We start from the raw sequence: 115,343 nt of genomic DNA, 5'->3' as shown, positions 1-115,343 counted from the left end.
AGCAAAAGCTAAAAAGAAGAAAGAGAAGGAAAAAAAGAAAAAAGCCAGAAAAAAAGCTAAGGCAAAAAAAGCTGCTAAAGCAAAAGCAAAAGCCAAAAAGAAAAAGAAATCAAAAAAATAAGAGAGTAAAAAATAAGAAGGAAGGAAAAACGACGATAATTTATCGTCGTTTTTATTTTGTGTTAGTTTTTAAATGCTTCACCAGTCAGTTCATTATTCGCAAAAACTCCTGCTATTGAACCCGTAGAAACGGATACGGCAACAGATCTTCCGCTTATACTGTCACCGCAGGCAAATATGCCATCAACTGTTGTTTTCTGAAAAGCATCGGTTTTTATAAGCCCCTGTTCGGTCATTTCACAACCCAATTCTTCAGGAATAGGGCAGTGTTGCGTAAAATTAGGTCTGCAATAAATGGTTTCTACAGGAAATTTAGAGCCATCTTTGAATACGATATGCTGTACTTTGCCATTGTCATGTTCGATATGGCTGACAGGCTCTTCAATGATTTTGATACCGTTTTTTTTGACTATATCGGTCTGTTCTGCTGTTAGAATAGAAATTCCATCGGTAAAAAGAGTAAGGTCTTTAGTCCAGTTGGATAACAGTTGGGCATAATGAAATCCGCTGTCCTGATTGGCAAAAATGGCTGTTTTGGTACTTCGTGCTTCATAACCATGGCAATAAGGGCAATGTAGGATAGAAATGCCCCAACATTCTGCAAAACCTTTTATTTCAGGCATGATATCTTTTAATCCGGCAGCAAAAATCAATTTTTTTGCAGTAAATTTTTCTCCGACTTCTGTCAGGATCTCAAATCCGGTTTCTGTTTTTTGAGCTTCTGTAACCAATCCTTCATGGAAACTCACTGTTGGATAATCCAATACTTGTTTTTTTGCTTTGAGAGCAATCATTCCTGGTGTTTCACCATCTTGTGTCAGAAAATTATGGGAATGTGGCGTTTGTCTGTTACAAGGTTTTCCGCTGTCAATAATCAAGACTTTTCGTAATGAACGTCCAAGGCTCATAGCTGCTGAAAGGCCTGAATAACTACCGCCTATAATGATAACTTCAAAAGTGCTGTTGTCTGCCATTATGTTTTATTTTTGATTTGATGAAAAAATGAGTAAAAAGGCTAGAGATCAGAAAAAGATTTCTCCTGAAAATTTCATCAAAGATAAATATTTTTCGTATTATTGCAACTAAGTCGCATTAAAAAAATTACGTCATGAATACCAGAAACACAAAAACAAAAGGAATAATCCTTGATTCGCTAAAGGAATCCAAACAGGCATTAAGCCATGAAAACCTGTTGGCTTCATTGGAGGGTCAGGTGGATAGGGCTACTATTTACAGGGTGTTGAATCGTTTTTGTGACGATGGTATCGCGCATAGAATTGTAGGCGATGATGGGAAGCAGTATTTTGCAATCTGTATTAATTGCGAGAAAAAGAAGCACCACCACAACCATTTCCATTTTCGTTGTTTATCGTGTGGCAAAGTTGAATGCCTGGCTAATGAAGCAGATCTTAATCTGCCTTCGGGTTATCGTGTGGCTAATTTTAACGGCTTTATCTCAGGGTATTGTCCTTCTTGCAGTCAGTAATTATCGAATTGTAATCCAATCGATTTTGGCATTGTAATCTGCTACTTTACCGGGAGAATTCATGTTTTCATAAGTACCAACCTGATGTTCAGCGTCTTTCATGAATATAAATTCCCAATTCATTTTTTCGTTGAACATAGATTCCCAGCTCATCATATGGTTTTGATATAGGGGAAGATTGTCGTCGAGTTCCAGTATGTCTTTTATGGTGGCTTCGGGATGCAATCCTTTGTTTGTTTTTAGTTTTTTGTGGATAGCAGCTATGGCAAGGAGCGTATTGCTGTCTCTTTCCGGAATAAGTGCCAAAATTGGCTGGTCTTTCCAATAATAGATAAAGGCATCGCCACCTCCGTCATATCCAAAATCGAACGGGTCGCATCTTTTTCGGGTCAGTTCTGTCAATTGTTCTTCTGCCTCTTCCAAAGATGAGCCTACTTTTATCGGGCCGAGTTGACCTTTTTCGATTGGGAAGTTTTCAAAACGAAAGATTTTTTCTGGTCGGACTATAGAGGTTTCGATAGTTTCAATCGACTGGTTTTGTTCCGAATTATTTTGGATTTCGACTTCTTTTTTGCAAGAATAGAGTAAGAATAAAGAAAAAAACAGGATTATTTTAGGACTCATGAAAGATGCTTTATTGCAAATATAAGAGATTAGGTTCACTACAAAGAATTGATTTTTTGAAAGATAAATTTTGGAGTAAAACGCGACAGATAATACGTCCTTTGGATTATTCACAGCACAAAAGATTTTGCTTTCCAAATTATTACTTTTGTATCAATATAATTATCGTTTCCATGATAAATGAAACAAATTTGGCTCAACGGTTGGGATTAAGTACTGATCGGCTACAAGAATTCCTGACAGTTTCAGAATACAGGAAGTTTAAAAAGAACAGTGTTCTATTTGGAGGCAATGCTGTCTATGATTGGCTGGGTTATATTGTCAGTGGAGCAGTAAGAACCTACTGTGTGAATGATTTGGGAGAAGAAATAAGCTTCCTGCTACAAGTAAATGGCGACTTTTTTGGAGATTACGAAAGTTATATAACCAATCAAAGATCCAATTTTATTATCAAGACTACTTTAGACACAGAAATTTTGGTTTTTGATAAAGAAAAGCTGGATAAGCTAATCAACAGTGATATTTTTTGGATTAAATTTAGCCGTACGATGTCGGATATCTGTTTTTTGGAAGCCAAACGCAGAATAGAAGACTTGCTTTTTTATAGTCCGGAAGAACGTTATCTGAACCTTTTACAAAAATCACCTGAAATTATTCGAAAGATTCCCCAGAAATACATTTCCAGCTATCTCGGCATCACGGCCCAATCGTTGAGCCGTATCCGAAAACGAAGCAATTAATTAACTTTAGTGAACGTTTTTTTATTTCCGGTAGTGCAATTTTGTCCTATCAAAAACATCAGCAAATGGAAATAGCCATCATCGGAGCGGGAATAGGAGGATTGACAACTGCCTTAGCTCTAAAAAAAGCAGGAATATCTTTTAAAATTTATGAAAGCGCAGACGAATTAAAGCCTGTGGGAGCAGGGATCATATTGGCAATGAATGCTATGCGGGTTTATTCCCATCTGGGCATGGCAGATAAAATAGCCAGAAATGGGAATCGGATTTCCGTAATAAATCTTACCAAACCTAACTTTGACAAGATTTCTTCAAACGACCTTGTTTTTTTTGAAAAACAATTCAATGTCAGCACTACTGCCATCCATAGGGCGGATCTTCATAGGGTGTTAGCAGAAGAAGTAGGAATGGAACATATTATTTTAGGTAAAAGGTTACAGCGTATTATTCCGATTGAAAATAATCATCGTCTTGAATTTGAAGATGGAACTTCTGCAGAAGCCCAATATCTTATTGGTGCCGATGGCATACGGTCGGTTGTAAGGACACTGTTATTTCCAGAAAGTGAATATCGGGATGCCGGGCAATGGTGTTGGCGTGGTGTGGTTGACAATATAAAAATGTTGGAAACTTACCGTCATGGAGCAAATGAAGCTTGGGGAAAAGGCACCAGATTTGGCTTTGTCCGGCTTAATGACCGCCAATTATATTGGTATTTTTTAGCTGATAAGGATATGGCAGAAGCTGATTCTGACATCATGCCTTTTTTAAAAGAGTATCATCCATCGGTATTACAAATAATAAAATCCACTCCTAAAGAAAATTGGTTTGTTTCGCCAATTATGGATTTAAAACCCATACAGCAATGGAGTTTGGATAAAGTTTGCCTTATTGGCGACGCAGCTCATGCTACGACGCCTAATTTGGGACAGGGCGCCTGTCAGGCTATAGAAGACGCTTATGTTTTGGGAAAACTGCTCCAAAAACATTCCATAAATGAAGCATTTCGTCTGTATCCGCTATTACGAAAGAAAAAAGCGCATGCTGTTGTCAATATGAGCTGGAAAATAGGAAAACTGTCACATCTCAGGAATCCGTTGATGATTGCTTTTAGGAATTTTGTTATGAGAACAACGCCGGATTATCTTAACCGGAAACAATTAGAGAAATTATTTGCTTTAGAAAAGAAAAGCTGATTCTACTGAATCAGCTTTTTAGTTTTTTAATAGCATTTTCGACTGAATCGTCCGAAGCGAAATATTTTGAGATGATATTTTCCAACTTTGTTTTGTCTTTTAATACGCTATTGAGTGTCTTAACCATAAAATCATAATTAGTCATTTCCGTTTTAGATTCTAATAGGGTGCGTATCCATTGCCACATCTGTTTTTCACCAATTTCTTTTTCAATTGCAAGGAATACTACAGGGGCATAATCGTATACATAAGTCTGTCGGTCTGTATAATCTGCTGTAGTTTTTACTTTTTGGAATGGAATCGCTTTAAAATCGCTTAGAAATTCGAATTTTTCATTGATTTCTTTCTGGTAGACATCTTTACCTAATATGTCTAAGGAAAGTTTTAATGACAAATATTCTGCAAAACCTTCGCTTAGCATATCACCCAGTTCAGAATTAAATACTTTATAAGTGCCAAAATAATAATGCCCCAATTCATGAGCGATAAAAGGTTTGAACCATTTATCGAGAAGACCGCTTAGGCTGTTATTTCCGTATCCAACGTTAACGATAGTCGGATAGGCAACAAAAAGCCAGCCGTCTTTTTTAGAAGTTGGTGTCGTCTGTATAAAAGTAATTGGTTGTCCAAAAGGAATCGACAGTTTTTTTTCGTAGTATTTTTTAAAAGTACCTGTAAAAGCTTCTAGCTCTTTTAGTTTGTCAATACCAATATCGGGATTTAGGATATAGGTTGAATTGATTTGTTTGTAATCGTAATTTCCGCAAAATAACATCAATTCTTTTGGAGTATCGCTTACAAATCGATTTTTAGATGTTTTTACCGGAATATTTCCATTGACATATAAAGTATTGCAATCTACACATTCAATAGTCACATCATAGGTCATCTGGTCGTATATCTTGTCGTTTGTAACGTCGTATAAGATTGGATACCATGCACTCTGTGTTCCATCGGCACGTACCGAAAATGAATTAAATGCAATATTGCCTTTCCAGTCTTTACGGCTATAATCACTTATCGTGTCTTTTATGACAGGAAATTTCCCTACATATTTTACCTGTACTGCCTTAGGTAAAAACTTATCGTTTGTGTTGTTAGCCGGAAAATAATAACCTCTTGATTCATAAGCTTTGTCATTAGGAGAAAAGCTATAGCCGATTAAAAATTCATTTGGTTTCAGGCTTTTAAAATTGAGGATATTCATTCCGGCATTAATACGGATATAATAATCTTTGATGTTGGGAATGTCATTGAGTGTAAAATCGCATTCAAATGTACCTTCAGCAATTGAAATTTTCACATTACCATTTAAATGAGGTGTTTTTTCTTGAGCATAAATAGTCTGAAATCCGAAAAATAGAAAAAGGAGCTTTTTGAACATGGCTTGTCTTATACTGTTAATCATGCAATATAAGAATTCAGCGGAAACTGTAAAATAAGTGACTATTAGAAAATATTCTCCTTTTTGTTTTAGAAAAATCAATAGGACAGGCTTTTGTTTTTAATACAACTTAATTATTATAAGTATTTTATTATTAAGTACTTATGTTGCAGTTTGATGATTGCTAAATAAGTAATATAAGCAAATAAGGTAGTATTCAGTAAGTTAAAAAATAATTGAAAATAATCTTATTTTTATTTGATATTAAGATTTATTTCTTCTATATTTGCACTGTAATCATTCGATAATAGCCATTCAAAAACCTTGTTGTCCGGAAAACAATACAAAGAATTCTATTCGCCACGAATATTACAAGAAATTAATCTTATAATTTAAACACGAAAAAAATGAGTACAGAAATTAAAAACACGCTTTTCCGATTTGTGACAATGAGATCACCGGAATTGTCGGAAGAGACTAACAAGGATAAACGTTTTGTGTATCGCGCTCCAGGCCCTGATGGAGTTTTTGATACGGCAGTGAAGAATAGGGCTGGTGGACAAACCAAATGGCAGGCTTTAAGATGGGCATCAGATAATTTTGTCCCAACTAATGAATCTGGATTCAACACATTTGTAGTTGGAATGAAAGAATTGGGAGTTTGGATAGCAAAAAATAAACATTCTTACACTATTGCAGATCTGACAGAAAAAGTTACAGCAATTCAACAAGCATTGAGCTTAAGTGATGTTTTCCTTTTATGGGAAAACCTTTTTTATCAGGTAGTGACTCAGAAAGATTTTTATTTAAAGGAATCAATCATGCAGCTTTTGAAAGCGAATCATGTGTTTAAAAATTTTGATGCCAATAACGGCAAATTAATCAAACAACTCATGAATGCTAAAATAGTATTGCCGAAAGAACTTTTTGTAGAAGATGTTCCAGCATTGCCAAATACTCCATTAGCAGCCAAAAGTGGTGAAGAAGAAGAGGAGGAGCAGACAATTACATTACCAGGCGAGGAGATGAAAAGGATGCAGGCCATTTCTCAATCAAATGCAAATATTGAAAGACACAGAAAACTTAAAAAAGAGCTGCAAAAAGTTGAAAAAATTTATAATAGAGATTATAAGATTGCATATGATCTTGCTTTAGAGCAATATGAAGAGGATATAAAACCCATTTTGGCTACTTATGAAGCTGCTCTAGAGGCGGAAAGGCAAAATTGGTGCTCTATAAGGAATCCTCAGGTACCATATAATCCTAATGATCCGTGTGACAAGCCGGTTAGTGTTCCAAAGCCAGAGTTGCCAAAACTTGAATTTAGATTCAAAGATCAGCTAGATTTGGCCTATTTTCAGAGAGAATTATCTGCTCCTTCTTATGAAACACTTTTGGAGTTATTGGAAATTGAAACAGAAATTGCATCAAGATCGGGTATAATTGAAAACTTTTCTCTTAATCCTGTTATGCCTTCTTTCGAAGGACTTAATCTTTTGATTGATGATGGAATTAATCATAATACAGGCGTTATTATTGGTAACACACCGGGACAGGGCAATACTTCTATTAGTATAGGTGGCGTATTGATTCCAGCTACAGGAACGTTAGATATCTTAGCAGCACCGTTTGCCTACCAGATTTGTCCAAAAAGCTATAAGAGTCCTACTCTTGCAGGAACGTATGTGAATTTTGATCTTTCTTTTTCTACACCGGATTTGTCTTGGCAAATAATTGGAGTTACCACTATAACCGAGAGCCTATCTGGAACAAAAACATATGGAACTGACTTTACACAAAGTTGGACAGGAAATAAAGTGACGTTACCGAATCTTCATACTAATGGTTTGACAGAAGATGAGTTTTATTCGGCTCTGAAAACATTGACTGTGGAAATTGCTTTTTCAAATGGTGCTAAAAAATCACTAACAGTTGACTTTTTCCAATCGCTCAATTGTGTATCTAGGAGAAGAATGGTAACTATTGCTGATCCAAAACAAGAAGTACCTGAAATACCAACAATACCATCTGTACCTCAAACGGGTTCTGAAGGAACGTTTATTCCTTCCGGATTTGGTGTAAGACAGTTAGGAATTGCCGATTATAAAAAAGTAGAGCAAAGTATTCAAGGTTATGTTGAAGGTGAAGTAGCGGCGATAGAAAACGTCATGGCTCGCGAATATAAAGAAAAAGCAACCCGCAGGTTGCGTAGAAGTGAAAACACAACTACAACTTCGTCTGAAAGCGAAAGAGAGCAGTTGTCGGATACTACGAGTACTACGCGTCATGAAATGCAGAATGAAGTTGCTAAAATTATCCAAGATGATAAGGATTTTACTGCTGGAACTTTTTTTAATGCTGATTTAGGTAAGTATAATATTGGTGGTAATGTCAATATGGCGACACATTCGTCGAAAGAAGAAAGTACGCGTCAAGCTGTCACTCAAGCTAAAGAAATTACTGAGCGCGCGATGGAGCGAATTGTCACAAAAGTCAAGGAAGAACGTATTGAGAAAATTATCGATGAGTTTGAGGAAAATAACAAGCATGGATTTGATAATACAAAAGGAGATAAGCATGTTGTTGGTGTTTATCGCTGGGTAGACAAAGTATTCAAGAACCAGATTCTCAACTATGGAAAGCGTCTTATGTTTGAATTTATGATTCCTGAACCGGCAAAACTGCATTTTTTGGGTATGGCAGAAAATCAAGCAATAACAAAATTGGTAGAGCCTGTAGATCCAAGAACCTATAAAGATCCAACAAACGCAGCCATTAAATTCAATTTAGAGAACTATGCTTTGGTGAATGAGAATACGGTAAGATATTGGGCAGGAAAATACAATGTTGAAATACCTAATAAACCGGAAGAGATAATCCATTGCGGTGCTTCATTTGGAGTTACTTTTGATGGAGTTACATCATCTCGACATGAAGGAGCTGCAGGATCTGGAAAGATTGAGATTCCTGAAGGATATATCACGACTCGCGGAACTTTAAATTTTACTGCGACAAAAGATAATGACAGACAGGTATATTCCGGGATGCATGCTTCACTAGGAAGGGTAAATAAACTCTTGGCAAGTCAGGATGGTGCAATTAAGCTTGATGAAACATTTGATTTGGTAGGTTATGTGCAAAATGTGCCCGTTTCTTATACTATGTCCAACTTCTTACATGGAAATGTGAATGCTTCGGTTGAATGTAAACTTACTAACGAAGTAAAAGATAGATGGCAAAAGGAAACTTTTAAAGCAATTATAGATGCTTATGAAGATGCCGTTGCAGAATATAAGCAAAAACTAGATGAAGAAAAGGCTAAAGAAGTAACAATCAAAGAAGCGAATAGCGGTTTCTATCGCCAGATTGAGAACCTCATACTGCGTAAAAATTGTATCTCTTATATAATCGACCAGAATGCTACTGCAAAAAGAACCTATGGTAAAGATATGAGCAAACCTCTTGGAGCAGGAGTAGCAAAAAACTTTGGCAATCATGAGATTCAGGTAGATGCTAACCTTGATGACTATGCAGCTTTTGTGAAATTCATTGAACAGGCATTTGAATGGGATATCATGTCATATAATTTCTATCCATATTACTGGGGAGCAAGACAAAACTGGGATAAACTCTACCAACATGAAAACAACGACCCATTGTTCCGAAGTTTTATACAGGCGGGTATGGCAAGAGTGATTGTTACTGTTAAGCCAGGATTTGAAGAAGCCGTAAGCTATTATATGCAGACAGGCCAAATCTGGAATGGTGGTGAAGTACCGGTAATTGAAGATAAATTATTCCTTTCTATTGTAGATGAATTACGCCAACCGGAAGGGCAGAAAGAAGGAAAAGCATGGGCAACAAGAATCCCAACTTCTTTGACTATCCTTCAGGCAGACAGCATCGGATTAAAAGTCGACAAAGCATTGCCATTTGATGAAGACTTGTCTGATTTTGAAGATCCGGCATCAGTACCACAATCTGAAAATTTCCAAATTACTAATGTTCAGATGAACGGAGGTGCAAAAGAAGTAGAGTTTACCTACCATAGTATGCATCAAGAAGAATATGTTACAGTGGAGCAATTTGATACGGAAGGTCTTTTCCCGTTAAAATTTAAGTGTATGGGTGAGGATATTGAAATCCATAGAGAGGCAACCTGGGATGTTAGCGATTCATCTTCCGTTATTTTCAAAAAACTGGCAGAACAACTATCTCTAATTCCTGGAATTGAAGCGAAACAATTTACATCGGCAAGTTTAAATCCTACAGGGATTAAGTTCAATGTTGACACGAAAGTTATAGGAACATTTAATTTTCAGAAAATAGGTCCATTTTTTAATATTAGCTATGATGTTATTGAAATTCGTTTTAATGATGAATCAGTGAGGGTACTTTCTCCAACTTCTTATTTTGAAAGAATATTAGATGCTAAAGGAACTCGATTAACTTCTGTCGAAATAAATACTTTATTGCCAATTTCTAAATTTTCTTTATGAGCCAAATAAAGGCAGAAGCCATATGGCAGCACGAACTCGTGCTGCCATATATTTTAAAGGATCTAAAAGCTAAAGTAGATGTAATTACTCCTGTAAGGGCCATCTATTTATATGGCAGTAGAAGCAGAATAATGCCAAAAGACTGGCATTTATTGGAAGGCAAAGATTGGGATATTATGATGATATGTGATTTTCCTATAGTAAATACACATGTCTGGACAACAAATCTCAATTATCACATTGACCTGACTATAACAACAGCAGGTAAAATCAAAGATTTATTGGAAAGAAACAACTCAATCATTGAGTTATATCCAAACTATAAATTGATGATTTGATAGTGATTAATTATATAAAATAATAAAAAATATGGCAACAAATATATTTGAAGATTTTGATGAACAAAGTCAAAATCAGTTAGCTGGGTTGAAGATGTTGGATTTTGAGCAAGTTATGGGAAATAGGCAAAGTAGCAGTTTTCAATCCATATTGAAGAATAATAGTTTTGAAGAACATTCAAATGGGTATTCTGAGAGAAGTCCTTTTGGGAAAAATAGTGTTTTTTATAAGCAAAAAGGTATAAAAGCATCAATTGGAGAGATAGAAAATATTGGAAAATGGGTGTATGTTATCAAAACATCTTCAGAGGGAACTGAACTTATTGAGGAATATAAAAAACATGATTCTGTCTTGGCTGAATCAGAAGGGAAATTTGATAAAAACGTAGATTTTATAATTTATCTCGAAACGGATTATAATGTAAGTTTTGGAGATATATTACTGATTAAAATGAGTAATGCTATGTTAAAGACCCATTTTGATTCATTGAAAGAAATACCTGATCCAAAATTATTGATGACATGGAGTAAACTAATTTATGAACAAAATAGAAATACTCCAGGTTTTAAAGCTTCTATTGAAGATTTGATGTATGCTTTCAGAATTGAGGTTGAATATAGACTAATTAAAAATTTTGGCGAAATGAAATACACTCCGTCAGAATTTTGGTCAGCAACTACAAATAAAATATCTGAAAAAATACGCGAACTAAAAATTGAGAGAGAAAGTTGGGATCCTACCTTGAAATCAGAAAAATATAAAGCAGCAATTTTTGAAAAGGCAATCAATTCTATAGTTCTTCGTACGGAGGATATAAGAAATGAAATTTCAGACTTCAGAAAGAAACTGGAAATAATGAACAGGATTGCAGGTTTTTTTTCTGACCGACCAGGTTTTATTGATAAAACTATTCAATTTTTACAGTTCATTGAAAACACAATTACAAAGATTATAGTATTTCTCAAAGGACTTAAAAATGTGGGAAAATATTACTTTGCATTTATTTGTGGCATTGTTAACGGAGTGATAGAGTTTATTTGCGGTTTGATTGATGTCGTTCTTTTAATAATCACAATATTTGTTTATGATAGTCTTAGTCAGGGTGCAGAAGTAGAACTTGATATTTTGAAGATTAGGGAAGGTCTCGAAGAATTTATAGAAGCTTATATTAACAACCCTAATCTTATTGATAAGGAAATAGGCGAAATGGCTGCTGTCTATTCTTATGCCAGATATGAAGACAAAAATCTAACCGGATATCAAGTAGCCCATAATAGAGGGGAAGATTTGATAATAACAATTGATATTATACTTAGCTTTATAGCTATAATTAAAGGTATTACAAAATCATCTGAATATTTGCCTAAATTTGCTAGATGGATTGATGATGTGGTAGAGCGTGGTGGACCTGGAGCTAGGCAGTTAGAAAATATTTTGACAATAAAATATGCCGAATTAAGTGATGATATTTCAAGGATAGCAAAAGCAAAAAAAGCTATTCAGAATTCTAAAGATTTAGATGAATTATACAAAGCTGCTAAAATAGCTGATAAAGAGTTGAGGGAAGTTACAAAGATTTTTGCTCAAGAAACAAAAGGAATCCCAGGATTTAGGAATGAATTAAAAGGAAGAGAAAGAGCACTAGAGAAAATTAATAGTGATTATTCAGGAGATGCTTCAAAACTATTAGATATAGCGGGTAGTAAAGTAGTATATAAAAGGCTTGATGAGCTATATGATGCTTTAAAAAGATTTAATCAAGATTTTGAAATTATTAAATTTAAAGACAGGATACAAAAACCTTTAGCAAGTGGCTATAGGGATGTCTTAATGAATATTAGAATGAAAAATGGGCATATTGTTGAGTTTAGGCTACATTTGGAAGAAATGGATAAAGTTGCAAATGGAGTAGGACACAAGCTTTATGAAAAACAAAGAAGTTTAGAAGCTTTATCCATAACTAGGCCTTTAACAAAAGCTGAAAAGTACAAACTCTTTATGTTTAAAAATCAACAGTATAGAGTGTATAATGAAGCTTGGGAAATAATAATTAATAAAAAATAAAAAATGGAAAAAAAGTTTTATAAATATGGTGTAAGGCCAATATTTGAAGAAGTTGAAGATAACTATTCTACATTTTATGCTTTTCAATATGATACAGGCGAATTTAAAGAAGATATGACATATGCTTCAAAAATATGGTCAGATTTTTCAGGTGATGGCGAAGAACTTACAGAAGAAGAATTCAATGCTTATGTAAAAGAATTGAAAGACGAAAAAGGGTTATATTAAATAAATTTTATAATTTTCGATTTTTTCTAGCAATCGATTGGAGAGAAGAGTATTTGAAGAATTTAGCTCTTTATAAATTAACTTAGATTCTTCATAATACTTTTCTTTTTTTTCTAATGACCAATGTTTAGGCGGTGGTTGTAAGTTTACAATTCTATCTGCTATTTTTACTAGAGAAATTTCTTTTGGTTGTTGATTAATCCTTCTCAGGCTATCTGCCATTCTTTCCTTTTTATTTTCGATGGTTTCATTTTTTGTTAAAGCCAAAACACCATCAGCTATTTTTTTTCCAAATTGATTTTCAATATCATCATGCGTAAATGGAGTGTCTTCAATTGTATCATGAAGAATGGCACAACCAATTGCTAGTTCTATATCATATATATTTTCTCTCTGTAATAAAAAGATATATAATTCTTGAACGACACTTCCTATGTGGTTAATATAGGGAAGTTTTTCCCCTTTGTAATTTGTGTAAAACTGATTCAAATGGGCTATTGAAGCAAAATTCCAATATTTTTGTACAACATCTGATAACGACATTTCTATATATTTTATATTTCAAATATAAAGTAAAGCAAATAATATTAAACCCACTATCAGAAGATAAAATTTACTGATTATGATGTAGAACTTTTAAAGATTGGATACATTTTGGAAGAATGTGAACAGATATATGAAGCTTTGTTTTGAGCTAAAAAGGTTTACAAATCATGAGACTATCTGAATCAAGAATATTGAAGAGAAACAAAATATAATTTAAAAGGTCAATATATTTATGATAACACTAGAGAAAATTAAAGAATATTTTGGAGAAGCATGTAAGATATTTCCAGAAGCAACAGAAGTAAATAGCAGGTTGTCTGAAGAAACTAAACAGATTTTATATAAAATAGGTATTCCAAATTATTCAGGATATGGTGGTGACTATATTACGTTGGATAAATTACAAACTATCAATGGCAGGTATTTAAAATATGCAACACGAAAAGGGGATGAGGAATATTATAGCGAATGCATTGACTTGGTTACAGGAAAAATTGTGTTTAACCTAAACTATGAAGGTGATGATAATAAATTTCATATTTTAAATTCAAATTTGGAATTTTTCTTGAAATATACATATACATATGTCAAATTTAGAGATGAAATTAAAATACCTCAGAAACTAGGAGACTATTCTAAAAATCATTCTAAATATGCAGAAGAATTGAAAAAACAGTTATTACAGATAAACAATGATATAGAGCAGGGTTCTTGGGCGGATTTGATAGAAGAAATGGATTTGGGAGTAATATGATTTGATAATAGAAAAAAATATAAACAAAAAATCCAGCTTAAAGCTGGATTTTTTTAATATCGAAATACTATTAATACAAATTCGGGAATTTTTCAGGATTCACCTCGTTCATAATAGCGTATACCTTTTCATAAATATCTTCAACAGATGGCTTAGAAAAATAATCTCCATCAGTTCCATAAGCCGGACGGTGTGCTTTCGCAGCCAGTGTTTCCGGTTTGCTGTCCAGATGTTTATATCCGTTTTGTTCGTCAAGAATCTGTTGCAAGATATAAGCCGAAGCTCCGCCTGGAACATCTTCATCAATAACCAATAAACGATTTGTTTTTGCTAACGATTTTACAATATCGTGGTTGATGTCAAATGGCAATAACGACTGTACGTCAATGATTTCAGCATCAATGCCTATTTCCAAAAGTTCTTTGGCTGCCTGTTCTACCAAACGCAATGTTGAACCGTAAGAAACCAAAGTAATATCTTTTCCTTCTTTAAGCGTTTCTACAACACCAATCGGAGTTTTGAATTCACCCATATTGACTGGTATTGCTTCTTTTAGTCGGTAACCGTTTAAGCATTCCACAACTAAAGCCGGCTCGTCAGTTTCTAATAAGGTATTATAGAATCCGGCAGCTTTGGTCATGTTTCTAGGAACCAAAACGTGTATTCCTCGAATAGCATTAATAATCATTCCCATTGGAGATCCTGAGTGCCATATACCTTCCAAACGGTGTCCTCTGGTTCTGATGATTAACGGTGCTTTTTGCTTTCCTCTGGTTCTGTATTGTAATGTAGCCAAATCGTCGCTCATGATCTGGATAGCATACAGCAGGTAATCCAGGTATTGGATTTCGGCAATAGGACGCAATCCTCTCATCGCCATTCCAATTCCCTGTCCTAAAATTGTAGCTTCACGAATACCGGCATCGGCGATACGCAGTTCGCCATATTTTTCCTGCATTCCTTCCAGACCTTGGTTTACGTCACCAATATTACCCGCATCTTCACCAAAAACAAGAGTTTCAGGATATTTGCTGAAAATGGCATCAAAATTATCACGGATGATAATTCTTCCGTCAACTTCTTCCGCATTTTCTGCGTATTCAGGTCGTACTTCCTCTACAGAAAGAACATTTTGGGTAGATTCTGAGAACAGGTTAGAACTGAATTTCGGTTGTATTTTTTCAATATAGGCCGTAATCCATTGTGCTAACTGGTTTCTGCCATTTTCTTTAGCAATAAGGCGTAACACTTTTCGTGCCGTTACGATAATATCTTTACGGATTGGTTCTTTGATGCCAGCTAAGTCAGATGTCAGTTTTTGGATAAAAACTTTATTTTCGCTTGATGCCGCAATGTCTCCTAGCAAGGCAACCAATTCTTTTTGTTCTTTTTTGATAGGATCTACAAAAGCGCTCCATGCTGCTTTTTTACCTTCAAGAACATCTTTTTTAACCGCATTATCAATCTCATCTAATTCTTCCTGAGTAGCAATATTGATAGCAATCATCCATAATTTCATCTGGCGGATGCAATCGTAATCAGCTTCCCAGGCTAAGCGGTCTGCATTTTTGTAGCGTTCATGCGAACCTGACGTTGAGTGACCTTGCGGTTGAGTCAATTCCTGAACGTGTATTAGTACCGGAACGTGCTCTTCTCTTGCAATATGGGCTGCTTGTTCGTAAGCAGTTACCAAAGCCGGATAATCCCATCCTTTTACACGGATGATTTCATAACCTTTATTTTCATTATCTCTTTGGAAACCTTTCAGAATTTCAGAAATATTTTCTTTTGTAGTCTGGTATTTTGCATGTACAGAAATTCCGTATTCGTCATCCCAAACACTCATAACCATCGGAACCTGTAAAACTCCGGCAGCGTTGATTGTTTCAAAAAATAAACCTTCAGATGTACTCGCATTTCCAATCGTTCCCCAGGCAATTTCATTACCGTTGATAGAGAAATTGGTCTTGTTGTTGATTCCGGAAACGTTTCTGTATATTTTAGATGCCTGTGCCAATCCTAACAATCGAGGCATTTGGCCCGCGGTAGGAGAGATGTCGGCACTAGAGTTTTTCTGTAAAGTAAGGTTTTTCCATGAACCGTCTTCATTTAAGCTGTGCGTAGCAAAATGTCCGCCCATTTGACGTCCGGCCGACATCGGATCATGGTCAATATCAGCATGGCCGTATAGTCCTGCAAAAAACTGCTGGATTGTCATTTGGCCAATTGCCATCATAAAAGTCTGGTCGCGGTAGTAGCCGGAACGGAAATCTCCATTCTTGAAAGCTTTAGCCATGGCCAGTTGAGGTACTTCTTTTCCGTCACCGAAAATCCCGAATTTGGCTTTTCCGGTCAAAACTTCACGGCGTCCTAATAGGCTGCATTCTCTGCTGATAATGGCTATCTTATAGTCATTCAATACTTCGGTTTTGAAATCTTCAAACGAAAGTTCTTTTTTGGAAGCTATCTGTGTCATAAAATGGAATTTCTTGAATAGAAAACAAATTTAATCATTTCTACTTATAAAACAAGCAGGATTTAATTTTGATATTTTCATCCAAACAGCTAAGAATGATGTTTTGAATAGAGAATAATCAGCAAAACCTCTTTAAAATTATTTTATGTGTAATTTTAAGACGAAATAATTGATTCTCAATATTCTTATGCTGAAATTGGATTTTAAAACCATTTTCTGGTGAAGAGATTAATCAAGGTTTTTGGACTGAAAGTAATGATAAAGCGCACTTTTTCATTGTAATGAGGTTGTCCTACTTCCCATCCGTTACTGGAATAGACAGGGAAATAAAGTTCAAAATAATCGGTTACAAGGTTTAGACGGATGCCGCTATCATACACAAAATTAGGGTCAGTATGTCTGTTTTTAACAAATCCGGCATCTCCATAAATTTCAATCCATTGCCAGATATTAAAACTACCATTTAAGGTTGTCATCCATTGATTGGCAAAAGGAGTGTCGAGCTTGGATTTGAAACCACCTTCGGCAAGAATCAATTGCTGGCTAAAAAATCCGGTGCTTTCTGAGCGTCCATAATAGTTATAATCAAATAAGTAATCGGTTGGACGGTCGAGTGCAAAACTAAAATAATCGGTATTGGTTCTATTGTAAAAGAACGATCCGGCATACAATCTAAGATTCAACTGTCTATTATCCTCAAATAACTTACGGTATTCGATTTCGGTTGAAATTTTACCAAATTTTCCCGAAAGCTGTAGGTCGGTTAAAAAATTAAAATGGTTCGTTACTTCTGTTTTTACGTTATAATATTTGGCATTAAAGACAGAATAATTCTCGGTTTTTTCAACACTATAAGCCGATTTGTCACGGTTTACCAGTACTTCACGAAATTGGATTCCTTGTTTCCTGTTGTCCCTGAAATTGCTTTCACGAAAAGCCATGGTTACGGTTGGCGTTAACTTTGTATAGGCAGCATCGGGCGCATAATGGAAATAAGAACCGCTTAATTGATATCGGATATTAAAAGGATTTCTATCACGGTTCTGCTGATTTACCAGAAATGAAAAAGAACCTGTTAACGTTTGCGTATTGGGTGAATAAATAGGGTTTATTTCATAAATAAAAGGCTTGTCGAGTATGGTCTTATTGTTGAAACGAATACCCGGAGAAACTCCGTCATAGAGGTTGTAACTTATAGTAGGTATATAAAGTATCTGGTTGTAATACGGATCTTCAAGATCTTTCATGAAATTGAACTTAATTGGCCGGTTTTGTGAAAAGAATCCTTTTAAAGATTTCCAGTTGTTGCGGAGGTTGTATTCCGGAACTTCATTTTTATAATTCAGCACAATTTTGTCTGCATCGTTACGAGGAACGGTAAAAGTGCTATCGGTTTTGATATTGTTGAGCCATTTTTTAAAAACAACCTCATTCTTTTTAATTCCATAAACAGGAATTGGAACAACCGTTTTTGCCTTGTTTCGTACCGTAAATGTTACGCTGTCTTTTGTTTTTGAAACATCAGTAAACCTATAATCTACAATAGCTCTGGAGTCAATTATAGTTTTAAAAAACCAATTGATGTCTTGTTTGGCGTTGGATTTGAGGATATTTTCAAAATCTGTTCTTGAAACAATATGCTGTTTGTTGAGATTGTAAAACTCTCTTATACTGTTTTCGACGATATTGTTTCCAAGATAATTGTCTAAATATTTAAGACTGAGTCCGGCTCTGTATTTGCTTGCAATTTGTTCGTTGAATTTAATAAAAGTGTTTTTTGGATCTCCTATAGGCTGATCCAGATTTTTTCGGGCCATCAGCATATAAAAATAACTGTACTGCTCATTAAAGTCAATAGTAGTAAGGTTGTAGCCGCGCAAAAGCCACCACTGCGACAGGTTGCCCATCATCTTGCTATTGGGATGGTTTTCGTCTATGTACTTCATCATGGTATAAATCTGGATACCATCGTAAATCCAGTTGTCATCCCTGGCATTCAGGTGCAGGCTGGTTTTTAGGAAGTTGTTCAGATAGGTTTTCAGGAATTTTATCTCAAACATAAACTCATCAGGAAACGGACTTATAAAAGAAGGAAGTTGGTTGAGCCCATAAAAAGGATTCCTTTCATAATCGGTTTGGGAAACGGTGATCTTTTCAAAAGGATAGTTTCCAATATTTTCGTGAACAAAATTTACAATTCTATCAATCACAATAGCCTTTTGTATATCGTTTAGCCTGTTTTCCTTTAGATTGGTTTCTACAGTAATATTGTTGTTTTTGTAACTGTAGAATGTCATTTTTGGTTCAATAAACAAGTTAAAGTCCAGCCGGTTTTTTCCTGTCAGCTCATAAGTTGAAAAAGCAGTGCCTTTTACCAGATTTAATTGATCCAGGTCAGAAGTTGCTAAAAGTCCGGGTGGCAATTTTAAAGTGATGTCAAAATCTGTAGCGGCATTGGCAATATCATCGAGATTGTTATTGCTGTATTTTATAAACTGATGGTTTTCATAACGGGCAGGAGTGAGGCACCAATTTTTAAGATTGAATTCGCCTTTGTCATTCCATCCGTATTTGGTAAAACGGTCATTGGGAAATTTGACGCGATAGGTCAGTTTTAGCGTTATTTTTTCGTTTGGAGCCAATCTTTCGCGAAGATTGATTTCAATAACGTCAAGATGTTTTTCAAAACGATGCCATTTCAAAAACAGGTCGTCCTGATCGATAATGGTTATGTTTTCTGTTTTTCCTCTATCTTCATCATGGGCAAGATGAAAGCTTCGCACAAATTCATCAGAAAAGCGCCTTGCCAAAGGCGTGTTTTTGTCAGAATACGCCTGATTCCAATCGTTTACTATTATGGAAGTTAGCGTATCGCCGGTCTGGTTGTTAAAAGTAATTTCTTGCTGAACGTAGGCAGACTTTTCTTCGCTGTTGATTTCAACATTCATTTTTGAATGATGCTGAGCATTTCCTGTAAGGGAAAAAAATAAAGACAGGCAAGCAATAGCAATTTTGGCGAAAGTCTTCAAATGGTAATTTTATGTTATAGCAAGTTTAATTATTATTAGATACAATTCCTAATAAAGGTTGCTTAAGATTGACTTAAAGATGAAAAAACAAAAAAGCATCCTGTTTAAGGATGCTTTTATTATATGACGATTAATTCTTGGATTAAAAGTTTGGACTCAAATTGTATTTTTTATAGAAGTTATCCAGTACGTCCAATACTTCATCTTCGTTATCTACAATTTTGATAAGATCCATATCGCCAGGACTTACGTTGCTGTATTTTTCAATCAGAACGGTTTTAACCCAGTCAATAAGTCCTGCCCAGAAATCTCTTCCTACCAGAATAATAGGGAATTTCCCTATTTTTTTGGTCTGAATCAATGTAATCGCTTCAAAAAGCTCATCTAAAGTTCCAAAACCTCCCGGCATAACCACGAAACCTTGTGAGTATTTTACAAACATTACTTTACGAACAAAGAAATAGTCAAAGTTCAGGTTTTTGTCTTTATCGATATAAGGATTGAAATGCTGTTCAAATGGCAGCTCAATATTTAAGCCTACAGATGTTCCGCCGCCTAAATGGGCACCTTTATTTCCGGCTTCCATGATTCCAGGACCACCACCAGTAATTACGCCATAGCCGGCTTTACTTATTTTATAGGCAATTTTTTCAGCAAGCAGGTAATATTTATCGTCGGGTTTGGTTCTTGCCGATCCAAAAATGGATACACAAGGACCTATTCTTCCCATATTTTCGTAGCCGTTAACAAACTCGGACATAATTTTGAAAATTGCCCAAGAGTCATTGCTTCGTATTTCGTTCCAGGTTTTTTGTTTAAATACTTCTTGTATTTTGTCGTCTTCGTTTTCGAATGTCTCTTTTTTCATCTTTCTTAAAAAATTAATCAGCCTGCTAAGATAGCTCTTTTTTCAGGAATTGTGCGGTGTAGCTGTTTTTATTTTTAGCTACTTCTTCCGGCGTTCCTTTGGCAATCAGCTGTCCGCCGCCTTTTCCTCCTTCTGGTCCGATATCAATAATATAGTCGGCTAATTTGATTACGTCCATGTTATGTTCAATAATCAGGACGGTATTTCCTTTGTCGACCAACTTGTCAATTACTTCCATTAAAACGCGAATATCTTCAAAATGCAATCCTGTTGTTGGCTCATCGAGAATATAAAATGTATTTCCGGTATCTTTTTTAGACAATTCGCCTGCCAACTTGATTCGCTGGGCTTCGCCACCGGAAAGTGTTGTGCTTTGCTGTCCAAGAGTAATATAACCTAATCCAACATCTTGCAAGGCTTTGACTTTTCGGTAGATTTTTGGAATATTTTCGAAAAATTCCACGCCTTCATCAACAGTCATGTTCAATACGTCAGAAATGGATTTTCCTTTGTATCGTATTTCTAAAGTTTCACGGTTAAAACGTTTTCCCTGGCAGGTTTCGCATTCTACATAAACATCCGGCAGGAAGCTCATTTCAATGGTACGTACACCAGAACCTTCGCAGGTTTCACATCTTCCACCCGAAACATTAAAGCTGAAACGCCCTGGTTTGTAACCGCGTATCATGGCTTCTGGCGTTTGTGTAAACAGGCTTCTGATTTCAGAAAAAACTTCGGTATAGGTCGCAGGATTGGAACGTGGTGTTCTTCCAATTGGCGATTGGTCAATATCGATAATCTTGTCAATATTTTCCAATCCTTCAATCTTTTTATAAGGTTGAGGTTTCTTAACGCCATTAAAGAAATGCGCGTTCAGGATAGGATAGAGCGTTTCATTGATTAGCGTCGATTTTCCACTTCCGGAAACTCCCGTCACACATATCATTTTGCCCAAAGGCAGTTCAATAGAAACATTTTTTAGGTTATTCCCGGTTGCTCCTGTCAGTTTAAGAAGTTTTCCGTTGCCTTCACGACGTTTTTTCGGAACGGCAATCTCCATTTCTCCATTGATATAAGAAGCCGTAAGGGTATGCTCTTTCAAAAGTTCCTTAGGTGTTCCTTTACTGATAATCTGTCCGCCAAATCGTCCTGCTTTAGGACCTATGTCGATAACATAATCAGCCCTTTCAATCATGTCTTTATCATGCTCAACAACAATAACTGAATTTCCAATGTCTCGCAGTTGCTCTAACGAGTGGATTAGTTTTTCGTTGTCTCTTTGATGTAATCCAATACTTGGCTCATCCAGGATATAAAGCACTCCAACCAATTGCGAACCAATCTGAGTAGCCAGACGAATTCGCTGAGCTTCTCCACCGGAAAGTGATTTTGAGCTTCGGCTTAAGGCCAGATAATTCAATCCGACATTCACTAAAAAGCTCAATCTGGATTTGATTTCTTTGACAACTTCAGAAGCAATTTTCCTTTGTTTTTCGGTTAAGTCTTTATCCAGCTGGTCAAACCAAACGGCCAAATCGGAAATATCCATATCGGTCAGTTCCGCAATATTTTTTCCGTTTACCTTGAAGTATAGGGATTCTTTTTTCAGACGGGAACCTTCGCAAACAGGACATTTTACTTCGTCCATGAATTCTTTTGCCCAACGTCTGATAGTCGTAGAACCGCTTTCGTCAAATTGGTTCTTTATAAAGTTTGAAATTCCTTCGAAGTCAATCTTATAGTCTTTTGTAACGCCTAGTGTTTTTGAAGAAACCTCAAATTTCTCTTTACCACCATGCATGATAACCTCCATAGCTTCATCAGAGATTTTTTCAATAGGATCAGTCAGTTTAAAACCGAATTTTTCTCCAATGATTTCCAGCTGCTTAAAAATCCAGGAGCTTTTATATTCTCCTAAAGGAGCAAAACCGCCTTGTTTGATAGAAAGTTTTGGATTTGGAACAATCTTTTTCATGTTGATTTCGTTCACGGTTCCCAAACCGTTGCAATGATCGCAAGCGCCTTTAGGTGAGTTGAACGAAAAATTATTCGGTTCCGGATTTGGATAAGAGATACCCGAAGTAGGACACATCAGATTTCGGCTAAAATAGCGTATTTCCTGGCTGTCCTGATCGATAATCATCAAGATGTCATCGCCATGATACATGGCTGTCTTGATGCTTTCCGTCAAACGTTTGTCGTTTTCCGGCGTATTTTCAATCTGCATTCTGTCAATAACCGTTTCAATATCATGCGTTTTGTAACGGTCTAGCTTCATTCCGGCAGTAATATCTTTGATTTCGCCATTGATACGGACTTTCAGGAATCCCTGTTTGGTAATCTGATCAAATAGTTCACGGTAGTGACCTTTTCTGGAACGGATTATTGGTGCCAGGATATTGATTCTTCGTCCTTTAAACTGTTCGAAGATAAGCTCCTTGATTTGCTCGTCGTTATAGCTTACCATTTTTTCTCCGGTCACATAACTATAGGCGTCTCCGGCTCTGGCGTATAACAAACGCAGAAAATCGTAAATCTCTGTAATAGTTCCTACAGTAGAACGCGGGCTTTTGCTTGTGGTTTTTTGTTCGATTGCGATAACCGGCGAAAGTCCGTCGATTTTATCTACATCCGGGCGTTCCAAACCGCCAAGAAACTGCCTCGCATAAGCAGAAAAAGTCTCAATATAACGGCGTTGCCCTTCGGCATAAATCGTATCGAAGGCTAAAGATGATTTTCCCGAACCTGAAAGCCCGGTAATTACTACCAGTTTTTCACGCGGAATTGTAACGTCAATATTTTTCAGATTGTGGACGCGGGCGCCCAAAACTTCAATCGTATTTTCAGTGTCTAGCATAGCTTTTTTTGCAAAACGCAAAGGTACGTTTTTGTAATTTATTTTTAGTTAAAGACTGATGTCCAAAACTTAAAATTTATTAAAAACAAAATGGCTCCGGAAAATAGCGTAATGCTTTTAGTTTAAAGTTTTTAGATTATTGAAGACTGTAGCTTTGCGACCTTGCGCCTTTGCGTGAAAATAATTGCCCGCAAAGGCGCAGAGCCGCAAAGTTTAACGATTAAACGTTTCTCTGCGTTTTATTCGATAACCATTTCTTTTAATTTCTTTCTATACGTTTCAAGTACATGAACCTTAGAGATAAACCCAAAATACTTGCCGTTTTTGGTAACGGGAAGTTGTTCCAGATGGGCATTTTCAAATTTTTCCATTACGACTTCCATCCCGTCTTCATAAGAAATCACATCCAGAGGCGGTTTCATGACTTCAGGTATGGTTGTATATTTTAATCTGAAAGAGTTAAATACAATAGGTTTAAGGTCTTCAAAGTCAATGATTCCAATCAATTCGTTTTTGGCATTAACGACCGGAAAAACTTCCTGCCTTGAATTGGTAAGGTATTCGACCAGACTTTCGAGCTTGTCGTCCGGACTAACGGTTTTGTATTCTGAATTGATATGGCTTAAAATGTCAATATTGGAAAGAATGTTTTTGTCTTTGTCGCTGGTAAATACATCGCCTTTATCCGCCAAATGCTTGACATCCATAGAATGTGTTTCAAATCGTTTGGAAACGGCAAAACTTATAGACGATACAATCATTAGGGGAACCATCAAATTATAACCTCCTGTGATTTCACCAATCAGGAAGATAGCTGTCAAAGGTGCATGGAACAAGCCGCTTAATATTCCTGCCATTCCTACGATTGTGAAGTTTCCAACCGGAAGTTCTTTCCCGATGCCTAGAATGTTGAAAAACTTGGCAACAAAAAATCCTAAATAAGAACCCACAAAAAGGGAAGGAGCAAAGTTACCTCCATTACCGCCACTGCCTAGCGTGAGTCCTGTGGCATAAACTTTCAATAACATTGTGAGACCTACAAACAGCAGTAAAATCCATTCGTTACTCTTGTATTCGTCAAGTAAGGTGTTTTCTAAAAGCATCTGTGGATTTGCATTGGATAACGTTTTGATGCTTTCGTAACCTTCTCCGAAAAGTGTTGGGAAGAAGAAAATAAGTACTGCTAGTATAGAAGCCCCAAATAATGCCTTTTTATAAGTACCATTTTTAAATTTTTTAAAAAAGCCTTCTATTTTTTGAAACTTTCTGGCATGGTAAACGGAAACCAATCCGGCCAGAATTCCCAGAAGGACATAAAAAGGGATATTGTGATAATCAAACGATTGTTGCTGCTTAAAGGACAAAAGCACGTCTTCGTTTAAAACGATTGTTGAAATTAAAGCTCCTGTCGCAGCAGAAATCATAATTGGAATAAAAGCGGTAATAGCAACATCAGTCAATACGACTTCAATAGCAAATAATACTCCCGCAATAGGAGCGTTAAAAGCAGCTGCAATACCTGAGGCTACACCACAGGCAAGCAATAGAATCCTATCTTTTTGCGATAGCCGGTATTTTTGGGCAAAGTTAGAACCAAAAGCGGCTCCGGTAATTGTAATAGGTGACTCTAATCCCGCTGATCCTCCCAAACCTACGGTTAAGGAACTGGTGATAATCTGGGCATACATCTGCTTTTTGGGCAATATGCCGCCTTTTTTTGCAACAGCATACAATATTCTGGAACTTCCTTTTTCTAAATTCCCATCCAGTACATTTTTGATAACAAAAACCGTCAGCAGGATTCCGATAATGGGAAGTATACTGTTGATGTAAGGCAATTTTAAATAACCATTGACATAGGTAGCAAACACAAAAACAGAGTGCGCAAAACCTTTCAGCACAATTACGGCAAAAGCACAGGAAATCCCTACGACAACGCAGGATAAATAAATAAAATGTCTTTCAGAAAGAAAATTCTTGAACAAAAAAAACAAGGTTTCAATTTGTCGGAAGATGTTTCTGAAAAATACTTTTATTTTAGGTGCTTTTTTGGCTGACATTTTTTCTTTTGGAAAAATTACGATTAAGAATCGCTAAAATAAGCCTTTTGTTAAAAATTTACTGATAAAAGTACTATAAAGTTTTAATTTTTTCAACCACAAACTCCCGGAGCTCTTTAAAAAACAAGGTAAATTCCTGCTCAAATTGCGTATAGAATTCTTCTAATTCTTGTACAGATTCGCCCATTTTTGAAGTGCCTTTTGTGCGGCGATCCATTTGTGATAAGATTGTTCCTATGCCATCAACAAACTGGTAATTCCAAAGCCAGTTGCCGCGCTCCATGTGTGGCAGCATATTTTGGACTTTAGGAGTGAGGATATCAAAGTTATCTTCGAGTGACTGGTAAAAATTTTGCACAAAAACATCCAGTTTTTCATCGGAATAAGCCTGCCAGTTTTTGGCTAAAAAGTGGTCGTAAAAAACATCAATAATTACTCCGGAATAATGACCATATCGCTCATGAAGCCTGTGTTTACTGATTCTAAAAACTGCATGGGCATCTGTAAACGTATCAATGGCACGATGAAGGATAATTCCTTTTCGGATATCATCCGGGAAATGTTCGTAATCTTTCCCACGCACACCATCAGCCATGAAACCGCCTATTTTCATGAAGTCATTATTGCCTGAGAGATAAATATGGGCTAGAAAATTCATTCGCCTAATTTATGAATTTTATATTACTTAAAGGGCAATTCATATATTTGCTAACAATTTAAATTTTAAACAAAATATCAAACCTAAAATATGACATTAATCAAATCAATATCAGGAATCCGAGGTACTATCGGAGGTAAAGTGGGAGATAACCTGACTCCGGTTGACGCTGTAAAATTTGCATCGGCTTATGGAACCTGGTTAAAAAACTACTCAAAGAAAGAAAAACTGACCGTAGTAATTGGCCGTGATGCCAGAATTTCAGGGCCTATGATACACAATTTGGTGGTAAATACGCTTATCGGATTGGGAATTGATGTTATTGATTTGGGATTATCAACAACGCCAACGGTTGAAGTTGCCGTTCCGTTGGAAAAAGCAGATGGTGGAATTATCCTGACTGCCAGCCATAATCCGAAGCAATGGAATGCATTGAAATTACTAAACGAAAAAGGAGAATTCCTTAGCGGTGCCGAAGGGGCTAAAATTTTAGATATTGCCGAAAGAGAGGCATTTGATTTCTCTGATGTAGACAGTTTAGGAGAAATCACTCCTAATGATGCTTATATGGATATTCATATCGATGAAGTGTTGGAACTTCCTTTGGTAGATGTTGAAGCTGTAAAACAGGCAAAATTCAAAGTAGTAGTGGATGGCGTGAATTCTTCAGGAGGGATAATTGTTCCTAAATTGTTGGAATTGATGGGCGTTGAGGTCGTAAAATTGTATTGTGAGCCAAACGGACATTTTCCGCACAATCCGGAGCCTTTAAAAGAGCATTTGACCGATATTTCCCAACTAGTCCTAAGCGAAAAAGCAGATTTTGGAATTGTAGTTGATCCGGATGTAGATCGTTTAGCTTTTATTTCTGAAGATGGAGAAATGTTTGGAGAAGAGTATACTTTGGTTGCTGTAGCAGATTATGTGCTTAGCAAAACGCAAGGAAATACTGTTTCCAATATGTCATCTTCCCGTGCTTTGAGTGATGTAACCAACAATCATGGCGGAACTTATGAAGCAAGTGCTGTTGGCGAAGTCAACGTAGTTGAACTGATGAAGAAAAATAATGCAGTGATTGGAGGAGAAGGAAATGGAGGTATTATCTACCCTGAGTTGCATTATGGACGTGATTCTATCGTAGGAATTGCTTTGTTTCTGACGCATCTGGCAAATAAAAAGATGAAAGTTTCTGAATTGAGAGCTTCTTATCCGGAATATTTCATGAGCAAAAACAAAATCGAATTGACACCGCAGATTGACGTTGATGCTATTTTAACCGCTATGACCGATAAGTACAAATCGGAGAATATTTCAACAGTTGATGGAGTAAAAATCGATTTTCCTCAAAACTGGGTGCATTTAAGAAAATCAAACACAGAACCGATTATCAGGATTTATACCGAAGCAAAAAGTCAGGCAGAAGCCGATGCTTTAGCTTTAAGAATTATAGACGAAATCAAAGTAATAGCAGGAATATAAGCAATGGAAAACCAATCTCAGGAAAATTACGGACAAGAACCGCACAGGCCGGAATCCAATAGACCAGAATCGTACAGGCCTGTACCACCACCCAGGCCAGAGCCGCTTAGGCCGGAGCCATACAGGCAACTTTATTATAGAAAACAACTTCCTAATGCAGTAACCGTACTCATTTTAGGAATCATGTCAATAGTAGCAGCTTTTTGTTACGGGATTTTTGGAGTTGTGTTAGGAATAGTTGCGCTGGCAATTTCTAAAAATGATATGCGGTTGCATCGAGAAAATCCAGGCGAGTATGACGGTTATGCGAATTTAAATGCAGGAAGGACCTGTGCTATTATTGGGCTATCATTAGGTTCGTTGTTCCTTCTGTTTTTATTTTTTATATTCTTTCTGGCAGCTATTACATAATTTAAGAAGTTGGCTAAACTATCACCTTTTATGATGAAAAAGAGAATCTTGTTATTTGCGTTTATGTTTCTGGCGATTGGTGTTTCAGCTCAGAACTTTACAAAGTCGGAAAAAGACCTGATCCAGTCTGGAAATATAAAAACAATGCTCAAGGTAATCCAGATTACAGATGAGAAAGAATTAAAAATACTTAAGTCGGTTTCTGCCGATGTTGATCCTAAGGAAAAACTACTTCCGTTATTGGCAGAAAGAATGTACCTGGCAATGCGTGATCCTGCGAATCCGGGAATAGGAATTGCCGCACCACAGGTTGGAATCAACAGAAATGTAATTTGGGTACAGCGATTTGACAAGGAAGGCGAGCCTTTTGAACTGTATCTGAATCCAAAAATCGTATGGAGTTCAGCCTTGCTTCGTAAAGGAATGGAAGGTTGTCTTTCCATTCCCGATATTAGCGGTAATGTCTTAAGAAATTATACGATAAAACTAGCCTACCAGGACAAAAACGGAAAGCAGCACGAAGAAATTATTGAAGGTTTTACGGCGGTAATCTTCCAGCACGAAACCGACCATCTTAAGGGTATACTTTTTACCGACAGAATGAAAGAACAGGAAAAACTTGAAGTTTCTCCTGTTAGCAATGAAATCAACCTGTTTATAGAAAAACGCCTTAAGAGGCAGTAGTTCCGTCCGTATATTTTTTGAAAACGGTACTGGCTGTATGGCCTCCAAAACCGAACGTATTGTTTAGGGCGTAATTCACTTTTTTGCGTACAGAATTACCCAAAACAATATTCAGTCCTGCAATGGCTTCATCAATATTTGTCGTATTAATAGTAGGAGGGATGATGTCATTTTTTAAAGCTAAAATTGTAATGATACTTTCAACCGCTCCGGCTGCTCCTAACAAATGCCCGGTCATTGATTTGGTTGCGCTGATAGCTACTGCATGATTTCCGAAAACTTCCCGAATTGCATTCAACTCACTACTATCGCCTTGAGGCGTTGAGGTAGCGTGTGCATTGACATAATCTACTTCTTTTGCGGTTATACCGGCTTCATTTAAGGCTTTTTGCATACCTAAAGCAGCTCCAAAACCATTTTCAGGAGTTCCTGTCAAATGGTAGGCATCAGCTGCCATACCGCCACCCACCATTTCGGCATAAATTGTAGCGCCTCTCGCTATAGCATGATCCCAATCTTCAAGAATAAGAGCTCCTGCTCCTTCACCAATAACAAACCCGTCCCGATTCTGATCGAAAGGGCGTGATGCTTTTTGAGGTTCGTCATTTCTTTTTGATAATGCCTGCGATGCATTAAAACCACCAACAGAAGCTGCTGTGATTGCCGCTTCAGAACCACCGGCAATCATGATTTTGGCTTTGCCTAATCGGATTGTGTCAAAAGCATTGATGATTGCCGTATTGCTGGACGCGCAAGCCGAAACAGTTGCATAATTAGGGCCATGCAGCATGTTTCGGATAGAAATCACACCGGCAGCAATGTCTACAATCATTTTTGGGATAAAGAACGGATTAAAATGAGGCGTGCCATCGCCTGTGAAGAATTCTTTTAACTGTTCTTCAAAAGTCGAAATGCCTCCGTTTCCGGATGCCCAGATAACACCAATATCAGAGCGCTCTTTTTGAGACATGGAACCGAAGTCCAATCCTGAATCTTTAATCGCCTGATCAGAAGCTGCTACAGCATATTGTGTAAATAGGTCATATTTTCTACTTTCTTTACGATCCATATACTCTTCTGGATTGAAGTTTTTTACTTCACACCCAAATTGAGTTTTGAACTTTGAAGTATCAAATTTGGTTAACATTCCCGCACCGCTTTTTCCGGCAACGATATTATTCCAAAATTCATCGACAGAATTTCCTAATGGTGTGATGGCTCCTAGGCCTGTTATTGCTACTCGTTTCATTTTATTTCTGTTTTTAGCAGGTTGGTATAGCCTTTTGCGAGCAACCTTGTGTTATCGTTATTCCAGATTTCACATTGGGCATTGACGATGGTTTTTCCTTTTTTGTTGATGGCTGTTTTGGCAATAATGATATCGTTTTCTTTGGCCGAAGCAAAATAATCGATCACATTGTTGATTGTGACATAAAAATGAGGTTCGCCATACGAAATTAGCGTAGCACCTATGGCATCATCAATAATAGCACTTATGACGCCGCCATGCATCGTTCCGAAAGGATTAGTCATTTCTTTTCTGACTGTATATTCAAAAGAAAGGCTGCCTTCAGTAACGGCAAGCATTTTTGGCTTTAGCCAATTCATAAACGGAGAAGGCGATTGTGTCACTTCCTTGCCGATATGTTGTTTTAAAAAATTAAAAGCATCGTTATTCATCGTGTTTTGTTTAAGATTGGGAATTCATTGTCAGTAAGGCATCCTTAGGTGAGGAGAGCGACAATTCATAAATATAAGATGTCTGTCCAACATGGATTTCATATTGGTTTTCCTCAAAAGCATGCAATAAATCCTGTGCTACTATTTCCGGACTAATTCCGTTTTCACCTCCTATTTCTTTTGAAAATTTAGTATTTACCAATGGTGGCATTATTTCATAAACCTGGGTTGCATAAGGACTTCTATCCAAAGCAATTCGTAAAGATTGGGTATAGGAATGCAAAGCGGCTTTGCTGGCAGAATAGGTAATCAGGCTTTTGCTTGGAACCAGAGCTACAATTGAGGATACGTTTACGATAGCGGCTTCTGTTTGAGAGTTCAGTATAGGCAGTAGTTTTTCCGTAAGTCGTACGATTGAAAGATAATTGGTATTGATTTCATCTGAGGCTTTGGTAAATGCATCGGTATTCAATGCCAAAACATCGTAATATGAAGCATTACCGGCATTGTTTATTAGCACATTTAGGTTTGGATATTCCTTTGTAATTATTTGTGTGAGCCTGTCAATATCTTCTTCTTTAGTAATATCGGCTGCTATAGCTGTTGTATTTTTGAGTAAAGCCGCAGCCTTGCTGAGCTTTTCCTCATTTCTTCCGGTAATAATGACCTGATTGTCATTTTCAGAGAATATTTTAGCGAATTCGAATCCTATTCCGGAACCGCCGCCTGTGATTAAGATTGTGTTTTTGCTCGTTTTCATATTGTAAATTATTTATACCAATCGGTATATTTTTGATTAAAAAAAAAATTAGAATTCGTTTATGATCTTCCTCAAAGAAAGCATCAGTGTATTCAGGTAGTTTATTTTTCCAGTAAGTTTTGCAATCATTACGGTACCTTCTATGATAGATAGCATCAATAAGGCTGATTCTTCGGGATTGGTTTCAGGTTTGAATTCTTTGTTGTCAATTCCACTTTGGATAATATGAGCCAGGCTGTCTTTCCATGTCAAAAAACCTTTTTTGGCAGCTTCTTTTAGTTGCGGGTGGGTATCGTCTGCTTCAATTGCCGTATTCATAATCGGACAGCCACCAAGAATAAAATGTCGGGTAAAAAACTGCTCGTATAATTCAGGAAAAGTAAGGAGTTTGTCTTTATAGGTTTTCTTTTTGTTGATTTCCAAAGTAAACAAGTCCTGCATTTTCTTTTTGTTGTGTTCAAAAACTTCCAACGCAACTTCATCCTTATTCTTGAAATTTCCATAGATGCTACCTTTGGTAAGTCCGGTAGCTTCTGTAATATCATTCATAGACGTACCCGCATAACCTTTGACGTTAAAGATGGGTGCTGTTTTTTCTATGATGTAGGATCTGGTTTTTTCTGCCTTGCCCATGATAGGATAAAATTTCAAGACAAATGTAAATATACCGATTGGTATTATTTGTTAATTTTTGATTAAAATTTTATCGTTCTCGAAAAGTGTCCAATAATCTAGCTTTTGCGTCTTTGCGCCTTTGCGAGCAACTATTTCACGCAAAGTCGCAGAGACGCAAAGAATGAAACGCATTCCTTATCTTAATTCAAACAACAATAATCCACCTGAAATTAAGAATTGTTTGAATTTTGCAATTTTTGCTTTGCTCAGCGCAATAACCGCTTTCCACTTTGACAATAATTTTGCCTTATCAAATTCAAACAGAATCATTAATCTTTTAAAAAACTAAATCATGGAAAATTCAAATCAGAAAGTTTGGTATATCACAGGAGCGTCAAAAGGCCTGGGTCTTGCTCTAGTGAAACAGTTACTAAGTGAAGGTAAAAAAGTGGCGGCCACATCAAGAAGTATAGAAGATCTTAAAAAAGCTATAGGAGATGCGGATAACTTTTTGCCTTTGCAGGTAAATCTTCTTAGTGAAGAAAGTATAGAAAAAAGCATACAGGCAACAGTAGGTCAATTTGGAAAGATTGACGTAGTTGTAAACAACGCGGGTTATGGTCTTGCAGGAGCTTTGGAAGAGCTTAGCGATGCGGAAGCAAGACAAAATTTTGATGTCAATGTTTTCGGGTCTTTAAATGTCATTCGAAAAGTATTGCCTTATTTGAGACAGCAGCAATCAGGACATATCTTTAATGTTTCTTCTATTGGAGGATTTACAGGAGCTTTTCCTGGGTTTGGAATCTATTGTGCGACCAAATTTGCTGTACAAGGATTTACAGAGTCTTTGGCAGAAGAAGCAAAACCTTTTGGTATAAAAGCAACTATCGTATCTCCGGGATATTTTAGAACGGATTTCTTAAAAGATAGTTCGTTGAGCGTCCCTAAAAACCAACTTCAGGAATACAAAACTGTTAGAGAAGTCCAATCAGCACATGAAAACGAAATCAATGGCAACCAGCAAGGCGACCCGAATAAAGCAGCATTAGCTTTTATCAGAACAGCCGAAATGCAAAACCCTCCGGTTCATTTGTTTTTAGGACAGGATGCTTATGCAATGGCCGAAGTAAAAATACAATCAGTAAAAGAAAATATGGAAGCGGTTCGGGAGTATGCCGCAGCTACCGGATTCGACAACTAAATATTCTTTTACGACGCAAGCCTTATTTATTAATACAGACGAAAAACAAAAAAAAATGAAAACAGATAAAATTTGGTATGTAACAGGAGCCTCAAAAGGACTGGGACTAACATTAGTTAAAAAATTATTGGCAACAGGTTATAAAGTTGCCGCAACATCAAGAAACGCAGCAGCTTTGAGTAAGGCAGTTGGTGTAACATCTTCGGAAAATTTCTTACCTTTGGAGGTAGATCTTGTAGATGAACAATCTGTGGCTGAATCCATTAGGAAAACACAAGAAGTTTATGGAAAGATTGATGTTATTGTGAACAATGCCGGTTATGGAATAGGAGGTACTATTGAAGAATTGTCGCAAGAAGAAATTTCTGAAGCCTTTAATATCAACGTTTTCGGGACTATCAATGTCATCAAATTCGCCATGCCTTATCTAAGAGCGCAACGTTCAGGCTATATTATTAATATTTCGTCTATAGCCGGTTTTGCACCTGCAACGGGATGGTCTATTTATGCGGCTGCAAAACACGCTATCATAGGTTTGTCAGAATCATTAGCAGATGATGTAAGACAGCTTGGAACCAAAGTCACAGCTATTGCTCCGGGAGCATTTAGAACGCAGTTTTTGACAAAAGAATCATTGGTGTTTGCTGAAAACTCAATTGATGACTACGAAGATGTTCATGCATCACATGAAAAATTCCATAAGATGAATGGTAATCAGTTGGGCGATCCAGAAAAAGCAGCAGAGGTAATGATTAGACTGGCTGAAAGTGATAATCCTCCTGTAAGATTATACCTTGGAAGCGATGCTTATAGAAGAGCGTCGGCAAAATTAGGAACACTTACGCAGATGTTAGAAGATTGGAAAGATACCAGCCTTTCAACCGATTTTATGGAATAATAGCCATATTTGAATTTTACAATCATATAACCAGCCTGTAAAAGGCTGGTTCTTAAAAAATAGAAATTATGCCGAAGACCGAAACGATAGAGGATTTTTATAAACAAAAGCTTAATTACTTACCCGAGGATTTACAGCAAGGGTTGGGCTATTTCAATGTTATCAGAGCTGAAGACTGCTATAAAAACGATGTATTTGTCCCGATAAGTTATACAAGAAGAGATTTTTATAAAATAAGCCTGACAAGAGGGAAAAATGTTTTCCATTATGCAGACAAAAGTCTTGAAGTTAACGGATCGACACTTATTTTTTTCAATCCACAGGTGCCTTATACCGTTGAATCGTTGTCTAACGACCGATCAGGCTATTTCTGTATTTTCAAAGAAGCATTTTTTACGGAGTCATTACGAAACAGCATTTCCAGCCTGCCAATGTTTAAAATAGGAGGCAAGCCTGCTTATATTCTTAATGAGGAACAGGACAAGCAGATTAGTGATATTTTTATGAGGATGATTAATGAGATCAATTCGGATTATGTTTACAAATACGACCTGATCCGGAATTATGTTACAGAAATGATCCATAGTGCGATGAAAATTGAGCCTTCTGAAAAACTGTTTCAGCATCCGGACGCGAATTCGAGGATTACTTCTGTTTTTACCGAATTGCTGGAAAGACAGTTTCCTATCGAATCGCCATCACAGCGTTTCACGCTCCGTTCCGCAAAGGATTTTGCCGAAAAATTGTATGTACATGTCAATCACCTGAACCGTGCCATAAAAACGACTACGGGAAAGACAACAACCGACTTGATTTCGCAGCGATTGGTGAATGAAGCACAGGCATTGTTAAAGCATACAGATTGGAACATTTCGGAAATCAGCTATTGTCTGGGTTTTGAAGAACCGGCCCATTTTAATAACTTTTTCAAGAAACAGATGCAGATAGCGCCTTCGGCATATCGTTCCGCATAAAACAAACAATTTTTCCCTATCATAAGAAAAGCCGACTTTTTTTTAAGCCGGCTTTTTCAATATTTTAAAATGTTTGAATTGTATAGCTAGACAGAAATCAAAAAAGTATCCCTGTTCATGTCAGATGTGTGGTATTGCCAATAGGTTTTAAAGATATGCTGTAGTACTTTTTTCATTGCCGCATAATCGTTAGGCTTTTTGATATACACGTTTGCGCCTAGTGTAAAGGTATCTTCCTGATCCTTCTCTGAAGATGAGGTAGAACATATGGCAATTGCGGTATCTGAATATTTTTCGTTGGCGCGTATCAATCTTAAGCAGTCTATTCCAGACATAAAAGGCATATTGAGATCCAGAAAAATGATGTCGGGATTTGTAATTTCTTTGCTGTTTAGGTACTCGATGAGTTCTTTTCCGTTTGGGAAAAAAGCAAGATTGTAGTTCTCATTAATTTCGCTTACAGCTTCTTTAAATAAGTTGTATTCATCCCGGTCATCATCGGCCAATACAATATTAATTTTTTCTTCGAATAGTCTCATATTTAATACTAAATTTTTGATTTAAAATTAATTACAAGCAGAATTCAAATTAGTTTGTATTTCAAAGATAGAAAATGTAATTTCTAAATAAACGGGTTTAGCTTTACTTTAACGTAATGAAATATATAAATCATAAAAGCAATTATATAATGGTTTTTTAACCGAAATAGCTTAAATTTATGAAAATCTGAAAAAATAATTTTAAATAAGATCGTGATGGTTGCAATGTGCCAGTTTAAGATGCCGGAAAAATTAAAAATCGGAGGCAAAAACCTTGATGATGAGACAATAAGAGGCATTATTGAAAAAATAGTAGACAGCCTTAAATCCGGCAAAGCCGAGTTGTATAAGGTAGAATCGTTTTGTGATATAGAAAGCCAGTCAGAAGTCGAGAACGAAGCAAAAAAAGAACCGGCTACTTTTGTTGAGATTATCCTTATCCTTGATGAAAAGCAGATACAGGATTATAAAATTTATGATGCATTGATAACCGATAAGGCGTTACAATGTTTTCGGGATGATGAGAATTATATTTCACGATATTGGATTAACGGAAACCAGGAACATATAGGTTTTGAAACCGAATTTTAAAAAAAATCCCGGACTCAATGCCGGGCTTTTTTTATTCAAGATATCCAAAACGACCAATATTAAAATCATTAAATGCCTGGATTATTTCTTGTTGCGTATTCATTACAAACGGACCATGTGCCGCTATAGGCTCATTAATAGGTTCTCCGCCCAAAACTAATACTACTGCATCTTCTGATGCCTCAACAATGAATTCTTCGCCTTCATTGGCAAATAACACAAAATTGTCTGTTGGAATTTTCTCGCTGCCATTGACTTTGATACTTCCTTCTACGACTAAAAGTGCCGTATTATATGAAGCAGGAAAATTGAATGTGGCAGTAGCGCCTTTATTTAATTTTGCATTCAACAGATTAACAGGCGTAAATGTAGAGGCTGTTCCGGAAACTCCATTGTAGGTTCCTGCAATTACTTCTACAAAACCTTCGTCATTAGGTAATTGGAATTTGTTGATTGCGTCATTTGTGATTCCTTGGTATTTAGGAGCCGACATCTTGTCTTTTGCCGGTAAATTTACCCACAGTTGTACCATCTGGAAATCACCGCCATTTTTGCTGAATTGTTCTTCATGATATTCTTTGTGAAGAATACCTGATGCTGCCGTCATCCATTGCACATCACCTTCACCAATAACACCGCTGTTGCCAGCGCTGTCATGGTGTGCTACTTTTCCTTTGTAGGCAATGGTTACCGTTTCAAATCCTCTGTGTGGATGGACGCCAACGCCTCTTAATTCCTGTGTAGGAGGAAAGTAAAACTTAGAATTATAGTCCATCATAATAAAAGGACTCATGCGCTGCATGCTCAAACCATGTGCAGATGGTATAAAGTTATGTACTCTGAAGCCGTCTCCAACCATATGTGGAGCTGGTGGTGTAATTATGCGTTCTATTTTTTTTGTTGTCATGATACTCAGTTTTTAGTGTGAAAAAGTGAATTTTCCTGATATTCAGGATGCCTGTCGATATAAGCATTGATGAACGGACAATAAGGTTTTACTTTTAAACCGTTATTCTTAGCATAATCCAGGACATATTTTGCCAAAGAAGAAGCTATACCTTTGCCTTCCAGTTCAGCAGGAACGATAGTATGCATATAAGCAATGCCTCCGTCAAAAAGTTCGTATTTTACATAGGCTGTTTTTTCGTCTAAACTGATTTCGAATCGTTTACGGCTTTCATTATGTGTGATTGTATAGTCCATGATTGAAATGTTTTTTAATACTGTAAAGGTAAGCAGTATCAAAATCATGGCTCTTGACCTAGGTTAAGAAATGTATGGTCGTTAATCCCTGTTGAAGTTTTTGTTTGCCAGTTCTTTTCGAACCCTGCTTAAGCCTTCCGGAGTAATGCCTAAGTAGGAAGCAATGAGCATTTGAGGAACCCTGAGTGATAAATCACGGTAGGTTTCAATGAATTTCAAATATCTTTTTTCTGCCGATGCGCTTAAGAGATAATTGATTCTTTTTTCCATATGCCTGATGTTATTATGGAGTGCAAGCGTATTGACTTTAGTGAAATTGTCAAATTTTTTGGCAGCAATATCGAAAAATTCTTTTTGTACATAAACGGCTTCGGTGTTTTCTAAAGCATCGATATACATTTCTGAAGGTTCGTGAAAATAAAAACTACTTCGGTCGGCAATAATCCAGTTTTCCGGAGCAAATTGAATCGTATGTTCTTTGCCGGATTCATCCATCGTATAGGAACGAAGGATTCCTTTACATACAAAATAGGCTTTATCGCAAATTTCGCCTTCCTTTAATAGCAATTGGCCTTTAGCAATATTGACAGCATGCACAAGATGCTCAACTTCTTCGTATTGGCTTTCGGTAGCACATTGAGTATCAATAATGTATTTTTTAAAGAGATTGGTCATGGGCTTTGGGATAGAGCAGTTACGAATTTAAGAAATAAAAGCGATTTTTAGGACGGACTTTTGTAATATGTCTCGATAAGTTTATCTGTTTTTATGCTTTGCGACTCTGCGTCTTTGCAAGCAATTATTTCACGCAAAGGCGCTAAGACGCTAAGTTCAAATACACTGAAGAATAAAAAAAGCCCCCGGAAAAGATTCCGAGAGCCAAGGGTTATTTAGAAGGGGAGGAAATTTTATTTTACAAGAGTTCCGTCTTTAATTTCTTCGGAAGCTATTTTAACCAGTTGTGCATTTTCAGGAATATCACCAAAAATTTCTACACGGTCTTCTACTTCGCGGCCTTTTTGGACTTGCTTGCGAACAGTTTTGTTATTCTCAACCTGTAGTACAAAAGTTCCTTCGCTTGAAGTGACCAATGCCGTTTTAGGGATAACATAGTTACTGTCTTGTGCTTTAAGCGGTAGCAAGACTTCAGCCACCATTCCCGGTAATAATTTTTTAGTCGTGTTGATAACGTCCATTTCAACACGTTCAGACCGCAGTCGGCTGTCTAAAGCTCCCGACATACGAGACACTTTTGCCTTAAAAATCTGTCCAGGCATCGATTTGACACTAAAACTGATTTCATCTCCGTTTTTCAGGTAACCGGTATACATTTCAGGAACATATACAGAAAGGCGGAGTTTGCTTTGTTCCTGTAATGTGAACAAAGGCAGTTCTGATCCTTTTCCTGCCGGCCCTACATAAGCGCCAAGGTTGACGTTACGGGCAGCAACGACACCATCAAAAGGAGCACGGATTTGCAGGTAACCCTGAATATTCTGAATTTCCTTATAAGAAGCTTTGGCAGCTTGCAATTGGGCATAATCAGAATTTTTTCTGCCTTCAGATTGTTCCAGGTCGTTTTTAGAAATTGTTCCTTCAACCTTACTGGTTTCCAGTATTCTTTTGTAAGTACTGTTGCTCGTCATATAGACTGCTTCCTGGGAACGTAGTCTTGATTCAGAAGCAGCAAGTTGAGAGCTGATTTCCGGTGCTTCCAAAACCATCAAAAGTTGTCCTTTTTTTACCTGACTTCCAATATCCACTTTCAGCTCTTTTACAAAGCTGCTTACTTTGGCATAAATATCCACCTGTTGGAAACCTGTAAGTTCGGCAGGAATTCGAAGTTCAGTAGATAATTGCTCTTTGCTAATTTGAAAAGTTTCAATAGCAGCAGGCGCAGTTTCTTCCATTGGAGCTGCTTCGGCTTTTTCTGATGGGCCACAGCTATTTAAAACAGCCAGAAGCAATAATAAGGCCGATGTTCTGTATAAATTATTTTTCATTGTGAGGGTGTAATGATGATATATAATGTTTGCTTTCTTTGTCTTCAGGATCAAGAGATACTGATTGTGTTGAGGTCTTACCTTGTACCCATGCAAAAATCAGGGGCAAGATAATCAGCACCGTAAAAGTAGAAAATAATAAGCCTCCGATAACGGCTCTTCCTAAAGGCGAAACCTGGTCGCCGCCTTCACCATGACCTATAGCCATTGGTAGCATACCCGCAATCATGGCAACGCTCGTCATCAGGATAGGGCGGAGCCTTAATGAAGCCGCTTCTCTGGCTGATAGGAGCGCATCGCCATTGTGCTTTCTTAGCTGTTCTGCATTCGTGACCAAAAGTACGGCATTGGCAATTGAAACTCCTACAGACATGATGATTCCCATATACGATTGCAGGTTTAATGTCGAACCGGTAATGAGCAGAAGTAGTAAAGAACCTAAAACTACAGCAGGAACGGTTGTCAGGATAACCAATGAAATACGGAACGATTGGAAATTAGCAGAAAGCATCAGGAAGATGACAACAATGGCAACTAATAATCCAGCTTGCAGGCTGCTCATCGTTTCTCCCAACACTTTGCTTAATCCGATTGGCTCAATAAACAGACCTCTTGGTAATTCTCCTAAAGAGGCGATCGTTTTCTGTACGTCTTTTGAAGCCGTTCCTAAATCAGTCTGGTGAATATTGCCGGTTACAGAAATATAAGGCATAGCTCCTAAGTTATCATTTTCGCCATAGGTCATAGATGGTGTGATAGTAGCCACATCACTTAATACGGGTCTTGTCGAATTTTTAAGCAATGGAATTTCACCCATATCATGAACGCTTTTCATTTTGTTTAAAGGAACCTGTACCTGTACGCTATAAGACAACCCTGCCTTTTCATCAATCCAGGTATTCTTTTCAGTGTATCGGGATGATGAGGTCGATGCGATCAGGGAACGCGATATTTCGTTCATGTCAACACCAACCTGAGCTGCGCGGGTTCTGTCAATATTAATATCTAACGACGGATATTTGATAGGTTGGGCAATCTGGACATCCCTGAAATAGCTGATTTTGTTCAGCTTGGCAATTATCTTATTGGCATATTCTTCATTCAGCTTTTTATTCTTTCCGGCAATTCGGACTTCAATTGGAGTAGGGGAACCCTGGCTCAATACTTTATCCGTTAGTTCGATAGGTTCAAAAGAAATTTTCACATCAGGTAGGATTTTTTTAATCCTTTCACGGAAGCGATCTTTAAAATCATCCATATCTGCATGATAATCTTTCAGTCCGATTTGGAAAACTGCTTCATGTGGGCCAGCCGTAAACATATAAATTGGCGATACGGAAAATAGGGAAGGATGTTGCCCAACATAAACCGAAGAAATGGCAACGTGTTCTTTGCCTACCATATTTTCAAGTTCTTTCAAGGTTTTTAGGGCTTTTTCTTCTGTGCGTTCCAAACGGGTTCCATCAGCAGCGCGAAGTCGCATCTGGAATTGGCTCGAATTGACTTTTGGAAATACATCTTGTCCAATTACGTTAATCAGAAGTATAGCTAATCCGGTAATACCAAACAGATAGAAAAGCGTAACTGGTTTTCGAAGCGGAAAAAGACGTTCCAGCATTCGCATGAATCGGTTCCTGAATCGTTCAAAACGGCTGATTTTACCGTCATTGTTAAAATCATTTCTTTCAACTAATATTTTCTTTTGGTTGAATGTATCTTCTTCTGATTCCGGTGTAAGTCCAGAAGCGATAAATTCAGCTTCATCGTCTGTTATTTCAGGGCCATGTTTTTGCTTAGGATGGCTTTTCATCAGCCAGTTCGCCATAACTGGAACAAACGTCTGTGACAGCAGGAAGGAAATAATCATTGAGAAACCAATAGCCAGAGCCAATGGCAAGAACAAAGCTCCCGGTATTCCTTTCATTGTAAATGCAGGCGCAAAAACGGCAAGGATACAAAGCAGGATCAATAATTTTGGTAAGGCGATTTCTTTACAGGCATCCCATATAGCAAGAGCTTTGGGTTTCCCCATATCGAGATGCTGGTGTATGTTTTCAATAGTCACCGTACTTTCGTCTACCAGGATACCTATTGCCAATGCCAATCCGCTGAGTGACATCAGGTTGATGGTTTGTCCGAATAATTTTAAGAACAATACACCCGAAATAATAGAAATCGGGATAGTAAGGATTACGATAATGGCCGCCCTACGGTCGCCCAAGAACAAGAGTACCATCAATCCTGTCAGAACTGCACCAATAATACCTTCTGTAATCAAACTTTTTACAGAATTGATTACATACACTGACTGGTCAAATTCATAGGATAGTTTTACGTCTTCAGGAAGCGTGCTTTGTATTTTTGGCAGATCGGCTTTTAGTTTTTGTACTACATCCCAAGTAGAAGCGTCCCCCGCTTTTGCAATACTCACATAAACAGAGCGTTTTCCGTTAACCAAAGCATATCCGGCAGTAATATCGGCGCCGTCTTTTACAGTAGCAACATCGCCAAGATATAAGTTTTGAATACCGCCTTTGAATAATGGAATCTTTTCAAAATCCTTAATCTCTTTAATAGTATTGTTGGTAGGCGTGATATAATTCTGGTCTCCAATCCTTACATTTCCGGAAGGAGCTGTTTGGTTGTTGATACGGATAGCATCTACAATCTGATCTGGTGTAAGGTTGTGCGAACGCAATAAATCCGGATCGACATTTATTTCGATAGTTCTTGGACTTCCTCCAAAAGGCGGAGGTGATAGTAATCCGGGAATTGAAGTAAAGGAAGCACGCACATATACGTTGGCCAAATCTTGCAATTCGTTGTTGGAACGTGTTTTACTGCTTAATACCAATTGTCCGACAGGAAGGGAGGAAGCATCAAAACGGATAATAAACGGTGGCTGAGATCCGGGAGGGAAAGCAGCTTGAATCCTATTGGAGAGCGCACTTAATTCAGCAGCAGCCTGTGCCATATTGGTGTCCTCATAGTAGGTCACCTTCATTAATGTCAATCCTTGTATGTTTTTGGTTTCAATCGACTTGACACCGTTGGCAAAAAGCATGACGTTGACATAGTTTTTTGCAAAATAAGATTCCATCTGGTTTGGAGTATATCCTCCAAAAGGGTGCGCCAGATAAATTACCGGTAGGTTCATCTTTGGCAGGATGTCTACTTTTACATCACGGACAGCACCAATTCCGAAAAAGAACAGTCCGGCTACGAGTACCAATATGGAGATAGGTTTGCGAAGTGCAAAACGTATTAAATTCATCAGTTGTAAAAATTAAAATTCATTAATAAATAATTCAAAATCTCCTGTAGCAGCGGCTTTCATCAAAAGTGATTGCCATACGTTGGTATAAATAATATCCCGGTCAATTTCGGCACGGTTTAGCGTATAAAGCGTCTGCGTCACGTCAACAAGATTGGTTAGCCCGTTTTTATAGAGCGTTGTTTTTTGAAGATAAGCCTGTTCGGCAGCCTGTACTTGTTTTGGAGCTTCGACATAATTATCCATTGCATATTTGATTTTGGCATCGGCAGCATCAGATTGTGTCTTGAGCTGTTGGTCAATTACATTGTATTCTTCCTGTAAGCCTTCAGATATCAACTTTTGAGCACTTACTTTTTTGCTCGATCTCGCTATAGAGGTAAGGTTCCAGGTTACGCCCACGCCAAGAAGGTAATTCTGGCGGTCAGGACTAATACCATCAAAGTAATTGCGGGTGTATGAATTCTGGTCGACTGCATAATTTGAATTGAATCCGGAAGCGCGTGTCTGGTACACTCCAAAAAGGCTGAAAGTTGGGTAATATTCTCTTTTGAAAAGCCTAACCTGCTGCTTGCTGAAATCGATTCTGCTTTTGTAGTATTGCAAGATAGGATTTAGCGTATCGTTTGCCGTTTCAAGGCCTAATATGGATTTTGGAATCTGTTTTACGAATGTGCTGTCAAGAACAAAGTCTTTGATGTCTGTTCCCATTAGCGCAACCAGCTTATTATTCAAATCTTTGACCTGATCTTTCCCCTGGTTTAGCATAATCTTTGCCCGTGATACTTCAGCAGAAGCCAAAGTTGAATCTACACCCGGAAGCAATCCGTTTTTTACTCGTGCAGCCGCTATTTTTTGGAAAACGATGGCACGGTCAAGATTTTTTTCCTGAGAGATCAGCAGTCTTTGGCTTGCCAATAGGTTGAGGTAGGCAGCAGAAATTTTTATTTTATGCTGGAATTGTTCCTGCTCTAAATCTTTTTCAGAACGTTCAGCATCTGCTTTTGCCAGATTAATACGCTGTTTTGCTCTTCCAAAAGTGAAAAAATCCCAGTTCATATTTACCAGATACAAAGCTCCAAAAGCTGCATTCCAGTTTTGTTCCGGAAGTGGCAGTCCGGAAGAAGCTACACCAAGTCCACCAAAACCGTATAAAGGTCCGTTTTGGCCATTTACAGTTCCATAATCCTGCTGGGCGGCCAGGTTTAAGTTGGGTAGATAGTCTCTGCGTGCTTGTTTTACGCTTTCTTTGGAAGCCTCTGCATATTTGCTTTTTGCTTTTAAAGTTCCATAATTAGCCATTCCCGTTTCTACAGCTTCTTTCAGGCTAAGGGTTTGGGAAAATCCTTGAAAGAAAAAGAGGGATAGAAGGAAAAGACTTATTTTTTTTGTAGTCATTTTTTAAGCCTGATATAAGTTTGAAAGCGCAAATTTACAGCAGACATAGTTCAGCAAGATGTTTTAAATGATAAATCGTTCATAAAAAATGACGAATTCAATTGGTCATTAAATCCAATAAAAATTTAATAATAAATCGTTAATTTGTAGCCTCAATTGCAAAAAATGAAATGGAAAGTTGATAATGTGTTGGACAATAAATGGTGGCAGGAAGTTGCAATATTACTGTTTTCATTCTCTATTTTTTCTCTAAAGAACGATTGGATCTTATTTAATTCTCCAATTGCTGTGTTGACAGGTGTGGGCTATTACCTGATGCTGTATCTGCACGCACAGGCCAACCGTTTTTTTTTACTGCCTATATTGGTAAAAAAACACAAAGGACTTTTATATCTGGGATTGACCATACTTTTGGCGCTTCTTTTTTCGGTTATTGTGTACCGGATTTCATCGGTTTGGATAACCAAGGCCTCGTCCTTATATGAATTCTCACACCAAAAAAGTTACCAATATCAGCTGGCAACCGTTGTAGGTACGCTGATCTGTATTTTGGGACCGGTCATGTTTCTTAAATTTTACAGAGAAGAAAAAAGAAAAAGGGAAGAAGCCTTGCTGTTTAACCAAATGCAGCTCAACTCACTAAAGAGTCAATTGAATCCACATTTTCTTTTTAATACTTTTAATACGCTTTACGGAATCAGTCTTGAATTCCCGGAAAGAACGCCGGATCTTATCATGAAAGTATCACAGCTGATGCGCTATCAATTAGAAAGCAATGCAAAACAATGCGTATCATTAGATGAAGAATTGTCGTTTATCAACAGTTATATACAGCTGGAGAAAGAACGGGTTGGCTATCGTTGCGAGATTACTTATGAAAGCAGAATCGATAATGAAAATGCCTATAAGATTTCGCCAATGCTGCTAATTGCTTTTGTCGAAAATGCATTTAAACATGGAACCTGCGCTATCGAAAATTGCTATGTGCATATTAGCATAGTTGTAGAAAAAGGAAAGTTGTGTCTGAAAATCCAAAATTCTATACCTGAAAAGAAAGTAAATGTTGTTTCCACGGGAATAGGAATCAAAAATACTACGGAACGTCTAAAGATTATTTATGGCAATGATTATAAACTGGATATTAACAATTCAGGCAAGGAATATGCGGTCGATTTAGAACTTCCCTTGAAAAAGATAGCCGAATGATAAAGGATCCTAAAAAATGCATTATTGTTGATGATGAACCGGCGGCCCACTATGTGCTGACGAATTATATCCGTCAGAATCCGGAACTGGAACTCGTACATCAATGTTATAACGGTATAGAAGCGATGAATTATATTCGCGAGAATCCGGTTGACCTGATGTTTCTCGATATTGATATGCCTGAAATAACCGGATTGGAACTGCTAAAGATTCTTCCGTCACAACCTAAGACCATACTGACTACGGCGTATTCAGAATTTGCTTTGGAAAGCTATGATTATGGCGTAATTGATTATTTGCTCAAACCTATTTATTTCCCGCGTTTTCTGAAATCTATTGAACGTTTTTTTTCCTTTTATGCCGAAAAAAAGACGATGGTTTCCAATCTGTTTATCAGCATAAAGGCAGATGGTGGCCTAATAGATCTTGATGTCAGGAAAATACTTTTTGCACAGAGTTATGGCAACTATGTCAAAATTTTTACATCGGGAAAAACATACCTGGCTTCTATGACTACTAACGAATTGGAAGCAAACCTACCGGAAGGACAATTTTTACGTGTTCATAAATCCTATATAGTGGCTGTAGACAAGATTGAAGAAAATGAAAGAGATGTACTAGTCGTAAGCAATCAAAAAATTCCGGTGGGCATTACTTACAGAAGAGAACTGGAGCGGGTGCTTGCCCGATAAGTTTTACTTGATTTCTGCTTCTATATTATAGATTCTTTTAATTTCCTGCATGGCGCGGTTGCTCAGGAAATATTTTGTTATCATTGAGTCGTTATATTCCCTTTTGTATTCCCTTAGCTGTTCAGCTGTCAATATGCTTCTGAATTCATTTTCAGATTGAAAGATCACAGGTGCAATCTCAGAATTTTTCAGTTTGATTTTTCCAAGATTTTCCTTTTCCTTTTTCCAGATAGCGATGGCTAATTCTTCCTGCTCTTCACTTAACGGAAGAAATGAAATAGAATTGATTTTATGTTTTATGAATTCAACTTCGGTTTCGGCTGCATTGGATTTGGCATTAACCATAGTTATTGTTTTGGTTACCCTGCAGCTGGTTAGTGTCATGAAGCCGATTAAAAAAATAAGGAGAAATGATTTTTTCATTGATGATTTGGTATTTTGCGGTTACAGTTTTTTGGCTGGATACGTATTAAGGGCTAAAAGTACAGTAAATTTCACCTATTTTTAGCCCTGACAATCAAATGTAATATTAGAAGCTATATCCGATTCTTAATCCTGCTCTGAATACAAAGTTATCGATGTTTTTATTGTCTACATCACCTTTACCTTTTACTTCCCATTTCCAGTTAGCCCCGATATAAGGGTCGATGCTTACACTTTTTCCAATCATGAATTTGTAACCTACGTTTGGATTGATAATACTCCAGTAAGAATAAGTTCCATCAAACTTTCCTAAACCGGCAATATTTTCGTCAAATTTTATATTTCCATAAGAAATAAAATTTTCAGCATAAAAACCGTCCCATTTTCCTTTTTCAATGTAGGTTCTGCTTCCCAATTCAATTACGAAACCGGTTCCGTCTATGTCTACAATATTGTTATCATAATTCATCATTCCATAGGAAAGGTTCAATATGTTGGAAGAGTTTCTTCCACTGTCTAAATTCTTGCTTTTATATTCAATACTCAATCCGGCTTGTGAAGGATCTGAAAAGGTGAAATTTCCAGAAATCGTGAATCTTGGTTTTAGCCCAGATGTTTCTGTGTTGTCATTTTGTTTTTCTTGCGCAAAACTGAATGTTGGCAATAAGATAGCTAGAAGTAAAATACGTTTCATTTTTATATGTTTTAAAGTTTGTGTTTTGGCAGTCGATTAGAAACCGACTTCTATTAGCATAGACGCTGCTCGTTTGAAAATGGTTGCATAGGGCGTGAAAAAAAATAATAATCTTACCCAAATGACCCTCGATATTGTCGCATTTTGCCCCTTTAAACTAATCAAAAAGGACGGATATTTGTAATGTATGGTCTGATAATCAGTCTACAATAACTAAAAAACAATACAACTATGAAAAGGCAAGAATATTCGATAGAATTAGATGCACCACGCGAAAAAGTATGGGACATTTTATGGGGAAAAGAAACATATCCGCAATGGACAGCTCCATTTAGCGAAGGATCAAGAGCAGAAACGGATTGGAAAGAAGGCAGTAAGGTGCTTTTCCTGAATGCAGATAATGAAGGTATGGTAGCCAGAATTGCCAAAAACATTCCTAATGAATATATGTCTATTGAGCATATGGGCGTAATCATGGATGGAATCGAACATACAGAAAATGAAAAGAGCAGCGAATGGGCCGGATCACTTGAAAACTACACTCTAAAAACAGTAAATGGTAAAACGTTGCTTATAGTTGATATGGGTGTGACCGAAGAATACGAAGATTTTTTTAATAAAACCTGGCCGGTAGCACTAAGCAAAATCAAGGAATTGTCTGAAAAGAAATAAGAGTAAGTTTCAGAAATGCCTGCTATTTTAATTCGGAATAATAAGTTCTAATTTCTATATTTGTAAACAGTTAAGTTTAAATAGTTCGATATCAGTATATTGCTTGAACTTATAATTGTTTTCAATTATATAGGATTTGAATTAGTTACTTAAATTATGCAAGCAATGAGCCCCATGAAAATGGGGCTTTTGTTTTTATGTGTTTTAAAATAAAGAATAACAATTTCATTTTTGTTAAAATATATTTTCTTGATTAATTATCGTAAAACGATAATTAATTATATATTTGCAGAAAATAATTTAATAAAATGAAAAAAGTTCGTCTTGTTGCTTCTTGTTTATTTTATCTGTCAAGAGTAATAGCCATACCTTATTTGGCGACATCAGCGTATTGTATTATCAGCTTTTTATTTCCAATCGGGTCGTTGCAGCTGGTTGATGAAGGAAAGAAGTTTGTAATCCTATATCCTTTTACCAATAGACGTTTTTTGCTAGGAGATGATTATGCCTTTTATTACATTTTTGAGATGATTGCCTTTATAGGATTGTATGGACTGTTTTTTTGGCTGCTGGGTAATATATTCACCACTTTTAGAGAGAAAAAATTGTTTACCCATAAAGGAGTAAAAAGACTGCGTATTTTTTACCTGCTCAATTTTATTATTCCGTTGCCATTTTTAATCGGGCATATTATTTTTTCTTATGAAGTTGAAATACTTGTCACGTTAGCGGCATTGCATTTTGTTGTAGGTATATTTGCCTATTTTATGGCCGTAATATTTAAGCAGGGTCTCAATCTGCAAACCGAACAAGACTTATATATATAAACCATGCCTATTATTGTAAATATTGATGTAATGCTCGCAAAGCGTAAAATGCAGAGCAAAGAATTGGCTGAGATATTGGATATCACTCCGGCCAATTTGTCTATTCTAAAAACAGGAAAGGCTAAAGGTATACGTTTTGAATCTTTAGAGGCAATTTGCAAGGCTTTGGATTGCCAGCCCGGAGATATTTTAGAGTACAGGGAGGAATAACTTTCAATCATGATTAGCGCTTTAAAAAAATACGCCCATAACGGGTGCAGGAAATCTATTGTCTAATAAAATCATCAAAAAAATCAAAAAATGAACAGTTTACAAATTAAAAACTTAAGCAAGACGTATGGCAATGGTGTACAGGCCATGCAGGATATTTCTTTGGGAATAGGCAACGGTATTTTTGGATTGCTGGGACCAAATGGCGCAGGAAAATCGACCCTGATGAAAACAATTGCGGGATTGCAGGCTCCTGATAATGGAGTGATATTCTTTAATGATGTCGATATTGTAGCAGATCCGGAGTTTGTCAAAAAACAATTGGGATACCTGCCGCAGGATTTTGGTGTCTATCCTAAAATCAGCGCTTACGATTTATTAGAACATCTTGCTGTATTAAAAGGCGTAGGAGATAAAAAAGCAAGAAAAGAGCAGATTTATGCGCTTCTTGAAAAAACCAATCTATATAATGACCGAAATAAGGCGGTAAGTTCTTTTTCAGGTGGAATGCGCCAACGTTTTGGCGTAGCACAATCATTACTTGGAAATCCTCAGATTATTATAGTAGATGAACCTACGGCAGGTCTTGATCCCGAAGAACGCAATAGGTTCAATAATTTGCTAAGCGAAATAGGAGAGCAGATAATCGTAATTCTTTCAACCCATTTGGTCGAAGATGTCAGGAATTTGTGTACGAAAATGGCAATTATCAATAAAGGAAAAGTTTTGGCCTACGGAAATCCAAAAGTCTTTATTAAAGAGCTGGAAGGATGTATCTGGACTAAAAGTGTTGCTAAAAGCGAATTGCCTACTTATAAGGAAAAATTTGAAGTAATAGCCACGCAATTGAATGCCGGAAAACTATATCTGCAAATTTATTCTAAAGAGAATCCCAATAACGGTTTTGTAACGAAGCAGGCCGATCTTGAAGCTGTTTATTTTGCCCAACTCAATAACGCCAAGTGATATGTTTACAGGTATTTTACATTTTGACTGGATCTTTTTTGCAAGGAAAAAATCCTTTTTGTTGCTGCTTCTTTTCTTTTTAGCGTTTGGGATATTTACTGCTGTTAGTGCTAATTTTCCTTTTCCCGACACCTTTAAGAACTCGCCTTATATAATAACCTATATTACCGGTATCATGTCGCTGATGTGTCTTTTTACAGTTTCCCTGCTTACGGCACAAAGCCTTATGCGGGAAAAAGAAGCCCATTTTGATTTAATTCTTTATGCCACGCCTCTACAGAAAAGGTATTATTTAGGCAGTCGGTTCCTGGTAATTTGCGGTATTGCTATTATTTCATTTGCATTGTATAGTATTGGCCTGCTTCTGGGCCACCAGTTATTTCGTACGCATAGAGATGACTATATGGAACTGCATTTATGGCATTATATTCAGCCATTTTTACTATTGGCTGTGCCTAATATTTTGTTTTGTACCGGCATTATTTGCAGTATTGGCGTTTTGGCAAAAAATAGGATAGCCATTTATATTTCCGGTCTTTTTATTTATTTCTTTTATTGGGGCATAGCCCTATTTTCTAATTCTCCACTCATAGCTAATTCGTCACCAATTTCAGCAGAAGGCATGCAGCTTATGGCAAAATTAGATCCTTTCGGACTGTCGGCATTTTTTGAACAGACGCAGCATTGGACAGCTCAGCAACGCAATACCCAATTGCTGGAATTAAAAGGATCTTTTTTAGTGAATCGTATTGTCTGTCTTGTGATTTCTTTCTTACTGATGTTATATGCCTATCGGAAATTGAGTTTTGTAGTAGGAAATGAGAAAAAAATACATAAAAAAATTCAGGAAAAGAAATCAGTTTTCCAAGGTGATTATCATCCGATGCCTACAAAAAGTAGAGGCTGTGCCTATTTTTTTACAGCTTTTTTTAGCTTTGTGAAAATCGACATACGTTCTATTGTCAAAAGTGCCCCGATATGGATCATAATCCTGGGCTGGTGCTCTTTTGCAAGTATAGAAATGGTAAGCATGATTAATGCCGGAAGGCGATTGCCGGAGCGTCTTGCCACGACAGCTTTGATGGTGAACGAAATACTAAAACTTTTCCCGATTGTAGGTATTTTAGTCTTGATTTTTTATGGCAGTGAAGTTTTTTGGAGAAGCCATAGTGCCCGTTTTGAATCTTTGGAAAGCAGCAGTCCGGTATCCTTAGCTATAGTTGTATTATCAAAGTGGTTTTCGTTGGCAATTATAACAGCTTTGTTAGTATTGTGCAATTGTATGATAGGCGTGATACTTCAGCTGTCATTTGGTTCAGCCAGTATTGACTTCGGACTTTATGTGTCGCTTTTTTATCTTATAGGCTTGCCATTATTGCTTTGCTCTGCTTTAATCATCAGCATACAGGCAATTTGCCGTAATAGATATGTTGGTTTGACTGTTACAGCAATTCTATTGCTTTTTACGAATACTTCTTTAGGAGGAATGGTCGGAATTAAACATCCGGTAGTGCAATATGCCAATGTTTTTCAGGGTACTTACAGCGAAATGAATGGTTTTGATTTTTTCCTGGATGCTTTTCATATCAAAATGATCTACTGGACTTGTATTACCGCAATAATCCTATGGGTAGTTATCTGGTATACCAACAGGAGAATCGCTATCGGGAAATTAAAAATACTGCCTGCTATCATGCTGTTCGTTTTTCTGACCGGAGCCGCATTTTCCGGAACAATACTGCTAAAGGAAATAGAACAGTCTAAAAAGGGCGAGCGTAATGATTGGAAACAAGCGTATGAGGAACGCTATAAAAAATTCAGCCGACTGTTGCAGCCATCAATAACTGATGTTAAGACCAACATTGATTTGTTTCCGGAAAAAAACAGCTATGCGGTGGAAGGCAGTTATATTTTAGAAAACAAAGGAGATAAAGCGATTGATTCTATCTTGATTTATGCGGATAAAGGACTGCAATGGAAAGGATTTGCGATAGATGGAGCCAAATTAGTATCGGAAGATAAACAATACGGACATTATTGGTATAAGTTATCCCGATCACTGCAGCCAGGCGAATTAAGTACTATGAAGTTTAGTTTTGCCTATGAAGCCTCACCTTTTAACGGATTCGAACAATTTAATATGATCCTAAAAAATGGTAGTTTTATCCGTATCAGTAACTTTTTCCCAAGACTAGGCTATATAGGAGACAACGAGATAGATGATCCTAAAGAACGTACAAGACGAAACATGCCGGCTTCGTCTATAGTAGTTCCTCTGGAAGAAAAAATACAAATGCCTTATTATTATGACCATGTTACTCTTGATGCGGTAATTTCTACTTCAGGCAATCAGACAGCTATCGGAATTGGTGAACTGAAAGATCAATGGCAAAAAGACGACCGTAATTATTTCCGATATAAAACGCCATCGCCTATACCGTTTCGCTTTGCTGTTTCTTCAGCCCGTTATGAAGTTCAAAAAGTGATGTATGACGGAATTGCCATTGAAGTTTATTATCATCCCGAGCATCAACAAAATGTAAATCATATTGTTCGGAATGTAAAAGAGACATTGCATTACTGCGAGCAAAATTTTAGCGATTATCCCTATGATGTGATTCGGTTTGCGGAAATATCATCTTATGTGAAAGGGTTTGCGGCTACGGCTTATCCCATGTCTTATTTTATGAATGAATCTTTCGGTTTCCAGAATAAAATAAAACAAGACTCGGAGAAAGACATATTGAACGAATTGATTAGCCATGAATTGTCGCATACCTGGTGGGGCAATGCCACAATCGACACCGATTATCGCGAAGGTTGCAAGTTGCTGACAGAAACTTTGGCAATGTATACCGAACAGATGTTGTATAGAACCGTATATGGCGGTGAAAATATTTTGCCACGCGTTCAGGTACACAAGGACATTTATCTTGGAGAACGCGCTTTTTGGGGAGAAGAACCCTTATATAAATCCAATCCGAACAAAGCGTTCCTTTGTTATGATAAGGGAGCCGTTGTCATGTATCAGTTGGAAATGCTTTTGGGAGAGGAAAAAATAAACAAAGCGCTCCGAAGCATATTACAAAAGCATGCCTATCCGTTACAACCGCCTACTTCTTTAGATCTTATCAATGAATTTTATGCGGTTAGTGATATTGCACTACATCCTAAAATTGATGAACTGTTTAAACAGATTATTATTCATGATCTGCAATTGGATAAAGCTGTTGTTACAAAGACAAATGACGGGAAATACGAATTGAATGTTGCTGTTATCGCTAAAAAATATAGCGAAGATGGCCAAGGTAAAGCAACAGAAATTCCTTTTGATGATTCGATAGAAGTAGAAGTCTATTTTGAAAATGGGAAAAGACAAACTATTACAATGGAGAAAAATCAACTACAGTTGAAAGCACTCCTTTTACAAAAACCAGCAAAGATTATATTGGACCCACGGATGCGATTTATGGAAATCAGTCTTGAGGATAATGGGGAAAATTTCTAATGAAAAAGAAAAATAAAATGCTGGTAGAAAAAGCGGAGAACTATTCTCCGCTTTTTTGTTTTATGAAAATCAGGATTCTAAGTCATTGCAATATCATGGATAAGCCTTATCTTTATAGTACTTTCAATTAACTAATACGTGCAGCTTATGACAAACGACATTTATCAGATTAAGAAATTGCTGAATACTAAAAATGGCACATTTACTTATTATAGCCTGCCTGAAATGGAAAAGCATGGATTCAATATCAAAAAGATGCCATTTTCTATCAGGATACTGTTGGAAAATACATTGCGTAATTTTGATGATTTTGCCATCACTAAGGAGAATATTGAAACCTTGCTGAATTGGAAACCGGAAGCTTCAGATAAAGATATTCCGTTCAAGCCTGCCAGAGTGCTAATGCAGGATTTTACAGGAGTTCCCGCTGTTGTTGATATTGCTTCGCTTCGGGCAGAAATCGCCAGGAAAGGCAAAAATCCGGATGAGATCAATCCGCTGATTCCTGTGGATCTGGTTATTGACCATTCTGTACAGGTTGATTATTTTGGAACAGAGTATTCTTATGCCCGTAATATGGATGAAGAATACAAGCGTAACAAAGAACGTTACCAGTTTTTGAAATGGGCACAGCAATCGTTTAGCAATTTTAGTGTTGTACCTCCAGGTATGGGTATCTGTCATCAGGTTAATCTGGAATATTTGTCAAAAGGAGTTATTGAGCGCAATGGGGAAGTTTTCCCGGATACATTGGTAGGAACAGACAGCCACACGCCAATGGTAAACGGAATAGGAGTTATTGCATGGGGCGTAGGTGGAATTGAAGCAGAAGCTGCGATTTTGGGGCAGCCTATCTATTTCATCATGCCGGAAGTCATAGGATTACGCCTGACAGGAAAAATTCCGTTAGGTTCAACTGCAACCGATATGGTTTTGACCATTGCCGAACTGCTTCGAAAATATGGAGTAGTTGGAAAGTTTGTTGAGGTTTTTGGTTCCGGATTAGATAACCTTACCGTTCCCGATAGGGCTACGATTGGCAATATGTCGCCTGAGTTTGGCTGCACCGTTACCTATTTTCCTATTGATGAGAAAACGTTAGAATATATGCGGATGACCAACCGTTCGGAGAATGAGGTTCAGCTCGTAGAAGATTATTGTAAGGCCAATTTATTGTGGCGTACCGGAAATGAAGAAATTACATATACTCATGTATTGGAATTGGATCTTTCTACGATAGAACCTACGGTAGCCGGTCCAAAAAGGCCGCAGGATAAGATATTGCTTAAAAATTTCCCTACCACTTTTATAGATGTATTGAATCAGTCGTTTGGACGCAAATACATCAAGCCGCAAGAACAGCTGACGCGATGGTTTGCAGAAGGAGGAAGCAGCCTGCCAATGCATAAGGAAACTGCTATGGTGCCGGATACGAAGATTGAACAAAAAATGGAAGACGGGATGAAAATTGTTACCGTAACCGTTGGGCAGGAACAGTTTATGCTGTCAGATGGTGCTGTTGTCATTGCTGCCATAACTTCGTGTACCAATACTTCCAATCCGTATGTGATGATTGGAGCCGGACTGGTGGCCAGAAAAGCAAGAGAACGCGGACTCAATGTAAAGCCATGGGTAAAAACCTCACTGGCTCCGGGCTCTAAAGTAGTTACAGATTATCTTGTCAAAGCCGATTTGCTAGACGATCTGCAATCGATGAAATTTCATATCGTGGGTTATGGCTGTACTTCCTGTATTGGAAATTCAGGCCCACTTCCTGCGCATATTGCCAAAGCTATTGATGACCATGATTTGGTAATGGCTTCTGTGCTTTCGGGCAACAGGAATTTTGAAGCGAGAATACATCCACAGATAAAAATGAACTTCCTGATGTCGCCAATGCTGGTCGTGGCTTATGCCATTGCCGGACGTGTTGATATTGACCTGTTGAATGAACCGATTAGTTATGATCCAAACCAACAACCGGTTTATTTGAAAGATATTTGGCCTTCAAATGATGAAATTAATGGCATCATGAATTCAGTACTTTCACCTAAGCAGTTTGCCAACAGCTATGGGACTATTTTTGATGGTAATGAGATATGGCAGAATCTTGAGGTACCTAACGAAAAAATATATGTTTGGGACAATGAATCTACTTACATAAAAGAAGCGCCTTTCTTTAAAGATCTTCCGGACCATCCAAAACCTTTGAAAGATATTGAAAATGCAAGTGCTTTGCTGGTTCTGGGAGACAGTATCACAACCGACCATATTTCGCCGGCAGGTTCTTATAATGAATCATCGGCAGCCGGGAAGTACCTGCTAAGTCGCGGAGTACCTAAAGAAGAATTTAATTCTTATGGTTCGCGCCGTGGGCATGATGAGGTTATGATTCGTGGAACTTTTGCCAATGTTCGTATCAAAAACAAACTGGCTGATAGGGAAGGTGGTTATACCAAATATTTGCCAACAGGCGAGGAAATGACTGTTTATGATGCTTCAGTGAAATACAAAGAAGCACAAACTCCATTGGTAATTTTGGCTGGAAAAGAATACGGAAGCGGATCTTCGAGAGACTGGGCAGCAAAAGGAACTTTTTTATTGGGCGTAAAAGCAGTATTGGCAGAAAGCTATGAAAGAATCCACAGAAGTAATCTGGTTGGAATGGGCGTGTTGCCTTTGCAATATTTGCCTGGCCAGAATGCAGAAAGCTTAGGACTAACCGGAACTGAACAATTCAGCATATCCGGAATTGCCAATGACATTAAGCCTTTAAAAGAAGTTGAAGTCACAGCCCAGAAAAAAAGTGGAGAAAAAATCCAATTTAAGGCTATTGCCAGACTGGATTCCAAGATTGAAATCGAATACTATAGAAATGAAGGTATATTGCAATATGTATTAAGGCAGTTCCTTCATAAGTCATAAAGCTGATTTAGACAATAAAAAAAGCGGAAAGAAAACCTTTCCGCTTTTTATTTTAAAGTGCCTCGTTTATGCCTTGTGGAGCTTCCTCTTGCAATGGTGTGACCTGAGTGTCCTTCTGTTTATTGAGTATTAACTTATTGACACGCCACATCAGGATAATACTGATAATGGAAATAACTACAATTACATAACCTACGGTATTATAGTGCTGTAAAGGACTGCCTTTGCTTTCCTGCGTAACAATCATTCCGGCAACTGCGGCAGCAATTCCTCCCGCTATTTGTTGCAATGAGGAGTTGATACTCATAAAAGCACCACGATCTGCCATATCAGGAACGGCGCTGGTCAATGCTGAAGATGGAATCATACGGCTCATGATACCCATCATCATCAGGATGTTGAAAACCATAACAAGCGGTAGCGGTGTAACACCAAGATTAGTATAGACCACGCACATTACCATCATCCAGACAGATGCTCCTGCAAATAAGGTGTATTTGTTTATCCTGTCGCTTAGTTTTCCTATGACCGGCATAATAAGAAGTGAGCTGACACCCGAAACCATTAGCAACATCGTAAGCTGGTTGTAATTGACACCCAGGTTGTTGACAGCAAAGGCACTTCCGAAAGGCATCATCATAAATCCGCCTATTGATAGCAATGCCGTTGCCGTAAAAGCAATACGGTAATCACGTTTTGATACGGTATGCCATAAGTGGGCAAATGCCGACTTATCACGCTGTAAAGAAAGGTGTGCTGTCAATGGTTTTAAATAGATGGCAATAGCAATGGCAATGAAGATGCTCAGAATGGCAACCATCCAGAATGGTGCTTCCCATTTCCATAACGTCGCAATATAAATGCCTATTGGCACTCCTAAAACCTGACTGGCTCCAAAACCCATCTGGATAAATCCCATAACGCGGCCACGTTGTTGTAGTGCAAATATATCCGTAATAATAGCCATAGATATCGAACCGATAACACCTCCAAAAAGTCCGGTAAAAATACGAGCGGCGACCAGCGTTGCATAACTTTCTGCCAGACCACAAAAAATTGTCCCGATAATAAAACCAACATAAAAGAACAGTAATAGCTTTTTTCTATCGAATTTATCGGCAAAACCGGCTGTTAATAGTCCTGATATTCCGGCACTAAACGCATAGGCCGATACGGCTATTCCAAATGCTGAAGGTTTTAAATCAAGTGATTTCATAAGCATATCTCCTAAAGGCGACATGACCATAAAATCCAATATGACCGTAAACTGTGTTATGGCCAATATAAAGATTACGAATTTTTGATAACCCGTAAATGACATGGATTGTTGTTTGTCCATATTTTTGATGAATTGATGATTTGTTAATTAATTAGCGTATAGATTATTTTTTCAACGCTTTTATTACAAAGTCGAAGGTTAGCCATAATACTTCGTCTGTCAGCTTAAAAGGTTTTCCACCTTTGCCTTTTCCTTCGTTATGAAAGCGGATGAGATTGTAGAGCGGGGCAAAAGCTACTGACCAATATACTTCAAAGGGCATCCTTTCAATTTCCCCTCTTTCAATGATATTTTGCATAAACTTGCCAACCACAGACTTGAATTCTTTTAGAAATGAAGCAAGAAATTCTTGCTGATAAGACGAGCTACGAAGCTGTTCAAAAAAAAGCGACGTCTTAGGATTTTTCATAGAATAGTTGCAACGGTTTTCCCATTGCTTACGCAAGCCTTCTTCGAGCGACATTTCAGGGTCAAATCCAACAATCATGGCAGCCCCCATTATGTTTCCTTCTTCTACTGCAATTTTCAGGATAAGGTCGTCCCGATCTTTATAGTAGATATAAAGAGTAGCTACTGAAATACCGCAGGCTTTGGCGAGCTTATTCATACTAAAGCCTTCCAGGCCATGTGTAGCAATTAACTCAATTGCTTTTTGCCTGACAAGACTAATCTTGTCTGCATCTCTCATTCTCATGGCGCAAATATATAAATGAATATTCATTCATTTAAAAAATAGAATAGATTTTTTTAAAAAAATATTGGGAGCGCTGTTTTTACAATGTAATTCTATATTGATTATCTTTATGTTACAATTAAATTATAGGCAATAATGCAATGATTTTTTTACTACACTAACATGAGTATTCTTGAAACTAAAAAATTGTCTCGTTCTTATGGTGATTTTAAAGCCGTCGACGGTCTTGATTTGACAATAACAGAAGGCGAAATATTTGCGCTTCTGGGCCCAAACGGATCGGGAAAAAGTACTACAATAAAAATTCTGACTACATTATTGGCTCCCACCACTGGCGATGCCTGGATTAACGGTTATAATATAAAGACGCAGAAAAATGATATCCGGAGAATCATAGGCTATGTGCCGCAGATGATTTCTGCCGACGGATCGCTAACGGGTTATGAAAACCTGATGCTTTTTGCCAAGCTGTATGATATTCCTAGAAACGGGCGTAAGCAAAGAGTAGAAGAGGCTTTAAAATTTATGGGACTGGAAGAGGTAATGCACAAATTGGCAAAAGAATATTCCGGAGGAATGATACGCAGATTGGAAATTGCCCAATCTACCTTGCACCGTCCTTTGGTCTTGTTTTTGGATGAACCTACTACCGGACTTGACCCTATAGGAAGAAATGTGGTGTGGGAACATATCACCGCACTCCGAAAGCAATTTGGAACTACTATAATCATGACGACGCACCTGATGGAAGAAGCGGACAGTATTTGCGATAGGATTGCCTTAATGACACGCGGAAAGTTGGCTATTATTGGTTCGCCATCAGACTTAAAAGCTTCTATAGAAAAAGAAGGAGCTACTCTGGAAGACGTATTTATTCACTACACGGCAGATAATCTTAAGGAATCCGGAAGCAGTTTCCGTGATGTTGCTATAGGACGTAAAACTTCCAGTCGCCTGGGTTAAAATAAGAAGATATGGAGATAACTAATTTTATACGAAAAGCCTTCGTAATAGCAGAACTGGAAATTCGAAAAATATTTCACGACCCGACGGAAATCATAATGCGTTCTGTACAGCCGGCCTTGTGGCTTCTCATTTTTGGACAGGTATTTGCCAGAATGCACGCCATACCGGGAAAAACAGATTATATTGATTTTATGACTCCGGGCATTCTAGCCCAAAGCGTTTTGTTTGTATCTATTTTTTCGGGCATTGCTGTTATCTGGGAACGTGATTTGGGACTTGTCCATAAGTTGCTGGCAACACCTACACCTCATGCCGCAATTGTTTTAGGAAAAGCTATTTCTGCAGGATTGCGAACGCTTCCTATTGCTGTTATTATCTATATACTGGCACTTTTACTAAATGTCAAGATTTTATGGAACCCACTGAATTTGCTGAGTGTTTTTATTGTCGTCATGTTAGGAGCTATATTCTTTTCTACTTTTTCGTTGATTATTGCCTGTCTGGTAAAAACAAGGGAACGGTTCATGGGAATAGGACAATTGATGACGATGCCTTTGTTTTTTGCGAGCAATGCCATCTATCCTATTGAAATTATGCCGGGTTGGTTAAAGATGATTGCGCAGGTAAATCCGCTGACGTATATGGTTGATGCATTGCGTACGCTGATGATTGGCAATATTTCGGGTTTCAGTCTTACTATCGACATTGTAATTTTGCTTCTGATTTCTACACTTTTTGTAGCTATAGGCGGCTCTCTTTACAGCAAAGTAATCACGTAAACTAGCGAAATGTTTCCACCCGATCAATAGAAGGTTCAGCCATTATCGTATTGCTGAACAACATGAGATTGGATTGGCGGGCATGAATTTCCCAAACTGTAGTCATGTTTTCTTTTTCCCGGATTTGCTTCATCATTTGATGGCGTATATTGTGCTTTTTCATCAAATTCAGGCATATTTCAAGGGCATTGGAATTTTGAGCATATTCAATAGTAAGCACCCTGAACTGATTCCTTTTATCTATGATTTTCTGAAAATAGGGAAGTATCAATAAAATAAACAGGATGAGTAGACTTCCACTTGCAGAAGCAATATAGTAACCGCCGCCAATTCCCATTCCTACTGCGGCAACAGCCCAAACAGTAGCTGCTGTGGTTATTCCATTGATATGGTTATCAGATTTGAATATGACGCCGGCACATAAGAAACCGAGTCCGGTTACAATATTAGAAGCGATCCGGTCTGGGTTAGCGTCGCCTCCAATGGCAATTGACATTATGGTAAAGAAACAGGCTCCGAAAGAGATCATTATAGTGGTTCGGAATCCGGCCGCTTTTCCTTTGTATTCTCTTTCTGCACCAACAATACCGCCCCATAAGATGGCAAGCAGGAATCGTATGATTATTTCTATATCAACTGACATTGTTTCTACTGTTAAAAGTTATTGTTTAAATTCCTCGCTTACGCTTTCTTTCAGATCGTATAGCAGCCACTGTTTATTAAATACTTCTTGTTTTTCTGACTGAAGCAGCTTGATAAAATCGGCTACTCCTACAGGTTCGTTACCATTTCCGTGAATCAGGACGATGCTTCCTGTATTTGCTTTTTGTCCTTTTGCCAGCCAGGCATCGCTGCCTATTGGAATAAGTCCGTAATTGATAATACTGTTGGTGACACTATTATCTGAAACAAGTCCCGGAAACCTAAAAAAGACCGATGGCAATAGTTGACGTTCAATCAGGGCAATTTCTAGCTGTAAAACTTCAAAGTCGATATTGGTGCCTGGTTCCAAAAGGAAATTTTCTGCCAAAGGTATTTTTGGGTTATAATGGTGATTAAAGGTATGGTTTACCCAGGTAATGTCGATATCACCTTTTGTTTGCAAACTTTTGAGCCATTCAATATCATCGGAATGATCGAGCATAAATCGGCCTGTAATAGAAAGTGCTATGGGTACCGGCTTTTCAATTTTTCCAAATTCAGAGAGTAACGATGTAAAGATAACCTTGTCAAGAGGCTTGTGAGACGGACATAAATCGATGGTTAATGTTATTCCTTTTTCTGCTGGCCAACCGTGTATTATTCCGGCATCCTGTAATGCAAAAGACTGATTCTTAGCATAGGCTAATGCTTTTATGTAAGAAGTAGAGGCATAGTCGGAATATAATTTTTGCCAGTTTGTCTGACTGGTTTTTAGCTTGTCGCCTCTAAGGATTTGTGTGTTCATAGTGTTGAGGTCTACGGCAAGATAATTGGTATTCCCGTATTGCTCGAATTTCCGGATGATAAGCAGGTTTTTTGGCCCGGAGCTGACAGTTGCCAAAAAGACTTTATAATTGCTTACTGAGGCTTGTGACCATGCAGAGGTATAAAAGAAAAAAAGCAGGCAGATCAGTAAGGTCTTATTTCTCATTATCATAGCATTTTTGGAATTGCCAAATTATACTGCTAAAATAAAGATTTTTAAAAAAATAAGCTATATTAATCTTACAAGAATGTTAAGAAAATTAAATTCCGGCTGTTGATTTCTTAACATAAAACCAACAGCCAAAATTCAAACAATGTGCTGTTAAAGTGAATAGTTCAGGTTGACTGACCAACGATAGTTGGCTTCGACCCTGCCACCTGTCAGATTTTGGTTGATAGGAAGCATGGTGTTTAGTCCTAAGGATAATTTTTTAAATCCAACTTCTACACCCATTTTTCCAAACAAAATGTCACCAGCCGTAAGCGGAACATTTTCGCCATGGTCTTTGTTATCTTCATATTTTTCACCGGCAAGTCCCAATTGTGGTACTACGTTGAGGTTGTCAATCTTCGCACTGTAAAATAGGGTAGCTGCATAATTAAACTGATTGCCAAACTGATACTTTTTCTCGTTTTCGGTTTTAAAAATATAGTTGAGTATGGCATTGAGTCCCAAATTGTTCTTTTTTACGGTATATTCAGAAGCCAGCATATAGTCCCAACTCCCGGTTCCTAGCTGAAAACTCGGATTAATACTGCCGTTATTGGCACTGTCGTATTTCCCGGTAGGTGCTTTTATACCCGCTCCTAATTGAAATTTGTGGAGTACAGCGGCACTGTCAGTCTTAGTTCCAAAAAGCGTGTAAAAGCCCATTACTGTGATATCGCCCAATCCGTCAATACCTTCTTTTCCGGTAGTTTTTTCACGGTTGTTGAAATGGTAAGGAACTAATCCCATTACTTCAATTCGTTTTCCCAATGGAATTCTTGTCCAGATTTGTGCCGTATTGAAGTTTTCGTCTATCCAGGGAGAATTGTTAAAAACTCCATCACGGCTCTTATAGCTTTGGTGGATATACCGTATGCCTACGAAATTGTTATTTAGCATAGAACTAAATCCCATACTTCCGCCATTGGCAGAACATCCGCAGGCATCGCAGTCATCTCCAAAAAACATACTGTAATTTCGGAACGGATAATAAATAGAATCTTTTTCTGTGTGTGCCTCGGCTGTCTTTCCCATAAGGAAGGATAGCACGAGGATAAGGAATGTGTTTTTCATTATACTATTATTTTTTGTTGCCGTTTTTTAGGTACGGAAATAGAAGAGAGGATTTTGAATAAACTCTTCATCGGTTAATGTTTTCAGAAATGCAATAATGGCTTCTTTTTCTGTCTGGTTGAGCGGTATGCCCAACGTTGGATGCTGTTGCAACTGCGGATCCAGATTGGGCGTGTTTTGTACTCCATTGGAATAAAAATTCAAAACCGATTGCAGCGAACCAAAACGCCCATCGTGCATATAAGGAGCGGTTAAGGCTACATTCCTGAGACTTGGAACTTTAAATTTATAACGATCCTGAGCAAATCCGGTCACGGTTTCCCTACCTAAGTCATTTAAGTTAGGGTTGAGCTGCAGGCCGTTGTTGCGAAAGGAATTGTCTGTAAAAAGATCGGTCTTATGGCAAGTGGCACAATTGGACTGAAATAAGGCACGTCCCTGTAGTTCCTGACTGCTGAGAATACCATCAGGTTCATTGCGTACGAATTTGTCGTATCTTGAATTGGCAGAAACCATCATCGTCATAAATTGTCCGAGTGCCTTGAGCATATTGCCCGAGCTGACTTCTTTATTTTCAAACGCCTGGGCAAACAGCTTTACGTAAACAGGATCTTGCCTGAGTTTCGTGATAATGCCCTCCAGCGTTTCATCCATTTCTACAGGATTATGTATGGGCGCTATTGAAAGCATTTCGATACTGTTTGAGGCGCCGTCATAAAAATATTCACTTTGGAAAGCCATGTTCTGCACTGCCGGAGCGTTCCTGATTCCTGCAAGATTATCAATTCCGTGGCTGAAATCGTGGCCGTGATGGGTAAAAGCAGAGGATTGTTCATGACAGAAAGAACAAGAAACAGTTCCGTCTCTTGAAAGCCGTCCGTCATAAAACAGTTTTCTTCCCAATTCAAATCCTTTTTGTGTAGGGAAATTACGGCTGATGTCTTGTGCAAGTTCAGGGAAGTTAGCCGGGACAATAAAATCCAGCGGTTGGTTAATTTCAGTATAATTGCTATCGTCGTTTTGACATGAAAAAACGGATAGCAGTATCAGAAAGAATGCTATTCTTTTCATTGTATTAGTTTTTTGCCTGGAATTTTCCAGATTAGCATATAGGGAGTATCCGGTCAGGAATAATTCCCGACCGGTCTCTTTTTTGTTTAGTAATGCGAAGGTCTAGTGGTGTGTTCCAGCGCCATTGTGTACGTGGTCTACCGTGAACATTTTTTTAGTGTTTTCCGCAATCTTGATGAGGTTTTCTCCTCCCATAATGCTGGCAGCAGTACCGGCCTGGTTCATGTTTTGACGTAACGCAATTTTGTTGTCGCCGTCCAGAATAACGTTGGCATCACTTTTCAGGTGAATGTTTGGCATTTCTCCTGTTCTTACACGGGCTGTTGTAGGCAGGTTAAGAATAACTTCTCTATAGTTATCGGTAGCGGTATTACTTCCCTGGTGTACCATAAAACTTCTTGAAACACCATCGCCTCCTGCGGCAGTAAAAGTACCCTGGAAGTTAACAAAACGGTATCCGGTAGACCAGGTCCAGGTCATGTTGTTGATGGCTGCCAAATCCCAAAAACTTTGCTGAGCAGTTTCTCCTTGCAGATAACGTTGCTGATCAACACCAATACCGAACTTGATTTTTTTATAATCGCCAACCGGCACGTTTTCTAAGTGTACGGTAAAAGTTCCGGCTTCTTCACTGATAATAAAGTAACTGTCGTCTTTTGGATAGGCGAACTGGCTGCCATCTTCTTTAAGAAGTACAAAGTTGCTTACGATATAGTTAAAACGTTCTAGGGTAAGAGTTTCTCCATTGGAATTGATATAGGAGTTCCCAAGCGTTAGTGCATCGCCGGATACGCCATTGTCAAAAAACAATTCGACATCGCCAAAGGTTCCTTCTACAGGCTTGCTGTCATCATCGCTGGAACAAGAGGTTACAAATAGGGTAAATGCAAAAAATACTGCTATGCTTTTTATATATGATTTCATGATGTGTTTTTAAAAATTTGATATAAGAATATTGGCTCCACAAGTTTTTTGCGGAGAAAAAAGTCAGAAGGCTGCGAACAGGCTTCTCAGTATTGTATCAAAGATTTAAAAAACGGGAGGACGGAATATAGACCTGCCATCCAAGTGAGAGTACAGATTGGAGTAGAAGGTGTTGGAACTGCGGTTGGCCAAAGTGCTTTTTACAGGAGTGAGACCGAAATCAATGATTTCTTCAAAAAAAAGTACATGGCTTTCAGAAGACATGAACCTTTTTTCTTTTGGTTGATCACTATCGTCCTGAGAAGATTTGGCAAGCTCCTTCATCAGATGACATTTACCGTTACATTTCATTTCGGGCTTGTCTTTGTTAATACAGAGCACGGTTGCGATGTAATCGTAATTAACGGCATATTCGATGACTGGAAGCACAGGCTTCAGGAGCATAAACAGTGCGAATATGGATGCCATTTTTTTCACAGTGCAAATTTACGGAAACACAATCAAAAAGTGTAGGCCATTACTTGTTTTTATTTGCTAAAAAATAAAAAAAACGCTCTGTTTAGGAGCGCATTTGCTTTTTTTAAAATTATTGTAACACAATCCAGGGATATTTCCTGATAGAGATGTGCTTGCATTAAAAAAGGCTGCTTGTATAGCAGCCCTTTAATCATAAAAAATGTTGTGTGTTATTGTTTTAGGATGGTCATACTTTTTGAAATTCCGTCACTTGTTATCTGAACAAGATACGGGCCAGTAGGCAGGCCAGACAAATCAATAGAACCTTTTTTGTCGTTGATTTCTTTTGAGGAAATAGTTTGTCCCAAAGCATTATAAACCCTGACATTTGTAATAATCTGGTCATAAGATAAGTTTAATATATCCTGAACCGGATTAGGATAGGCTTTAAAGTTATTTGTCTTAAATTCAGGAGTTGTCAGTGAATTGCTCCATGCTGAGATAGTAAAAGGCCTTGGGTTTTCATTACTAATTTCCCATACTCTGATATAAATCTCTTGACCTGGAGTTCTATTAGTGAGCGTAATTTTAGAGCTGACATCGGTAGGCGATATATTATCGTTGCATTCTATTAGCTCTAACACATTACAGTTTCCAGAAAAAACTTCCATTCCTGAATCGAAAGGAGATGTAATGGAATTTGCGGGAGTGCCTGTTTGTATATTGAGTTCTCCGCTAGGAGGTATGATGGCAGTAAACCATACATCTCCACCGTTATAGGCAGTACATGTAGGATCGGAAGGGAGATATGTAAAATCAGTAGCACCTACTGTGGTAGAATTGACTATTCCTGCTTCCAGGTTAGTGGCAACTTCTAAGATGGTAGCATCATAACATTCATCGTTTGGTGGAGCAGGAGCCAGTGTTCCTATGCATATATCAAAAGTATCACTAACAGTCGACCAGCTGAAAACTTTGACAAGATAGGTGTTTCCCACAGTGAGTCCATGGGCTATGACTGATTCTGCACGACTTGTAAGTGTTAATATTTCAGATCTATCAGTTTGACAATCTCCGTTATAGCTAAATACCTGACATGAATATCCAACCGGACTAATCTTAATTTCATGATAATAGGCGGAGGCTACAAAAGTATACCATACATCAGCTCTTTGAAATACATCATTGGCTTCATGGGTGGCATTTGTTAGAGTACCCGTAACTTTTGAAGTACAGGAAAGGTCAGTATTCACTGTCAATGCTATAGCATTTGAACAGTTGTCATTTTGAGGACGTTGCCCTGTAGCAACACAGATGTCAAAAGAGGAAGATCCGGCGGTATTAACACCAGAGCTAAATACCCGTATATAGTAAGTATTTCCTATAGTCAGGTCAGAAATAAAAATTTCATAACTATCGCTTGCGCTAATAGCTGCCAGTTGTCCACCGCAGGAACCTTGAAATACCTCAAGGATAAGATCGGTTTGTTCTCCTTCTACATTCAGAAGTTTTATTTTATGGGAAGTAGTTGTAGCCACAAATTTGTACCATACATCATCATCTGGTATTCCCAGTTCACTATCACTATTTACAAGAGAATCTGTGGCTCCCTCTATTGTACCGCCAATTGTTTGCGTACAGGATGAATTAGGGTTTACTGTAAGATTTATAGCATTTTCGCAATTGTCATTTGCAGGTGGTGCAGGCGGCAAAGCGATACAGAGGTTAAAGGAAGTATTATAATTCATGTCCTGATCGCTGCTGAAAACCCTTATATAATAGGTTTCGCCAATGGTTAGCCCAGAAATTTTGCTTGATTGACGGATGCCTGTATAGAGGCTTGCCAACTGGCCACCGCAGCTTCCCTGCATTATTTCATAAATAAGATAGGCAGGATCTCCTTCAATATCTAAAAGGCTGATTGTATGTGAGGTTGCTGTAGCTACAAATTTGTACCATACATCGTCGTCTGGAGCTCCTACCGTATTATCGCCTTCTCCAGAATTTGTAGCCTCAGCAATTGTTCCTGGAGATTTTAGAGTACACATTGTGCCAGGATTTATGGCAAGGGTAATTGCATTTGAACATTCATCATTCACGGGTGGAGGCAAAGGTATGCCAATACAAATATCAAAAGTAAAGGACCATGATATATATTCCGGATTACTGAATACTCTTATATAATAGGTGTTTCCTACTGTCAATGACGAAATCTTGCCAGATGGTGGACTGCCAATACTGATTAATTGTCCGCAATTTCCTTCCAGAACTTCATAGCCGACACCATTTCTTTCTGTTCCTTCTAAATTTAAAAAACTTATTTTATGGGTTGTGGCTGTAGCAGTAAAAGTATACCATACATCATTTAATATTCCGGTAATAGCACTATTTTCTATAGAACGTGTAGCACCAGTTACTGTACCTGAGGTCTTTAAGGCACAGGACTGGTCTGCATTTACTGAAAGAGCTATTGCATTCGTACAGTCATCATTACTGGGTCTTGGCGGTGTCAGCACACAGATGTCAAAGTTTGCTGTAACAGGTATTTCTGAATAACTGAAAACCCTTATATAATAAGTAGTTCCCGGAATCAGATTAGGAGTGTTAGTTGACACATTTACCAATTCATCGCAATTTCCTGAAAAAAGTGCAAATGAAAGTCTTGAATCATTATCGTCATAACTAGTCAGGCTTATTTTGTTAGTTGGTGCTGTTGCGGTAAAAGAATACCAAACATCTCCATTTGCAGCAAAGTCTGATCCATTATAAGTAGCACCCATAAGATGTCCGGAAGCTGCTGCTGTGCAGGTAAGATCTGTGTTTACGGTTAAGACAGTGGCATTTGAGCATTCGTCATTTGTTATAGGAGGCGGGGTATTAATACAAATTTCAAAAGTACTGTCAGAAGGATTTCCTAAGCTGAATATTCTTATATAATAAGTGTTTCCAACGATTAAACCGGAAGCAGGAATTGAATAATTTGAACTAAAAGCTACAGATATAGGTTGTGTGCAGCTTCCTTTAAAAACTTCCATCCCAAGTGACGTATTGTTACTTTGTACATTTTGGAGTCTGATCTTATGAAGTGTAGCGGTAGCTGTAAAAGCATACCACACATCGTCTCTTGGAGTAAATCCTTGGCTGCTTACCACGTTTGAACTTGTGGCTCCCAAAAGAGTCCCCGAGGTTTTTAATGTGCAGGAAAGATCCGTATTTACGCTGAGAGTAGTAGCTCCTGAACAATTGTCATTTACAGGCGCTTGCGCATAAGCCTGATAGCTTAAAAAAAGTAAAGCCATCAGATAAAATGTAATTTTTTTCATAGGAATTTGTTTTTTGAACGTTTTGGAAACAATAACGATCGGGTTAGTGGACTATGTAACTTGTGAAATTTGCATTCTTATTAGGAGTTCATGAAGAAACCGAGCGTATAATTAACTATGGGGTATTTGAAGTAAAATGGCGATAAAGTTGCTTATTCAATGGTAACAAAGCAATTGGAAAGTAGTAACTGGTCGTTTTGACGGATAACTGGTTTATTATTGGGAATAACTGGTTTTTTTGCAATTCGTTTATTAGATTTTTGGTACGGATTTGTAGTCAGGTATTGAAAAAAACACAATGACAAAAAAGATAAATCAAAGAGTTGGGGCTTAATCATTTTTATTTACCAAAAACAAGAAATTCCTTATTTAATGGCATCTGTACTTCTTGTGTTATCAGAAATGAAATTTACTTACATTAAAAAAGGGCTGCCGGTATAGCAAGCCCTTTAATTGTATAAAAGTGTTGTATGTTATTGTTTTACTATTGTCATACTTTTTGAAATTCCGCTACTGGTTATCTGAACCAAATACGGGCCAGCTGGCAGGTCAGATAGGTCAATAGAGCCTTTTCTGTCATTGATTTCTTTTGAAACTATAGCTTGTCCTAAAACATTATAAACCTTGACATTTGCAATAATCTGGTCATAAGATAGGTTCAGCCTATTTCGTACCGGATTTGGGTAGGCTTTAAAACTATTCGCTTTAAATTCAGGAGTTGTTAGTGAATTGCTCCATGCTGAAATAGTAAAAGGTTTTTGTTCATCATTTCCTATTTCCCATACCCTAATAAAGATCTCTTCTCCGGGAATTCTATCTGTGAGAGTGATTTTGGAATTTACTTCTGTAGGTGATATATTGTCATTACACGCTATCAATTCCAAACCATCTTCACAGTTTCCATAATAAGCAGCCAGGCCAGAGTCAAAAGGAGAACTTGTAGAATTTTCAGGATCACCGGTTTGTATATTTAGTTCTCCATTAGAAGGCATGACGGCTTTAAACCATACATCTCCACGATTGTAAGGAGCGCAGTCGGGCAACGGAAAATAATAGAAATCAGTGGCTCCTACATTAGTAGAATTGATTATTCCATTCTCGAGATTTGCAGCCACTTCCAAAGTTATCGCATCAGAACAATTATCATTTACCGGAGGAGGAGGAAATGTTCCCACACATATTTCAAATGTCTCAGGAGGAGATTCCATATAAGTAATTACCCTAATAAGATAGGTGTTTCCCACTGTCAGGCCAAAAGGAATGATATTGCCTTCAGGACTTGTTTGGCTGGTTACTAAAGATCTATTGGTTTGACAGTCTCCATTATAGCTATATATCCAGCATGAAAAATCAGATGAGTTAATTTTAACTTCATGATATGGAGCAGTAGCCGTAAAAGAATACCATACGTCTGGCCTTTCAAATTCATTGTCAATTTCATTGGTAGCATTTGTTAGAGTGCCGGTAGCTTTTAAGGTACAGGATAGGTCTATATTAATGGTTAATGCTATAGCGTCCGCACAATTGTCATTTTGAGGCCGTTGTTCTGTAGTGACACAAATGTCAAAGGAGGAAGATCCGGTGGAACCAATTGCTGAACTGAATACCCGAATATAGTAAGTATTTCCTACTATTAGGTTAGAAACGAGATTTTCATATCGATTACTGCTACGAATACTTGTTAGTTGGCCTCCACATGAGCCTTGCATTACCTCCAGGATTAGGTCAGTTTGTTCACCAGTTACATTCAGGAGCTTTATTTTATGTGAAGTTGCTGTGGCAATAAATGTATACCATACGTCATCGTCTGGCGTATCAATTTCATTGCTGCTTACTTGTGAATCCGTAGCTCCGGCTATTGTTCCCGAAACGGTTTGTACACAGGTTGCATTTGGATTTACTGCAAGGCTTATAGCATTCTCGCAGTTGTCATTTGCCGGAGGCGGTGGAGGTACTTTAACGCAAATGTTAAAGGTAGTATTAAAGTTGATATTTTGATAACTACTGAAAACTCTTATATAGTAGGTATTACCAATAGTCAATCCTGAAATTTTGCTTGACAGCTTATCACTTGTTTGGAGACCAGCCATCTGACCTCCACCACAAGTTCCCTCCATTACTTCATGAATCAGAACGGGATATCCTTCAACATCCAGAAGATTTATTATATGTGAAGTCGCCGTAGCAACAAATTTATACCATACATCATCATCAGGAGTCCCCATTGGATTACCGCCTTCGTTTGAATCTGTAGCATTAGCAATTGTCCCAGCAGATTTTTGTGTACAAGAAGAATCAGGATTTACGGCAAGGGTAATTGCATTTATACAATCATCATTTACAGGTGGAGGTAACGGAATTCCTATGCAAATATCAAAAGTAGATGTCCTTACATCATACACAGGATTACTGAATACTCTTATATAATAAGTAGTTCCTATAATAAGTGATGAAATCGTAGCTGACTGAGAACTGTGAATGCTTTGCAGTTGCCCACAATTTCCTTGCATGACTTCAAATTTGACTGCGTCTTCATATGGGCCTGTTACATTCTGCAAAACTATTTTATGAGATGTTGCAGTTGCTGTAAAACTGTACCATACATCATTGGGTATTCCGGAAATAGTACTGCTTTCTTGAGAAGGTGTAGCACCGGCTACTGTACCTGAAGTTTTTAAAGTGCAGGATTCGTCAGTATTTACCGAAAGAGCTATCGCATTGGCACATTCATCATTATTGGGTATTGGAAATGTCTGGATACAGATGTCAAAAGTGGTTGCAATAGGGTCTGGTAAAGAGCTGAAAACCCTTATATAATAAGTGGTACCGGGAATCAGATTAATTGCATCACGTGATCCGGTATTTTGATAGGCAAAGGCAACGAATTTGCTTGTCAATTCTCCACAATTTCCTTCAAAAAGCTGAAATGCAAGTACTGGTTCATTAATGTCATAATTAAGCAGGCTTATTCTATGGTTTGGCATTGTTGCTGTAAAAGAATACCATACATCGTTTCTTGCTGGAAGGTTTCCGAAACTCCCGGAACTTGTAGCACCCATAAGATGTCCGGAAGTCATTGCTACACAGTTAAGATCAGGATTTACCGTTAAGCCAATAGCAGTTGAGCATTCATCATTTGTTATGACAGAAGGTGTACTGATACAAATTTCAAAAGTAGTTGGGGAAGGCGCACGCATAGTGAAGACTCTGACATAAAAAGTAGCACCTATGGTTAAATTTGAAAGAAAAAGCGAACTATCCGGACTAAAAGTTATAGAGTTGAGTTGTCCACAGGTTCCGGCAAAAACTTCAATAACAAGAGGGGTGGTGCTTCCTTGTACGTTTTTCAGACTGATTTTATGATTGGCAGCAGTAGCTGTAAATGCATACCATACGTCATTATTAGGAATAAAACCCTGCATGCCACTTATCACATTTGATCTTGTGGCTCCCATAAGTGTCCCAGAAGATTTTAACGTACAGGAAAGATCCGTATTTACATTGAGGTTAATTGCACCAGAGCAATCGTCATTAGGAGGCGCTTGCGCATAAGCCTGATAACTTAAAAGAATTAAAGCTATCAGATAAAATGTAATTTTTTTCATAGGAAATTGTTTTGTGAACGTTTTGATAACAATAACGATCGGGTTAGTGGACTATGTAACTTGTGAAATTTGCATTCTTAATTAGGAGTTTATGAAGAAACCGAGCGTATAATTAACTATGGGGTATTTGAAGTAAAATGGCGATAAAGTTGCTTATTCAATGGTAACAAAGCAATTGGAAAGTAGCAACTGGTCGTTTTGAAGAATAACTGGTTTATTTTTAAGGATAACTGGTTTTTATCTTTTGGATTTCGGGTAGGAATCAGTATTTTGAGCCTCAAAAAAACACAAAAAAACAAGAATTTCTATGAAGCGTTTCTTTCCTTTTTTATTGCTATTATCTTTTAGTACAGGTTTTGCCCAAAAAACGGCTAAAACGAATGTCCTGCTAATTGGAACGTATCATTTTAATAACCCTGGATTTGATCAGGGAAAAGTGAAGGAGCGAAATATTCTGGATAACGAGAATCAAGAGGCTTTGGAGCAGATTACTGCCAAGATTATTAAAAAATATAAGCCGAATAAGATTTTTGTAGAGTATTATTTTTCTGAAGGCAAGCGACTTAACGAACTGTATTCGCTTTATAAAAATGACAAGCCCTTTTATCAATCAGATACCATCAAAAAAGATTTTTATAAGCGTTTTTATAGCGAGAATGAAATATTCCAATTCGGATTTCGCCTGGCGAAAAAGTCGGGCAATGATTCAATTTATGCTATCGATTATGACGAAGTGCCAATCCGATTTGACTTGTTGCGCTCTAAACTTGCAGAGAATAAAGTTCTTAATTATGCTGACTATGAAGCGAAAATTGCCGAATTGTCTGACTATATGAATTTTTGTCTTGAGCCCAAAAAGCTACAGGAGGTTTTTCTACGTTTGAATTCACCAAAACAATATGAGCTGAACAAGGGATTGTATATTTCTTTCCTGAATCGCATCAATCAGTCGCCAGATTTTTTTGGACCGGATTTAGCAGCGGCCTGGTATAAAAGAAACCTGATCATGTATGCAAACATACAGAATCAGGTTTCAGAAACGGATAAGAATATCGTAATCATTGTTGGAGCGGGTCATGCCGCTATGATGGAAGATTTTATCAAAAACGATGAAAGGTTCCGTTTGATACGTGTCGATCAGGTCTTTTAAGAAAAGTTGTTCTGTCTATGGCTTTAATTTTCTTTGACCTCTTCGATATTTAGGAGCATTTGAATGTTTGCCCGTTTATAAGGAGAGTTTTTTCTCTTAACTTCTTTAAATCCTAGTTTATAATAGAGGTTGATGGCGGGTTCCAGCTGTGTATTACTTTCCAGATAAATTGTCGTAGCGTTATTTTGAGTTGCCCAATCAATCACGAATTTGCCTAGCAGTAATCCGATGCCCTTTCCTTGCGCTTTTGGACTTACGGCCATTTTTGCCATTTCATAATCAAAATCTTCCTGCATTTTAATCATGGCACAGACACCTACAGGTTCATCGTTTAGCAGGGCTATAAAAATTTCGCCACCTTTGTCGAGTATATATTCTTTTGGATGGTCTAATGCGATAGTATCTGCAGCTTCTATTTCAAAATATTTTGAAATCCACTCGGTATTTAAGGATTTAAATGCTTCTTGGTATTGAGGTTCATAAGTGACAATCCTGATGCTGTCTCTTTCTTTGCTATTGTCCATTAGGGGAGTTTTATGTGTATTTTAAATGCTATTTTTTATCAGTTTTCCTAATTTTTCCAGATCGTTTTCTACCCGGTCAGTCCATTCCAGAGCATAATTCAGACGCATGCAGTTATTGTACTGATTGTATTGAGAGAACATTCTTCCGGGTGCAAAATTAATTTTCTGGCTTCCGGCTGCATCATAAAGATCCTCGGTACAGATACGTTTGTCTAATTCCAGCCATAACATGAAGCCTCCTTTTGGTTGAGAGATTTTGGTATTGTCCGGGAAATAGGTTTCTACAGCACGCTGGATTTGCTGGTAGTTGGCGTATAGTTTGTTTCGGAATGTGCGAAGATGATGGTCATATCGGCCATGCTCTAAAAAGTCAGCAATAACATCAGAATAGAGCGATGGATTACATACGGTCTGTACCAGTTTTTGGCGAATAATCTTGTCTTTAAATTTACCCGGAGCGATCCAGCCTACGCGATAACCAGGCGCTAAGGTTTTAGACACAGACCCGCTCCATAACACAAGTCCCGCCTCATCATAAAACTTGCAAGGTTTGGGGCGTTCGGCTCCAAAAAATAAATTGCCATAAATATCATCTTCAATTAGCGGAACGTTATATTCAGTAATGAGCCGGACTAATTCTTTTTTGTTCTCGTCGGGCATTTGAAATCCCAGCGGATTATTAAAATTGGTAACAAAACAACAGGCTGCAATGTTGGGAAGTACTTTTTTCAGGGCATCGAGATCTACTCCAAAAATAGGATGTGTTGGAATTTCGATAGCTTTTAAACCGAGCAATTGTATGGCTTGCAAAAAACCGAAATAAACAGGACTTTCTACGGCTACAGAATCACCAGGTTTGGTTACGGCCATCAAGGCATTATAGATGGCATTCATAGCGCCAGAGGTAATAACCAGATCATCTTCGGTTATTTTACCTTCCAGAACAAGTGCCCATTTTGCGACTTCGCGGAGCAGGTGCTCGTTGCCTTGCACGGGCTCATAGTTAGTGCCACCATCGTTTCTGCGGCGAATGGTATTGATAAGACTTTTATTGAGTTTGGCCAACGGAAGGAAGTTTTTACCGGGTATTCCCAGGGCAAATTGAGTAAAATCGGATTTAGCGATAGTGCCAAATACCTTGTCGATAAGATCTTCGGGTGTTTTCTCTTTTTCGGTACCGTTAATTTTAGCTACAGTTGGCAGGGCAAGTTTACGTTGTGAGGTCTTGCTGACGTAATAACCGGACTTTGGTCGTGATTCGATTAACGACCGGCTCTCTAGCTCAAGATAGGCTTGTTTGGCAGTATTGATGCTAACATTGTATAGCTTTTGGGCACTGCGTATTGATGGCAATTTGTCGCCCAAACGCAGGGTTTCGCTCTGTATTTGTTCTTCAATGATTTTGGCAATCTTTAGATATAGCGTTTCCTTGAGATTTTCTGCATGTTTTCTTTTTTTTCCACTTGTGGTGCTTTGATTTAGTTGAGCCATTGCAGTATCTTATTTATCATGTTTTTTAATTGTTCGGGATTACGGTAGTTACCAGTATCCTGTTTTTTAATGTAGTTGGTAACGAAAGATACGAAGATTAAATTTTCTTCTTCCGTCATTACAGGGTTATTATAGATGTTAAAGTCGATTTCATCTTTAGCATTAAGCGTAAGACTGGCGAAGGCTACTGTTTTATTTTCTTTTTTGGCTACCAAAAAAGGTAAACCAAAAGCAGGAGTGATGGCTTGGTTTTGAGGGAATGCCTGAAAGAAAATTGTTTTTAGTGTTGCAATATCGGAAAGATATACTTCAGCAAACTGAAGTGTTTCCTGATGTGTTAAGGGCGTTTCCATGATTTCTACTCTTGAATTAGTAAAGTAAAGGTAGGATGCTTTTAGTTTTGGTTACAGATACAGAAATATGTTTTTTAAAGGGTACAGATGAATTAAGATTTAAGAATTAGTAATTAAGATTTAAGGGTGTATCTTAATTATTCATGTAAATACTTGTTATATTTGTTTTTAATTAACAATTAAACAGTATATTATGAGAAAAACTTTACCCATCCTTGCGCTTTTGGCAAGCACTTTTTCTTTTGCACAGGTTACAATCGGTTCCGGAACACTGGTTGATACCAACGCTGGACTATCGACTCCCATTTCGATTTATTATTCCACTTCGTTGTCACAGACAATTTATATGGCTTCGGAGATTGGTACTGCCGGAACAATCACGTCTATTGATTTCAAGGTCAACAACACCAATTCTTTGGTTAATTCAAACGGTATGATTGATGTATGGATAGGACATACGACAAGATCATCTTATAATCCCGTGGTAGGTACATCGGGAGCCGATTGGATTAGTATTTCTGGACATAGCCAAGTAGTGACAAATGGTTCTTTTACACAAACAGGAACTACAATCACTTTTACATTTAGTACGCCTTTTGTGTACAATGGAACAGACAACCTTGTCATTACTGTAGATGCAAACAAACCGAACGATGATGGAAATTCAACATTATTTTACCAGATTCCTGCTACTACTAATGTAACTTCATTGATGATTCGAACAGATATTGCTGCTGATAATGCCGATCCGTTTAATCCACCATTGATGTATAATGGAACTACTTCTGCTACTTCAGTACAGGCTAAGAAAACACGTCCGATAATCGTATTAAATGGTCTTGTTTTAAGTGTAGAGGAGCATGGTATGGAAAGCGCTATTTCTTTATATCCGAATCCGGCAACAAGCGGATTGTTTGTAGCTTCGCAAAATAAGGTAGCATCTGGTGAAATTTATACTATGACCGGACAATTGGTACGATCTGTAACGATTGAAGAGAATAAGATTCCTATAGGAGATTTGTCATCCGGTATTTACCTTTTAAAGCTTCGTATGGAAGACGGACAGGTTCTTGACAAAAAATTTGTAAAACAATAAGCCCAAATAGCTGGAAAAACCTAAAAATCCCTTTGTGAAAGCAAAGGGATTTTTTTATAAAAGTTGAGCTTCTCAGAAACTTCTCTATTGTGTCTTTTTAGATAAGATTAAGTAAAATGGAAAGTTCTCTGTAATTTCCCTGATTTCAAACAGTCCAGCTTCACCAAATTCAGCTTGTATGGATTCTTCATCATAAAAAAACATTTGGACTCCCTGAAAGATTTCGTAGCGGTCTTTGCTGATATAAGTACCAGTACCGTAGGTATGAGCTTTTTTGGAAATAGCTGTAAACACCATATAACCATTATCTGCCAATTGCGAAAAACAATCGCGGATCAGCTTTTTTCTTTGCTGTTCATCCAACAGATGAATTAGCGCATGGCAGTAAATTCCATCATATTGAATGGAGTCAAAAGGCATATCAGTTACAGAACCATGATGGATAACCATATCATTTCCGTAATGTTTCTGTGCTAATTCAATTGCAGTTTTTGATATTTCTATTCCGGTTACATCTATTCCGCTTTCCCGGAAAATCTGTGCGTTTCTACCATAACCAATCCCAGGAACAAGTACTTTTTTAATTGATTTCTCTATAAAAAAATCTTTTGTGAGTACAGCCGAGTTCGCCGGTTCTAATCCCCACATTTCCCGTTTTTCACTAAAATTAGTTTCCCAAAACTCTGCCATTTGATTGCTTATTTGATATATAGCAAATGTAAAAGATAATTTTTGTTATTGCAATTATGTCGCAATAATTTATTTGATATTTGCCCGTGTCAAGATTAGCCTTGTTTTTCATTTTTTGTAAATTAGACATCGTTTTAAATCAAAATCAGAATGGTAAGAACCGAAACAATAATTGCAGTAAAAGATGTCCGTATGAGCTCTGAGTTTTATCAAAACCTATTAGGTTGTAAAAGCAGTCATGGAGGAGATACTTTTGAAATTCTGACAAGTGAAGATAATGTAGTGCTATGCCTGCACAAATGGGGAGAGCACGACCATCCTACAATGCATAACAGTGAGAAAGCAGGAAACGGATTGATATTGTTTTTTAGGGTTGGCAATCTTGAAGAAGTGATTAGCAATGCAAGGAAAATGAATGCTGCTATTGAAAAGGAAATTCATTATAATGAAAATTCGCTTAAAATGCAGTTTACATTAAGAGATTTGGATAATTACTATTTGATTGTTTCGAATTAAGGTACTAAGGTTTTGAAGCACTAAGGTTCTGAGGTACTAGGGTTAAAGAAAAAGTTGTTGAAAGTAAATTTTGTATATGTTTTTATTTTGAGCAAAACCACTTACCACTATCAACTAACCACTATCAACTATCAACTAACCATTATCAACTATTAAGGTTAATTAATTATTAGAGTTAAAAGGTAAGTCTATATAAAAAGTAGTACCGCTGTTTGCATTATTCTCAAACCAGATTTTACCATTATGGGCTTCAACAATCTGTTTTGAAATTGCCAATCCCATACCAAAAGGCTGTTCTCCAGCAGTACCGGGTCTTTTGGCTTCGGTAAACATATCAAATATTTTTTCGCCCATTTCTGCCGGTATTCCTATGCCTTCGTCTTTTACCAAAATGCGTATCCCTTGTTCTTTCTGCATCATTTGGATCTTGATTTTAGCTCCATTAGGACTGAATTTGATGGCGTTGGCAATCAGGTTGCTAACCACTCTCCAGAGCTTTTCACGGCTTGCGGTTACTGTTGCCGGCACAATTTCTAAGCTGAGTTGTTGTTGTTTTACATCGGCTTTGCTTTTTAGCAGCGCTACGCAATATTTAAGCATTTCTGCAATATCAACGGGTTCCTTTTTTAACTGTTCGCTGCTAAATTGCAATTGCAAGAGGTTATCAACCAGTTCTAATGAGTTTTGCCCTGATGTTTTCATCAAATCGAGCATAGTTCTATCTTCTTCAGTTCTGTCAGCATCTTCCAACATCATAGAAGCAAGAGAATATATTCCTCCTATGGGATTACGGAGGTCGTGTGCTACAATCCGCATCATACGGGTATTGTCTGCCTGACTATGTTCCAATGCGCTTAAAGCCTTTTTCATTTGGCTGTTTTGCTGTTTACTACGCCGTAAATGTTTACGGATAGAGAAAATCATGGAAATCGCCAGCATAAAAGCCACACAAGCCAATACAGACAAAGTCAGCTGATAGGAATAGCGATTTTCCAACGATCTTACCTGTTCCTCTTTAAGTGCATAGTCGATATAATCTATTCCTGATTCACTGTTTAATACAGCTTCCTTGTCGTATATCTCGATTAATTTTTTACTAAAGATAGCCGCCGTTGCAAACTCGCCGCGTGCATCATAAATTTCGAACAGTTTACGTGTAAGGATTTCGCTATAATACACATAGTCATTACTTTCTGCAATAGATAAGGCTTGTTTAAAATAGGTTATACTTTGCTCCGGGTCTGTGGTTTCCAATTGCTTTCCTATATCGATGAGCATATCCATAGACACATAAAACAGTTTTTTGTCAATGGCGGTCGCAATGGTTTGCTTAAGCAGGGTCAGTCCTTCAGCACGTTTACCATGGCTGATCATATCATCTGCCACCAACTGATTTATAGCCACCAATGTTCGTTCGTCTTTGTATTTGGTAGCAATTTGCTTGGCGACATCAATATAATAGCAGGTAGAATCCTTACTAAAATGTTTCGGATAGGACAACAGATAATTATAAATAACCAAAGATCGGATGGAGTCGTTACGAAGCTGTTTGGACTGTCTGAAAGCCAATTCATAGCGTTGCAGGGCACGGTCATCTTTGCCCATTTCCTGATATACCATGCCAATATTCATCAAAGATTGAACACAATTGACAGGATCTGCCAGCTTTTTATATTCTGTATAACCTTTGTTGTAGTATTTTAAAGCCATCTGGAAATTGCCTTTGATATCAAAAAAGATTCCCAGATTATTCATCGCATCGGCTCTGCCTTTTCTATAGTTATGACGGTCTGCGATTTCACGGGCGATTCGGGTATAATAAAAAGTGCTGTCAATATTCTTTTCATACAGCAATATTGCCATGCGGTTCAGGGCATCTACATATTGCAGGCTATCGCGGATTTGCGGTAGGGAAGCCTGAATTTTTTTTAATTCAGATGCCTGCGCAAAGCCTAAGTTCCATGATAGTAGTAATAAACAGAAAAACAATAGTTTTTTCATATAGCCAAAGTTTACTCCTTGCCGATTTATGGTAGATGGGAACTGTTTACGCTAATATAAGCATTTATATGATAGATATTTTACGGGAATGAGCAATTCGGCTATTCCAAATAGAAAATCAATAACTCATTAAAAAGATTAAAACAATCAATTTTTTCATCGAGCTATAACCAAATTTCTTAATTTTAAGACGATCTACTAACTTTAAAAACAGATTATTATGGGTTTCTTTAATGCAAAAACGACATGGGCGAACAAAGAGTTTATTCCTTTTAAACTTTGCATAGCCAGTATTTATATCATTGTAGGCAGCTATTTCCACGATTTTTTCCAGAATTATTATGTGCCGCTTTTTATTGTATTTGCCATTACTGTAGTTTGGACGGTTTATTTATGGCTGAAAAAAAGAGCATAGTTAATATATAGTGGATAGTGTATAGTTGACAGTGTATAGTTGACAGTGTATAGTGTATAGTTGACAGTGTATAGTGGATAGTGTATAGTACAATGCATAATTGATAAAGTGTAGTTCAACTAAAGACTATCCACTATCAATTATCCACTAAAAAGACTATCTACTATTATAAGAAGCTTTTCACCCAATCCTGAAACTTAATCCTATATGTTTCGCCAATAGGAACAATATTTTTTTGAATAAATACTCTGTTGCGTTCGATAGTCTCGATTTGGTCAAGTCGAATAATGTAGGATTTATGTACCCGCATAAAATCAGATGCCGGTAGTTTTGCTTCAAACTCTTTCAGAGTGTCCAGCACGATAAGTTTTTCGTTTTTTAGATGTAAATACAGATAATCTTTTAAGCCTTCAACAAGCAGTAAATCGTTTAGGTTTATTTTTACCAGCTTACCATCGGTTTTTATAAATAAAAACTCATCCGGCTTTTCTTCGGTTTTTGCGACAACTTCTACAGCCGGAGCTGGCTTTTCTTGCGAAAGGGATTCTATTTTCTGTATGCATTTATAAAAACGGTCAAATGAAATCGGTTTTAATAAATAATCGACCACATTATGTTCATAGCCTTTCAAAGCATATTCGCTATAGGCAGAAGTAATTACAAATTTGGTTTTATTGCCCAACATCTCCATCATCTGCAAACCCGTAAGTTCCGGCATCTGTATGTCGATAAATAAAACATCAATGGTTGTTTTGGCTATAAGTTCCAGTATTTCGAATGGATTGGTTGTGGCTTTTACCAATTCAAAACTGGAAATTTTTTCTACATATTTTGACAACAGAGCCACTGCCATGGGTTCATCGTCTAGGATTGCGCAGCGGATGGTTTTCATAGTGTGATGTCTAATTTTACGTAATACATATTTTCTTTCGTGGTAATTTCTAATGAATGCCTGTCAGGAAAATACAATTGTAGTCGCTTCTTTATATTTTCAATGCCAACGCCAGACTGCTGGTCTTTTTTATAATTATTGATGCTGTTTTGCGTCTGTAAAATTAAATGATTTTTATTTTGTGTCAGTTCAATAGTAAATGGCTGTTCCGGATTGTTCAAAATACCGTGCTTAAAGCCATTTTCAACAAATGGAATTAACAATAAAGGCGGTATGCGGCACTCTGGATTTTTGATATTTTTTTTGAAAATTACTTGCGGGTTACCTGAAATCCGCATCGATTCTAAAGCAATAAAATCGTCTATATAGGCTATTTCGCGCTGTAATGCAATAGTTTCGTTTTGGCTCTCATAGGTCATATAACGCATCAGGCCGCTCAATTGTTCTACAGCCGGAAGTGCTTTGTCTGACTTTTCAAATACCAGATAATAAATATTGTTAAGGGTATTAAATATAAAATGCGGATTGATCTGCGATTTCAGGAAATTAATTTCTGTTTCGCGCTTACTTTCCAACAAGGTTATCTGTTCTTTTTGCAGGCGTAACATGTTTACAATAAACCATAAGACAGAAGAAGCCATAATGGGTAGGCTGCTATACGATAAATTGTCATAGATATAGTAACTAATTGTTACTCCTTTGTAATAATTATGGAAACCAAGCCATTTGTAGTACAAAATTTCTTCTATCAAATAGCGCATTCCAATAAAAATGACGAACAGGCCCAAAAACGATAATACGATACGTTTTACATTTTTCACATCAAAAAACTTTGGCATAAATACTAAGTAATTCAAATAAAAAATAAAAACATAGATTATTGTAAATGACAATATAAGAGCGTATTCTGGTTTACTGAAATCGGGTGATAGTATAGGAAAAGTGAATGCATTTTGTTTGAGATTAAATACAGCCAAATCTTGCATTATATAGTACATCCAAAATAATAGATGCAATAGAATCACATATTTTTTCTTCATTGTAAGGGCTATTTTTTGAGAGTGGAAAAGTAGAGCATTAAGGAATAACAAAAAACTTTTTTTCGACAAACACCTGTTTTTCTCCGACCAACCCATTGGTCGGATTTTTTACCGGAGTGGTCGAAATAAAAAAAATAAAAACGGTAAAAGTCGAAGATTTGCTGAAAAATAATACACATGAAAACATCAGCACATTTTTTAGTTTGGATCTCGTTTTTACTTGCAACTTCTCTTTTTGCACAGACGCATGAAGTAAAAGGTATAGCACACGCCAACGGTGAGCCTGCAGCATTTTACGATGTCTTTTTAATAGCCAAAGATACTATTAAAGGCAAGACTGCCGAAAATGGTTCTTTTGCCTTAAAAGTGCAAACAAACGATTACCGCTTAGAAATTTTATATTTTGATCAGGTGGTGCACAAACAAGAACTGGCATTAAAGAACGATATCGATTTGGGAGTGATTGCATTTGAAAGCAAAACAAAACTCGATGAGGTAGTGATTGAAGCTCCTAAAAAACTGATGGAACGCAAAGCTGATCGTTTTGTATATCATGTAGCCAATGCAACTTCGTCTACCGGAGGTACTGCTATAGACGCTCTTAGAACTACACCTGGTGTTACTGTAACACAGGAAAGCATAAGTATTTCGGGTAAAAATTCGGTTATGGTTTTGATCGATGACAAGCCTACTTATATGGAACAGGCAGAACTGATGAATTATCTGGAAAGTATCAGTGCGTCCAATTTGTCAAAAATTGAAGTGATTACTACACCGCCTGCCAAATATCAGGCTGAAGGCAACAGCGGGATCATCAACATTGTTACCAAGAAAGTCAAGAAAGACAGTTGGAATGCTTTACTTGGTGGAGCTTACCAACGCAGCCGTAGAAATACACAACAGTATAACACGGCTTTTAATCTACAAAAGAATAAGCTGACATTAAGAAGTTCTGCCAGTACAGGAGTACGACGCTCTTTAATCAATTGGAACAATGATATTTATTATACGGATGCTTTTTGGCAGAATGAAAGCAGCTCCAATGGTAAAAACCGCTATTTCAACGGACAATTGGCTCTGGATTATCAATTGACTAAAAAATGGACAATCGGTACAAAAGTTTCTGTCTATACTTCTAAGTTTACAGATGAACAGCCACAGCTTACAACTATTTTTAATCAAAAAGGAGGCGATATCCAGCAATTTATGAAGAACAATGCAGCCTCAAATGATAAAACCTATCAGCAGATTTACAACATATATTCAGAATATAAATTGGATACTTTGGGTAAAAAAGTGATGGTAGATGTTGATTTTGTAAACTATCACACGCCAACTTTTAATGAATATGCTTATGCGAATTATACGCCTGGAAATGAACTGATTGCCAACTCTAAGCATGCAGGTATCAATGATGTAGATATCAAAATACAAAACTTGTCGGCTAAAGTAGATTTCGAATTACCTACTAAAATTGCTGATTTTACGGCAGGAGCCCGATTTTCCAATTCAAAATCAGATAACCTGATTAATGCATTTAAGCAAGACGAAAATGGCGAAATGGTATATGATACCAACCTGTCAAATTATTTTGAATACACTGAAAAGAATGAAGCCCTTTATATTTCGGGAAGCAAAAAATTCAATGATAAGTGGAATATCCAGGCAGGCTTACGTTTAGAAGCTACACAAACGGATGGATTTTCGAGAGAAGCCAATAACCGACATAAGAATGATTACTTGAAATTATTTCCTACGTTGTATATCCTACACCAATTTACTGAAGACAAAAGTCTTGGGTTCAATTATTCCCGCCGTATAAGACGTCCGAGTTATGAAAGCCTGAATCCTTTCCGTACTATTAACAACGAGTTTAGCTACAATGAAGGAAATCCATTTTTAAGACCATCTTTTACACATAATTTTGAAGTAACGTTTACGTATAAGACGTTAGATTCACGACTTAGTTTTTCAAGCATGAGAGATGGCGTTAACCAGGCTTCTATATTGAACCCGGAGACGAAACAGAACAACTATATCTGGATGAATTATGTCAATGAGGACATGCTTAGCTTTACGCAGAGTTATACGGCAAAACCAACACCGTGGTGGACAAGTGTGAATAATCTTAATTTGAGTTACTCAGAATCAGATATTGCGGTTTCTGACAGAAGGAATAAGGGAGCATCTTCGTCTTTTTTCACAACCAATGATTTTACATTAAACAAAAACAAGACGTTTTTCCTGAGTGTAAGCTATTTTCAGAATTTTGGAGAGACTTACCAGAATTCAAGTTTAAAACCTTATGCCAAGTTTTATGCTACGGTAAAATACCAAATGCTTGATAAAAAATTAGAACTGGGCATTAGTGGAACCGATATTTTTAACGGACGCGAATACTCAAAACAGAATATGTATGGTGTAACTCAGGAATTTAAAAATGTTTGGGACATGCAACGTGTGCGCTTTTCACTGACTTACCGTTTTGGTAACAGCAATCTGAAGACCCGCGAACGCCAGTCAGGAAATTCTGAGGAACTAAACAGATTGTAAAAAGCTGATAGGATAGGAGGTGAAGAGTGATAAAAAATAACCCGTTGTCATTTTGTTTGATGGTAGCGGGACGATTGTTGCTTGAAGAACTATTTTACTTCCAAGCCAATAGTTCCGGCATTTGAGAATGTAAAGAAAGTCACCTCCATTTTATCTGTCAAAACGTTTGTGTTTTCACTGCTAACAATCATAAAGTCGCTTACACGGTTATCTCCGCCTGTCACATAAAGTTTACAATCATGCTTGACTTTCTTAAGCCCGTTGATTTCTATATGCCGCAACATCTTGTAATGTTGTTTGATTTGTTTCCACAACCGCTTTCTGAACAATCATTCTTTTGTGCGCACAAAAAAGTTGTTTGTAAAATAATCACCGTAGTTAGTACTATTTTTTTCATTGAAGTTGACCTAACCTTAGTGATTTTCTACTAAATCCAGCCTTCTTCTATAGCTTTTTTTACTAATTGTACAGGTGTATCAGTATTGCTTTTTGCTAAAATGTTTTTACGGTGGGTATTGATGGTATGAATACTTACAAAAAGCTCATCCGCTATCTGCTGGCTGGTTTTTCCTTCTACGATTCTTTTTAGAATTGTTTTTTCCCTTTTTGTAAAGATTTCGTATGAGGGTAGGATGGTGGCTGTATCCTGAATATCGTAATATGAGGGTTCGCCGTCTAGTCCTATGATTGAACAGTGAGGAATTCCTTCCCTTTTGATATGGGTAATATCTGTATGGATATGGAAGCTGTGGTAAATATTTCGTGCTTCGTAGTTTACCAATACATACTGTATCAGTATACGGGCATAATCACCTTCTTTTTTTTCAAGTCTCAGGTCATATTGAACCTTATAATGGCCAATTTTATCAATAGCTGTATTGTTAAAGAATATGGTGGCTTGCTGTTCGAAGCTCAGAAAGTAAGGCATATCCTGTGGATGAATGCTGTCCATGAACAGATTCATATCCATTTCTGTAGGCGAATAGCCTAATATTGGTTCCATTTCGGGACTTATTTCAGTTATTTCCCCGTTAAAGATGTCAAAGAGGAGAAAGTAATAATCACCCGCCTGAAAAATATTTAAGAGGCGTTTGTGCGCATCAATCTGAAGTTGGAGGTCAGCACAATCACTAGCGTACTTTTTCTTTACTACAGTTTTCCAATATTTTTGGGCCTGTAGATAAAATTGGCTCTTTTTTTCCATAGGACACGTAATTTCAATGTGTTAAAATTCGCTTTTTTTATGGATACGGACTTCTCTATATTAACAAAATTAATATTTTTCTTAAATGTATTACATTTTCTATTGTAGAATTGGTAATTGTTTTTAGATTATAAATTCTTTAAGACACTTTCAACAATTGAAACAAAGTTATTGTCAAAATGATGGTCGCCTGCCAGCAGGATTACTTTCGATACTGATGTTTCAAAGGTTTTACGAACAGTTTCACTTTCTTCACTGCCAAAAAAGCAAACTGGATTTAGCGATTTAATTTTATTGATTTCGTTTATAACATTATACTTTTCTTCTGAACTGATTCCTGCCATATCTAAAAGATGAATTTCAAAATCGGCAGTTTCGTCCGGAGATAGGCTATATACGCCTTTTATTTTTTCTTTTAATTCATTTGGAAAATCACTGGCAATGAATGGAACGACTGAAGCTCCAAAGGAATAGCCCACCAGAATAAAAGAGTTTTTATTCCATTGCTGTAGATAATGGCTAATTACATTTGAGATATCCTGAGCACTTTTTTGTGGTGTTTTGGTGTTCCAAAAATAGTCTTGTGCATCTAATCCGACTACAGGGATTCCGGCTTTTGAAAATTGTTCTCCCAGTTTCTGGTCAAAGCTTGTCCAGCCGCCATCACCGGAAATCATAAAAGCGAGTGGCAAATTTTCTTTGGCATCAGAATGAATGATTGTCAACGGTAAGCTGGTTTGATAGATTTGAAAGTTTTGAGGCTGTTCCAATTTACTTTCTAAGTTTTTTACATCTCTGTATGTTGGTGTGTTTTGGATTTTCTTAAAGGCTGTAATAAACTGCGGCATCCAATTTTTTGTTACCGAAAAACCATGACCCACATTTGGCAGTGTGATTAATTGTTCCGTATTTACTTCTTTCATATACCTAACAGCATCTACATAGGGACAATCAAGATCTTTGGCTCCATGAAGCACAATAAAAGGTGCTGTTAATTTTGAACTGGGATTTAAATAAAAAGACTTGCTCGGTTTTAAAACTTTTGTAGTTAGTCCGAATCCATTACACAAGGTTTTATCCCACTCAATATCGGGGCAAAATCCCAATGCAATTACTCCTTTGAAAGTGTTTTCAGGAGCTTGTGCCAATGCGCCATACGCTAAGGTCGATCCGGCAGAATAACCAACCAATATGGGTTTGAAATAATTTGGGAATTTATATCTTTTTTGAATTTCTAAACTCAAATTTTCAAGATCACCGGCCGGATAATAACATTTTACGTTTTCTTTTTTTATGTTTTTATAATAGGTAAGTATGTCTATGCCAACTACCATTGCATCCTGGCTGGCTATATTTTTTGCCATATCGATAACGCCTTTGTTCCAACCGCCATCGCCCGATATAAAAAGCACAAGTGTTTTTGGTGAGCCTGTTGGTTTATAAATCGTCACTTTTCCAAACGGGCCATAACTGATGACATCATTTTCTAAAGCACTAGCATTTAAAATAAATACCAGTGCAATTGTAAGACTTAAAATAAGTTTTTTCATGGTATAATTTTTCAAGATTAATTATAAACAGCAGTATATTAAGGTTTAATAACTTTAGATAGAATTCTTGGTATTTGTATTAAATCATAGTCGTCTGAAAAAATCACGTATTGATTGTACCAAACCGGTGAAAATTTTTCCTTAAAGTTTCGCAATCCTTTGTAATGTGAAAACGATTTGATTTTTTCATAGGCATATTTCATTGATTTATCCTGAATGGTTTTGGGTGTTTCAATACCGCTCATTGGAGCCAGGCCTAAATTGACCGTTGAATAGTTTTGTGATTTTAGATAATCAAAAAGAGCTATCATAATGAAATCCAATATTCCGTTTGGTGCATCAGTTGTCTTACGGATGAGGTCGTATGTGGCTTCTCCTTGTTTACTGTCCGGAATAATATTTAAAAAGGCAACTATTTTTGATTCCTTATCCTCAACCGTAATTATGGTTTGATGTTTTAATTCTTCAATACTGAACAATCCCTGTGAGAAAACAATTTCTTTTCTTTCGGTTTCCTTCAGCCATTCAGAACTTACAGTTTCTAATCTATGTAAAATCTCATTGCTCATTGGAGGTTGGTAGATGGCAGCTTTAAATCCGCCTTCTGTTATTTTATTCAGAGCATTGCGCAAAGATTTTTTACTTCCGCCTTCTAAGCTAAATTCGGTTAAGTTCACGATGCCTTCCTGGCCAAGAAAAAAGTATTTTTTTTGTAACGATTGATACAGCTCTAGGTCTTTTTCCAATACTCTGTAAAAAATGCTTTTTAAACCGCTTTCGTAACAAAATAGATCAAATTCGATGATGCAATTTTTCATTTCTTCTTCATTCTGTGCTACAGGATTTTCAAGCGCTACAGCATAATTTCCGGCTAATTTATAAGCAATAAAAGCCATTTTACTTTTTGAAATAAAAAGCTGCTTGTCAAAGTAGGTTTTGAAATAATCCAGACTGGAATTGCCATATTTTTCGACCAACTCTTTTGCCCGTTTTTTTTCTTCGTTAGAGGTTGGATTTTTGTAGATATATGGAGTTATCAGCGTATATACTAAAAAGGCGAATGATAAAAAACCACTGATTTTTATCGACAATAGAAAATGATCGGCAAAACGATCTAACGGGATCAGGTCGGCACTTCCAACTAAAAAGTAATTCTGTAAAGTGTATCTGACGGATTGAAATGTACTAAAATCAAAGCCAAAATGTTTTTTGTCTAAAAAATAAAACCCAATGCTGCCATAGATTATTACGGCCAGTATACTTAAAACAGAGGTTTCCAATCCTAATAAACTAAGCTTTGGATTGGTTTTTATATAGTATTCTTTACGTGTTGCTATTAAAACGCTGATTACAATTAATGCAACTATAGCTTCTTCATAGTCAATAGCTTTGGTTATATGTCCAAATAAAGAAATTAGGGATAACGATAATGCAAACCACCAGGCCATCCGCAGGCCTTTGATCATAAATGATGCGGTAACTAACAGAAAAAGTCCGGCAGTAAATACCAAATAATTAGAAACATGGATGGCTTCGAGAGGTAAATAATTTTTTAAGTGCGCCAAACGATTACTAATGGCCGGAGTTAAGGCAGAGATTATGTTTATGATGCCTAAAGCAAATAGCAGGAGAGCCGGAACTATGCGCATCAGTATCTTATTAATTTTTGACATGAATACCAATATTCCTGCAAGCAAAGGCGTCCAGAACTCTAAGAAGCGATATAGAAAAGTTATCGCAATAGCATCTGGATTTTTAAAACCATAGCGAATTAGGATATAGCTCATTGAAATTTCAACAGCACCCAGACCCCGCATAAAAGGGGATAGGATTAGAAAAATAACAGAAATAATATAGCCCATCAGAGCTGCCATCAAAGAGGGTTGAAAGTTCAACGCCAACATGGCTATATACAAATGGCTAATTCCTACGACTTCAATCAGGATAGAATACCATAAGGCAAGAACGAATTTCTTTTTGTTGATTTTATTGATTTCCAGTTCATTTATAAAAACTTCCGTTTTAGGAAACCATTTTGTTATCAGTCTGTATAGCAACCCTTTTTTTATGATAGATTGATATACTTTGATAATACTAACTAGGAATAGGCTAATCAGGACTAATGCTGCCCAATCTTCACTTCCGATCGTATTTTTGATAAAAGCATACAGAAATACAGGAATGGCAAATAGCACAACCGAAACCAATCCGATAAAAGCATAAATAGAAGATGCTAAATGGATTTGGGTTTTATCATTTCCTTTTTCTTCTATTTTTTTTGTAAAAAAAGCCAGAGAAGAAATACCACCGGCCGGAAGGAATACACTAATGAAATTTCGCTTTAAGAAAAGGACGACACCATCTTTTAATGCGATTTTAGCATTTACGGCAGCAAAAGAGGCGACATACATCAATCCTTGTAGAATAAAATAAACAATTGTGATGATTATGCCTAAACAAACCCACTGTAAAGAAGCTGTAACAAGAGTATGTTTTATTTGGAAAATTTCTGTTTTTTCGTGTTTTATAAACCAAATTCCCAATCCGATAAAGAAGACGCCAATTACAGATTGTGTAATTATTTTTCTATTCTCCTTATAAAAAGGGAACTTCATTTTTTTTGCAAATCCAGTCTTAAAATCCAATAGTGCTGTGAATTTCATTTTGTGATACTGATAATAGGTTTCTGAACTATATCGGACATACTAAAGATAAATAAAAATCTTAAAAAATATTTTTTAGATTGAGTGTTTTAAAAGATAAATAGTTTTTATTTTGCTTAAAATCCTAAATTACTTAGAATTTTTCTTTTTTTATATAAAACGAAGGTATTTGTTTGAAAGTCAAATTTTTATGATTTTTAAAAAATAGCAAATAAAAAAACATGAAGTTATTTCTACTTAAAATCGTAATGGTTTTGTCCTTTTTCGCTTTCATTTCCTGTGAAGAAGTCTCAAAACCAGAGCCAGTGGCAAAGCCACAAGTTAGTCAAAAGCCTTATAAAGCGGGTGTGGTTCTTTCTTTTGACGATGCTTATGTAGATGAATGGTTTGATGCGAATCAAATTCTCAAAAAATATGGATGGAAAGCCAGCTTTTGTGTTTGTAGGATTGATTCTATTGGTACTCCTCAAATCCAAAAGCTGCTTGAAATGCAAAAGGAAGGTCATGAAATAGCAGGCCACGGATACCATCACTACAATGCGATTAAATATGTGGCTGCCAATGGTATTAATGAATATATGAAACAGGAGATTGATCCTATGCTGGCTTCTATGAACCGATTGTCTTTTAATGTTTCATCATTTGCATATCCCTATGGCCAACGCTCTGATTCTATTGACAAGGCTTTATCTTCTAAATTCAATATAATAAGAGGAAGAGCTTTTCGATGTGACACTCCGGAAACGGAAGGATGTTATTTTAGGGGCGGCAAATATATGTATGCTTTTGGTATAGACGATAACCATGTACATTTTAGTATGTCTTATCTTTTGGAATTATTGGATTATACGAAGAAAAACAATAAAATCTTGATTTTGTGTGGCCATAAACCGGTTAAAAATGTAACTGAAAATTATCAGACCAAAATCGAAACTTTAGAGTTTATATGTGATTATATGAAACTTAATGATCTTCAGTTTTATACATTATCTGATTTGTATACTATGATGTCGGCAAACTGATAACGCTAGTATCCTGATGCCAGTTTCCTGTAAAACCATCTTTTTATATAATCGGCTGTAAAAACATAAGCTACTACAATAACTGCCATATAAGCATAAAATCGTAAGGGTAGGGGAACAAAACCGAAAAGGCTACCTACTGCAAGAAATGGCAATATTGAGACAAACAAGATTACAAACAGGTTAGAGAATAGCAACGGCTTACAGGGTCTGCTTTTAAAAAATGGAAGTCGGGTACGTACAACGAGTACAATAAGTGATGCCGAAATAACGGATTCAAGAAACCATCCGGTCTGGAATTGCTGTTCGTTTGCTTTAAGTCCCCATAACAGTACACCAAAAGTACAATAGTCAAATACAGAGCTAAGAAGGCCAAAAACAAACATGAATTTTGTGATAAAGCGAATGTCAATTTTGTGAGGCGTGTTGATATATTCCTCGTCAACATTATCTGCTGCAATGGTTGTCTCAGGAATATCTGTAAGCAGATTGGTTAGCAATATCTGTTTTGGTAAAAGAGGTAAGAAGGGAAGTATGAGTGAAGCTCCGGCCATACTGAACATATTGCCAAAATTAGCGCTCGTAGCCATGAAAATGTACTTCATTGTATTGGCAAAAGTCCTTCGTCCTTCTTTAATACCATTGGCCAACACCTGGAGGTCTTGATCCATAAGCACCAAATCAGCAGCTTCTTTAGCGACATCTACGGCCGTATCAACAGAAATTCCTACATCAGCAGCATGAAGAGCTGAGGCATCGTTAATTCCGTCTCCCATAAAACCAACCACATTGCCGGATTTTTTCAGTGCAAGGATAATCTGTTCTTTCTGATTGGGTTCTACTTCGGCAAAAATATCGGCCCGTAAGGCATTTGCAACCAGTGCTTCACTGCTGTTTTTTCTTAATGAGCTGCCTTTAACAACTATTGGGTTTGCAATACCTACTTGTTTGGCAAGACTTTCAGCTACCAGCGCATTGTCTCCGGTAATGATTTTTAATTTGACGCCTAATTTTTCCAAATTGGCTATTGCTGTGATGGCACTTGCTTTTGGAGGATCAAAGAAGGTTACAAAGCCAAGAAATATCATATTGTTTTCGTCTTCTTTCGAAATGGTAGAAGTACCAATATTTTTCCAGCATATACCAAGTGTTCGATATCCTTCTTTACTGTAACGTTCGTACAGTTCTGTCAAGGTCTTTTTTTTATCTTCTGATAAGGGAAGGATGGTGTCTTTTTCTGTCTGGACCTGAGTGCAGACTGCTAAGGTTTCCTGAAACGCTCCTTTGGTAATAAAAGTAATCTGACCCTCGAGATCTACGGCTATACTTAATCGCTTTCGTATAAAATCATAAGGGATTTCATCGACTAGTTTTGGTAGTTTCTGATTATCTGCCTTGAAAGCATCGATGATTGCTTCATCTATAGGGTTTTTAAATCCCTGTTGCAGGGTTGCGTTATATAAGGCATACTCGTTGACAAGGTTGTTTTCTTCACCATCAAAACCAAAAACCTTATATAATTTTACTTTTCCTTGTGTAATGGTACCGGTCTTATCCGAACAGAGGATATTCATGCTCCCAAAATTTTCAATGGCGGCAAGACGTTTGACAATTACCTGTTGTGCGGCCATTTTTTTAGCCCCGGTAGATAAATTTACTGTAATGATTACGGGTAATAATTGAGGTGTAAGCCCAACGGCTAAAGCCAATGAAAAGAGAAAAGAATCAAGAACAGGCTTGTGCAGGAGTACATTCAAGGCAAAAATGATAAGAATCAGAATAAGTGTTATTTGCATGAGCATAAACCCAAACTTTTTTATTCCTTTTTCGAATTCTGTTTCTGGGGCATTTTGTCTCAATCTGTTGGAAATCTTTCCGAACTCGGTATTCATTCCCGTACATACGACTATAACGGAAGCTTTTCCGCTAATGACATGGGAACCCATAAATAGCATATTGGAACGTTTTGCAACAGGTGTGTCTTCAGTAAAAACGCCTACCTGTTTTTCTACGGGAAAACTCTCTCCGGTAAAGGCTGCTTCATCAACAAAAAGATCCTGAGAAGTCAGTAGAATGCAATCGGCGGGAATAATGTCGCCAGCAGAAAGAATAACAACATCTCCCGGAACAATTGATTCTGTTGGCAATTGGGCTTCTTTTCCGTCACGTAGCACTTTTACGGTAACCTGTACCATTTTCAGTAGTTTGGCAACGGCATTTGAAGCTCCGTATTCCTGCCAGAATCCCAGGCAACTACTAATCATTACAATCAATAAAATGATAATCGCATCAGTCCGATCCTGTAATAATAATGAAAGTATAGCGGCAGCAATTAAAATAAGTGTTATTGGGCTTTTAAACTGTCCCAGAAATAGTAAGTAGGCACTGGAAGTATTTTTTCCCTTTAGGCTGTTGGGGCCATAATGTGCGATTCTTGATTCAGCCTCATTTTCTGAGAGTCCGTTTTCTCCTGTTTCAAATTCAGAAAAGAGTTCTTTAGGCTGTTTAGTCCAATATTGGTTTTCTTTTGTCTGGTTTTCGCCTTGAGTTGCTTTTTTCATAATATCCAAGAGTTTCAGTTAATAGAATTCCAAGTATTTAACCCAAATTTTACTATCAAATTTACGACTTTTTAGGTGGCATAATACATAATACCATTTTTAATTGATTTCATTTTTTGTGGATTAAGTAAAAAAAACATAAATCTAGCAGATCAGAACCTCTATAGTTGATAGTTGATAATGGTTAGTCGATAGTGGTAAGTGGTTTTACACCAAAAACATATACAAAAATTTACTTTCAACAACTTTCTCTTTCCATATAAGAACTAATAAACTTAGTGCCTTAAAACCTTAGCACCTCAGAACCTCTATAGTTGATAGTTGATAATGGTTAGTCGATAGTGGTAAGTGGTTTTGCTCCAAATAGAAACAGATACAGAAATTTACTTTCGATACTTACTCTTTTATATGCAGAAAGTATAAACTTACACCTCATAACCTCAGTGTCTTAGTGCCTAAAAACCTTAGCTTCTCTTTTAACTCTCCAACCCAACCTTTAAACACAAAACAGCTTCTTCCAATTCTTTTTCATTCATCGAAGCAAACCCAAAACGAAACGCATTTTCCTGCTTGTGGATCCGTTTGATATACAGTTGAGGTACGGATTCCAATTTGCATACCGAAAAACGAGGATTTATTTTAATCCAGATAGCCATTCCGCCATCAGGTAAGGAATAGGTAATATGGTTGCCCAAATGTTTTTTTAGCAAAACATCCAGATAGTCTCTGCGCTGGCGATAGCTTTTTTTAGTCTTTTTCAGATAGCGACTTAAATCTCCATTTTCAATGAGTTCGGCAAGTGCATTTTGCATATATCCGTCACCACCATAATCAATAACTTCCCGTAGTTTTGTGCATTGTTTAATGAAGTTTTTAGGAGCTACCATAAAGCCAATGCGAATAGAAGGTCCTAAAACCTTAGAGAAAGAGCCAATGTAAATTACATTGCCATTATGGCTTCCACTGGCTAGTGGCAAATAGGGCGAAGAAGAGTAATGATAATCGTAATCATAGTCATCTTCAATGATAGTAAAGGAATATTGGTTTGAAAGTTCCAAAAGTTTCATCCGTCTTTCCACGCTCAATGTTACTGTTGTTGGATAATGATGGTGCGGAATCACATACACGGCAGTTATCTTTTTCTTTTTGCAAATTTTTTCAATTGCACTGATATCTAATCCGTTTTCATCAACAGGGACTTCGATAACCAATGCTTTGGTTCTTTCAAATGTTTTATCGGCTATCGGATAATCAGGATTGCCAATAATGATAGTAGCTTCTTTGTCTAGCAGTATTTGGGAGGCCAGGTAAATACTCATTTGTGCACCATGTGTAATCAGTAGGTTATCTGTTGCAATATTTAATCCTCTTGTTTTGGATAAATAACGAACCAGCTCCTCCCTGAGTTTCAACGTGCCCTGCGTGGTTCCTACAATGGCATTTTTGACTGCATATTTCCGAATTGTATATGATCGGTATATTTTTAATAATTCGTCAATAGGAGAAAGTCTTATGTCGGGATAGCCATCATCGATAAAGATTTCTGGAGCAGATAGTATTGGCTGTTCAGATGCTTTTTCTTCCAGCCCATGTAACGGAAGGTCAAAAGTATTTTGATACGATAATGTAGCGTCTTTTTGATTCCATTTTTGAGCTTTCAAAGTAGGAATCTGTTTGGATACGGTAACGTGTTTTCTGGGAACGACCACTATCCAATCCTGAGCACTCAATTCATCATAGGCTGCAATGACCGTTTTACGGTGTACGCCTAATTTTTTAGAAAGCTCTCTTGTTCCTGGCAGATGTGTTCCGGCTTTTAAGGTTCCTGTCCTTATTTCATTGATAATAGAAATAGCAATCTGCCGGTATAAAGGAATTTTACTCTCTTTATCAATGATGATTATATGTTGAAACGGAAACATCTGGACTACCTGTTAAGTTAAATCTGGATTACAAATGTAGTCCAAATTGAAAATACTTTAGCCGAATAAATTTAAACATATAACAGCATGAGTTATCAAATCAAAAAAGCAAGTCTGGAAGACTTGAATGAGACAGCGGTTCTGTTTAACCTCTACAGAATTTTTTATCGGCAGGAATCCGATCTAGAAAAAGGAAAAGCCTTTTTAAAAGAAAGATTCCTCAACAGCGAATCTGACATTTTTCTGGCTATAGTTGACGGAAAAGCAGTGGGTTTTGTCCAACTGTACAAACTTTTTCATTATACCAAATTACAGAAACAATGGCTGTTAAGCGATTTGTTTGTACACCCGGATTACAGAGGGAAAGGACTTTCTGTTGCTTTGATTGACCGTAGCAAACAATGGTGTGAAGAAACCGGAGCTTGCGGCTTGATGCTTGAAACGGAAAAGACAAACGATATTGGAAATAATCTCTATCCGCGTTGTGGATTCGAGTATGACGGATTGCATAATTACTATCATTGGTGGAAATAAATAGAAAAACGGCAGATTACTATATCTGCCGTTTTTAATTAAGGATTAAGACCATGGAAACTGTGCAAGCGAATGTGCTAAATTATTGTTAATGAAAATAAGTATCAGAGAAAAAAAAAAATGTAGTTAATTGTATATTTAGCCAAAACAAAAACCTGTAAATCATATGATTTACAGGTTTTTTATGTTTTAAAACTAGATTGCGTTTGAGCAGTCAGTAATTAATCCTTTACTGTCCAAATGGAACCGTTTTTCGTTGTCAGTTTTCCTAATTTCCCTTTTGCGGCAAGTTCATTTAATTGTTTTTCGCTTTCTGCTCTTGGTGTTCCGGAAAGTTCAGAAAATTCTTTTGCTGTCAAAGAAGGATATTTTGAAAAAAGGACTTCCCAATTTTTATAATATTCACTTTTGACTGCGTTTGAATGAAGTTTTAAAATAGCACTTTCATACAAGGCGTATGGTTTTGAACCATAAACAGTTTCCTTTTGTCCTGTTGCGTCTATAAAGAAGATTGTTGGAAATCCTCTAACACCATTTTGTTTTGCAAAATGCAGATCTTCCTCAAAAAGCACTTTGGCTTTACCATTAAAATCGGTTGTAAATTGTTTTACATCTAAACCAACTTTTTTAGCGACCATTTCTAAGTTTTCCCATTTTGCAATGTTCTTTTTTTGTAAGAAAACCATTTCCCTGATTTCTCTTAAAAATTGAATAGCTTTTTCTTTGCTTTGCATTTCAGCGGCTTTAAAAGCTATCGAAGGCGGATAAGAGGATTGTAAAGGATCTTCTAGCCAAACGTCGCCATCAATTGGCATATCATAATAAACACTCACTTCGTCCCAATGGTGTGCTACATCTGAAGGTTTGCTGATACCGCCGCTGTTGTAGCTCCAATCCGGAAGCAAACCACCCATTCGGTATTCAATTTCTATACTATTGCCGTATTCCAATTTTAGTTTACGCAGTTGCGGTTCAATTCCCCAACAAGAAGAACAAATCGGGTCTGTAAAATAAATAACCTTGACGGGCTTTTGGGTGTTTTGTGTTTCAATTTTTCCTGATGTTGAATTATCGGGTATCCCACAAATACCTTCAACAGGATCGCATAATAAGGGATTGGTATTGTTTTCCATTTTTTTATTTGTTTGAGCCTGACAACTGAAGTTGCCTAGCATTAATACTAGTATTGCTATAGATTTTAATTTCATTTTTTTGAATACTATTTCAGAATAGGCTTACAGTTTATAAACACAAAACTACGCCACATTGAATGTATATTTGCTATGGGTTTCCCTTTGGAAACTACTTTCCTTTTAGAAAGTATCTACTGAATCCGTAACTTTGTAAAGTATACATTCAATTCAAAAACAATGAAAAAAACCGCCGAAATAAATGCCACACCTGTTTGCCAGGTCAGAATGCAAGCCATTAGTGATACGATGAGCTTATTATCCGGGAAATGGAAATTCCATATATTGGGAACACTGATAGAGGGTAATACGTTGGGCTTTATGGACTTGTTACGGGAAATAAATGGAATCGGGACAAAAATGCTGTCAAAGGAACTTCAGGATCTGGAAGTAAATAATCTGGTGAATCGAAAAGTAATGAATACAAAGCCCATAACTGTTGAATATTCAATTACAGAATATGGCAAGACACTTTCTCCGCTAATTGATGAAATGGCAAAATGGGGAATTGATTATAGGAGGAAGGTTTATTTGAAAGAAGGTGCTAAGTAACTAAGGTTCTAAGGTGCTAAGTTTAGGGATTTCATGAGTAAAAGAAGTTTTTGAAAATAGATTCTTTTAGTTAATATAGTCTTCTAAATCTGTGTAATTTAAAAAAACTCTCAACTTAAATTATCTAGTGATAGTCAAAAAGTAATTACTTTATCAACTCCATAGCCTTTTCAAGATCACGGTCTTTTTTAATTACGATATCTAATGGATCATAATCCACTCTGTAATCCGGCATAATGCCCCGACCACGAATCGGATTCCGGGCTACAGATTCGACACGCATCCAGGGGAAATCAATCATTATTTTTGTATTTGGCAATGTTAATTCCTGCATCACCATACCATTGCATCCTTCCTCACCGCCAGCAGTTTCTCTCCCAATGAATTTTACTTTTTTGCATTGCGATTTAAGAGCTGCAGTAAAAAGAGCACCTGAAGAAAAAGTAGCACCATCAATTAAAACATACAAACTACCATCAAAATGATACTCTTTTGCTAACGGAAGCGGACCGTATACCGTACCCATTGCAGGTGTCGTCTCTACATGATACCATAAACCTTCTTTGTTGGTAATTTTATATCCTTGTAAAAATCCATTGGTGCGATCCTTATCAAAATAGTTGGCAGATTTATTTAAAGCAGGATTTTGTAACCGTGACCTGACATCTTTAATGATGTTAAAAGGAGAATCTGCGAGATAGGATAATAATTGAATTGCAACACGGATGTCACCTCCCGTATTGTGCCGCATATCCAATATAAGATTCTTTATTTTTTTATCTTGTATCTGCTTGAACGCTTCTTTGTAAGTCAGGGTGTCTTCGTATGAGAAAGGTTTTGTCTCAAAATAGGCTGTCTGTGAGTCATTAAAAAACCGAAGCTTAAGATTTCCTGTTTTTTCTGCAGTAGTCCAGTTTGTATAGTTATCAAAAGGAGCAGTTTGGGGTTCGTTCGAGATTATTTTATCTGTATCTACAGTCAAATCTTTAAGTTCGCCTTGTCTGGTTCGTATCTGCATTTTATAAGACCCTTTCCAATGGTAGTATTTATTGCAGGCATCTTCAAAACCGTCGTACTCGCTTAAAAACAATTCTTTAAAGGTTTGATTATATCCGTCTGTAGAATATAAGTCAAAACCCTGTTTGATAATTTCTTTTACAACAACATCATTGATACTGATAATTTCATCTCCGGTTCGTAATACCTCTGTTTGATGGGTAGTTATAAAAACACGACCATTAGTAGCAAGTACTTTAAAAGGCAAATGAGCAGGATACAGACCTACAGGATCCTTATGCCCTACAGAATGTTTTATCTGTGTATGTCCACATCTCAATTTACAGATGAAAGGGTATATCTGAGAAATAAATTCACTTTCATATAAAGGTTTGTTGATTGATGAATAGGTCTGATTGTAGGCTTTTTGCAAACTGTCAGCAGAGGTATAATAATTATATCCCGGATGCATCTCTTTTATGGCTGACCAGAGTATAGCCATATCTGACTGCATACTTTTTACAGTTAACTTTTGGGGAATACTGCCTTTTTTAGAAGGGTTATGACTTTTTTCCTGACTTTTAACGGGTAGGGTAGTGCCTATAAATAAAGTAATGACGATTATATAGAATATGGTTTTATATTTTGAGTTCGGTTTCATTCTTTTTAGGCTACTGATATCAGGTTAGTATTGACTCTTATTTATTTAATTTAGAATAAATTACGGTATCGAGAAATTGTCCGTTATAGAATTCATTTTCTTTAAAATGTGCTTCCTTAACAAAACTACATTTCTCTAATGCTTTGGCCGAGGCTATATTTTCAGGATCAATCATTGCTTCGATAGAGTGTAATCCCATTGTAGTAAAACCATATTTCACAACTAGATTAATTGCTTCAGTTATATAACCTTTTCCATGAAAATCAGGAAGCAGCATATAACCAATTTCTGCTCGGTAATGCTCAGGTTTCATACGAAAATAGCCTATGGTTCCAATCATTTTGGGATTGCCTTTTAGCGTAATAGCCCAATTAATTATCTCATTGTTGCTAATTTTTTCATCCATCATTTTAAAGTGTTCTGACGCTTCATCCAATGATGTGGCTACCGGACGAGGAATATATTTCATTATGTTTGGGTCAGAGCGCAGTGCAAAGAGCTCATGGACGTCATTTAAATCAGCGCGTCTGAGTTTTAACCTTTCTGTTTCCAATTCAGGAAAATCTGAGAAATCTATAGTAAGCATAATTCGTTTTGTGTTTCTGTAAAATTATAATTTTTTTCGTCCGTAGCCTCACAATAATGAGGCTTTGAATAGTGATTTATGATGCTTTTAATCAAAATACTTAATTCTCCTTATAGCGCTAATTTCGTTTAGAAATAAAGCCCCAGTTCCAAACTACAACATCTGATCTGTGCCGGAAGAAAGTAAAAACCCCGCATTTAGCGGGGTTTAAAGTTTAAAAATTCTATGTAATTTATAAAAAATTAGTTCTTTTTAAGAGCCAGTTTTTTAGTAACAGTCTTATTCTGATAATCTATTTTTACATAATAGATACCTTCTGCAAAATTATCGATCGATAAATCCGATTTTGATAAAGATGGTTTGAAAGTAGTGATAACTCTTCCAAGATTATCTATAACTGTGATAGTATCAGCCGTTACATTTCCGGTTTCAATTGTAAATTGTCCATAACTTGGGTTCGGATAAATTGCAATCTTATTTTGATCAAATTGACCAACACCTAGAGGATTTCTACAAGTTACTGATTTTAGTCTGACAGAATTTTGAGAACCACAGGTTGCATTAGTGTGTACATAATAACGGATAATGCCTACATTGCTTCCGGATGCCCAGTTCAGTGGTGTTTGTCCGCTTGCCAAAACTGTTATTCCCGACTCATCCGTGATAGTAATATAATCCGTTGCTACTGAAGTTGAGAAGGTATATTGCTGACCAAAATTTATATAAATTTTTGCATATTCTCCAGCATAGCCTTCAGAAATGATCTCAGCAGTTCCCATACAGCCAATCTGCACAGCTTCTACAGGATGAGGCCCGTATATAGCACCGTTACAACCAACAGCAGGAATAGCATCAAAACTTCCACCATAAACCCAGTCTCCTTTTGTAGAACCACAATTAGCTCGTACCCAATATACATAATTTGTTGCAGGGCTCAGTCCGCTCACAACCGTTGAAGTGTAGTTGTTAGAAACTGTATGCGTAGGAGTGGTATTGTAATTAGGAACAGTATTGCTGTTTACAACATACAAATCATATCCTGCAGAAGGTGTTGGAACTGGAGCTGTCCAGCTAATTAGAGCAGAGTTTGAAGTTGTGTTAGATGCCGTAACATTGGTTGGTAAACCACAACCTCCAATCGGAGTACTGCTGCATGTAACCGATTTTACTCTGATAGCATCTTCAGCCCCACAATTTGCATTGCTGTGTACATAATAACGGATAGCTCCTACGTTGCTTCCAGATGCCCAGCTTAGTGGCGTAGTTCCACTTGCATAAACTGTCAATCCAGATGCATCCGTGATCGTGATATAATCCGTTGCTATTGAACTTGAAAAAACATAATATTGGCTGAAATTGATATAAATCTTTGTAAACTGACCGGCAAGACCTTCAGCAACTACTTCAGGGCTTCCTGTACAAGCGATCTGAAGGGTTTCTGTAGGATAAGATCCATATATAGCACCATTACAACCAACAACAGGAATAGCATCAAAACTTCCGCCATAAACCCAGTCTCCTTTTGTAGTACCGCAATTCGCTCGTACCCAATAGTTGTAATTTGTTGCAGAACTCAATCCACTGATAAGTCTTGTGTTAGTAGAAGAGAGATGCGTAGGGGTAGTATTTGCGGTAGGAGCAGTATTGCTCTGTACAACATACAAATCATATCCCATAGGTGTCGGTGTCGGAGCCGTCCAGTTAATTCGACATGAGTTTGATGTTACGTCGGTTACTGAAAGATTGCTTGGTACACCGCAACCTGCTGGAGCAGCGACACACTTAATAGAACGTACTCTATCAGCGTTTGCAGTTCCACAACTTGCATTGGTATTCAAGTGGTATCTTATAACACCTGAAGTAGAGCCTGAACTCCAGTTTAAAGGCGTTACTCCGCTGGCCAAAACTACTGTTCCATTCGCATTTGTAATCGTGATATAATCTGTGGCAACAGAACTTGTAAACGTGTACTGTCTGTTATCCATTACATTGACATTTGAATATTCTCCTGCCCAAGAGTCAGCAGCTATCTGTTCATTAACTCCTGTACATGCTGGTGTGAAAGTAGCATTAGGATACAATCCGTTAATAGCACCGTTACAGTTTAGGGCAGCAATGGTCGTAAAACTTCCACCAGATACCCATGCACTTTTTGTACCACCACAATTAGATCTGATCCAATAATAGTAAGTTGTAGAAGCTGTCAATCCGTTTAGAACGCCCACACCTGCATTATTACTTGTAACAGTAGCAGTGGTATTGGCATTCGGAGCCGTATTTGTAGTAACAATATAAAGATCGTATGAAGAAGGCGCAGTTGCAGGCGCAGTCCAGTTCAATCGGCTTGAATTTGATGTTATGTTTGTAACAGATAAAGCAGTTGGTACACCACAACCTCCTGTCGGAGCATCAACACACTTAATAGAACGTGTTCTGTCTGCGTTAGCAGTTCCGCAACTAGCATTAGTATTCAAGTGATATCTCACAACTCCCGTAGTAGAACCTGAAGTCCAGTTTAAAGGCGTTACTCCGCTTGCTAAAACTGTAGTTCCTGTGGCATTTGTAATCGTAATATAATCTGTAGCAACCGAACTTGTAAACGTATATAGCTTATTTGCCACTACGTTCACATTTGAATATTCTCCCGGCCAAGAGTCAGTAGCTATTGGCTCATTAGCTCCTGTACACGCTGGCGTGAAAGTAGCATTAGGATACAATCCGTTAGGAGCACCGTTACAGTTTAAGGCAGCAATAGTAGTAAAACTTCCACCTGATACCCATGCACTTTTTGCAGTACCACAATTAGACCTGATCCAATAATAGTAAGTTGTAGAAGCTGTCAATCCGCTTAAAACACCCACACCGGCAGTAGTGCTTGTAACAGTAGCAGCAGTGCTGGCACTTGGAGCCGTATTTGTAGTAACAATATATAGATCGTATGAAGCAGGTGGAGTTGCAGGTGCAGTCCAGTTCAATCGGCTTGAGTTTGATGTTATGTTTGTAACTGATAAAGCAGTTGGTACATCACAAGTTGGTGCTGAAGCACTACATTGGATGTAACGCTGTCTGTTGATGTTCTGTGTACCACAGCTTGAATTAGTGTGTATGTAATATCTGATGACACCAGATGTTGTACCTGAATTCCAAACCAATGGAGAAGGGCCGGTAGCTATTGCTGCATTTCCAACCGGATTCGAAATAGTGATATAATCACCTACATTTGAACTTGAAAAAGTGTATTGCTTGTTAGCCGTTACATTGACATTTGAATATTCGCCCGCATAGGCGTTGTTAACTATCATTTCAAGAGAGCCCGTGCAAGCAGGAGTAAATGTAGTTTGTGGATGAAGGTCTCCAGTGGTACATCCTCCCACAACACCACCACATTTAATCGATTTGATTCTTGGTGTATTCTGTGTACCGCAAGAAGAATTGGTATGCAGGTAATATCTTATGCTTCCCCAACTGGAGTTGTTAACCCATACAAACGGTGTCTGTCCGGAAGCATAAATGGTAGCTCCGGTAGGATCAGTAATAGTGATAAAGTCTGTCGATACTGAACTACTAAATGTGTATTGCTCATTAGGAGTTACATTTACGTTTGTATATTCTCCTGCATGGGCATCGGCAGCAATTTGCTGAACAGTTCCATTACAGGTTACATTGACAGTAGCTTCAGGATACAGTCCAAAAGGAGCACCGTTACAGCCGCTTGTGCCCGTTCCGGATGCAGTAGTCGTAAAAGAGCCACCAGGAACCCAAACTCCTCCATTGGCAACACATTGAGTACGTACCCAATAGTAGTGTACCGTATTGGCAGCTAATCCCGATACTTGAGCTTCTCTGTAACCTGCTGACTGCACAGTTGGATTTGTATTCGCAACAGGAGAAATTCCGGTAGTGTTTACAAAAACATCATAAGACGTGATCTGCCCTATAATTTGAGCATTCCAACTCACTTTACAAGAGTTTGATGTGATATTTGAAACCGAAAGTGTATTAGGAGAATCACAAGAATTGTCTATTGTGGTAGTTTTTAAATATACTTGTCTATCTGTTATATCACCACTCTCACACTGTGAACCAGTGTGAATGTAATAACGGATCGTCTGAGGGTAAGGAGGTGTAAAGTTCAGACCATTCGAACCCGAGAGTCCGCTCACAAATACTTGTGCACCGTTAGCATCGGCAATCGTGATATAATCTGTGGCACGTGTGCTTTTGAATGTATATCGTGTAGCCGTTGAAAATGTTTTTACCAACAGATATTCGCCCGGACGGATACCATTGAAAATGATACGTTCATTGTTGTCATAAACGGGGGTAATTGCTTGTGAGGAAGTCAGACTTCCGTAAGTGCATTGCGCACTGACCTTCTGGATAAAGCATATAAGTGCCAGAAGGTACAGAAAAGTAATTTTTGTTTTCATAGTTTATATTTAAGGTTGCTTTTTAAAATTTTAGATGTCAAATTTAGATGTGATTTTTGTATTGAATCCATCTAATTCCATCATTTACAGTTTAATCGCATGCAATAATAAATCAAAGAAAAATCATAATCTCAACTAATGTATAAGCGAGGCTTTTTTGAATATTAACGTAGTTATTCAGTGTAGAATCGTTTTTATGAAAAAAGGGAGCTTACAATTTTGAGGTACGAGCAGTACTTTAGCATTAAGGTAGATACGATAAAATTTTAAGATTTTGTCAATAGTAAGAATGCTGATAAGTCATACTTTTTTGGCTAATTTTAGTTCGATTCAAAATGACCTGATAATCAGAAATTGGCAAAAAAACATTTTGATGAGTAGGAGTTGATGTCGACAAAAGCCCGGTAGGATTGAAGGAGAGCTCCTCTTTGTCGAATTGATACTGTTTGAGCATTGGGTTTGTTGATTTGGCCCGAAAATTAGCATTAATCTTTTTAAAATGCTAAATAAATCTTAATAAAATTTGTTGGTGGTTTGGGGTGGTGTAGTGTTTTTAGTTATAAATTCGCAAGTAGTCGATATTCGTCTTTATACAAACATACTTTCATCATAAAAAAATAGTAAATGAAAAAACTGTTATTACTACTTGTAATTTTTCCTCTGTTTGTTTCTTGTAATGATTCAAAAGAAAAAAAATTAAATTGGGATTATCCTGATGAAAATGCAGAAATTAAAACCTTTAATACTAAGGCAATTGATGATAAGGAACTGATTTCACGACTTGAAGAGGATTTCAGAAAGGGAAAGTTTAAAATTGAAAGCAAAGAAGACAAAAAGGAAGTGTCTTTTTCCAACTGCAATGATAATTTAATACTTAAAATCAAGGGTAACGGTATAAGACGTTATTATGTCAAGCGTACCGAAGCAAAACCGAAAAATTATTATCCGGATTTTATGATGTTTATTTATGAGTTTGATAACGAAGCCGCAGCCGCAGATGTTGAAGAAGAAATTCGGGAAGCATTATATTCAGGAAATGGATTTTGCAATGGCAAAGGCCGTGACTATTTAGTCAGGTATAAGAATAAGGTTGTCCGATTAGCTACCCGGGCCCACATGTTTATGGATTACACAAAAGAGTATGCTGAAAAAATAAAAAGCTATCGTTAGGCTTCTTAAATTCTATGTGATTCTGCCTACTGATATTAGGATTTATGTTTTGCAATTATTTGTAAAAAAAACCTAAACTTTCATAAGTAAATATTGGAAATAAAAATACCTCGTCATTGATAGGGCGGGGTATTATAAAGGTTTTTAAAGTGTGATGAATTGTAATTCATTACAATATTGTTAGCAGTAGCCCAATTGTTTTTTAAACAAGTGCTTCTTCTATTTTTACTTTTCTTTTTTAATGATTTCGTAGTAATATGTTATGTCGTTTATCATTCCTGTAGGCCTGGCCATAAGTATAATAATGAAATCCGTTCCTAATTTAGTACAAGAATAGGATGAATTTATAAATAGAAGACGATTATCTATTTTTAAATGTTCTTCAAAACTTGGTGGATTTCCTCGTGTTTCTACATATCTTAATTTATACTTTTCAGCTATTCCATTTATATCAACCAACGAAATAGTATCAGTAGGTTTAACTGGCTCAATATTTAAAGGTAAGCGTTCTAATTTAGAAATGGTTTCCCTAAATTTTATAAAAGCTGGATCTGTTACTGGTTCCCAAGGTTTCACTTGTCCAATAACTGATTCTGTTAAGAGAATAAAAAATAGGAATGCAAAAGTTTTGATTTTCATAATTCATTTAGAATTGTTCTAATGGCTTGGTATTAGTATTGTATTTTTCATTTGCTAATTGTATAAATGGTCTTTAATAATTACTACTAACGTTTCATGACTTGGTAGTAGTGGCATAAAATTAAGAAAAATGTAATAAGAAATTCTAAAGCTCAGAATATTATCCAAGAAAGAAACAAGCTATTGTGCAAAACAACTGTTAACAGAAGATTTATATCATTATATCCAATTCCATTTGCGGTAAAAATCGGTTTTCAATTGATGTCTTTAATTGGTTATAAGTTTTGAACCCAAAAGATTTGTAAAATAATTCGGCATTAGGATCTGAATCGAGAATTATTTTTTTCATATTAGTTTCTTTTGCTTTTTTGATACAATGATTCATTAAGAACTTCCCATATCCTTTTCCAATAAATTTTGGCAATAAAAATAGATAGTCAAGTTTTATGGTCTTATTTTCAAGTTTCAAAATAGAGTAGTATCCTATTATTTCATCGTCAATAATTAATTTGAATGTTTCATTATTTTCAATATAATCTTGTGTTATTGTTAAATCATTCCTCCATTTTTCGAGTTGCTCTTTTTCGTATCCCCAAAATGCTTTTCCTTCGAAAGTTATTTCACTCAAAATAAGATTATCATTTTTTTCGGATCTTTCAATTTTCATTTTTAAAGTATTAAAAGGAAACATTTTACTAACTTGTTTATATTCGAAACAAACATCCATAAAGTTATTTAAAATAGATGTTTAAACATATATCTTCGAATATAATAATAATCTCTATAAATCGTTTTTGGTTATTAAATGCGACAATGGATCAGCAAAAAAAAACTCATAAATCTATGACTTACGAGGTTTTTAATTTTCAGTAGAGAAGGAGGAACAGCCACTTTCTGGCTTTAAGTTCCTAAAATATTTTAATTCCCTTAATTAAACGAACTTCTAAACTCTAAAGGAGACAAGTTCGTTTTTGTCTTAAACAACTTAGAAAAACTTTGACTATGTTCAAAACCCAAATCAAACGCTATTTCTGAAACCGTCAATGCTGTTGTAGACAGTTTTTCTTTGGCTTTTTCAATTAATTTTTCGTGAATATGTTGCTGCGTAGTCTGTCCTGTTAATGATTTTAGTAAGCTGCTTAAATACATAGGGGACATATTCAATGAATCTGCAACAAATTGAACCGTTGGAAGTCCTGTTGTGTTGTCATCATTAAAGTAATCGTCGATAATCCTTTCAACATTCTCTAAAATTTTATGATTACTGACTTTGCGGGTCAAAAACTGCCGCTGGTAGAAACGATCAGAATAATTGAGTAAGGTTTCGATTTGTGAAATAATGATGTTTTGGGTAAACTTATCCAGATTGCCCGAGTATTCCATTTCTATATTTTTCACAAGAGTATTGAGAATCGCCTCTTCCTTTTCGGAAAGAAATAATGCCTCATGCACGGCATAATCAAAAAAATCATAGTGCTTGATAGTGCTGGCTAATGGAGTGTTCCACAAAAAGTCAGGATGTATCATTAACACCCAGCCACTTTTGGCACTGGCAATTTCTTCGATAGTTTCAATACCAAAAACCTGGTTAGGGGCTATAAAGAACATCACGCCATCATCAAAATCATAGTGATTTTGACCGTATTTAAATGTCGCGCCAATACTACGTTTTATAGAAATGTGATAAAAGTCAAATACAAAGTTCTTATGATTGATTTCTGTTGAGCATTTAAAGGTTCCATAATCAAACAAACTGATTAACGGATGCTGAGGCGAAGGCAATCCCTTCATCTTATGGAATTCAGCTATTGATTTAACCCTATGTATCTGATTTTGACTCATCTTTCAAAAATACAAAAATATTACAACATCATTCCTCCGGAAAGTTCAATTCGCTGACCATTCATCCATCTTGCAGCAGGAGTGCATAGGAAGGCGACAACACCTCCAATATCTTCTGGTACACCAACACGTCCTAAAGCGGTAATGGAAGCGATTGCATTTCTTTTATTTTCATCGGATTTGTTAGAACCTCCGCCAAAATCAGTAGCGATGGCGCCTGGAGCAACCACATTGGCTGTAATCTGCCTGCTGCCTAATTCTTTGGCCAGACATTTCGTGTAGGTTTCAATAGCTCCTTTCATACTTGCGTAAGCGGAAACATTAGGGAAAGATATACGGGTCAATCCTGATGAGATATTTACAATTCTTCCTCCATCATTTAGCAGAGGCAGAAGTTTTTGAGTTAAGAAATAAACACCCTTAAAATGAACATTCATCATTTGGTCAAATGCTTCTTCAGTCGTTTCAGTTACCGAGCCGTATACTCCAGCACCAGCATTGTTGATTAGAAAATCGAACTTTGGAGAACCTTCGTGTTCCTGTAAATGTTGACTGACATCACCTACAAATGCATCAAAGGATTTTACATTGCTTACGTCCAATTGATAAGCAATGGCTTTTTGTCCGAGTGATACAACTTCTTCTACAACCTTATCGGCTTCTGTTTTATTACTGTTGTAGGTAAAAATAATATTGTTTCCGTTTTTAGCCAAATTGATAACCATATCTTTTCCTAAACCACGGCTTCCACCGGTTACTAAAGCAATTTTACTCTTTGTTGACATAATTTATTTGTTTTTAATTTATATGACAAAGTTCCTTACTAAATCTTTTTTGGGTGTAGCCGAATTATTGATTGTTGTAGTCTAAACTTAGCTGCTGATTTTTTGATTCCAATTAGGTGTCTAAAATTATTTTTCCCACTCGTAAAAATTTTCCAAGTCCCATTTATAAAAATTACTTACTATTTCAAAAAACTCTTGCCTTGTTGGATTTGGAGATAGTATTTCTTTGGGAAATATTCTATTAAAAAAAACTCTATAATCTGAGACTAATGTTTTAAAATCTTCTTCGCTCAGTTTTTCAATATCTGCTACACTATCTGGAAAAGCTTTACTAGCAATCTCATCTCGTAAATTTTCACTATTTGGTGGTCCGCTCCAATTGTCTCCATTAGTTTCCTAGATGGTAATAATGCCCAATAATTTTAAAGGATCTTCCGCTATAAAATCCCTGTTTTCTTTTATGGCCCAATAAGTACCATACAATTCATCAGTTATGTTGGGATATAAAAAAATCTTATAGCCTTTGGATTTTATAATTCTTAATGCTGAATTATGAGTGTTTATTTCGGCCGATAATCTAAAACTTTCTTTTGAGTTCATATTTCTGATAAAACTGATGTTGTTTGGATTTGTTCTCGTAAACTCGCCTTATATACCTTATAAAAACTAACCGATCTCTTAAAAGCTTACTATAACGAATATATAAAATTAACATTATAATTTTATAGTCAATTTATCTATCCCACCAATTCCGAAAACCGAATTTTTATACACGCTAAAACAAAATTTAATCATAAAAATGGATGTGTAAGATGAAAAATAGATAACTTTAAGGTATATAATTCGTCAGGAGAATTAAATAATTTTTTATAAAATCAATAAATTTTAGATTATGGAAATAACTGCTGCACTAATAAAAGAAAAAGGAGGGAAATTTGAATTGGAAAAAATATCCCTAGATGAGCCAAGAACAGATGAGGTTCTTGTAAAAATTGTCGCAACTGGTACGTGTCATACAGATATGGCCGCACGTGACCAGCAAACCGGTGCGACACCATTCCCAATTGTTTTAGGACACGAGGGAGCAGGTATTGTAGAAAAAGTTGGTGAAGGTGTTACAAACCTTAAACCTGGCGACCACGTTGTATTGACATTTGGTTTTTGTGGAGAGTGTTATACCTGTCAACACGGTAAGCCAACATATTGCGAAAATTTCCCCGCACTAAATTTTGGAGGTGCTCGTTTAGATGGTTCTCATAGCCATCACCATAATAAAGAAGGTATTTTTGACAATTTCTTTTCGCAGTCGTCATTTGCGACTTATGCCATTGCAAATAAAAGAAATGCGATCAAAGTTTCTGAAAAGGCTCCCTTAGAATTATTAGGACCCTTAGGGTGCGGAATACAGACAGGTGCAGGTGCAATCATAAACTCACTACAAGTTTCTCCTGGAAAAACAGTGGTGATTTCTGGTGCCGGTGCTGTTGGTTTGGCTGCGTTATTAGCAGCAAAAGCCTGTTCTGCGGCACAGATTGTTTTAGTTGACATCAATCAAGAGCGTCTTGACTTTGGACTGGAATTGGGAGCGACTCACGTCATCAACAGTCGTAATGAAAACGTCATTGAGGCTTTACAGGTCATTTCTCCGAAAGGTTTTGATTTTGGTTTTGATACTACGGGTCGTAATGATGTCATCAATAATACTTTGGCTAATTTAAAATCTCTAGGACAGATGGGAATTGTAGGTGTTGCGACAAAACCATTAGAAGTGGAAATGAACAGCTATGTTTTAAAAGGTATTAAATTGATTGGTATTGTTGAAGGTGACAGTGTTCCCACAGAATTTATTCCAGAAATGGTAGAGATGTATTTGAATGGTCAATTTCCTTTTGATAAATTGATCAAGAAGTACAAATTTGAAGATATCAATCAAGCTATTGAAGATTCTGAAACCGGAAAAACGATTAAACCGGTTATTCTAATAGGGGAATACAACCAATAGTATAATTAATTATCTCTGTGAAGCCAGTTTCATTTCCAGATTGCTGGCTGCCGTGGTGTATCTCTGTTCGCAAATCTTAACCTTTTCAGATTGTCTAAGATATGCTCATATTCTTGTCTCCTCTCATGGAGAATATGCTTGATGTATTTTTAGGATATCGTGTTCTATTCGTAATATTCTTTATATTCTCGTATCTTGATACAATAGGAGAGAAAGGGACAACTAAGCCGAGATAAAATGTAGTTTTAGTCAGTGAAATAGGGCAGATCGCAGTAATAATGAGGCTTTACAGGGAAGAGCAAAACGCAAAACAATTACCCAAAGTATGATGCTAAATCTTGTAGGAGTAGCAAAAGAAAAAGGAGAAGATGAAAAACTTAAAAGTCAGTGGAATATTTATCATTGTCAAAGTCAAGTTATAACCGCTAACGGACGGATTTACGGAAGATATTGCAAAAACAGATTTTGTACACTGTGTTGTAGAATTAGAAAAGCTAAAATCATAAACAAGTACTATCTAATTATTGAATTATGGGAAGAGTCCTAAATTTTGTTACGCTAATAGTTAAAGCTTATACCACTTCACAACTGAAAATTAGAATAGCTAAAGTACTGTAGGGGGATTTCAACGTATTAAAACCGCCATAAAAAGAACTATCTTAGAGGCATGGGGATAAACTAATTGGAGTAAAATTGCTGGAATGTAATTTTAATCCCGCCAAGAGAACATAGAATCCATACCTTTATTTAATAGTGGCTAATAAAGAAATTGACAGAATAATAATCCGTGACTGGCTAAAATTATAGACTCCTAAAATTTGCTCAAAGGTAGGCTCAGGATATGAGAAAAATATTTAATGTCGAAACTGGATTAATTGAAATTATTAAATATGTTAGTAAAATTTTTTCTGAACCAAAAATAAAGAAGAAGGGAGAAAAAACGTCTTACCAATTTTATGTATATGCACTCGACAATATACTTACATCAATGAAAGGAAAACGTATTTTTGAGAGGTTTGGGGTTAACTCTGAAATAAAAGAAGTTAAGAAGTCTTTAGAACCTCAGCATGTAACTCAATACGATGAATGGGGATTCAATTCGAAAGTATCTGACTGGCAGAACATAGACACGACTGAGGTATTCACTGGGTACAAGCCAAAACCTCAGCTCACCTCCATATTGGCAAATTGTATTGATATTACTTCCCAGTAAATTCGATTTCTACTGTTTTATCACCATTCAGTTTCTTATATTTGGTAACTTTTAACCAATAAGATTACCAAATGCAAAACCTGCAAAATGAGCTTATAGAACTTTTAAAAGGCGAAGATACCTTTGTAGTTGACGGACAACTCAACAAGAATAAAGTGGTAGAAGCAGCCTTAAAAGTGCAACATCAGCTAATAAAAACACTTATAAGTAATGAAACCTTCAAGAAACACTTTTTTGAAGATATAGATGGAGTCTTAGTATTTGATAAAATAGCTTTTCAGCGTTTTGTAAATAATAAATCATTTTTACCTGATAGCTATACTGCCTTTAAAAATAAAATTGGACTGACCTTCAATGATGGTAGTACAGATAATTACATTATGTCCAATAACGATATTGCATTAGTATGGCCTCATAAAGATTGCATTTTAGAAGGAGGACAAACTAAGGAAGACCAAAAAAGGAGTGAAATATTTTGGAATGAAACTCTCGCACCAGATAATGTAGACCGTCTTTTATCTCCTAAGGTATTTACAAACTTTAAAATGTTTGATAAAAATGGGGAACATACGGTTACAAAATTAACTGGGAATGAGAGCCTAATCTTGAAGGGAAATAATCTACTTTGCTTAGCATCCTTATTGAAGACTCATAGAGGTAGAATTAAATTAATTTATATTGACCCTCCATATAATACTGGTGGAGGTGGAGATACCTTTTCTTATAACAACAATTTTAAACGTTCAACGTGGTTGACATTTATGAAGAATAGGTTGGAAATTGCTAAGAAATTATTATCTCAGGATGGTGTCTTAATTACTGCAATAGACGACCATGAATTTGCTTCATTAAGATTGCTTTTAGAAGAAATTTTTTCTGAACATACGCACGAAACTGTTGTAGTAAATCATCATCCGCAAGGTTCCGGTGGATTAAATATTTCAACAACACACGAATACGCTATTTTCACTATGCCTTCTGGAAAAAGATTAATAAAAGGTGAGTATATCGAAGAAACTGAAGAAGAATGGAGTCTAATGAAATCTGGTGCAGGTGATGATTATTTTAGAATTAAGCGACCAAACATGTTTTGTGCAGTATATGTAGATAAAATCACCAGAGAGGTGAAAGGTATTGGACCTAACTTAAAGGTAGATGAAATATATCCATTAGACGAAACAGAAGAAGGATGGATTAGAGTTTATCCATTTGATGGAAGTGGAAATGAAAGAAGATGGCGATATAGTAGAGAAACACTTGTTGATTTATTCAGCCAAAATATGATAGTTTGTTCTAAAAAAGGAAACTATTCCTTAAAAATTAAAAAAAGTCGAAAGGATGTCTACAAACCTGTATATAGTAATTGGGTAGATAAAAAATATAATGCAGGACCGCATGGCACTGCTATGATAAAGGGACTCGTGGGAGAGTCTAAATTTTCATTTCCTAAATCTCTATATACAGTCTTGGATTGTGTTAAATCAGTAGTGCAAGATGATAAAAATGCAATTGTATTAGATTATCATGCTGGAAGTGGCACTACGGCTCATGCTGTATTAGAACTGAATAAGCAAGATGGTGGAAATCGGAAATTTATAATGTGCGAACAGATGGATTATATCGAAGATATTACATGTCAAAGAATCAAAAGTGTAATTAGTAACAATCAAAGTGGTTCATTTGTATATGGTGAACTTATGAAATACAACCAACTATTTATTGAAAGAATACAGGTAGCTCACAAAAGAGAAGAGCTTATAGAGATTTGGCACGAAATGGAGAAAAGTGCTTTTCTTTCATATCAGTTTGATAAAAAATCATTTAATCAACGATTAGAAGTTTTTAAGACAGGAGATTTAGACCAAATGAAGCATTATTTAGTTGAGGTTTTGGATAAAAACCAGTTATATGTAAACTATTCAGAAATTGAAGATGAAGCTTATAAAGTAAGTACTGAAGACATAATTATTAATAATCAGTTTTACAAACAATAAGGAATTATGGCCGAGGACAGATTAGACAAAATTTTTGATGTTTTAGTCGAGAACGATGTTATTGACAAAGAAAGAATATCACCATTAATAAAAGAAAATCTTAAGTTTGAATTACGTCCTTATCAGATAGAAGTATTTGCTCGATTCAATTATTACCTAAATGAATATAAAAAGCGTAGAAAACCTACACAGCTGCTATTTCACATGGCAACTGGTAGCGGGAAGACATTGGTAATGGCGGGTACTATATTAGAGCTTTATAAATTGGGATACAGAAACTTTATTTTTTTTGTAAATACCGATACGATTATCCAGAAAACAAAAGAGAATTTTTTAAATCAAAAATCTTCAAAATATCTTTTTTATAGTACTATAAATATTGATGGAAAAAATGTTGAGGTTAAAGAAGTTCAGAATTTTGAAAGTATTAACGAAGATGATATAAACATATTATTTTCAACAATACAGGGATTGCATACAAGATTAAATAATCCTCAAGAAAATAGTATAACATTTGATGATTTTGTTGATAGAAAAGTTGTGCTTATCTCGGATGAGGCACATCATATTAACACTCTTACAAAAACAAAGTTAGCAGGAAGTGAATTAGAGATTAACAGAAGTTGGGAAACTACTGTAGCGCGAATTTTTGATGCAAATGCTGAAAATGTTATGATGGAATTTACAGCCACATTGGAGTTATCACATCCAGCGGTAGCAGCAAAATATAACAGTAAATTACTTTTTGATTATCCTTTAGCACAGTATAGAGCTGACGGGTATTCAAAAGAGGTTAGAACTAACCAAATTGATTTTGAAGTAATAGATAGAGCATTGGTTAGTATTATTATTAGCCAATATAAAAAGAAGATTTTTTCAGCAAATGGATTATTAATTAAACCAGTTGTTATGATGAAGTCTAATACAACAGCAGAAAGTGCTATTAATGAGCTAAACTTTATTGATGCTGTTAAGAAACTTAATTCTGAAAAGTTAAAAGTATTAAGGAGTCTTAATAATGAAGCAATTCGAAAAGCCTTTACATATTTTGATGCTTTAGGACTTTCAGAGAATAACCTTATAGATGAATTAAAAGATGATTTTTCTGAGGATAAAATAATTTCTGTAAATTCTAAAAATGATAATGATGAGAAACAAATCATTATTAATAGTTTAGAGGATGTTGATAATGAGTACCGCGTTGTATTTGCTGTAGATAAATTAAATGAAGGGTGGGATGTGCTTAATTTGTTCGACATAGTGCGTTTATATGATACAAGGGATGCAAAAGCAGGTAAACCAGGTAAAACAACAATACAAGAAGCACAATTAATTGGAAGGGGAGCAAGATATTATCCTTTTACTACAGATGAGGTACAGGAACGTTACAAACGTAAATTTGATAATGATATAGAGAATGAATTGAGAATTTGCGAAACATTACATTACCATTGCTCACATAATCCTCGATACATACAGGAACTTAATAATGCTTTAAG

General features: G+C 36.8%; 94 protein-coding genes (2 of these 94 cut by a window edge). 40 read left to right on the top strand and 54 right to left on the bottom strand.

The genetic code is table 11. The annotated features are described in order from the left end of the window. A protein-coding gene (locus ABH942_RS12970; RefSeq protein ID WP_370032626.1) for a hypothetical protein crosses the window boundary here: on the top strand, positions 1 to 121 show its 3' end. Its footprint begins 485 nt before the window's first position; the window shows 121 of its 606 coding nt (coding positions 486–606); the start codon falls outside the window, past its left edge; it ends in the stop codon at positions 119 to 121. Between the two features lie 61 nt (positions 122 to 182). On the opposite strand, the gene ABH942_RS12965 is transcribed toward ABH942_RS12970, so the two are convergent. Continuing rightward, a complete protein-coding gene (locus ABH942_RS12965; protein WP_370032624.1) occupies positions 183 to 1,094 on the bottom strand; it encodes an NAD(P)/FAD-dependent oxidoreductase in 912 nt (303 codons plus the stop codon). Positions 1,095 to 1,228: 134 nt separating this feature from the next. On the opposite strand from ABH942_RS12965, the gene ABH942_RS12960 reads away from it, so the two are divergent. Further along, entirely contained in the window at positions 1,229 to 1,606 is a 378-nt protein-coding gene (locus ABH942_RS12960; protein ID WP_370032622.1) for a Fur family transcriptional regulator, read from the top strand. On the opposite strand, the gene ABH942_RS12955 is transcribed toward ABH942_RS12960, so the two are convergent. Next, a complete protein-coding gene (locus tag ABH942_RS12955; protein WP_370032620.1) occupies positions 1,607 to 2,230 on the bottom strand; it encodes a hypothetical protein in 624 nt (207 codons plus the stop codon). A gap of 173 nt (positions 2,231 to 2,403) precedes the next feature. On the opposite strand from ABH942_RS12955, the gene ABH942_RS12950 reads away from it, so the two are divergent. Beyond that, positions 2,404 to 2,970 (top strand): Crp/Fnr family transcriptional regulator, encoded by a 567-nt coding sequence (locus tag ABH942_RS12950; protein WP_370032618.1) that lies wholly within the window; start codon positions 2,404 to 2,406, stop codon positions 2,968 to 2,970. 65 nt (positions 2,971 to 3,035) lie between these two features. Then, positions 3,036 to 4,166, top strand: a complete 1,131-nt coding sequence (locus tag ABH942_RS12945; protein WP_370032616.1) for an FAD-dependent monooxygenase — start codon at positions 3,036 to 3,038, stop codon at positions 4,164 to 4,166. Between the two features lie 10 nt (positions 4,167 to 4,176). On the opposite strand, the gene ABH942_RS12940 is transcribed toward ABH942_RS12945, so the two are convergent. Then, positions 4,177 to 5,574 carry a hypothetical protein gene (locus ABH942_RS12940; RefSeq protein ID WP_370032614.1) on the bottom strand — a complete coding sequence of 466 codons (1,398 nt, stop codon included), beginning with the start codon at positions 5,572 to 5,574 and terminating at the stop codon, positions 4,177 to 4,179. Between the two features lie 383 nt (positions 5,575 to 5,957). Between ABH942_RS12940 and ABH942_RS12935 the strand changes: the two genes are divergently transcribed. From ABH942_RS12935 to ABH942_RS12920, 4 genes are read left to right on the top strand one after another with little or no spacing between them, the layout of a single operon-like run. Beyond that, entirely contained in the window at positions 5,958 to 10,049 is a 4,092-nt protein-coding gene (locus ABH942_RS12935) for a hypothetical protein (RefSeq protein ID WP_370032612.1), read from the top strand. Continuing rightward, a complete protein-coding gene (locus tag ABH942_RS12930; protein WP_370032610.1) occupies positions 10,046 to 10,387 on the top strand; it encodes a hypothetical protein in 342 nt (113 codons plus the stop codon). The genes ABH942_RS12935 and ABH942_RS12930 overlap by 4 nt, the downstream gene beginning before the upstream one ends. 31 nt (positions 10,388 to 10,418) lie before the next feature. Continuing rightward, positions 10,419 to 12,452: a hypothetical protein gene (locus ABH942_RS12925; protein WP_370032608.1), complete on the top strand. Its 2,034-nt coding sequence runs from the start codon at positions 10,419 to 10,421 to the stop codon at positions 12,450 to 12,452. 3 nt (positions 12,453 to 12,455) lie between these two features. Further along, a complete protein-coding gene (locus tag ABH942_RS12920) occupies positions 12,456 to 12,680 on the top strand; it encodes a hypothetical protein (RefSeq protein ID WP_306568744.1) in 225 nt (74 codons plus the stop codon). Here the strand turns inward: ABH942_RS12920 and ABH942_RS12915 are convergent. Continuing rightward, complete coding sequence (locus tag ABH942_RS12915; protein WP_370032606.1) at positions 12,672 to 13,223, bottom strand: HD domain-containing protein; 552 nt, start codon at positions 13,221 to 13,223, stop codon at positions 12,672 to 12,674. The genes ABH942_RS12920 and ABH942_RS12915 overlap by 9 nt on opposite strands. 235 nt (positions 13,224 to 13,458) lie before the next feature. Here ABH942_RS12915 and ABH942_RS12910 point away from each other — a divergent pair, with 235 nt between their 5' ends. Further along, positions 13,459 to 13,980, top strand: a complete 522-nt coding sequence (locus ABH942_RS12910) for a hypothetical protein (RefSeq protein ID WP_370032603.1) — start codon at positions 13,459 to 13,461, stop codon at positions 13,978 to 13,980. A gap of 70 nt (positions 13,981 to 14,050) precedes the next feature. Here the strand turns inward: ABH942_RS12910 and ABH942_RS12905 are convergent, their stop codons facing one another. From ABH942_RS12905 to ABH942_RS12880, 6 genes are all read right to left on the bottom strand, one after another. Further along, the gene (locus tag ABH942_RS12905; RefSeq protein ID WP_370032601.1) at positions 14,051 to 16,456 is read right to left on the bottom strand and encodes a thiamine pyrophosphate-dependent enzyme; all 2,406 of its coding nucleotides are present in this window, start codon (positions 16,454 to 16,456) and stop codon (positions 14,051 to 14,053) included. 203 nt (positions 16,457 to 16,659) lie between these two features. Next, positions 16,660 to 19,485 (bottom strand): aminopeptidase, encoded by a 2,826-nt coding sequence (locus ABH942_RS12900; protein ID WP_370032599.1) that lies wholly within the window; start codon positions 19,483 to 19,485, stop codon positions 16,660 to 16,662. A gap of 142 nt (positions 19,486 to 19,627) precedes the next feature. Then, on the bottom strand, positions 19,628 to 20,353 hold the full coding sequence (locus ABH942_RS12895; protein WP_370032597.1) for a TIGR00730 family Rossman fold protein: 726 nt from the start codon (positions 20,351 to 20,353) through the stop codon (positions 19,628 to 19,630). 25 nt (positions 20,354 to 20,378) lie between these two features. Next, positions 20,379 to 23,210 (bottom strand): excinuclease ABC subunit UvrA, encoded by a 2,832-nt coding sequence (gene uvrA / locus ABH942_RS12890; protein WP_370032595.1) that lies wholly within the window; start codon positions 23,208 to 23,210, stop codon positions 20,379 to 20,381. A gap of 239 nt (positions 23,211 to 23,449) precedes the next feature. Continuing rightward, the gene (locus ABH942_RS12885) at positions 23,450 to 25,270 is read right to left on the bottom strand and encodes a chloride channel protein (RefSeq protein WP_370032593.1); all 1,821 of its coding nucleotides are present in this window, start codon (positions 25,268 to 25,270) and stop codon (positions 23,450 to 23,452) included. Positions 25,271 to 25,343: 73 nt separating this feature from the next. Next, a complete protein-coding gene (locus ABH942_RS12880; protein WP_370032591.1) occupies positions 25,344 to 25,928 on the bottom strand; it encodes an ACP phosphodiesterase in 585 nt (194 codons plus the stop codon). Between the two features lie 90 nt (positions 25,929 to 26,018). On the opposite strand from ABH942_RS12880, the gene glmM reads away from it, so the two are divergent. From glmM to def, 3 genes are read left to right on the top strand one after another with little or no spacing between them, the layout of a single operon-like run. Next, positions 26,019 to 27,407 (top strand): phosphoglucosamine mutase, encoded by a 1,389-nt coding sequence (gene glmM, locus ABH942_RS12875; protein ID WP_370032589.1) that lies wholly within the window; start codon positions 26,019 to 26,021, stop codon positions 27,405 to 27,407. Between the two features lie 3 nt (positions 27,408 to 27,410). Next, positions 27,411 to 27,818, top strand: a complete 408-nt coding sequence (locus tag ABH942_RS12870; RefSeq protein WP_370032587.1) for a CCC motif membrane protein — start codon at positions 27,411 to 27,413, stop codon at positions 27,816 to 27,818. Between the two features lie 30 nt (positions 27,819 to 27,848). Next, positions 27,849 to 28,502 (top strand): peptide deformylase, encoded by a 654-nt coding sequence (def, locus tag ABH942_RS12865; protein WP_370032585.1) that lies wholly within the window; start codon positions 27,849 to 27,851, stop codon positions 28,500 to 28,502. Here def and fabF read toward each other — a convergent pair. Genes fabF through ABH942_RS12845 form a run of 4 tightly spaced genes read right to left on the bottom strand, consistent with a single transcriptional unit; the run spans position 28,489 to position 31,575 of the window. Further along, positions 28,489 to 29,751: a beta-ketoacyl-ACP synthase II gene (gene fabF, locus ABH942_RS12860; protein WP_370032583.1), complete on the bottom strand. Its 1,263-nt coding sequence runs from the start codon at positions 29,749 to 29,751 to the stop codon at positions 28,489 to 28,491. The genes def and fabF overlap by 14 nt on opposite strands. Then, positions 29,748 to 30,182, bottom strand: a complete 435-nt coding sequence (locus tag ABH942_RS12855; RefSeq protein ID WP_370032581.1) for a PaaI family thioesterase — start codon at positions 30,180 to 30,182, stop codon at positions 29,748 to 29,750. Before ABH942_RS12855 ends, fabF begins: the two co-directional genes overlap by 4 nt. Positions 30,183 to 30,192: 10 nt before the next feature. Beyond that, the gene (locus ABH942_RS12850) at positions 30,193 to 30,942 is read right to left on the bottom strand and encodes an SDR family oxidoreductase (RefSeq protein WP_370032578.1); all 750 of its coding nucleotides are present in this window, start codon (positions 30,940 to 30,942) and stop codon (positions 30,193 to 30,195) included. Positions 30,943 to 30,990: 48 nt separating this feature from the next. Continuing rightward, a complete protein-coding gene (locus ABH942_RS12845; protein ID WP_370032576.1) occupies positions 30,991 to 31,575 on the bottom strand; it encodes a TetR/AcrR family transcriptional regulator in 585 nt (194 codons plus the stop codon). A gap of 334 nt (positions 31,576 to 31,909) precedes the next feature. Here ABH942_RS12845 and ABH942_RS12840 point away from each other — a divergent pair, with 334 nt between their 5' ends. The 3 genes from ABH942_RS12840 to ABH942_RS12830 all read left to right on the top strand — a co-directional run bounded on the left by ABH942_RS12840 (position 31,910) and on the right by ABH942_RS12830 (position 34,630). Continuing rightward, entirely contained in the window at positions 31,910 to 32,758 is an 849-nt protein-coding gene (locus ABH942_RS12840) for an SDR family oxidoreductase (RefSeq protein WP_370032574.1), read from the top strand. Between the two features lie 55 nt (positions 32,759 to 32,813). Then, the gene (locus tag ABH942_RS12835; RefSeq protein WP_370032572.1) at positions 32,814 to 33,656 is read left to right on the top strand and encodes an SDR family NAD(P)-dependent oxidoreductase; all 843 of its coding nucleotides are present in this window, start codon (positions 32,814 to 32,816) and stop codon (positions 33,654 to 33,656) included. Between the two features lie 68 nt (positions 33,657 to 33,724). Then, positions 33,725 to 34,630, top strand: a complete 906-nt coding sequence (locus tag ABH942_RS12830) for an AraC family transcriptional regulator (RefSeq protein WP_370032570.1) — start codon at positions 33,725 to 33,727, stop codon at positions 34,628 to 34,630. 86 nt (positions 34,631 to 34,716) lie between these two features. Here the strand turns inward: ABH942_RS12830 and ABH942_RS12825 are convergent, their stop codons facing one another. After that, a complete protein-coding gene (locus ABH942_RS12825) occupies positions 34,717 to 35,169 on the bottom strand; it encodes a response regulator (protein ID WP_370032568.1) in 453 nt (150 codons plus the stop codon). A gap of 216 nt (positions 35,170 to 35,385) precedes the next feature. On the opposite strand from ABH942_RS12825, the gene ABH942_RS12820 reads away from it, so the two are divergent. Beyond that, on the top strand, positions 35,386 to 35,760 hold the full coding sequence (locus tag ABH942_RS12820) for a hypothetical protein (RefSeq protein ID WP_370032566.1): 375 nt from the start codon (positions 35,386 to 35,388) through the stop codon (positions 35,758 to 35,760). Positions 35,761 to 35,791: 31 nt separating this feature from the next. Here the strand turns inward: ABH942_RS12820 and ABH942_RS12815 are convergent, their stop codons facing one another. The 6 genes from ABH942_RS12815 to ABH942_RS12790 form a co-directional block, all read right to left on the bottom strand. Further along, on the bottom strand, positions 35,792 to 36,667 hold the full coding sequence (locus ABH942_RS12815; RefSeq protein WP_370032564.1) for a pirin family protein: 876 nt from the start codon (positions 36,665 to 36,667) through the stop codon (positions 35,792 to 35,794). 5 nt (positions 36,668 to 36,672) lie between these two features. Then, positions 36,673 to 36,963 (bottom strand): GNAT family N-acetyltransferase, encoded by a 291-nt coding sequence (locus ABH942_RS12810; RefSeq protein WP_370032562.1) that lies wholly within the window; start codon positions 36,961 to 36,963, stop codon positions 36,673 to 36,675. Positions 36,964 to 37,044: 81 nt separating this feature from the next. Continuing rightward, complete coding sequence (locus ABH942_RS12805) at positions 37,045 to 37,638, bottom strand: Crp/Fnr family transcriptional regulator (RefSeq protein ID WP_370032560.1); 594 nt, start codon at positions 37,636 to 37,638, stop codon at positions 37,045 to 37,047. A 233-nt stretch (positions 37,639 to 37,871) separates the two neighbouring features. Then, positions 37,872 to 38,966 (bottom strand): efflux RND transporter periplasmic adaptor subunit, encoded by a 1,095-nt coding sequence (locus tag ABH942_RS12800; RefSeq protein ID WP_370032558.1) that lies wholly within the window; start codon positions 38,964 to 38,966, stop codon positions 37,872 to 37,874. Continuing rightward, positions 38,956 to 42,240 (bottom strand): efflux RND transporter permease subunit, encoded by a 3,285-nt coding sequence (locus ABH942_RS12795; RefSeq protein WP_370032556.1) that lies wholly within the window; start codon positions 42,238 to 42,240, stop codon positions 38,956 to 38,958. The genes ABH942_RS12800 and ABH942_RS12795 overlap by 11 nt, the downstream gene beginning before the upstream one ends. 12 nt (positions 42,241 to 42,252) lie before the next feature. Then, positions 42,253 to 43,638, bottom strand: coding sequence for a TolC family protein (locus ABH942_RS12790; protein ID WP_370032554.1), 1,386 nt, complete (start codon positions 43,636 to 43,638; stop codon positions 42,253 to 42,255). Positions 43,639 to 43,803: 165 nt separating this feature from the next. On the opposite strand from ABH942_RS12790, the gene ABH942_RS12785 reads away from it, so the two are divergent. Together ABH942_RS12785 and ABH942_RS12780 are read left to right on the top strand one after the other, a co-directional pair. Then, positions 43,804 to 44,844 carry a sensor histidine kinase gene (locus tag ABH942_RS12785; RefSeq protein ID WP_370032552.1) on the top strand — a complete coding sequence of 347 codons (1,041 nt, stop codon included), beginning with the start codon at positions 43,804 to 43,806 and terminating at the stop codon, positions 44,842 to 44,844. Beyond that, positions 44,844 to 45,536 (top strand): LytR/AlgR family response regulator transcription factor, encoded by a 693-nt coding sequence (locus ABH942_RS12780; RefSeq protein ID WP_370032717.1) that lies wholly within the window; start codon positions 44,844 to 44,846, stop codon positions 45,534 to 45,536. Before ABH942_RS12785 ends, ABH942_RS12780 begins: the two co-directional genes overlap by 1 nt. Before the next feature lie 3 nt (positions 45,537 to 45,539). On the opposite strand, the gene ABH942_RS12775 is transcribed toward ABH942_RS12780, so the two are convergent. Beyond that, positions 45,540 to 45,920, bottom strand: coding sequence for a hypothetical protein (locus ABH942_RS12775; protein WP_370032550.1), 381 nt, complete (start codon positions 45,918 to 45,920; stop codon positions 45,540 to 45,542). Between the two features lie 145 nt (positions 45,921 to 46,065). Then, positions 46,066 to 46,653 carry a hypothetical protein gene (locus ABH942_RS12770; RefSeq protein ID WP_370032548.1) on the bottom strand — a complete coding sequence of 196 codons (588 nt, stop codon included), beginning with the start codon at positions 46,651 to 46,653 and terminating at the stop codon, positions 46,066 to 46,068. Between the two features lie 231 nt (positions 46,654 to 46,884). On the opposite strand from ABH942_RS12770, the gene ABH942_RS12765 reads away from it, so the two are divergent. The 6 genes from ABH942_RS12765 to acnA all read left to right on the top strand — a co-directional run bounded on the left by ABH942_RS12765 (position 46,885) and on the right by acnA (position 55,761). Beyond that, positions 46,885 to 47,325 (top strand): SRPBCC domain-containing protein, encoded by a 441-nt coding sequence (locus ABH942_RS12765; RefSeq protein WP_370032546.1) that lies wholly within the window; start codon positions 46,885 to 46,887, stop codon positions 47,323 to 47,325. A gap of 308 nt (positions 47,326 to 47,633) precedes the next feature. Beyond that, a complete protein-coding gene (locus tag ABH942_RS12760) occupies positions 47,634 to 48,152 on the top strand; it encodes a DUF2975 domain-containing protein (protein WP_370032544.1) in 519 nt (172 codons plus the stop codon). Positions 48,153 to 48,155: 3 nt separating this feature from the next. Beyond that, positions 48,156 to 48,362, top strand: a complete 207-nt coding sequence (locus ABH942_RS12755; RefSeq protein ID WP_139999391.1) for a helix-turn-helix transcriptional regulator — start codon at positions 48,156 to 48,158, stop codon at positions 48,360 to 48,362. Between the two features lie 90 nt (positions 48,363 to 48,452). Next, on the top strand, positions 48,453 to 49,328 hold the full coding sequence (locus ABH942_RS12750; protein WP_370032542.1) for an ABC transporter ATP-binding protein: 876 nt from the start codon (positions 48,453 to 48,455) through the stop codon (positions 49,326 to 49,328). Position 49,329: 1 nt separating this feature from the next. Beyond that, positions 49,330 to 52,836 carry a M1 family aminopeptidase gene (locus ABH942_RS12745; protein WP_370032540.1) on the top strand — a complete coding sequence of 1,169 codons (3,507 nt, stop codon included), beginning with the start codon at positions 49,330 to 49,332 and terminating at the stop codon, positions 52,834 to 52,836. A gap of 147 nt (positions 52,837 to 52,983) precedes the next feature. Further along, on the top strand, positions 52,984 to 55,761 hold the full coding sequence (acnA, locus tag ABH942_RS12740; protein ID WP_370032535.1) for an aconitate hydratase AcnA: 2,778 nt from the start codon (positions 52,984 to 52,986) through the stop codon (positions 55,759 to 55,761). Positions 55,762 to 55,813: 52 nt separating this feature from the next. On the opposite strand, the gene ABH942_RS12735 is transcribed toward acnA, so the two are convergent. Together ABH942_RS12735 and ABH942_RS12730 are read right to left on the bottom strand one after the other, a co-directional pair. Then, positions 55,814 to 57,100, bottom strand: coding sequence for an MFS transporter (locus ABH942_RS12735; RefSeq protein ID WP_370032533.1), 1,287 nt, complete (start codon positions 57,098 to 57,100; stop codon positions 55,814 to 55,816). Positions 57,101 to 57,143: 43 nt separating this feature from the next. Beyond that, a complete protein-coding gene (locus ABH942_RS12730) occupies positions 57,144 to 57,761 on the bottom strand; it encodes a TetR/AcrR family transcriptional regulator (protein ID WP_370032531.1) in 618 nt (205 codons plus the stop codon). A gap of 135 nt (positions 57,762 to 57,896) precedes the next feature. Between ABH942_RS12730 and ABH942_RS12725 the strand changes: the two genes are divergently transcribed. Together ABH942_RS12725 and ABH942_RS12720 are read left to right on the top strand one after the other, a co-directional pair. Continuing rightward, complete coding sequence (locus ABH942_RS12725; protein WP_370032529.1) at positions 57,897 to 58,697, top strand: ABC transporter ATP-binding protein; 801 nt, start codon at positions 57,897 to 57,899, stop codon at positions 58,695 to 58,697. 11 nt (positions 58,698 to 58,708) lie between these two features. After that, on the top strand, positions 58,709 to 59,479 hold the full coding sequence (locus ABH942_RS12720) for an ABC transporter permease (RefSeq protein WP_370032527.1): 771 nt from the start codon (positions 58,709 to 58,711) through the stop codon (positions 59,477 to 59,479). A gap of 1 nt (position 59,480) precedes the next feature. On the opposite strand, the gene ABH942_RS12715 is transcribed toward ABH942_RS12720, so the two are convergent. The 5 genes from ABH942_RS12715 to ABH942_RS12695 form a co-directional block, all read right to left on the bottom strand. After that, entirely contained in the window at positions 59,481 to 60,122 is a 642-nt protein-coding gene (locus ABH942_RS12715; protein ID WP_370032526.1) for an MgtC/SapB family protein, read from the bottom strand. Positions 60,123 to 60,140: 18 nt separating this feature from the next. Beyond that, on the bottom strand, positions 60,141 to 61,112 hold the full coding sequence (locus tag ABH942_RS12710; RefSeq protein ID WP_370032524.1) for a polysaccharide deacetylase: 972 nt from the start codon (positions 61,110 to 61,112) through the stop codon (positions 60,141 to 60,143). A 156-nt stretch (positions 61,113 to 61,268) separates the two neighbouring features. Beyond that, on the bottom strand, positions 61,269 to 62,228 hold the full coding sequence (locus ABH942_RS12705) for a transporter (RefSeq protein ID WP_370032522.1): 960 nt from the start codon (positions 62,226 to 62,228) through the stop codon (positions 61,269 to 61,271). 27 nt (positions 62,229 to 62,255) lie between these two features. Next, positions 62,256 to 63,299 (bottom strand): cytochrome-c peroxidase, encoded by a 1,044-nt coding sequence (locus tag ABH942_RS12700; RefSeq protein ID WP_370032520.1) that lies wholly within the window; start codon positions 63,297 to 63,299, stop codon positions 62,256 to 62,258. Between the two features lie 102 nt (positions 63,300 to 63,401). Further along, the gene (locus ABH942_RS12695) at positions 63,402 to 64,223 is read right to left on the bottom strand and encodes an MbnP family protein (RefSeq protein ID WP_370032518.1); all 822 of its coding nucleotides are present in this window, start codon (positions 64,221 to 64,223) and stop codon (positions 63,402 to 63,404) included. 144 nt (positions 64,224 to 64,367) lie between these two features. Here ABH942_RS12695 and ABH942_RS12690 point away from each other — a divergent pair, with 144 nt between their 5' ends. Next, entirely contained in the window at positions 64,368 to 64,736 is a 369-nt protein-coding gene (locus tag ABH942_RS12690; RefSeq protein WP_370032516.1) for a hypothetical protein, read from the top strand. Between the two features lie 173 nt (positions 64,737 to 64,909). Here ABH942_RS12690 and ABH942_RS12685 read toward each other — a convergent pair whose 3' ends face one another. Further along, positions 64,910 to 68,002 (bottom strand): T9SS type A sorting domain-containing protein, encoded by a 3,093-nt coding sequence (locus ABH942_RS12685; protein WP_370032514.1) that lies wholly within the window; start codon positions 68,000 to 68,002, stop codon positions 64,910 to 64,912. 473 nt (positions 68,003 to 68,475) lie between these two features. Continuing rightward, on the bottom strand, positions 68,476 to 71,607 hold the full coding sequence (locus ABH942_RS12680; RefSeq protein WP_370032512.1) for a T9SS type A sorting domain-containing protein: 3,132 nt from the start codon (positions 71,605 to 71,607) through the stop codon (positions 68,476 to 68,478). A 307-nt stretch (positions 71,608 to 71,914) separates the two neighbouring features. Here ABH942_RS12680 and ABH942_RS12675 point away from each other — a divergent pair, with 307 nt between their 5' ends. Continuing rightward, complete coding sequence (locus tag ABH942_RS12675; protein WP_370032510.1) at positions 71,915 to 72,757, top strand: DUF5694 domain-containing protein; 843 nt, start codon at positions 71,915 to 71,917, stop codon at positions 72,755 to 72,757. Positions 72,758 to 72,780: 23 nt separating this feature from the next. On the opposite strand, the gene ABH942_RS12670 is transcribed toward ABH942_RS12675, so the two are convergent. The 3 genes from ABH942_RS12670 to ABH942_RS12660 are packed head-to-tail and all read right to left on the bottom strand — an operon-like array spanning position 72,781 to position 75,125. Continuing rightward, complete coding sequence (locus tag ABH942_RS12670) at positions 72,781 to 73,281, bottom strand: GNAT family N-acetyltransferase (protein ID WP_370032508.1); 501 nt, start codon at positions 73,279 to 73,281, stop codon at positions 72,781 to 72,783. A gap of 21 nt (positions 73,282 to 73,302) precedes the next feature. Further along, entirely contained in the window at positions 73,303 to 74,772 is a 1,470-nt protein-coding gene (locus tag ABH942_RS12665; protein WP_370032506.1) for a PLP-dependent aminotransferase family protein, read from the bottom strand. Then, entirely contained in the window at positions 74,760 to 75,125 is a 366-nt protein-coding gene (locus tag ABH942_RS12660; RefSeq protein ID WP_370032504.1) for a hypothetical protein, read from the bottom strand. Before ABH942_RS12660 ends, ABH942_RS12665 begins: the two co-directional genes overlap by 13 nt. A gap of 193 nt (positions 75,126 to 75,318) precedes the next feature. Between ABH942_RS12660 and ABH942_RS12655 the strand changes: the two genes are divergently transcribed. Next, positions 75,319 to 76,221, top strand: a complete 903-nt coding sequence (locus tag ABH942_RS12655) for a T9SS type A sorting domain-containing protein (RefSeq protein ID WP_370032502.1) — start codon at positions 75,319 to 75,321, stop codon at positions 76,219 to 76,221. Between the two features lie 84 nt (positions 76,222 to 76,305). On the opposite strand, the gene ABH942_RS12650 is transcribed toward ABH942_RS12655, so the two are convergent. Further along, positions 76,306 to 76,911, bottom strand: coding sequence for a class I SAM-dependent methyltransferase (locus ABH942_RS12650; protein WP_370032500.1), 606 nt, complete (start codon positions 76,909 to 76,911; stop codon positions 76,306 to 76,308). A gap of 150 nt (positions 76,912 to 77,061) precedes the next feature. Between ABH942_RS12650 and ABH942_RS12645 the strand changes: the two genes are divergently transcribed. Continuing rightward, positions 77,062 to 77,427 (top strand): VOC family protein, encoded by a 366-nt coding sequence (locus tag ABH942_RS12645; RefSeq protein ID WP_370032498.1) that lies wholly within the window; start codon positions 77,062 to 77,064, stop codon positions 77,425 to 77,427. A gap of 162 nt (positions 77,428 to 77,589) precedes the next feature. Here ABH942_RS12645 and ABH942_RS12640 read toward each other — a convergent pair whose 3' ends face one another. After that, positions 77,590 to 79,428: an ATP-binding protein gene (locus tag ABH942_RS12640; RefSeq protein WP_370032496.1), complete on the bottom strand. Its 1,839-nt coding sequence runs from the start codon at positions 79,426 to 79,428 to the stop codon at positions 77,590 to 77,592. Between the two features lie 220 nt (positions 79,429 to 79,648). On the opposite strand from ABH942_RS12640, the gene ABH942_RS12635 reads away from it, so the two are divergent. Continuing rightward, entirely contained in the window at positions 79,649 to 79,843 is a 195-nt protein-coding gene (locus ABH942_RS12635; protein WP_370032494.1) for a hypothetical protein, read from the top strand. A gap of 166 nt (positions 79,844 to 80,009) precedes the next feature. Here the strand turns inward: ABH942_RS12635 and ABH942_RS12630 are convergent, their stop codons facing one another. Together ABH942_RS12630 and ABH942_RS12625 are read right to left on the bottom strand one after the other, a co-directional pair. After that, complete coding sequence (locus tag ABH942_RS12630; protein ID WP_370032492.1) at positions 80,010 to 80,735, bottom strand: LytR/AlgR family response regulator transcription factor; 726 nt, start codon at positions 80,733 to 80,735, stop codon at positions 80,010 to 80,012. Then, complete coding sequence (locus tag ABH942_RS12625) at positions 80,732 to 81,574, bottom strand: sensor histidine kinase (protein ID WP_370032491.1); 843 nt, start codon at positions 81,572 to 81,574, stop codon at positions 80,732 to 80,734. Before ABH942_RS12625 ends, ABH942_RS12630 begins: the two co-directional genes overlap by 4 nt. Positions 81,575 to 81,952: 378 nt before the next feature. Between ABH942_RS12625 and ABH942_RS12620 the strand changes: the two genes are divergently transcribed. Continuing rightward, a complete protein-coding gene (locus ABH942_RS12620; protein WP_370032489.1) occupies positions 81,953 to 84,328 on the top strand; it encodes a TonB-dependent receptor domain-containing protein in 2,376 nt (791 codons plus the stop codon). A gap of 89 nt (positions 84,329 to 84,417) precedes the next feature. Here the strand turns inward: ABH942_RS12620 and ABH942_RS12615 are convergent, their stop codons facing one another. The 4 genes from ABH942_RS12615 to ABH942_RS12600 form a co-directional block, all read right to left on the bottom strand. Continuing rightward, positions 84,418 to 84,612 (bottom strand): hypothetical protein, encoded by a 195-nt coding sequence (locus ABH942_RS12615; RefSeq protein WP_370032487.1) that lies wholly within the window; start codon positions 84,610 to 84,612, stop codon positions 84,418 to 84,420. A 143-nt stretch (positions 84,613 to 84,755) separates the two neighbouring features. Beyond that, positions 84,756 to 85,532, bottom strand: a complete 777-nt coding sequence (locus ABH942_RS12610) for a LuxR C-terminal-related transcriptional regulator (RefSeq protein WP_370032485.1) — start codon at positions 85,530 to 85,532, stop codon at positions 84,756 to 84,758. Positions 85,533 to 85,660: 128 nt separating this feature from the next. Beyond that, complete coding sequence (locus ABH942_RS12605) at positions 85,661 to 87,082, bottom strand: AcvB/VirJ family lysyl-phosphatidylglycerol hydrolase (protein WP_370032483.1); 1,422 nt, start codon at positions 87,080 to 87,082, stop codon at positions 85,661 to 85,663. 38 nt (positions 87,083 to 87,120) lie between these two features. Beyond that, on the bottom strand, positions 87,121 to 89,697 hold the full coding sequence (locus ABH942_RS12600; protein WP_370032481.1) for a phosphatidylglycerol lysyltransferase domain-containing protein: 2,577 nt from the start codon (positions 89,695 to 89,697) through the stop codon (positions 87,121 to 87,123). A 269-nt stretch (positions 89,698 to 89,966) separates the two neighbouring features. On the opposite strand from ABH942_RS12600, the gene ABH942_RS12595 reads away from it, so the two are divergent. Next, on the top strand, positions 89,967 to 90,767 hold the full coding sequence (locus tag ABH942_RS12595; protein ID WP_370032479.1) for a polysaccharide deacetylase family protein: 801 nt from the start codon (positions 89,967 to 89,969) through the stop codon (positions 90,765 to 90,767). A gap of 5 nt (positions 90,768 to 90,772) precedes the next feature. On the opposite strand, the gene mgtA is transcribed toward ABH942_RS12595, so the two are convergent. Then, positions 90,773 to 93,328, bottom strand: a complete 2,556-nt coding sequence (gene mgtA, locus ABH942_RS12590; RefSeq protein WP_370032477.1) for a magnesium-translocating P-type ATPase — start codon at positions 93,326 to 93,328, stop codon at positions 90,773 to 90,775. Positions 93,329 to 93,804: 476 nt separating this feature from the next. Continuing rightward, positions 93,805 to 95,250, bottom strand: a complete 1,446-nt coding sequence (locus ABH942_RS12585; protein ID WP_370032475.1) for a PLP-dependent aminotransferase family protein — start codon at positions 95,248 to 95,250, stop codon at positions 93,805 to 93,807. 87 nt (positions 95,251 to 95,337) lie between these two features. Between ABH942_RS12585 and ABH942_RS12580 the strand changes: the two genes are divergently transcribed. Continuing rightward, the gene (locus ABH942_RS12580) at positions 95,338 to 95,784 is read left to right on the top strand and encodes a GNAT family N-acetyltransferase (protein WP_370032473.1); all 447 of its coding nucleotides are present in this window, start codon (positions 95,338 to 95,340) and stop codon (positions 95,782 to 95,784) included. A gap of 221 nt (positions 95,785 to 96,005) precedes the next feature. On the opposite strand, the gene ABH942_RS12575 is transcribed toward ABH942_RS12580, so the two are convergent. After that, positions 96,006 to 96,917, bottom strand: a complete 912-nt coding sequence (locus ABH942_RS12575; RefSeq protein WP_370032471.1) for a ClpXP adapter SpxH family protein — start codon at positions 96,915 to 96,917, stop codon at positions 96,006 to 96,008. A gap of 237 nt (positions 96,918 to 97,154) precedes the next feature. Here ABH942_RS12575 and ABH942_RS12570 point away from each other — a divergent pair, with 237 nt between their 5' ends. Then, on the top strand, positions 97,155 to 97,526 hold the full coding sequence (locus ABH942_RS12570; RefSeq protein ID WP_370032469.1) for a winged helix-turn-helix transcriptional regulator: 372 nt from the start codon (positions 97,155 to 97,157) through the stop codon (positions 97,524 to 97,526). Between the two features lie 145 nt (positions 97,527 to 97,671). Here the strand turns inward: ABH942_RS12570 and ABH942_RS12565 are convergent, their stop codons facing one another. From ABH942_RS12565 to ABH942_RS12555, 3 genes are all read right to left on the bottom strand, one after another. Further along, complete coding sequence (locus ABH942_RS12565; RefSeq protein ID WP_370032467.1) at positions 97,672 to 99,183, bottom strand: S41 family peptidase; 1,512 nt, start codon at positions 99,181 to 99,183, stop codon at positions 97,672 to 97,674. A gap of 37 nt (positions 99,184 to 99,220) precedes the next feature. Further along, positions 99,221 to 99,769: a GNAT family N-acetyltransferase gene (locus ABH942_RS12560; protein WP_370032465.1), complete on the bottom strand. Its 549-nt coding sequence runs from the start codon at positions 99,767 to 99,769 to the stop codon at positions 99,221 to 99,223. A gap of 242 nt (positions 99,770 to 100,011) precedes the next feature. Further along, on the bottom strand, positions 100,012 to 104,199 hold the full coding sequence (locus ABH942_RS12555) for a fibronectin type III domain-containing protein (RefSeq protein WP_370032463.1): 4,188 nt from the start codon (positions 104,197 to 104,199) through the stop codon (positions 100,012 to 100,014). Between the two features lie 624 nt (positions 104,200 to 104,823). Between ABH942_RS12555 and ABH942_RS12550 the strand changes: the two genes are divergently transcribed. Then, positions 104,824 to 105,369 carry a hypothetical protein gene (locus tag ABH942_RS12550; RefSeq protein WP_370032460.1) on the top strand — a complete coding sequence of 182 codons (546 nt, stop codon included), beginning with the start codon at positions 104,824 to 104,826 and terminating at the stop codon, positions 105,367 to 105,369. A 225-nt stretch (positions 105,370 to 105,594) separates the two neighbouring features. On the opposite strand, the gene ABH942_RS12545 is transcribed toward ABH942_RS12550, so the two are convergent. The 5 genes from ABH942_RS12545 to ABH942_RS12525 all read right to left on the bottom strand — a co-directional run bounded on the left by ABH942_RS12545 (position 105,595) and on the right by ABH942_RS12525 (position 109,235). Then, on the bottom strand, positions 105,595 to 106,008 hold the full coding sequence (locus tag ABH942_RS12545) for a hypothetical protein (protein ID WP_370032459.1): 414 nt from the start codon (positions 106,006 to 106,008) through the stop codon (positions 105,595 to 105,597). 211 nt (positions 106,009 to 106,219) lie between these two features. Beyond that, complete coding sequence (locus tag ABH942_RS12540) at positions 106,220 to 106,675, bottom strand: GNAT family N-acetyltransferase (protein WP_370032457.1); 456 nt, start codon at positions 106,673 to 106,675, stop codon at positions 106,220 to 106,222. Positions 106,676 to 106,935: 260 nt separating this feature from the next. Next, positions 106,936 to 107,850, bottom strand: coding sequence for a helix-turn-helix domain-containing protein (locus ABH942_RS12535; protein WP_370032455.1), 915 nt, complete (start codon positions 107,848 to 107,850; stop codon positions 106,936 to 106,938). 20 nt (positions 107,851 to 107,870) lie between these two features. Next, positions 107,871 to 108,635 carry an SDR family NAD(P)-dependent oxidoreductase gene (locus ABH942_RS12530; RefSeq protein ID WP_370032453.1) on the bottom strand — a complete coding sequence of 255 codons (765 nt, stop codon included), beginning with the start codon at positions 108,633 to 108,635 and terminating at the stop codon, positions 107,871 to 107,873. A gap of 396 nt (positions 108,636 to 109,031) precedes the next feature. Further along, positions 109,032 to 109,235 (bottom strand): hypothetical protein, encoded by a 204-nt coding sequence (locus ABH942_RS12525; protein WP_370032451.1) that lies wholly within the window; start codon positions 109,233 to 109,235, stop codon positions 109,032 to 109,034. 292 nt (positions 109,236 to 109,527) lie between these two features. Here ABH942_RS12525 and ABH942_RS12520 point away from each other — a divergent pair, with 292 nt between their 5' ends. The 4 genes from ABH942_RS12520 to ABH942_RS12505 form a co-directional block, all read left to right on the top strand. Continuing rightward, a complete protein-coding gene (locus ABH942_RS12520) occupies positions 109,528 to 110,637 on the top strand; it encodes an NAD(P)-dependent alcohol dehydrogenase (RefSeq protein WP_370032450.1) in 1,110 nt (369 codons plus the stop codon). A gap of 841 nt (positions 110,638 to 111,478) precedes the next feature. Beyond that, positions 111,479 to 111,850 (top strand): hypothetical protein, encoded by a 372-nt coding sequence (locus ABH942_RS12515; RefSeq protein WP_370032448.1) that lies wholly within the window; start codon positions 111,479 to 111,481, stop codon positions 111,848 to 111,850. Between the two features lie 71 nt (positions 111,851 to 111,921). Further along, positions 111,922 to 113,844, top strand: coding sequence for a site-specific DNA-methyltransferase (locus tag ABH942_RS12510; RefSeq protein WP_370032446.1), 1,923 nt, complete (start codon positions 111,922 to 111,924; stop codon positions 113,842 to 113,844). A 6-nt stretch (positions 113,845 to 113,850) separates the two neighbouring features. Next, a protein-coding gene (locus ABH942_RS12505; RefSeq protein WP_370032445.1) for a DEAD/DEAH box helicase family protein crosses the window boundary here: on the top strand, positions 113,851 to 115,343 show its 5' portion. The gene runs 1,108 nt beyond the window's last position; the window shows 1,493 of its 2,601 coding nt (coding positions 1–1,493); it begins with the start codon at positions 113,851 to 113,853; its stop codon lies beyond the right edge, outside the window.

Source organism: Flavobacterium sp. 28YEA47A (genome assembly GCF_041262125.1).
Lineage (GTDB): Bacteria > Bacteroidota > Bacteroidia > Flavobacteriales > Flavobacteriaceae > Flavobacterium.
The sequence above is the reverse complement of the archived record's forward strand: the minus strand, read 5'-3'. Positions and strand labels throughout refer to the sequence as shown.

Bases quoted from the DNA above. Each gene is read 5' to 3' on its own strand.
- ABH942_RS12830 (WP_370032570.1), top strand. From the start codon at position 33,725: ATGCCGAAGACCGAAACGATAGAGGATTTTTATAAACAAAAGCTTAAT.
- ABH942_RS12680 (WP_370032512.1), bottom strand. From the start codon at position 71,607: ATGAAAAAAATTACATTTTATCTGATAGCTTTAATTCTTTTAAGTTAT.
- ABH942_RS12595 (WP_370032479.1), top strand. From the start codon at position 89,967: ATGAAGTTATTTCTACTTAAAATCGTAATGGTTTTGTCCTTTTTCGCT.
- ABH942_RS12605 (WP_370032483.1), bottom strand. From the start codon at position 87,082: ATGAAAAAACTTATTTTAAGTCTTACAATTGCACTGGTATTTATTTTA.
- ABH942_RS12870 (WP_370032587.1), top strand. From the start codon at position 27,411: ATGGAAAACCAATCTCAGGAAAATTACGGACAAGAACCGCACAGGCCG.
- mgtA (WP_370032477.1), bottom strand. From the start codon at position 93,328: ATGAAAAAAGCAACTCAAGGCGAAAACCAGACAAAAGAAAACCAATAT.
- ABH942_RS12575 (WP_370032471.1), bottom strand. From the start codon at position 96,917: ATGGAAAACAATACCAATCCCTTATTATGCGATCCTGTTGAAGGTATT.
- ABH942_RS12940 (WP_370032614.1), bottom strand. From the start codon at position 5,574: ATGATTAACAGTATAAGACAAGCCATGTTCAAAAAGCTCCTTTTTCTA.
- ABH942_RS12765 (WP_370032546.1), top strand. From the start codon at position 46,885: ATGAAAAGGCAAGAATATTCGATAGAATTAGATGCACCACGCGAAAAA.
- ABH942_RS12665 (WP_370032506.1), bottom strand. From the start codon at position 74,772: ATGGCTCAACTAAATCAAAGCACCACAAGTGGAAAAAAAAGAAAACAT.
- ABH942_RS12510 (WP_370032446.1), top strand. From the start codon at position 111,922: ATGCAAAACCTGCAAAATGAGCTTATAGAACTTTTAAAAGGCGAAGAT.
- ABH942_RS12885 (WP_370032593.1), bottom strand. From the start codon at position 25,270: ATGTCAGCCAAAAAAGCACCTAAAATAAAAGTATTTTTCAGAAACATC.
- ABH942_RS12760 (WP_370032544.1), top strand. From the start codon at position 47,634: ATGAAAAAAGTTCGTCTTGTTGCTTCTTGTTTATTTTATCTGTCAAGA.
- ABH942_RS12925 (WP_370032608.1), top strand. From the start codon at position 10,419: ATGGCAACAAATATATTTGAAGATTTTGATGAACAAAGTCAAAATCAG.
- ABH942_RS12555 (WP_370032463.1), bottom strand. From the start codon at position 104,199: ATGAAAACAAAAATTACTTTTCTGTACCTTCTGGCACTTATATGCTTT.
- ABH942_RS12675 (WP_370032510.1), top strand. From the start codon at position 71,915: ATGAAGCGTTTCTTTCCTTTTTTATTGCTATTATCTTTTAGTACAGGT.
- ABH942_RS12635 (WP_370032494.1), top strand. From the start codon at position 79,649: ATGGGTTTCTTTAATGCAAAAACGACATGGGCGAACAAAGAGTTTATT.
- ABH942_RS12720 (WP_370032527.1), top strand. From the start codon at position 58,709: ATGGAGATAACTAATTTTATACGAAAAGCCTTCGTAATAGCAGAACTG.
- ABH942_RS12810 (WP_370032562.1), bottom strand. From the start codon at position 36,963: ATGGACTATACAATCACACATAATGAAAGCCGTAAACGATTCGAAATC.
- ABH942_RS12700 (WP_370032520.1), bottom strand. From the start codon at position 63,299: ATGAAAAGAATAGCATTCTTTCTGATACTGCTATCCGTTTTTTCATGT.
- ABH942_RS12620 (WP_370032489.1), top strand. From the start codon at position 81,953: ATGAAAACATCAGCACATTTTTTAGTTTGGATCTCGTTTTTACTTGCA.
- ABH942_RS12715 (WP_370032526.1), bottom strand. From the start codon at position 60,122: ATGTCAGTTGATATAGAAATAATCATACGATTCCTGCTTGCCATCTTA.
- ABH942_RS12640 (WP_370032496.1), bottom strand. From the start codon at position 79,428: ATGAAAAAACTATTGTTTTTCTGTTTATTACTACTATCATGGAACTTA.
- ABH942_RS12965 (WP_370032624.1), bottom strand. From the start codon at position 1,094: ATGGCAGACAACAGCACTTTTGAAGTTATCATTATAGGCGGTAGTTAT.
- ABH942_RS12815 (WP_370032564.1), bottom strand. From the start codon at position 36,667: ATGACAACAAAAAAAATAGAACGCATAATTACACCACCAGCTCCACAT.
- ABH942_RS12585 (WP_370032475.1), bottom strand. From the start codon at position 95,250: ATGTTTCCGTTTCAACATATAATCATCATTGATAAAGAGAGTAAAATT.
- ABH942_RS12580 (WP_370032473.1), top strand. From the start codon at position 95,338: ATGAGTTATCAAATCAAAAAAGCAAGTCTGGAAGACTTGAATGAGACA.
- ABH942_RS12570 (WP_370032469.1), top strand. From the start codon at position 97,155: ATGAAAAAAACCGCCGAAATAAATGCCACACCTGTTTGCCAGGTCAGA.
- ABH942_RS12625 (WP_370032491.1), bottom strand. From the start codon at position 81,574: ATGCCAAAGTTTTTTGATGTGAAAAATGTAAAACGTATCGTATTATCG.
- ABH942_RS12515 (WP_370032448.1), top strand. From the start codon at position 111,479: ATGAGAAAAATATTTAATGTCGAAACTGGATTAATTGAAATTATTAAA.
- acnA (WP_370032535.1), top strand. From the start codon at position 52,984: ATGACAAACGACATTTATCAGATTAAGAAATTGCTGAATACTAAAAAT.
- ABH942_RS12645 (WP_370032498.1), top strand. From the start codon at position 77,062: ATGGTAAGAACCGAAACAATAATTGCAGTAAAAGATGTCCGTATGAGC.
- ABH942_RS12825 (WP_370032568.1), bottom strand. From the start codon at position 35,169: ATGAGACTATTCGAAGAAAAAATTAATATTGTATTGGCCGATGATGAC.
- ABH942_RS12540 (WP_370032457.1), bottom strand. From the start codon at position 106,675: ATGAAAATTGAAAGATCCGAAAAAAATGATAATCTTATTTTGAGTGAA.
- ABH942_RS12910 (WP_370032603.1), top strand. From the start codon at position 13,459: ATGATAACACTAGAGAAAATTAAAGAATATTTTGGAGAAGCATGTAAG.
- ABH942_RS12850 (WP_370032578.1), bottom strand. From the start codon at position 30,942: ATGAAAACGAGCAAAAACACAATCTTAATCACAGGCGGCGGTTCCGGA.
- ABH942_RS12630 (WP_370032492.1), bottom strand. From the start codon at position 80,735: ATGAAAACCATCCGCTGCGCAATCCTAGACGATGAACCCATGGCAGTG.
- ABH942_RS12905 (WP_370032601.1), bottom strand. From the start codon at position 16,456: ATGACACAGATAGCTTCCAAAAAAGAACTTTCGTTTGAAGATTTCAAA.
- ABH942_RS12775 (WP_370032550.1), bottom strand. From the start codon at position 45,920: ATGACACTAACCAGCTGCAGGGTAACCAAAACAATAACTATGGTTAAT.
- ABH942_RS12840 (WP_370032574.1), top strand. From the start codon at position 31,910: ATGGAAAATTCAAATCAGAAAGTTTGGTATATCACAGGAGCGTCAAAA.
- ABH942_RS12565 (WP_370032467.1), bottom strand. From the start codon at position 99,183: ATGAAACCGAACTCAAAATATAAAACCATATTCTATATAATCGTCATT.
- ABH942_RS12805 (WP_370032560.1), bottom strand. From the start codon at position 37,638: ATGACCAATCTCTTTAAAAAATACATTATTGATACTCAATGTGCTACC.
- ABH942_RS12745 (WP_370032540.1), top strand. From the start codon at position 49,330: ATGTTTACAGGTATTTTACATTTTGACTGGATCTTTTTTGCAAGGAAA.
- ABH942_RS12800 (WP_370032558.1), bottom strand. From the start codon at position 38,966: ATGAAAAATAATTTATACAGAACATCGGCCTTATTATTGCTTCTGGCT.
- ABH942_RS12945 (WP_370032616.1), top strand. From the start codon at position 3,036: ATGGAAATAGCCATCATCGGAGCGGGAATAGGAGGATTGACAACTGCC.
- ABH942_RS12950 (WP_370032618.1), top strand. From the start codon at position 2,404: ATGATAAATGAAACAAATTTGGCTCAACGGTTGGGATTAAGTACTGAT.
- fabF (WP_370032583.1), bottom strand. From the start codon at position 29,751: ATGAAACGAGTAGCAATAACAGGCCTAGGAGCCATCACACCATTAGGA.
- ABH942_RS12520 (WP_370032450.1), top strand. From the start codon at position 109,528: ATGGAAATAACTGCTGCACTAATAAAAGAAAAAGGAGGGAAATTTGAA.
- ABH942_RS12855 (WP_370032581.1), bottom strand. From the start codon at position 30,182: ATGAATAACGATGCTTTTAATTTTTTAAAACAACATATCGGCAAGGAA.
- ABH942_RS12600 (WP_370032481.1), bottom strand. From the start codon at position 89,697: ATGAAGTTCCCTTTTTATAAGGAGAATAGAAAAATAATTACACAATCT.
- ABH942_RS12880 (WP_370032591.1), bottom strand. From the start codon at position 25,928: ATGAATTTTCTAGCCCATATTTATCTCTCAGGCAATAATGACTTCATG.
- ABH942_RS12795 (WP_370032556.1), bottom strand. From the start codon at position 42,240: ATGAATTTAATACGTTTTGCACTTCGCAAACCTATCTCCATATTGGTA.
- ABH942_RS12785 (WP_370032552.1), top strand. From the start codon at position 43,804: ATGAAATGGAAAGTTGATAATGTGTTGGACAATAAATGGTGGCAGGAA.
- ABH942_RS12535 (WP_370032455.1), bottom strand. From the start codon at position 107,850: ATGAGTCAAAATCAGATACATAGGGTTAAATCAATAGCTGAATTCCAT.
- ABH942_RS12685 (WP_370032514.1), bottom strand. From the start codon at position 68,002: ATGAAAAAAATTACATTTTATCTGATGGCTTTACTTTTTTTAAGCTAT.
- ABH942_RS12660 (WP_370032504.1), bottom strand. From the start codon at position 75,125: ATGGAAACGCCCTTAACACATCAGGAAACACTTCAGTTTGCTGAAGTA.
- ABH942_RS12895 (WP_370032597.1), bottom strand. From the start codon at position 20,353: ATGAAAAAAGAGACATTCGAAAACGAAGACGACAAAATACAAGAAGTA.
- ABH942_RS12730 (WP_370032531.1), bottom strand. From the start codon at position 57,761: ATGAATATTCATTTATATATTTGCGCCATGAGAATGAGAGATGCAGAC.
- ABH942_RS12845 (WP_370032576.1), bottom strand. From the start codon at position 31,575: ATGGGCAAGGCAGAAAAAACCAGATCCTACATCATAGAAAAAACAGCA.
- ABH942_RS12835 (WP_370032572.1), top strand. From the start codon at position 32,814: ATGAAAACAGATAAAATTTGGTATGTAACAGGAGCCTCAAAAGGACTG.
- ABH942_RS12610 (WP_370032485.1), bottom strand. From the start codon at position 85,532: ATGGAAAAAAAGAGCCAATTTTATCTACAGGCCCAAAAATATTGGAAA.
- ABH942_RS12960 (WP_370032622.1), top strand. From the start codon at position 1,229: ATGAATACCAGAAACACAAAAACAAAAGGAATAATCCTTGATTCGCTA.
- ABH942_RS12710 (WP_370032524.1), bottom strand. From the start codon at position 61,112: ATGAGAAATAAGACCTTACTGATCTGCCTGCTTTTTTTCTTTTATACC.
- ABH942_RS12930 (WP_370032610.1), top strand. From the start codon at position 10,046: ATGAGCCAAATAAAGGCAGAAGCCATATGGCAGCACGAACTCGTGCTG.
- ABH942_RS12530 (WP_370032453.1), bottom strand. From the start codon at position 108,635: ATGTCAACAAAGAGTAAAATTGCTTTAGTAACCGGTGGAAGCCGTGGT.
- glmM (WP_370032589.1), top strand. From the start codon at position 26,019: ATGACATTAATCAAATCAATATCAGGAATCCGAGGTACTATCGGAGGT.
- ABH942_RS12670 (WP_370032508.1), bottom strand. From the start codon at position 73,281: ATGGACAATAGCAAAGAAAGAGACAGCATCAGGATTGTCACTTATGAA.
- ABH942_RS12735 (WP_370032533.1), bottom strand. From the start codon at position 57,100: ATGGACAAACAACAATCCATGTCATTTACGGGTTATCAAAAATTCGTA.
- ABH942_RS12935 (WP_370032612.1), top strand. From the start codon at position 5,958: ATGAGTACAGAAATTAAAAACACGCTTTTCCGATTTGTGACAATGAGA.
- ABH942_RS12955 (WP_370032620.1), bottom strand. From the start codon at position 2,230: ATGAGTCCTAAAATAATCCTGTTTTTTTCTTTATTCTTACTCTATTCT.
- ABH942_RS12550 (WP_370032460.1), top strand. From the start codon at position 104,824: ATGAAAAAACTGTTATTACTACTTGTAATTTTTCCTCTGTTTGTTTCT.
- uvrA (WP_370032595.1), bottom strand. From the start codon at position 23,210: ATGCTAGACACTGAAAATACGATTGAAGTTTTGGGCGCCCGCGTCCAC.
- ABH942_RS12920 (WP_306568744.1), top strand. From the start codon at position 12,456: ATGGAAAAAAAGTTTTATAAATATGGTGTAAGGCCAATATTTGAAGAA.
- ABH942_RS12650 (WP_370032500.1), bottom strand. From the start codon at position 76,911: ATGGCAGAGTTTTGGGAAACTAATTTTAGTGAAAAACGGGAAATGTGG.
- ABH942_RS12725 (WP_370032529.1), top strand. From the start codon at position 57,897: ATGAGTATTCTTGAAACTAAAAAATTGTCTCGTTCTTATGGTGATTTT.
- ABH942_RS12705 (WP_370032522.1), bottom strand. From the start codon at position 62,228: ATGAAAAACACATTCCTTATCCTCGTGCTATCCTTCCTTATGGGAAAG.
- ABH942_RS12525 (WP_370032451.1), bottom strand. From the start codon at position 109,235: ATGAACTCAAAAGAAAGTTTTAGATTATCGGCCGAAATAAACACTCAT.
- ABH942_RS12790 (WP_370032554.1), bottom strand. From the start codon at position 43,638: ATGACTACAAAAAAAATAAGTCTTTTCCTTCTATCCCTCTTTTTCTTT.
- ABH942_RS12750 (WP_370032542.1), top strand. From the start codon at position 48,453: ATGAACAGTTTACAAATTAAAAACTTAAGCAAGACGTATGGCAATGGT.
- ABH942_RS12755 (WP_139999391.1), top strand. From the start codon at position 48,156: ATGCCTATTATTGTAAATATTGATGTAATGCTCGCAAAGCGTAAAATG.
- ABH942_RS12915 (WP_370032606.1), bottom strand. From the start codon at position 13,223: ATGTCGTTATCAGATGTTGTACAAAAATATTGGAATTTTGCTTCAATA.
- ABH942_RS12820 (WP_370032566.1), top strand. From the start codon at position 35,386: ATGGTTGCAATGTGCCAGTTTAAGATGCCGGAAAAATTAAAAATCGGA.
- def (WP_370032585.1), top strand. From the start codon at position 27,849: ATGATGAAAAAGAGAATCTTGTTATTTGCGTTTATGTTTCTGGCGATT.
- ABH942_RS12695 (WP_370032518.1), bottom strand. From the start codon at position 64,223: ATGAAATCATATATAAAAAGCATAGCAGTATTTTTTGCATTTACCCTA.
- ABH942_RS12560 (WP_370032465.1), bottom strand. From the start codon at position 99,769: ATGCTTACTATAGATTTCTCAGATTTTCCTGAATTGGAAACAGAAAGG.
- ABH942_RS12615 (WP_370032487.1), bottom strand. From the start codon at position 84,612: ATGTTGCGGCATATAGAAATCAACGGGCTTAAGAAAGTCAAGCATGAT.
- ABH942_RS12545 (WP_370032459.1), bottom strand. From the start codon at position 106,008: ATGAAAATCAAAACTTTTGCATTCCTATTTTTTATTCTCTTAACAGAA.
- ABH942_RS12770 (WP_370032548.1), bottom strand. From the start codon at position 46,653: ATGAAACGTATTTTACTTCTAGCTATCTTATTGCCAACATTCAGTTTT.
- ABH942_RS12655 (WP_370032502.1), top strand. From the start codon at position 75,319: ATGAGAAAAACTTTACCCATCCTTGCGCTTTTGGCAAGCACTTTTTCT.